A 111,539-nucleotide genomic window follows, 5' to 3' on the forward strand; every position below is an offset into this window, starting at 1 on the left:
ATCTCTGGATGACGGTCAATGCCGGCCAAGCCAGCGAAACCGAGGGGGCCGGTGCCCTCCAGCCCGCCGAATAGGTCGCGCAATGTCTCTCTGGAACCGACACAAGATCTTTGAGAAGAACTCGATCATCCTGATCGCCGGCATTCTCGCCGTCATTGCCATCGGCGGGCTCGTCGAGATCGCGCCGCTGTTCTACCTGAAGAGCACGATCGAGGTAGTTGACGGCGTGCGCCCCTATACGCCGCTCGAGCTCGCCGGTCGCAACATCTATGTCCGCGAGGGCTGCTATCTCTGTCACTCGCAGATGATCCGGCCGCTGCGCGACGAGGTCGAGCGTTACGGCCACTATTCGCTCGCTGCGGAAAGCATGTACGACCATCCGTTCCAGTGGGGCTCCAAGCGAACCGGGCCGGACCTCGCACGCGTCGGCGGCAAGTATTCTGACGATTGGCACGTCACGCATCTGATCAATCCGCGGTCGATCGTCCCGCAATCGGTGATGCCCGGATATCCTTCGCTCGCAAGGACGGAACTCGATCTGTCCGACATCGCGGCCCATCTGCGGACGAGCCGCGCGATCGGCGTACCCTATACCGAAGAGCAGATCGCCAATGCGGCCGCCGATCTGAAGGCGCAGACCGATCCCGACGGCCCGGGCTCCGACGCGTTCCAGAAGCGTTATCCGAAGGCCCTGGTCCGCAACTTCGACGGCAAGGCCGGCAATCCGACCGAACTCGACGCGCTGATCGCCTATCTGCAGATGCTCGGCACGCTCGTCGACTTCAAGCTCTACAACGAAAAAGCCAACCTGCGCTGAGGGGCGAGCATGAAAGCGATCATTCAAATCGAGAGCCTGGCGTCGAACCTGATCAGCACGCTTTGGACGCCCGTCTTCGTTGGAATCTTCATCGCCATCGTCGCCTACGCGCTTTGGCCCCGCAACAAGGCCCAATTCGACGCCGCAGCCCGCATGCCGCTGCGTGAGGACTGACCGATCATGAGCGAGCACGACGAGATTGACCGCGTTTCCGGCCGCAGCACCACCGGTCATGAATGGGATGGCATCAAGGAGCTCAATACGCCGCTGCCGCGGTGGTGGGTCCTGACATTCTATGCGACGATCATCTGGGCGATCGGCTACTGGATCGTCTACCCGGCCTGGCCGCTGGTCTCGGGCTACACCACGGGGCTGTTCCAGTATTCGACGCGCGCGAGTGTCGCGACCGACCTTGCCGATCTGGAGAAACTGCGCGGCGAGAAGATGGCGGTTCTCGGCAGCGCGTCGCTCGCCGACATCGAGAAGGATCCGGCCCTGCTGGCGCTGGCTCGTGCACGCGGCAAGACCGTGTTTGCCGACAACTGCGCGCCTTGCCATGGCAGCGGGGGTGCCGGTGCAAAGGGATATCCCAACCTGAACGACGACGACTGGCTGTGGGGCGGCACGCTCGATCAGATCATGCAGACGATCCAGTTCGGCGCACGCTCGGGGAACCCCAAGGCGCATGAGGGGCAGATGCTCGCGTTTGGCCGCGACGGGGTTCTCAAGAAGGACGAAATCGTCACGGTGGCCAACTACGTGCGTTCGCTGTCCGGCCTTTCCACGGCGCCCAAGTTCGACGCGGCGGCGGGCAAGAAGATCTTCGCCGAGAACTGCACGAGCTGCCACGGTGAAGACGGCAAAGGCAACCAGGAGGTCGGCGCGCCGAACTTGACCGACAAGATCTGGCTCTACGGCTCCGACGAGGACACGCTGGTCGAAACCATCACCAACGGCCGTGCCGGCGTCATGCCAGCCTGGGTGGGTCGTCTGGACCCGGTCACCGTCAAAGCGATGGCGGTCTACGTGCACTCCCTGGGTGGCGGCAAGTAGCCGCCTCCCGCGCCGATCCGGGGGCCGTTGATCGAGGTCAATTGGCACCCGGCGCAGGAATGTAGGCTGCAATCGAAGCCTCGTTCGAGCAGACCGATGAACAAGCCCGTGTCGCCTGATGAACTCATAACCGACGAAGACGGGCCGCTCTACGCGCCCCGCAAGAAAGTGTACCCGCAGAGCGTGTCGGGCCGGTTCCGCTCGATCAAATGGCGGCTGATGGCCGTCTGTCTCGGCATTTACTACCTGCTGCCTTTCGTACGCTGGAATCGAGGCCTCGGCGCGCCTGACCAGGCGGTGTTGATCGATTTTCCAAACCGCCGTTTCTATTTCTTCTTCATCGAGCTGTGGCCGCAGGAGGTTTACTACTTCACCGGCCTGTTGGTGCTGGCTGCGCTGACCCTGTTCTTGATGAATGCCCTGGGCGGTCGAATCTGGTGCGGTTATCTGTGTCCGCAGACGGTCTGGACCGATCTGTTCTATGCGGTCGAGCGCCTGGTCGAAGGCGACCGTCGCGCGCAGATGAAGGCCGATTCCGGACCGATGACCGCGCGTCGCGCCGGTCGCCGGGTGCTGAAGCACGCGATCTGGCTGATGATCGCCTGGTGGACCGGCGGCGCCTGGGTGCTCTATTTCGACGATGCGCCGACGCTGGTGCGCAATCTGGCGACGTTTCAGGCTCCGGCGATTGCCTATGTCTGGATCGCGATCCTGACTGCATCGACCTATTTGCTGGCGGGCTACATGCGCGAGCAGGTCTGCGTCTATATGTGCCCGTGGCCGCGCATTCAGGCCGCCCTGACCGACGAATGGGCGCTCAACGTCACCTACAAGTATGATCGCGGCGAGCCGCGCTGCTCGGTGAAGAAGGCGTTCGACATCCGTGCGCTCGGCGACAAGGCAGGCGATTGCATCGATTGCAACCAGTGCGTTGCCGTATGTCCGACCGGCATCGATATCCGTGATGGCGCACAGCTGGGCTGCATCCAGTGCGGCCTGTGCATCGATGCCTGCGACGCCGTCATGACCAAGGTGAGCCGCAAGACCGGCCTGATCGGATACGACAACGACATCAATGTGCAGCGCCGTATCGGCGGCATGCAGGAGGTGTTCAAGCCGGTGCGGGCGCGAACCGTCGTTTACGCCGGCCTGATCACCGTGGTCTGCGCCGTCATGCTCTACGCCTTGATGTCGCGGACGCTGCTCGACGTCAACGTGCTGCACGACCGCAATCCGATCGCCGTGCGGCTCAGCGATGGGGCGACCCGCAACGGTTACACCTTGCGGTTCCTCAACAAGCGCGGTTTCGATCGCGTGATCGCGATCGATGTCGACGGCCCGGCCGAGGCCAAGCTTCACGTCATCGGCGCAGATTCCGTCACGCCAGACCGGCCGATGATCATCCTCGGCCGCGACGCCACCACCGAACTCCGTGTGCTGGTGACGGCGCCGTTCGATGAAAAGGCCGAAAAGTCCGTGCCGGTCACCTTCCGCGTCACAGATATCGGTCTTGGAGAAGTGGCGTCCGCAACCGACCATTTCGTTCTCCCATAACGGCGGAATTCAATCATGGCAGCCACAAGCTCAACCGCGCGACCCATCACCGGACGCTTCGTCCTGATCACGACGGTCGCGTTCTTCGCAGTCGTCATCAGCGTCAACATGGTCATGATGCGGTTCGCCATCACGACGCTGCCGGGCACCGAGGTCGACAGCGCCTACAGCGCCAGCCTCGCCTATCAGCGCGAGATCTTGGCAGCGCGGCAGCAGAACGAGCGCGGCTGGCAAGTCCAGGCGCATATCGAGCGGCGGCCCGACGGCGCTGCCGCAGTCGCAATCGAAGCGCGCGACCATGCCGGCGCGCCACTGGCTGGACTGAACTTTCTCGCCCGTCTCCAACGCCCTACCGATCGGCGTGCTGACCGGGCGATCGAGGTCACCGAAGCGGGCTCGGGAAGTTTTCATGGCCGCGCAGAAGGCATCAGCGCGGGGCAGTGGGACCTCGTGATCGAGGGCGATGCCGAAGGCCGGCGCATGTTCCTGTCGAAGAACCGCGTCGTCCTGAATTGAGGGTGGCCCCATGCAGGCGGAGATCGATTTTTCACATTACCTGAAGAGCGCGGGCGGCGGGCTCATTCATCTCGATCTCGCGGTCGAAGGCATCAACTGCGCGGGCTGCATGGCCAAGATCGAGCGCAACCTGTCGACCATTCCGGACGTCACTTCCGCCCGCGTCAACCTGACCGACAGTCGTCTGGCGCTGGAATGGAAAGCGGGCGCGCTCGATCCGGCACTGTTCGTGAACAGGCTCGCCGAACTCGGCTACAAGGCCTATCCGTTCCAACGCGATGATGCCGAAACATTGGAAGCGCAGCGCGCGCAGGGCTTGTTGCGCCGGTTGGGTGTCGCCGCCTTCGCGGCAATGAACGTGATGATGCTGTCGATCCCGGTGTGGTCCGGCAACGTTTCGGACATGTTGCCGGAGCAGCGCGACTTCTTCCACTGGCTGTCGGCGCTGATCGTGCTGCCGGCGGTGGCCTATTCGGCTCAGCCCTTTTTCACCTCGGCACTGTCAGCGCTGCGGGCGCGCGGCGTCAACATGGACGTGCCGATCAGCATCGGCATCGTATTGGCGTTGGCGACCTCGGTGATCGAGACCATCAATCATGCCGAGCATGCCTACTTCGATGCGGCGATCATGCTGGTCGCGTTCCTGCTCGCCGGTCGCTATCTCGATCAGAACATGCGGCGGCGCACTCGCGCGTTTGCCGGTAACCTCGCGGCCTTGAAGGCGGAGACGGCGACGAAGTTCATCAGCCCAACCGAAATCAGCACGGTTCCGGCGGCCGCGATCCGGCCGGGCGACATCGTGCTGTTGCGGCCCGGCGAGCGCTGCGCGGTCGACGGTAATGTGATCGAAGGGCGATCGGAGGTCGATCAGAGCCTGATTACGGGCGAAACCTTGCCGTCAATGGTCGCGCCCGGCAGCGCGGTGTTCGCTGGTACGCTGATCCGCTCCGGCACGTTGCGCGTCCGGGCGTCCGCGGCCTCCGGCGGCACGCTGCTCGATGAAATATCCCGGCTGCTCGATCGCGCGCTGCAGGCGCGTTCGCGCTATCTGCGGCTCGCGGAGCGGGCATCGAGGCTGTATGCCCCCGTCGTGCACGCGACCGCATTGCTCACGATGCTGGGTTGGCTGGCCTACGGCGCGAGCTTTCATGACTCGATCGTGACGGCGATCGCAGTCCTGATCATCACCTGTCCTTGCGCGCTGGGCCTTGCCATTCCGACGGTGCAGACCGTTGCGTCAGGCGCGCTGTTTGGTTCCGGGGTGCTGCTCAATGCCGGCGATGCGATCGAGCGCATCGCCGAGATCGACCGGGTGATCTTCGACAAGACCGGAACCCTGACCCTGCCGGAGCTCGATGTTGCCAATCTCGCTGAGATTCCCGAGGACGTCGTGCGGCTCGCTGGACGTCTGGCGCTGTCGAGCCGCCACCCCGTTGCCGCCGCAGTCGCGCGCCACGCCGGAGCGGCGGCGCCGCTGCCGGACATCCAGGAAGAGCCGGGCCAGGGTGTTCACGGCCTTCATGACGGACGTCCGATCCGGCTGGGTCGTCCGTCATTCTGTGGCGCCGGCGAACTCGCCAACGAGATTCTGTGCAACGACCCGGAAGCCTCAGTCGTCGCGTTCAGCTATGGCGAGAGCAGATACGCCTTCGCGGTTCGACAACGGCTGCGGCCAGACGCGGCCGAGGTCGTGGCTGGGTTGGTCCGCATGGGCATCGCCGTTGAGATCGTGTCAGGGGACCGCGAGCCTGCGGTCCAGCTCGCGGCCAAGATGCTCGGCGTGCACGAATGGCGTGCCGGGGTCTCCCCGGTCGACAAGATCAGTCGGATCGAGCAGTTGGTGGGTCAGGGCTGTAGGGTGCTGATGGTCGGCGACGGTCTGAACGATGCGCCGGCATTGGCTGCGGCACACGCCTCGATGTCGCCGGTTACGGCCACGCATATGAGCCAGGCGGTGGCTGATGCGGTGTTTCTCGGCGATCGTCTCGCGCCGGTGCTGGCGGCGGTCAAGGTGTCTCGCAGGGCGCTCCGGTTGATGCGACAGAACCTCTCGCTTGCCGTCGTCTACAACGTTCTGGCGGTACCGATCGCGATCGCCGGGCTGGTCACACCTCTGATCGCCGCGGCGGCGATGTCGGGCTCGTCGGTCATCGTGATGCTCAATGCGCTGAGGGCGCGTGCGAGGGAGGTGGTCTGATGGAAGTTCTGATTATCCTGGTGCCGCTTGCTCTTGCGTTGGGCTTTGTCGGCCTGCTCGGCTTCCTCTGGTCGCTGAAGAGCGGACAGTATGACGACCTTGACGGCGCGGCCTGGCGAGCCATCGCTGACGACGAGCCGGCGAGCGATCACGGCCGATCCAGATAGTGAAAATACACCAGTGAGGCTGCAGCTGCGATGGTCAGCGCCGTGCAGGCGAGCGCCAGCAGCAGCGTCCAGTTGGTCCGTCGACCGGATTGTGCGGCTCGTTGCCGCAAGAGCAGAACGGAAGCCAACCTGCCGATGGAGGCGAGCCGGGCCACGGTCAGCAACAGCACATCGGCAGCACGTCGGCCTGCCAATAGCGCCAGTGCGTCGGCGACGTCGACACGGCCTGCATTGTGCTTAGATTGAACAATCCGTCCACGCGCCGGATGCAGGGGAAGCCCAACGGATGTCGCTTGTCGTCGATCACGGCGAGCTCGATCACGCAGTCGAACGGGGCGGACGCAATGTCCTGCCATCCCAAAACACTGAACCAGCGTTGGACCGAGCTGAAGAGGTGCTGCATGTCCCGGGCTTCCTCTGAACAACAACCCGAACTTTGGCATGACTGATCATCCGGGGCGTTGATCTGGCGCAATCCGGATGGCGGCGCTTGACGCGGCTCAATTCCTCTCCCGGTGCGGCAAGCTATAGAAGCAGCGAAAGCTGGGAGCAGGCATGCAGCGTGTACGACGACGTGCCGACAGGCTAGGGATCATCGACGCAAGCAGGCCGAAGTTGCCCGCGCGGCGTGGCACTATCGCAAACCTGTCCGACGTCCTCCAGTCTGGCCGCGCGCGCCTCAAGGCCCATCCGCTGGCGCGGCTGGGTCCGGGGCTGATCACCGGCGTCGCTGACGACGATCCCAGCGGTATCGCCACCTACTCCCAGGCGGGAGCGCAATTCGGCACGGGCATGCTGTGGACGATGCCGCTGGCGTTTCCGCTCATGGCGGCGATTCAATCCATGTGCGGGCGGATCGGCAGGGTCACGGGCCGGGGCCTGGCCGCAAACATCAAGGCCGAGTTCCCGCCGGTCGTTCTCAAGGGCGTCGTTCTCCTTCTATTGATCGCAAACACCATCAATATCGGGGCCGACGTCGCGGCCATGGGCGAGGTCGGCGAGCTCGTGAGCGGGCTCAATGCGCATGCGATGGCCGTGGCCTTTGTCGTCACGACACTCCTGCTTCAGGTCTTCGTTCCGTATCATCGCTACGTCTTCTTCCTGAAATGGCTAACCCTTTCGCTCCTTGCCTATGCGGGCGTTCTGCTCACCGTTCACGTGCCCTGGGGACAGGTGCTCCGAGATACCGTATGGCCGAGGTTGCCATTCACGGCGGACAGCGCGGCTGTCGTCGTCGGCGTCTTCGGGACGACCATCAGTCCGTACCTGTTCTTCTGGCAGGCTTCCGAGGAAGTGGAAGATATGCTGGCGCAAGGCAAGGCGGGGCTCGTGTCCGATTCTTCTGCTGCATCGAAAGAGTTACGGCGCATCCAGTGGGACACCTGGAGCGGCATGTTCTATTCCGACATCACCGCTTACTTCATCATTCTGGCGACCGCCGTGACGCTGCATGTGGCGGGAATCACGAACATCGAGACCGCGGCGCAGGCGGCGAGCGCGTTGCGGCCGCTGGCCGGAGATTTCGCCTTCATCCTGTTCGCAATGGGCATCGTCGGCGTCGGCCTGATCGGCGTGCCGGTCCTTGCAGGATCTTCGGCATACGCGCTCGCGGAAGCGATGGGGTGGAATGAAGGCCTCGAGAAGGAGGTGCGGGACGCGCGGGCCTTCTACGGCGTGATCGCGTTCAGCGTCATCGCCGGATTGCTCATTCAGTATTCGCCGGTCAGCCCGATGAAAGCGTTGTTCTGGAGCGCCGTGATTAACGGTGTTGTCGCCGTGCCGCTGATGGCCGTCATCATCCTGTTGGCATCGAAGCGTTCGGTGATGGGACCGTATGTCTCAGGTTGGGTAACGGTGCTGCTCGGCTGGATCGCAACCGTCGTGATGGGGGTGGCGGCCGTCCTGATGTTCGTGCTCCGTTGATCGAACCGATGGCCGCTATCGCATCGTCGATCTATCCGGCGGTGGGGCCGCTCGGTGATCGCCGGTCGCCTCCGCTGCCGCTCGTGGCGGCACCGCATCAGATATCGCCGAGTCTACACCAGGCGAGGTCGATCAAGGTGCTTACCCGCGCAGATTGGGATTGCAGCTTTTCCCGGCTCTCTTCGTCCTCGATCTTCTCGATCATGATCGACGTTCGCGCGTGGCTTATCTGAAGGGCAAAAATTGCTTCCTGAAGCGCTTCCCGCGCCTTCTGTCGCCGGGCACTCCAGAGCTCGGATGCGTCGACAGGCTTTGCGCAGTGCGTCAGTGGTCGTTCGGGCAGCTGCCGCTTGCGTCGATCAAGTCTCACGATGTCCGGCATTTGGGTTTCTCCCCTGGCACGCATTCGGTGCTGACCTCGTTGCAGGGGGATATTGAGCGAGCTGTCTTAATCGGCCAATCAATCAGATTATCGGAATCCGGCAAGATCATGGAATCTTGTGCTTAACCATTTAAAAACGGCATATGCATATAAATTCAAGGTATATGCCTATAAAAGGATTCTTGATGACGCACGACATCTCGCCGACGCCTGAGGAACTCGCCGCTGTCGGCAGTTGTTGCGCCGCATTCAATGTCCGGAAGGCGAGCCGTGTGATCACCCGGCTCTATGCCGAGGCCTTCGCGCCGGTCGGGCTGGAGCCGACGCAATTCATGCTGCTCGTAGCCTGTGCGCGGCAGGCGACCGTGACCATGGGGGCTCTTGCGGGGAGGATGTCGATGGATCCGAGCGCGCTCGCTCGCAACGTCACGATCCTCGAGCGCCGCGGTCTGGTCAGGATCGTGCCGGGAGCAGACCGCCGCGTGCGCGACATCTCGATCTCAGCCAAGGGCCGGAAAACCTTGTCCCGCGCGCTGCCGCGCTGGAGGGATGTGCAGGCGAAACTGGCCGGACAGGTCGGCGAGGACAGCTTCCGGTCGGCGGTCGAACTGATGAAGGGAATTGTACGCTCGAGCGAGGCGTTGCTCGACCACCCGATTTCGTAGGAGCCCACGATGCCTGTCCGTTGGATCGATCCTTCGCCGGTGCTGCGTGTCGAACGCTTCAACAGCTTCGATGAGTTTCGTCCCAATGATGTCATCGGCGGAATGAGAAGCACGCCGCTGGATTCGTCGCCTATCTCGGCTTCGCGGAGTATCCTTGCGCTTCCTGACTGCCTTCTCGTGCTGCAGCGATCGTTCGCCCGGCGGATGGAGGGAGATCTCGGAGCAAATCGCGGGGTTGGGCTCGTCATTCCTCTCGCCTTCCATGCAACGATGAACGGCAACGCGGTTGGCGATTCCACGATCGGGGTCATCCGTGGTCGGGTGCCCGTCGACGTCGTCGAACGGCATGCGAACACCTATCTCATGCTGCGATTCGGTTCCGACATGAGCAATCGCGGATGGGCCGAGTTCGATGGGGGAATCGAGCTGTTCAGGCTGGCGCCGGCGAAGATGCTGGCGCTGCGATCGGCGATCCTGGACATGTTTTGCCTGGCTTCCGGCTGCAGGGATCTCAGGGAATTCGAGTTGTTGAGCGGGCAACTGCAGGAAACGCTCATCGCCGGGCTCGACAACGCCTTGGTCCAGGATAGCGTCAAGCGGGTGCTTCCCGGTTCGTTCGACCGGCATCGGAAGCTCGTCGAGCGCCTGGATGAACTGGTGGCGGCTGTCGGGGAAGCCGACCTCTACAGCACCGGTCTCGCACAGACGCTCGGCGTTTCCGTTCGGACGCTCCAGACTGCCGTGCAGCACATTTGCGGCGTCAGCCTGCATCAGCACCTTCGGTCGAAGCGGATGTGGTCGGTCCGCAAGCTCCTCGTCAAAGGAAGTCCGCTCCTGACCGTGACCGCGGCCGCGCGTGCCAACGGCTTCTGGCATCTGAGCGACTTCGCCAGATGTTATAGCCGCGCATATGGCGAGATGCCCTCGGAAACCCTCACACGGGCGCGCGGGGCCTGAGGCGGCAGGCGGGCGGGCCTGACGCCGTCAGGCCGCTCGTCCAAGGTACTCCCGATGGCATCTGCGGAGCCGCTATGGCGGCTTGGGCGACATCCCCTGATTTGCTAGACTGGCGGTAAGGCAACCGGGCAGATCGTTCAGATGGACGTGCCAGGACCAGAGCGCCGGCTCGCTGCGGTCCTCGCCGCCGACATGGTCGGCTTTAGCCGCTTCATGGAGGCTGACGAGACGGGCACCCTTGCGCGCCTGAAGACCCATCGAATCGAGCTGATCGATCCGGCCATCGCCAAGAATCGCGGCCGCATCATCAAGACCACCGGCGACGGCATGCTGGTCGAATTTCACAGCGTCGTCGATGCGGTGCTGTGCGCGGTCGAGGTGCAGCGCCGGATGGCCAAACGCAATACCGACGTCGCGCCGGCGCGGTGGATGCAGTTTCGCATCGGCATCAATCTCGGCGATGTGATCGTCGACGGCGCATCACGCGGCCCGACCACACCCATCACGCGTTCCTCGCCGCAACCCTGGCGCAGATGGGCAACTCGGTGGCGGCGACAGCCCATGCGGCCGAGGTGATGAAGCGCGAGCCCGACCGGGCGCGCTACGAGGCCGGCCTGCGTAAGGCAGGATTACCGGCTTGATCAAACGGCTTTCGGGATGAGCTAAAGCATGATCCGGAAAAGTGCGAAGCGGTTTTCCGAAAAGATCATGCTCAAACAAAGGTCAAAAGCGCGATGATGATTCAACCAAATCTTATCGCGCTTTAGCGCAGCGAGGCGGTGCGCAGCACGAAGGACTGGGTGGTCAGGGGGGTGGTCGCGGAGCCCGAGAAGTGATCGCAGGTCATACCCATCATCGGATCTTCCGAGAAAGTCATGGCGACGGTGGCCTGCGGCTTCACGAAGTGAGCCCGCATCGTGCTCATGTCGGTGTCGCCAAGCACCGTGGTCAGCATGGCATTGCTCGCGCTCGGCGCCAGCATCACCACGCGCATCCAGACATCGTTACCCTTGGCGGCCGAGATCCGCGCCGACGTTGTGATGACGCCCTGGCCGGGCGCGCCCTTCGCGACGACGGTGTTGATTTCGGTGCTAGGCGCCGCAGCATTGCGTGCCGGACGCACGTTGCGTGGGATCGGTGCGGTCGCTGCGACGATGTTGGCGCGATCGACCGGCGACGACGTGGCGGGCGCATAGGCGAGCGCCTTGTTGAAGTTCTCGGTCGCGCTGGCCGTGGTCTGCGGATCGGCGCCGCCGACCGCCTCACGGGCCTTCAGCGCGGCGATCTGTGCGGCCGACGCCTGCTTCGGCGCGGCCGTTTCGTCGCCCCAGAAGCCGCGGGCATTGATGATGTCGGCGGGCGATTGCGGCGCGGTGTTCTCGGCGGTCTGCACCACCTGCATCGCCGGCTTGGCCTTTGGCGTCGGAACGAGCTGCGCGTCGGCGGCGGCGAGCTGGATCGCGGCGGCGAATTGCGGCTTGGCGCGCGGCAGCGGAATCGGATCGGCGGATTTGGTATCCGCAGGCTTGGCGGGAGCCGCGGCCGCAACCACCGTGTTGGCGGCGGGCTTGTCGTTCACGCTGGCCCCGCCTTCGTCCTCATCGTCACCCGACTTGCCGCCCCCGAACAGCTTTGCGAACAGGGTCGGCTTGCTGATGATGGCGGCATCGTCGCCATTGCCACGGCGTTCGATGTCAGCCTTGGCGAGCTCGTAGCCCTTCAGCGGCGTGCCGTCGGTCGGGACATGGACGGTGCGGCCGTCGGGGAACACCTTGACCAGCTGCTCGCGGGTCATTCGCGGCCAGTGGCGGATGCCGCCGGTGTCGAGATGCACGAACGGCGAGCCGGAGGTCGGGTAGAAGCCGACGCCGCCGCGCTGCAGGCGCAGGCCGGCGTAGCGGATCTGCTCCAGCGGCACGCCCGGAATGAAGAAGTCCATCGCGTGCCCCAGCATGTGCTGGCTGTGCCGCGCGACGCCCGAGGAGCGGCGGCGCAGCATGGCGTTGGTGGCAGGGGCGCGATAGGCCGAGATGATCTGGATCGGCTGCTTGCCGCCGACGTCGCCGTAGACTTCCCAGAGGATGTCGAACAGATGACGGTCCATCACCGTCTCATCCTGGGAGCGCCAGTCGCGCAGGAAGTGATTGAGCTGCTTCAGCGCGGCTTCGTCGTAGCGGCCGTCGCGCTTGAAGGTGACGGTGAGGTCTTCGCCGGAATGGGTGTGGTGGAACGAGAGCGTGCGGGTCTGGTTCAGCGCCGTCGCGTCGTGCACCGATCCCGCGCCGGCCAAAAGCAACAGCGCGGTCAGGCCAGCTTGGTACCCGGCCTTAGGCAGCAACAGCGGTTTGAAGCGGCGTGCGAAGACAGCCAGCACTATGAGCCCACCCAGTCGACGAGCGTTCGCTCGGCATCCTCGCAGACCCCCTGCGGAAGACGGTGAACGCTTTCTTAAAGCGGGAGGGTTAACCGAGGTTTACCGACCCGCCCCCAAGTTAGGCTTAACTAACTGGGCGAGTGTGGCAAAAGATAGCCCAGTTCCCCGGCCGACACCGGAAATGGTTAACGTAAACGATCTCGTTTTTTGAACGAGATCGTTGATTTTGCAGCAATATTTATCCGAATCGCGCCGGTGCTCGGATCAGCGGGTGATCACCCGGCGCTGCTGCTGGGCCTGACCGCGGCGGGCCGGCTGCGGCTCCGGCTGTCCGAAGCCGCCGAACAGGCGCTCGAAGAAGTTCGGTCCGGAGGAGCCGAACCCGCTGTTGTCGCCGGCGACGTTGACGCCTGCGGGCAGGCTGCTGCTCGGCGGCCGCGCGTAGCTCGGCTGGGCGTGCGCCACCACCGTTTCAAGATCCTTGCCGCGGCTGTTCTTGAGCAGCGACAGCATGGTGGCGTCGCGGCCGTAGATGTCCCGGCGGATTTGCAGCTTGCCGGCATCGTCCACGAAGGCGGTCTGGTAGGTGATGTTGACCGGGATCGGCGTCGGGAATTTCAGATCGACTTCGCTCGAGCCGTACATGCTGCGGATCCGCTCCGGCGTGTAGTGCTGGTTCGGCTCGGTGATGTTGAGCAGCACGGATGCGTACTGATCCGGGTTCTGCACGCGCATGCAGCCATGGCTGAAGGCGCGCTCGTCCTTCGCGAACAGGTACTTGTCCGGCGTGTCGTGCTGATAGACCAGGAACTTGTTCGGGAAGTTGAAGCGGATGCGGCCGAGCGCATTGGCTTCACCGGGCGGCTGCGAGACATGGATCGAGCCGTCGCGGTTGCGCTCGAGCTTCAGGCCCATGCGCTGCAGCACCGTCGGGTCCTGCTGCAGGGCCGGCAGATATTCGTTGTAGATGATCGACGGCGGCACATTCCAGGTCGGGTTGACCGTGATGTACTTCATCGTCTCGGTCAGCAGCGGCGTGGCATGCTGGCCGGGCTTGCCGGTCACCACGCGCGTGGTCCAGACCTGCGCGCCGTTCTGCATCACCTTCAGCGTATAGTCCGGGATGTTGAGGATCACATAGGCATTGCCGACATTGGCGGCGCCGAGCTGGCGCGGCAGCCAGCGCCAGCGTTCCATGTTGACGAGCACGGTGTCGATCTGACGGTCGCGCTTCGGATTGTTCAGCGCCTTCACCGTGCGCTCGTCGAGCACGCCGGTCGCCTTGAGATCAACGCTGCTCTGGAACTTCTCGACCGCTTTCGCGACCTGCGCGTCATACTTCGTGCTGTCGGCATTCTCGGTGATGCCGAGCTTGCCCCGCAGGTCCGGCACGCGCGGATCGTCCATCTCGACCGCGGCCTGCTTCTTGCGCGCCGGCACATATCTCAACGCCGGACCGTCCGCGATCGTGATGACCGGGCCGTCGCCCTGGCCGCGCAGCTCGGCGAGCTTCTTCTTCAGCTCCTTGTAGAGCTTCTGCGGCGGGTTGTAGCTGTCGAGTGCGGCCGAGGCGTCCTTGGCCGAGGTCACATTGGCGAACACTTCCGCCGGATCGATCGGGTGCTCCGGATAGAGGATGTCAGCCGACACCTGCGACCAATGCATGCGGCCGCTCTGGGCCTGGCGCGCATAGTCCAGCATGCTGGCCGCGAGCTTCAGCTCGGCGTCGGCCAGCGCATCGGGGGTCGACGCTGCGGCGAAATCCGGCACCGGATAATCTGCTGCATCGAGGCCGTCGGCAGCCGCGTCTTTCAGGCGGGCGATGACGCCCTTGCCGGCGTCGGTCAGCTGGCCGGCCTTAGTGAAGACAGGCGCATAGTCGCGGGCCGAATAGAATTTCTCTGCGGCCGCGCGCTCGTTCTTGCGATCGAAGGTGCGCAGAGTCTTGCTGGCGAGCAGTTCGCGCACCTTGCCGGCGACCGGTTGATCCTCGACGGCAACATTGCTCGCGGCCTTCGCCGGTTCAATCGCAGGGGCCGCGGCCGTCGCGGGAGCCGGAGCTGCGGCGGGCGCCGTTGCGGTGGCAGGCGCGGGTGCCGCTGCAGGCGGCGCAACAGCGGTGTCGGTCTTCGGTGCATCGGCCTTCGGCGCGTCAGCGGGCTCCACGGCCTTTGCGGTCGCGCTCGGCTCCGCCGGCTTTGCGTCAACCGGTTTGGCTTCGGTGGCCTGCACATCGGTGGGCTTCGCGTCGGCCGGCTTGGCCGCGTCGGGCAGCGCGGCGGTGGTGTCGGCCTTGAAATCGCTCGCGGTGGGCGGCGGGACGTTGGCCGGTTCGGGGCGCGGGATCGCGGCGTCGATCGCAAGTTCCGAGGCGCTCGAGCGGGGCGTGTCTTGTGCGAAAGCCGTGGTCGCGGACACCGTGAGGAAGGTTGCCGCGACGGCCATCAAGACGCGGTCAAATCCTCGACGGTTGTTCGAACAGTCACGCATTTTCGCACCCCCTGGGTGGAACTGCTCCCAGATTCTGGAACAGTTCAAATCAGTATTGGTTTCATAGCTTGCGCGAAAGCGCCGGCCTCTTGATCGACTCGTATGCCTGCACGCAACAAACGCAGACGATACATTTGCCCCTCTTGTGCAGCCAGCGCCATGCGGGGCAACTCACGACAAACTGACCTCGAAGCGGCTGATTTCGCTCGGGCTGTGCGTTTTTGCCACGCGGCACAGCCTTTGTCTGTCACCGGAGGGACACGGTTCAAAAGGTTCCCTGGTATCGCCTCATCGGCCTCGGGGCTTAGCCGGCGTCGTTGCTGCGCGCGCCGGCCGCGGCTTCGTCGAGCTTGCGGTAGAGGGTCGAGCGGCCGATCTTGAGGCGGCGCGCGACCTCCGACATCTGGCCGCGATAATGCGAAATCGCAAAGCGGATGATCTCGTTCTCGAGATCTTCTAGCGGGCGCACCTCGCCCGCAGCAGTGAGCATCGAGAGGCCGCCGGCAGTGGGGAGGGCAGTCGACGTCGGTATTTCATTACCGGGAATCATGGCGGGCGCGGTGGAGGGCGACACCACCAGCGGCTCGCCCTGAAAGGACTTTCCTTCCGGCGCCGGATGCGCCGAGCTTTGCGGGAAGTCGGCGAGCCCGAGCTGGTCGCCGTCGCTCATGACAACGGCGCGATACACCGTGTTCTCGAGCTGACGGATGTTGCCGGGCCAATCGAGCTGCGCCAGATGCGCCATCGCATCACCGCTGATGCCGGTGATGTTGCGGTTCTCCTCGGCGCAGAACCGCGCCAGGAAATGCCGCAGCAGATGCGGGATGTCCTCGCGCCGCTGCCGCAGCGCCGGAATGGTCAGCGGCAGCACGTGCAGGCGGTAGAACAGGTCCTCGCGGAACTCGCCGGCCTTCACGAGGTCGAGCAGCTTGCGGTTGGTCGCCGAGATGATGCGGACGTCGACCTTGACCGGCTTGCGTCCGCCCACCGCCTCGACGGTACCTTCCTGCAGCGCGCGCAGCAGCTTGACCTGCGTCGCCAGCGGCAATTCGCCGACCTCGTCGAGGAACAGGGTGCCGCCATGAGCCTCGACGAACTTGCCCTGGTGGCGTTCGGTGGCGCCGGTGAAGGCGCCCTTCTCATGGCCGAACAGGATCGATTCGACGAGATTGTCCGGAATCGCGCCGCAGTTCACCGCGACGAACGGCTTGGCCTTGCGCTCGCTGCTGCCGTGGATGGCGCGCGCGAACAGTTCCTTGCCGACGCCGGATTCGCCCTCGATCAGCACGGGAATCGTCGAGGATGCGGCTTTCTGCGCCGTGCGCAGCACCCCGGCCATCGCCTCGCTGCGGGTGATGATGTCGGAGAAGGTCAGCCGGCCCTCGCGGCTGTGGCGGATGCGCTGCAATTCGCCTTTCAGCGCCGACGCGTTGAGGGCGTTGCGCAGGGAGACCTGCAACCGCTCGAAGCCGACCGGCTTGACGACGAAGTCCTGGGCACCGGCGCGCATCGCCGACACCACATTGTCGATGCCGCCATGCGCGGTCTGCACGATGACCGGGACGTTCAAACCAGCTTCACGAATCTTTGCGAGGACTCCGAGGCCGTCGAGGCCCGGCATCACGAGGTCGAGCACGACGGCATCGATCGCCTGCGTCTCGGATGCGGTCAGGGCCGCAATCGCCGCATCGCCACTGTCGACGACGAGGGGCTCATAGCCGCACTTCTGCACCATGTTTTCAACCAAACGACGCTGTACTGCGTCGTCATCGGCGATCAAAATGGTGGCAGCCATGGTTTTCCCCGCACGCTACGATTATTTGTCTCGAATCGGGGCAATGTCGCCGATGCCGATTAACGCACTCTTAAACGTTGCAAACCCGCCCTTATTCCGCCGCCGCCGACATCTTTCCGATTGAACTAAGGTTTCGAACAAGATGACCTCGCGCTCCAAAACTGCCCCGAACAAGTCTGCTCCCAGCAAGGCCGCTCTCCGCAAGGAAGCCGCCATGCGCAAGACCGGCGCCCAACGCAAACCCTCCGCAGGCGGACCGGCGGCAAAAACGGCCGCCGGCAAGACCGGCAAGCTTCCGGAATGGAATCTGGCGGATCTCTACTCCGGTATCGACGCGCCGGAAGTCGGGCGCGACCTGCAGAAAATGGATGCAGATTGCGTCGCGTTTGAGACCGACTACAAGGGTAAGCTTGCTGAAAATACCGCTCGCGAAGGCGGCGGAAAGTGGCTCGCCGAGGCGGTCAGGCGTTACGAGGCGATCGACGACCTGGCCGGTCGTCTCGGCTCCTATGCCGGCCTGGTCCATGCCGGCGACAGCGTCGACCCGGCGATCTCGAAATTCTATGGCGATGTCTCCGAACGGTTGACGGCGGCGTCGGTGCATCTCTTGTTCTTCTCGCTCGAGCTCAATCGCGTCGACGATGACGTGATCGAGCGCGCGATGGCCGAACCGGCGCTCGGCCATTACCGGCCGTGGATCGAGGATCTGCGCAAGGACAAGCCGTACCAGCTCGAGGATCGCGTCGAGCAGCTGTTCCACGAAAAGGCGCAAAGCGGCTATGCCGCCTGGAACCGGCTGTTCGACCAGACCATCTCCGGCCTGCGCTTCAAGGTCTCGGGCAAGGAGCTTGCCATCGAGCCGACGCTGAACCTGTTGCAGGACAAGGCCGGCGACAAGCGCAAGGCGGCGGCACAGGCGCTCGCCAAGACCTTCAAGGACAATGAGCGCACTTTCGCGCTGATCACCAACACGCTCGCCAAGGACAAGGAAATCTCCGACCGCTGGCGCGGCTTCCAGGACGTCGCCGACTCCCGCCATCTCAACAACCGCGTCGAGCGCGAAGTGGTCGATGCGCTGGTCGCCTCGGTGCGCGCGGCCTATCCGAAGCTGTCGCATCGCTACTACGCGTTGAAGGCCGGCTGGTTCAAGAAGAAGAAGCTCCCGCATTGGGACCGCAACGCGCCGCTGCCGTTCGCGGCGACCGGCACCATCGCCTGGCCCGAGGCGCGCAACATGGTGCTGTCGGCCTATAACGGTTTCTCGCCGAGGATGGCCGAGATCGCGGAGCGCTTCTTCGACGATCGCTGGATCGATGCGCCGGTCCGTCCCGGCAAGGCGCCGGGCGCGTTCTCGCATCCGACCACGCCGTCGGCGCATCCTTACGTGCTGATGAATTACCAGGGCAAGCCGCGTGACGTGATGACGCTGGCGCATGAGCTCGGTCATGGCGTGCATCAGGTGCTGGCGGCGAAGAACGGCGCGCTGATGGCGCCGACGCCGTTGACGCTGGCGGAAACCGCGAGCGTGTTCGGCGAGATGCTGACCTTCAAGCGGCTGCTCTCCCAGACCAGGAACGCCAAGCAGCGCCAGGCGCTGCTCGCGGGCAAGGTCGAGGACATGATCAACACCGTGGTGCGGCAGATCGCGTTCTATTCATTCGAGCGCGCGGTTCACACCGAGCGCAAGAACGGTGAGCTCACCGCCGAGCGGATCGGCCAGCTCTGGCTCAGCGTGCAGGGCGAGAGCCTCGGGCCTGCGATCGAGATCAAGCCGGGCTACGAGACGTTCTGGATGTACATCCCGCATTTCATCCACTCGCCGTTCTACGTCTACGCCTACGCGTTCGGCGACTGCCTGGTGAACTCGCTCTATGCGGTCTACGAGCATGCGTCCGAGGGTTTCGCCGAGCGCTATCTCGACATGCTCGCCGCCGGCGGCACCAAGCATTACTCCGAACTGCTGCGGCCGTTCGGCCTCGACGCCAAGGACCCGAAATTCTGGGACGGCGGCCTGTCCGTGATCGCCGGCATGATCGACGAGCTGGAGGCGATGGGCTGAGGCCCATCAGCCTTCCGGCCCGTCCGGATCAGATTCGTTCGGCGCTTTTTGCGCCTCGCGGCATGACCATCCCATGACACCTGCGTTCGGCAGATCGATCCTGCCCGAGCGGCGGCCGCAAGGCCGGCACTTAAGGGGTGAATCGGGGACGATTTGCGCTCCAAATCACCCGATAGGGAGCGCGCCGTTGCCCTGCCAATCCGTTTGCGGTAATGGCTCGCAGAACGCGAATTTCTGACTGGGGACAGCAATGGCAGACCATAGCGAAGTGGCCTATACGACCGCCGACGGCAATGACTACGTGGCACATGAGCAGACCTATGAAGGGTTTCTCATGCTGGTCAAATGGGGCACGATCAGCGTCGCCATCCTCCTCGCTCTGATGGCCTATTTCCTGGTCTGATCCTTACGGTCGGCTAGCGGCATCGCCGTCCCGCGGCGGTGCCGGCATTCCTGTTCAACCCGGCTGTAAAAACCGGGGTATCCAATCTGGCGAAAATAACGCTAGTTTTAAGACGCGTGCGCCGCTCGCGCCGCCGGAGGGCCCATGAAGATCGCCGTTGCCAAGGAAATCGATCCGTCCGAGCCGCGGGTTGCGGTTTCGCCGGACACCATCAAGAAGTTCAAGGCGCTCGGTGCCGAGGTCGCGGTCGAGCCGGGCGCGGGTGTCAAGTCGGGCCTGCCTGATTCGGAGCTCACCGCGGCGGGCGCCACCGTCAGCGCCGATGCGCTCAAGGATGCCGACATCATCATCAAAGTGAAGCGGCCCGAGGCCTCCGAACTCTCCAAATACAAGCGCGGTGCGCTGGTCATCGCGATCATGGACCCCTACGGCAACGAGGCCGCGCTGAAGACGATGGCCGATGCCGGCGTGTCGGCGTTTGCGATGGAATTGATGCCGCGCATCACCCGCGCCCAGGTGATGGACGTGCTGTCGTCGCAGGCCAATCTGGCCGGCTACCGCGCCGTGATCGAGGGCGCCGAAGCGTTCGGCCGCGCCTTCCCGATGATGATGACCGCCGCCGGCACCGTTCCGGCGGCCAAGGTGTTCGTGATGGGCGTCGGCGTCGCCGGCCTGCAGGCGATCGCGACCGCGCGGCGGCTGGGTGCCGTCGTCACCGCGACCGACGTGCGGCCCGCCACCAAGGAGCAGGTGGAATCCCTCGGTGCGAAATTCCTCGCGGTCGAGGACGAGGAGTTCAAGAACGCGCAGACCGCCGGCGGCTACGCCAAGGAGATGTCCAAGGAGTACCAGGCCAAGCAGGCCGCGCTGACCGCCGAGCACATCAAGAAGCAGGACATCGTGATCACGACCGCGCTGATTCCGGGCCGTCCGGCGCCGAAACTCGTCTCCGGCGAGATGGTGAAGTCGATGAAGCCCGGCTCGGTGCTGGTCGATCTCGCCGTCGAGCGCGGCGGCAATGTCGAGGGCGCCAGGCCCGGCGAGGTCGTCGAGACCGACGGCGTCAAGATCGTCGGCTACACCAATGTCGCCGGCCGCGTCGCCGCTTCGGCCTCCAGCCTCTATGCGCGCAACCTGTTCTCGTTCATCGAGACGATGGTCGACAAGGCCAACAAGGCACTCGCGGTCAATTGGGACGACGAACTGGTGAAGGCCACCGCGCTGACCAAGGACGGCGCCGTCATCCATCCCAACTTCCAGCCGAAGTAAGGAGAGAAGCCATGGAGCATCTCGCGCAGGCCGTTGATCCCTTCGTGTTCCGGCTGTCGATTTTCGTCCTCGCCGTGTTCGTCGGCTATTTCGTGGTGTGGTCGGTGACCCCCGCGCTGCACACGCCGCTGATGAGCGTGACCAACGCGATCTCCTCGGTGATCGTGGTCGGTGCGCTGCTCGCGGTCGGCGTCGGCATGGTGTCGAGCGGCTCGGGCTGGGCCCGCGGCTTCGGCTTCGTCGCGCTGATCTTCGCCTGCGTGAACATCTTCGGCGGCTTCCTGGTCACCCAGCGCATGCTGGCGATGTACAAGAAGAAAGCCAAGTAACGGCAACCACCTCGGGGTGAGTTAAGAATTTGGGGGGACCTGAGATGAGCGCCAATCTCTCTGCACTGTTGTACCTCGTGGCGGGGGTGCTGTTCATCCTGTCGCTGCGCGGCCTGTCGAGCCCGGCGTCGTCGCGCCAGGGCAACATGTTCGGCATGATCGGCATGGCGATCGCGGTCGCCACCACGCTGGCGAGCCATCCGCCGGCCGACGGCGTGGCCTGGCTGCTGGTGATTGTCGCGGTCGCGATCGGCGGCGGCATCGGCGCCGTGATCGCACGCCGGGTGCCGATGACCTCGATGCCCGAGCTGGTCGCCGCGTTCCACTCGCTGGTCGGCATGGCCGCGGTGCTGGTCGCCGCCGGCGCGTTCTACGCGCCCGAGGCCTTCGATATCGGTACGCCCGGCAACATCCATCCGCAGAGCCTGGTCGAGATGTCGCTCGGCGTCGCGATCGGCGCGCTGACCTTCACCGGCTCGGTGATCGCGTTCCTGAAGCTGTCGGCGCGGATGAGCGGCGCGCCGATCATCCTGCCGTTCCGCCACGTCATCAACATCGTGCTGGCGCTGGCGCTGGTGTTCTTCATCGTCGGCCTCGTGCTTTCGGGCAGCGCGTTCGACTTCTGGATGATCACGATCCTGGCGCTGGCGCTCGGCGTCTTGATGATCATCCCGATCGGCGGCGCCGACATGCCGGTCGTGATCTCGATGCTGAACTCCTATTCCGGCTGGGCCGCGGCCGGCATCGGCTTCACGCTCGGCAATTCGGCGCTGATCATCACCGGCGCGCTGGTCGGCTCGTCGGGCGCGATCCTGTCCTACATCATGTGCCACGCGATGAACCGCTCGTTCATTTCGGTGATCCTCGGCGGCTTCGGCGGTGAGACCGCGGCGGCCGGCGGCGGCTCGGGCGAGCAGAAGCCCGCCAAGCTCGGCTCGGCTGACGATGCCGCCTTCATCATGAAGAACGCCTCCAAGGTCATCATCGTACCGGGCTACGGCATGGCGGTGGCGCAGGCCCAGCACGCGCTGCGCGAGATGGCCGACCTCCTGAAGAAGGAAGGCGTCGAGGTGAAATACGCCATCCACCCGGTGGCGGGCCGCATGCCCGGCCACATGAACGTGCTGCTCGCCGAAGCCAACGTGCCCTATGACGAGGTGTTCGAGCTCGAGGACATCAACTCGGAGTTCGCCCAGGCCGACATCGCCTTCGTGATCGGCGCCAACGACGTCACCAACCCGGCGGCGGAGGAGGACAAGACCTCGCCGATCTACGGCATGCCGGTGCTGCAGGTCTGGAAGGCCGGCACCGTGATGTTCATCAAGCGCTCGCTGGCGTCAGGCTATGCCGGCATCGACAATCCGCTGTTCTACCGCGACAACACCATGATGCTGCTCGGCGACGCCAAGAAGGTCACCGAGAACATCGTCAAGGCGATGTAGGCGGGCGGCGAGTGGCACTGAACCGGGAGTGGCATCGAGACCATCGCATGCCGCCCCGGGCGACGCGCGAGCAGCGCATCAGGTGGCATGTGGCGCATGCGAATGTTTGCGCGTGCCGGCCCGTTCCGGACAGCGTCAGGCTCGAGGTCGAAAAGCTGCTCGTTTCCAGGCGCAGGCCTGTCTCGCCGACCACCAAGAATCAGGGGCGGGACGAAAAACCGCGAAAACAACCCCATGCAAAGTAGCGATGGGGGCTCGCATCATCCGACACACCAAATCTAGAGCGGCAGGCGGGATTTGCGCGTGGTGCTGACGATCATGAAATGGCTGCTGATCGTCGCCGCGGTCGTCTATCTCGGGGGCCTTGCGGTGCTGTACGTCAAGCAGCGCGAGATGCTGTTTCCGATTCCGCCGGTGGGACGGACGGCGCCCGCGGCCGCCGGCCTTCCCGAGGCCGAAGAGCATGTCCTGACCACGGATGACGGCGAGAAGGTCATCGTCTGGCACGTGGCGGCGAAGCCCGGCCGGCCCGTCGTGCTCTTCTTTCCTGGCAATGGCGATTTCCTTGCCGGGCGGGTCGCGCGCTTCAAGGCGATCACCGCCGACGGCACCGGGCTGGTGGCGCTGTCCTATCGCGGCTATGCCGGCTCGAGCGGATCTCCGAGCGAGCAGGGCCTGCTGCGTGACGCTGCGGCAGCCTACGCGTTCACCACTGCGCGCTACCGTCCCGCTGAGATCGTGGCCTGGGGATTCTCGCTCGGCACCGGCGTTGCGGTCGCGCTTGCCGCCGAGCATCCGGTCGGCCGGCTGATCCTGGAAGCGCCCTACACGTCGACGGCCGACGTCGCCGGCGCGATTTTCTGGTTTGTGCCGGTCAGCCTGCTGATGCGGGATCAATTCCATTCAGACCAGCGAATCACTGGGGTCACGGTGCCGCTCCTGATCATGCATGGCACCGACGACCCGGCGATCCCGATCCGTTTCGGCGAGCGCCTGTTCGGCCTCGCTCACGAGCCCAAGCAGTTCGTGCGGCTGCCCGGCGGCGGGCACGACAATCTCGACGAATTCGGTGCGATGGGGACGGTGAGGCCGTTCATCGACGCCGCAAGAGGCTGACGGCGGCGCTTGTCTATCGCATAATCGCGGCAGTCGAATTGAGAGGTCTGACGATATGAGCGCACACGGACCGATGCCACGGTCGGCCTGGCTGTATCCCGTTCTGGCGGTGCTGTTGTTTGCCGCGGTCTCGGCCACCGGCTACAGTTTCGCGCCGTCGGCGGCCGGCTGGGTGTTCGCGGCCGTGCTGCTGGTGATCCTGTTCGGCACCGTGTTCGCGGCCGTGCATCACGCCGAGATGATCGCCGAGCGGATCGGCGAGCCGTTCGGCACGCTGCTCCTGACGCTGGCCGTGACCATCATCGAGGTGGCGCTGATCTCGACCATCATGCTCGGCGATACGCCGGCCCCGACGCTGGCGCGCGACACCGTGTTTGCGGTGGTGATGATCGTCTGCAACGGCCTGGTCGGGCTCTGCATCTTCATCGGCGGCATCCGCTACCGCGAGCAGGATTTCCAGATCACCGGCGCGAATCTTTACCTCAGCGTGCTGTTCGTGCTCGCGACCATCACGCTGGACATGCCGAATTTCACGCTGACCGCGCCCGGCCCGATCTATTCCACGGCCCAGCTCGCCGTGATCAGCGTCGTGACCCTGCTGCTCTATGCGGTGTTCCTCTACACCCAGACCATCCGCCACCGCGATTACTTCGTCAGCGGCGCCAACGAGGCGGCGGCGCATGGCGAGGTGATGTCGGACCGTGAGACCGCGATCAGCGTCGTCCTGCTGCTGGTGTCGCTGCTGGCGGTGGTGCTGCTGGCCAAGAAATTCTCGCTGGTGGTCGATGTCGTCACCGTCAAGATCGGTGCGCCGCCGGCCTTTGCCGGCCTGGTGGTGGCGGCCCTGATCCTGCTGCCGGAGAGCGTCGCCGCCGTGGCGGCGGCGCGCAAGAACGACCTGCAGAAGAGCATCAACCTCGCGCTCGGCTCCTCGATCGCGACGATCGGGCTCACGGTTCCCGCGGTGGCCCTCGCCGCCTATGTGCTCGACAAGCAGCTGGTGCTCGGGCTCAGCAACCAGCATATGCTGATCCTGCTGCTGACCTTCATGGTCAGCATGCTGACCTTCGGAACCGGCCGCACCAACATCCTGTTCGGGCTCGTTCACATGGTGGTGTTCGCGGTGTTCGTGTTCATGGTTTTCGTGCCGTAGGGCATGATTCGCTCAAGCAAGAAACTCGGAGAAAATGACGATGCTCAGCGCCAAATCGGAGGTGCAGGTGGATACGGCGGAGGTTCGCGTCACCGAATGGCGGCTCGCGCCGGGCAGCGCCACCGGCCACCACACCCATGAGATGGACTACGTCATCGTACCGATCACGGCCGGGGAGATGACCATCGTGGCGCCGAATGGCGAGCGCTCGAAGGCGCAGCTTGGGGCCGGCAAGTCCTACTTCCGCAAGGCCGGGGTTCAGCACGACGTGCTGAACGAGACGGCCAGCGAGATCGTGTTCCTGGAGGTTGAACTCAAGCCCTGACGCCGTGCTTAACCCTGCGCGCGCCGAATGGCAGGTCCGAGCCGGCGCGGCTGTGGAAATTCATAACCCGTTAACGGCTGCACGATGAATTGAGAGGTGGATGCGGCCTACGCAGGGGGCGCCTCCGCTGAAACCAAAGTGACACCAAAGGTGACGTCGGAACGGGGGTTTGCCACCGATCCGTCGCAGTTGATCCCTGAATGTGCCTCAAAGTTCCAGCATGAAATAACGGGGTGGGGAGTGGCAGGTCATGCTGAGTTACCTGAAGAAATTCGTGATGGACATCTTACCCTCGGTGGCAGCGACCATCATCGGGGCGTACATCGTCAATCACTACATCGTGTCCAAGCCGGAGGCGCCCGCCGCCGCAGCCGTGACCACGGCCGTCGATCCGAAAGCCGCCGCCAAGCCCGCCACCGTGGTCAGCAGCCTTCCCGAAGCCGGTGTGAAGGCCAAGGGCATGTCCGAGCGCACGCTGATCGAGCGGTCGGCGTCCGAGAAGGCGACCGTCACCGAGAAATCCGCCGACCAGAAGCCTGACGCGCCGGCTGATACCGCCAGCATTCCCGCCGACGCCCGTCATCATCCGGCTGCGCCGAAGGCGGTCGCAAAGGTGACGCCCGCCGCGCCGCAGCCGGCCGCGCCTGCTACCACGGCTGCACCGGTCGAGGCCGCCGCCACGCCGGAGGAAAACCGCGACGCCAACGATCTGGCGCGCGCTGCCATCGAGCGGCTGCGCAAGGAACGCCCGCAGGAAGCGGCGCGCTCCCAGGACGCCGCGCGCTCCCAGGATGCGCCGCGCACCGATCTTGCCCGTCTGCCTGACGCGCAGCGCCCCACTGCTTCGTCGGCGATCCGGCCGTTGCCGCCGCCGATCATGGTGTCGAACCCGTCCAGCGACAATGCCGATCAATCCTCGCAGCCGCGTCCGCCCTACGCCGCCAGCGCGCAGGATTCGAACCGGCTGACCCCGCCGGCCGACATTCCGGTCCCGGTGATCCAGGCGCCGCTCGACCTGCGGGCCGACGCGACGATGGCTGCGCCGAAGAATGAGCACAGCTCGGTGACCGACGACATGTTCTCCGGCATGAGGTCGATGTTCCACGCCGTCCTGCCGAAGTAAGCGTCCTGCCGAAAGCAGCCTGAGACTAAAGCGAGTTTGATTGAATCGGCTTTGCGCGGTCTTGGTTCACCTCTCCCCGCCGGGGAGAGGTCGGATTGCGCCTGGTGATGCGAAGCATCGTCCAGTGCAATCCGGGTGAGGGCTCTTGCTCTCTCGATCGACCGTCACCCCTCACCCGATTTGCTGCGCAAATCGACCTCTCCCAAGGGAGAGGTGAACTTTCGACGCCGTTACAGCTCAACCGAATCTCATCAGGCCTTATCCGCCCGTGCGCACCAGCCCGCTGCGCGCGTTGCCGTCGCCGGGCCGTAGCGCCAGCGCGCGGTTGTAGGACGCTGCCGCCTTGGCCTTGTCGCCGAGCCGCTCATAGGCTTGGCCGCGGGCGCTCCACGCCGCAACATTGTTGGGATCGGCCTGCACCGCCTCATCGAGGTCGGTGGCGGCCTGCTTGGCCTTGTCGAGCGCAAGGTAACTGGTGGCGCGGCCGACCAGGGGTTCGGCCCTCTGCGGCGACAGCCCGCTGGCCGCCGTGAAATCGTCGATCGCCTGCTGATGCTGTCCGCGGCCCTGGTAGATCAGGCCACGGCCGTACAGCGCCTGGATGTTGTAGGGGTCGGCGGTCAGCGCTTGCTCGAACTCCGCCTGCGCCTCGTCGATCTTGCCGGAACGCGCCAGCACCTGGCCGCGCGTGACGTGATCCCTGGCGCTGCTGATGTCCTGTGGCGTGATGGTGTCGGCAGCCGGCTTGCCGGCGGCGGCAGCAGCCGGTTTCGGCTTGTCGTCCAAGCCCCATGAGCCGAGGTCGAAAGAGCAGCCCCCGAGCGGCAGGCCGAGAACCATTGCGATGATGATGGATTGCGCCGCGCGACTGCGGTCGAATGGTGCGGGAAAGCCAGTGCGGGGTGCCCGAGCATCCGTCATGCAAAATGCTCTTGCCGGTAATCTTGCATGGGTGCCCCGGAACGCGGCTTTGCATCAAAACGACAACGCGGGCCCATGGCCCGCGCTGTTAGACTTCCAGATCGGCAAAACGGTTCAGCGGGGGCCGCGGCCAGCGCCAGCGCCACCGGGACGGCCGCCGCGGTCGCCACCGGGACCAGCGCCGAACACCGGCTTCGGCTTCATTGGCAGCAGGCCTTCGCGCTGCAGCTTCTTGCGCGCCAGCTTGCGAGCGCGGCGCACGGCTTCGGCCTTTTCGCGGGCCTTCTTCTCAGAGGGCTTTTCGTAGTGACCGCGGAGCTTCATCTCGCGGAAAATGCCCTCGCGCTGCATCTTCTTCTTCAGCGCCTTCAGGGCTTGGTCGACATTGTTATCGCGGACGAGAACCTGCACGCGGCATCCTCTTTTGAATTGATCGGTTCGGAATTCTGGCGGGGTAAAGGGGCGGCAAAAGGCCTGCTTCTTAACCCTAGGCGCGCGCATGTATCAGACAAACGCGCAGATGTCCACCGGTCGAGTGACTTTCGGGCCTAGTAAAGCCACGAAATGGGGCGAAAATGCCTTTGTGCGGCCCTGATTTGGGTGGTTTGGCGCCAGGATCGAGGCCGTTCCCGGAGTTTTGGATAACCCGGACATTGGAAATAGGGGAGATGCCACATGGATATGAAGAAATACGCGGCCGAGCTGATCGGTACGTTCTGGCTCACATTCGCTGGCTGCGGCAGCGCTGTCATTGCGGCCGGCTTTCCGCAGGTCGGGATCGGCCTGGTCGGCGTGTCATTGGCCTTCGGGTTGAGCGTGGTGACCATGGCGTACGCGATCGGCCACATCTCCGGTTGCCACCTCAATCCGGCGGTGACGGTCGGGCTCGCCGCAGGCGGGCGTTTCCCCGGCGGCCAGGTGCTGCCCTACATCATCGCGCAGGTCATCGGCGCGATCGTCGCGGCCTGGCTGCTCTATGTGATCGCCAGCGGTGCGCCCGGCTTCGATGTCAGCAAGGGCTTCGCCTCCAACGGCTATGACGCGCATTCACCCGGCCAGTACAGCATGGTGGTCTGCTTCATCATGGAGGTCGTGATGACCATGATGTTCCTGTTCATCATCATGGGATCGACCCACGGCAAGGCGCCTGCCGGCTTCGCGCCGCTCGCCATCGGCCTCGCGCTGGTGATGATCCATCTCGTCAGCATTCCCGTCACCAACACCTCGGTGAACCCGGCGCGCAGCACCGGTCCGGCATTGTTCGTCGGCGGCTGGGCGCTGGGGCAGCTCTGGCTGTTCTGGGTCGCGCCTTTGATCGGCGGTGCGCTCGGCGGCGTGATCTATCGCTGGCTCAGCGACGAGCCGACCGGCGTCGTCGCCGGCGTCAAGACTGCGTGATGTGATTGGCGAATGGGATCGTGAGCCTCACGATCCCATTTTCGTGCAGAGCGTGATGCGATTAGGTTGGTGTAGAGCGGCAGCCGAGTCCACCTCTCCCTTGGGAGAGGTCGGCGCGTAGCGCCGGGTGAGGGATTACGGTCTCTCGTTAGAGCTGCGGCCCCTCACCCGATTTGCTGCGCAAATCGACCTCTCCCCGTCGGGGAGAGGTGAACCGCAGCCGTGGTCAAACCAGTTCAACTTAAATGATGCGAACGTGGGATTCGGGACACCAGCAGGTCTCAATCGGCTATGACTTGCGCGGCGGCGTCACTTCGGTGACGTGGCCCATCTTGCGTCCCGGGCGCGGCGTGCCTTTGCCGTACAGATGCACGGTCGCGCCGGGAACGGTGAGCCACTGCTCGTAGCTCAGAATGTCGTCGCCGATCAGGTTGGTCATGGTGACCTCCCCATGGCGCACCGGCTTGCCGAGCGGCCAGCCCGCGATCGCGCGGATGTGCTGCTCGAATTGTGAAATCGAGGCGCCGTCGAGCGTCCAGTGGCCGGAATTGTGCACGCGCGGCGCGATCTCGTTGACCAGCACCGTCGCTTTGCTGCCATTGCCGGGCACCACGAACAATTCCACCGCAAGCACGCCGACATAGTCGAGTGCGGATGCGATCTTTTCGGCGATCGCGCGCGCCTGCGCGGCAAGCTCCTCGGGGATCGCGGCCGGCACCCGTGAAAATTTCAGAATGTGATCGCGATGCTCGTTCTCGGTGACGTCGAAGCACTCGACCTCGCCGGACGCGGAGCGGGCCGCGATCACCGAGATCTCGCGCTCGAACGGCACGAAGGCTTCGAGAATGGCCGACTTGGTGCCGAGGTCGTCCCAGACCTGTTCGATGTCGTCGCCGGCGCGGATGATGGCCTGGCCCTTGCCATCATAGCCGAAGCGGCGGGTCTTGATCACGGCCGGCAGGCCGATCCGCTCGATCGCGGCGCGCAGCGTGGCGACAGAGGAGACGTCGGCATAATCGGCGGTGCCAATGCCGAGCTTGCTGACGAAATCCTTCTCGATAAGGCGGTCCTGCGTGGTCTCGAGGATCTTGTATGCCGGCAGCACCGGGCGGCGCGCGGCAAGCACCATTGCGGTCGCGGCCGGCACGTTCTCGAATTCATAGGTGACGACGTCGACGTCGTTGGCGAACAGCTCGAGCGCCTCGACGTCGGCATATTCCGCGCAGGTGGCGTGCTGCACCACGTCGAAGGCCGGCGAGTCCGGATCCGGCGAGAACACCTGGCAGCGCAGCCCGAGGCGCGCTGCGGCCATCGCCAGCATGCGGCCCAATTGTCCGCCGCCGAGGATTCCGATGGTGTCGCCCGGCTTCAGCTTCACAGGGTTCGAAGCCGTCACGCCGAGGCCTCCGGGTGTTCCTTGACCGCATCGGTCTGCGCCTTGCGCCATACTGCAAGGCGGGCCGCGAGTGCAGGATCATTGAGCGCGAGCACGCTCGCCGCGAGCAGCGCGGCATTGATCGCACCCGCCTTGCCGATTGCCAGCGTCCCGACCGGGATGCCGGCCGGCATCTGCACGATCGAGTACAGCGAATCGACGCCGGACAGCGCTTTCGACTCCACGGGAACCCCGAACACCGGAAGCTCCGTCAGCGCGGCCGTCATGCCCGGCAGGTGGGCGGCGCCGCCGGCGCCGGCAATGATCACCTTGTGACCGGCCGCCTTGGCGCCCTTGGCAAAGGCAAAGAGCCGATCCGGGGTGCGGTGCGCCGAAACGATGCGCGTTTCGCAGGCAACACCCAGCGCGGCCAGGGTCTCGGCGGCATGGCGCATGGTTTCCCAGTCGGACTGGCTTCCCATGATGATGGCGATCGGAGCGGTCATCTCTTCAATTCTGTGCAGGAATCCAAAAGCATAGGCCGATTATAGGGACGGCCCGGTTCTCATCCAAGGCGTGGCAAGGGAGTCAGAATGGACTATCCTGTCTTGGTGAATCCCGGCAAGCCTTCATAAGCAGGCCTCAACAAGGATGCGCATGAAGAAAAAGACCACGGCGGCCGCCTCAGGGGCCGCAAAGCGACGAAAAAGCGCGCCCGCCGCGCGCAACCCGGGGCCGGGCAGAACTGGAACCAAGGCGACTGGAACCAAGGCGGCTGGAACCGAAGCCTCCACGCGAGGCGCGGTGGCCTCCAGCGATAAATCCACCATCCGCAGGTTGCGGACGCAGCTGGCGCGGGCCCAGGCCCGGATCGAGGAGCTGCAGACCTCGGCCGAGACCGACTTCCTGCTCGACATCTTCAATCGTCGCGGCTTCGAGCGCGAGCTCGCCCGGTCGCTCTCCTTCATCAAGCGCTATCAGGCGTCCGGCGCGCTGATCGTGCTCGACGTCGACCGCCTCAAGCCGATCAACGATGCCTTCGGGCACGCGGCCGGCGACGAGGTGCTGAAGACGATCGTTGCCGCGATATCGGACCAGATACGTGCCTCCGACGTGATCGGCCGCCTCGGCGGCGACGAGTTCGCGGTGCTGCTGTGGAATCTCAGTGAGACTGACGCGCGTGCCAAGGCGGCTGCGCTGGAAGACGCGATCGATCGCCTGAGCTTCGTGTTCCGTGGCAGCCGCGTCTCCGCGGGCGCCTCCGCAGGCGTTGCGATCATCACCGCGCATTCCGATGTCGACCGCGTTCTCGATGAGGCCGACCGTGCGATGTATGTCCGCAAGGCGCAGCGGCGCCATGAGTCCTAAGAGAATCCCAGAGCAGGATGAGTTTTGGTTGAATCGGCCTGGCGCGGTCTCGGTTCACCTCGACCTCTCCCAAGGGAGAGGTGAACTCTCGAGGCCGTCATCCCCAGCGGTTACAGCGCGCTGAGATCTTCAGGCACGTTGCCGTAGGCGCGCAGCAGCTTGGCATCGCCGAATTCGCCGATCGCGGGATCGCCGGTGCGGCTGAACGCGACGGCGCCGATGCTGCCGGGCATCCGCGACATCGTTTCCGCCCGGCGCATGGCGATCGCCGAACTCTGGCATTCCTCGCCGCTGCCGGCGACCGGCGTGCCGTCCTCGTCCTGCATGAAGGGCAGTGCCACGTAATAGGTCACGTCAGCCATTGCCGTACTCCCGGAGATCAGGCGGCGTCGCTTGCCGCGTCGCTCGCCAACTGGGTTCGCGCCGGCACGCAGCCGGCCGTGATCGCGGCCTGCAATTCCTCGAGCTCGGCTTCCAGATATTCGTTGGCCATGATCAGCGCCTTGATGGTGCTGCGCAGGTTGCCGTCGCACATCGCGATCGCCTGGTCGCAGGCCTTCTCGTAGTGGGTGTGCTCGGGCAGGGAAGGCGGTGCGGACATGGCGAAACTCCCTCTGATGGCTGGCTGGAGGCTGCGTCAGTATGTTCTTATTTTGTTCTTTTGGAGTCAAGCGCCGAAAACCGCGCCCGCGTCCGTTGCCGCGAACGTGAAGCCGGCCGGGTGCTGTGGATGACGGGGAAAACCCCCGACCGACCTGAACCGGCGGGCCGCCGAACCCGGCTGGCGCGCCTCAGGCGATGATGTCGGGCGTGATCTGGTCTTCGATGAAGGCGATGCGGTCGCGCAATTGCAGCTTCCGCTTCTTCAAGCGCTGCAGCATCAGGAGATCCGGCGCTGGCGACTGATGCAGCGCGTCGATCGCGGCATCGAGGTCGCGGTGCTCTTGTTGCAGACGCGCAAGCTCGGAGAGGAGTTCGCGCTCATCCTGATCGTTCATGGTTGCGTATTGACTGGTAAGCACGACGAGGTTGTTGCGGCCGAAGCAGCCGCTCGCCGGAATATCCTCCCTGCGGGCGCGCTGCGCAAGCCGGACCGGTTCCATAGTCACGATTGGTTACAGATAAACCGAAATGCGTGCGTGCGGCATTTCGCGTCCCCCATCGACAGCGCCGCCCACTTGTGTACACTCAGGAGTCCGGATCGAACCTGAGGTTTAACGCACCGAGGAGTGTTCGCAATGGCAATACAGGCCCATCTCGTTGAGCTGGAGCGTAAGCACAAAATACTCGAGAACGAACTGCACGAAGCGCTCGTTCACCCCTCCGTAGACGACCTGCACATTTGCGAGCTGAAGCGCCGCAAGCTCATGGTCAAGGACCAGATCGAACGGTTGAGACTCTCCACCGACGACACGGTCCACTAAGTCACCGTCCCCGCAAACTAGCGAATAATCTGGCCTTTCACCGAGGGATGAGCGCGGAAGCGCGTCTCCCTCGGGAGGGTTTGCTGCATTTGCTCAGAGCCCTGCCAGCTCGCCGACGTGGTCGGCGACCGCGAGCGACGACGTCAGCCCGGGCGATTCAATCCCAAACAGGTTGATCAGGCCGGCGACGCCGTGATCGGTCGGCCCCTGGATCAGGAAATCCTGGGTCGCCACCGCCGGCGGCACGATCTTGGGCCGGATTCCCGAATAGCTCGGCATCAGCGCGCCATCCGGCAGGGTCGGCCAGTATTTTCGGATCGCCGGATAGAACCGCTCGGCGCGAGCCGGGTCGACCGCATAATCGATGCGATCGATCCACTCGACGTCGGGGCCGAACCGTGCCTGTCCGGCCATGTCGAGCGTCAGGTGCACGCCGAGCCCGCCGGGCTCCGGCACCGGATAGATCAGGTGCGAGAACGGCGCCCTGGCGCTGCAACTGAAATAATTGCCCTTGGCCAGATAAGCCGTTGGAATCAAATCGATCGGCATGCCCTCGACATTGCGCGCGATCGCCGTCGCGCCGAGGCCGGCGGCATTGACCAGGAGATCGCAGGCGAGCGTCATCGGCGCTGCGCCGCCGGCTTCGACCTCGAACCCGTTGGCCGTCGCCCGCGCGTGCAGCAGCGGGGTATGGAAGGCGAACGCCGCCCCGGCCGCCTCGGCGTCGCCGCGCAGCGCCAGCATGTAAGCATGGCTGTCGATAATCCCGGTCGAGGGCGACAGCAGCGCCGCGTCGCAATTCAGCGCCGGCTCCAGCTCACGCGCCGCCGCGCCGGACAACAGCTGCATGTCGTCGACCCCGTTGGCCGCGGCATGAGCCCGGATCGATTGCAATTTCTCGGTCTCCGCCGCTGTTGTGGCGACGATCAGCTTGCCGCAATTCTTGTGCGGGATGCCGTGCTCGGCGCAGTAGCGGTACAGCGCCCGCTTGCCGCTGACGCACATCCGCGCCATCAGGCTGCCGGCCTTGTAGTAGATGCCGGCGTGGATCACCTCGCTGTTGCGCGACGAGGTCACCGTGCCGATCGCTTCGGCCTCCTCGATCACAATCACTTCGCGGCCGGCCTGTGCCAGCCGGCGCGCCACCGCGAGGCCGATCACCCCCGCACCGACGATCACGCAATCAACCCTGTCCATCTTGTCCTTCAGGTCCGAATATTTCCGCGCAGCCATGCCCTGGCCGTTGCCGCCAACATCGTTCTGCCGATCCGATCGCATTCGGCAAGTGTTTGCGCCATCTCAATTAGTTGGGGAGCCATGCCCTGTTAGTGGAGCATTAATCATGTCAGGGCAATTGCCGTATATTAAGCGGCATTTCCCGGTTGCAGCCCTACGCGTTTACCCGATCCAAACCGCCGGAACCGGACACTCGCCCCGGAAATCCGCGGGTGATCGATGGCTGGCAGGAAGTGGCAGGCGGGCGGGAAGAATTGGATTCCGGCAAGGGCCGTCCTTTGCCTGGTCGCCGCCGTCGTGCCGTTCGGTGCAGCCCGGGCCGCCTCCGCCGCCTTTGCGCCCTCGACCTATCTCGGTGACCTCGATCCCGGCGTGGTCTGGGAGCTCCTGATCGGCAGCGTGGTGGTTGCCTCGTTCCTCGGTGCGATCGGGCTCTGGGTGCTCTCCGCCCTGCGCAAGGCCAAGCGCGCGCAATTGCGGCGCAACGCCTTTGTCTCGTCGGCCCTCAACCATCTGAACCAGGGCGTGGTGATGACCGATGCGCGAGAGCGGATCGTGTTCTGCAACGACCGCTATCTCGATATCTACGGCCTGTCGCGGGCCGACATCCGGCGCCACATGACCGGCACCGAACTGCTGGAGCTGCGCCGCGACCGCGGCGTGCTCGACGTCAGCGCCGAGGATTTCTTTGCGCGGGCCGCGACGCCCGAGGGGATGGTCACCGAGCTGCCCGGCGGCCGATCGGTGCTGGTGCGATATTTTCCGCTGCCGAACGGCGGCTCGGTCGCGACCCATCTCGACTGCACCGACCAGCGCAAGCTGTCGCGCAAGCTCGCCTCGACCACCCAGTTCCTCGAATCCGTGCTCGACAACGTGCCGGTCTGCGTCGCGGCCAAGAACATCGAGGACGGCCGCTACATCTTCGCCAACCGCGCGTTCGAGCGCTTCTCGCGCTTCTCGCGCGATCACATCGTGGGCAAGCGCGCCGACGAGATCTTCCGCCCCGAGACCGCCGTCAGCATCGACACGGCCGACCGCGCGGCGCTGAACGCACCGGAAGGCTATCATCGCAGCGAGTTCTCCGTCGAACGCGGTGCGGAGAAGCGCATCCTGGCGTCGAACCGGGTGATCGCCCGCAACGAAGCCGGCGAGCCGGAGTTCTTGATCGCGCTGTTCGAGGACGTCACCGACCGCCGCTCGCTGTCGCGCGAGCTCGAGAACAACAAGAAATTCCTCGAGCTCGTGGTCGACAACATCCCGGTCTCGCTGATCGTGCAGCGGGTCAGCGACGGCCGCTACCTCTTGGCCAACCGCAGCGCCGAAACGATCCTCAACCGCCGCCGCGAGGATGCCGCGGGCCTCACCGCGTCCGACATCTTCAACGCGCGCGAAGCCAAGCTGATCGTCGCCCGTGACGAGGCCGCGATCAGGAAGCGCAGCATGATCGCCGAGGAGCACCCGATCTCGACCAAGGACGGCCTGCGGCTGTTCCTGACCCGCCGCATGACCGTGCTCGATGATAGCGGCGAGCCGCAATATCTGATCAAGACCCACGAGGACGTCACCGACCGGCGCCAGACCGAGTCGCGGATGGCGCACATGGCCTATCATGACGGCCTGACCGATCTGCCGAACCGCTCAGCCTTCCTGCAGGCGCTGACCCAGATGATCGAGGCCTGCGACGGCACCGACGAGGAGTTCGCCGTGCTCTGCGTCGATCTCGACGGGCTGAAGGAGATCAACGACGTCTACGGCCATGCGATGGGCGACAAGGTGCTGATCGAGGTCGCGCAGCGTTTGCAGGCCGTGGCACGCGGCGGCGTGGTCGCGCGGCTGTCCGGCGACGAATTCGGCCTCATCATCGACGGCCGGCAGCCGGTCGCCGGCATCGCGCTGGCCGAGCAGGCCGGCGAGGCGCTCGGGCAGGATTTCCTGATCGACGGCAAATCGGTGCGCACCGGGCTCACCACCGGCATCGCTGTGTTCCCGCACAATGGATCCGACGCCGCCTCGCTGCTGGCCAATTCGGGCGCGGCGCTGTTCCGCGCCAAGGCGAAGTCGCGCGGCACGATCTCGATCTTCGAGCCCGAGATGGACCAGCAGATCCGCGATCGCCGGGTGCTGCATCAGGAATTGTCGGTCGCGATCAAGAACGGCGAGTTGTCGCTCTACTACCAGCCGCAGGCGGTCGCTGGCGCGAGCGTTGCGGGCAGCCAGATCATCGGTTTCGAGGCGCTGGCGCGCTGGCACCATCCGGTGCGCGGCTTCGTGCCGCCCAGTGACTTCATCCCGCTCGCGGAGGAGAGCGGCCTGATCGTCGAGATGGGCGAATGGATCCTTCGCGAAGCCTGCCGCGAGGCGGCCTCCTGGACGGTTCCGATGCAGGTCGCGGTGAACCTGTCGCCGGCGCAATTCACCCATGGCGACCTCGTCGGCTTGGTCCATTCGATCCTGCTCGAGACCGGGCTGACGCCCGATCGCCTCGAGCTCGAAATCACCGAGGGTGTGCTGATCGAGGATTTCGACCGCGGCCTGTCGCTGCTGCGCCGGCTGAAGGCGCTCGGCGTGCGCATCTCGATGGATGATTTCGGCAGCGGCTATTCCTCGCTGAGCTATCTGCAGGCGTTTCCGTTCGACAAGATCAAGATCGACCGCGCCTTCGTCATCAATCTCGGCCGCAATCCGCAATCGGCCGCGATCGTGCGCGCGGTGATCGATCTCGGCCACGGCCTTGAAATGTCGATCGTCGCCGAAGGCGTCGAGACCGAGGCCCAACTCGCCTTCCTTGCCGAGGAAGGCTGCGACGCGGTGCAGGGCTATCTGATCGGCCGGCCGGCTCCGATCGGTCAATTTGCCGCGCTGGTCGGCGGCGACCGGTTGGCCGAAACCGTGCGCAAAGCCGGGTAAATCCGCCTGACCCGTCAGGCCGGCCCCGCCGGCTGCGCTTGCCATCGGTTGCGCGTCCGGATAAATCTCGGCGCACCACAACTTTTTTGCCGAGAAAGGAGGGCTGCGTCGTGGCGAGATTCACTGATCCCCACCTCAAGCGTGGCCCCGTCAACGCCCTGCAGATGCGTTTGCAGGGCTGACCGGAAACTCGACTAAAATCTCTTCCTGGTCTGCCCTTCGTGGCCGTGCGGCGTCGAACTTGAGAGTTCGTGTCGCATTTGAATTCCTCGCCGCGCTCCGACACGCACATCCGATGGCTGGATGCCCGGATGCCGTGTTCGCCGGCAAGACCAGAGAATTGACCGTGTCCCTCATCAACATACGCAATCTCGGCGTGACGCTGAACGCGCCGCTGTTCTCCGAACTGAATTTCGCCGTCAATGCCGGCGACCGGATCGGCCTCGTGGCCGCCAACGGCCGGGGCAAATCCACGCTGCTGCGCTGTATCGCAGGCGCGATGGAGCCCAATGAAGGCGACATCACCCGCGCGCGCGGCCTGACCGTCGGCCACGTCGAGCAGGATGCGCCACTGAGCCTGCTGGACAGGGCGTTCCATGCCGCCGTCCTCGACGCGCTGCTCGCCGAGCAACGCGGCAGCGAAGGCTGGCGGGTCGACGTCGCCCTGCAATCGCTCGAGGTGCCCGAGGAACTGTGGGCAAGACCGCTCAAGCAATTGAGCGGCGGCTGGCTGCGCTTCGCCATGCTGGCGCGCACGCTGGTGACCGAGCCGGACCTGCTGCTGCTCGACGAACCGACCAACCATCTCGACCTCGCCAAGATTGGCCGGCTCGAGAGTTGGCTGAACACGCTGCCGCGTGAAATGCCGGTGGTGATCGCAAGCCACGATCGCGCTTTTCTCGATGCGACCACCAACCGGACGCTGTTCCTGCGTCCGGAGCGGTCGCAGCTGTTCTCGTTGCCCTACACCGCGGCGCGCGCTGCGCTCGACGAATTCGATGCCTCCGACGAGCGGCGCTATCAGCGCGACATGAAGGCGGTCCGGCAGCTTCGGCAGCAGGCCGCGAAGCTCAACAATCTCGGCATCAATTCCGGCAGCGACCTTCTGTTGTCGAAGACCAAGCAATTGAAGCAGCGCGCCGAGAAATTGGAGGAGACGGCGAAGCCGGCGCATATGGAGCGATCCGCTGGGACGATCCGGCTCGCCAACCGCGACACCCATGCCAAGGTTCTGATCAGGCTGAACAACGCTGAAGTCGCCACTCCCGACGGCAGGCCGCTGTTCAGGACCGGCCAGCAGTTCATCTGCAGGGGCGACCGGATCGCGCTGCTCGGGCCGAACGGCGCCGGCAAGACCCGGTTCGTCGCGGCGCTGCGGCTCGCGATCGGGACCCCCGAGGCGGCCGTCGCGGCGATCCGGGCCACCGAGTCCTTGGTGCTGGGCTATTGCGACCAGGGGCTGGCCGATCTCAGGGATGGCGACACGCCGATGCGCATGCTGACGCGGCGCTTCGAGGTCGGCGATCAGCGGGCCCGCGGCCTGCTCGCCGGCGCAGGCCTCTCGATCGAGATGCAGGGCCGTCCGATCGGGCGGTTGTCGGGCGGGCAGAAGGCGCGTCTCGGCATGCTGGTGCTGCGGCTGACCCAGCCGAACTTCTATCTGCTCGACGAGCCGACCAACCACCTCGATATCGAGGGCCAGGAGGCGCTGGAGGAGGAACTGATGGAGTGGCAGGCCAGCTGCCTCCTGGTGTCGCACGACCGCCAGTTCGTGCGGACGGTGGCCAACCGGTTCTGGGTGATCGAAGGCAAGAAGCTGATCGAGGTCGATGGGCCGGAACAGTTCTTTGCTTCGATTGGGGCTGCGCCGTGACGCATTTTTTGTGCGAACACGTATTTCGTTCGCATTGAAATGCGATAGCCGTTGGCATGGCGGACTATGACGTCGCGATCATCGGCGGTGGCCTGAACGGCACGAGCGTGGCTCGTGATGCGGCCGGCCGCGGCCTGCGCGTGATCCTGCTGGAGCAGGGCGATCTCGGCTCCGGCGCGTCGCAGGCCTCGCCGCGGCTGGTCCACGGCGACCTGGCCGGCCTGGAACGGCGGGAGTTCTTCCGCGTCCGGCGCGCGCTGAGGGAACGTGACGTCTTGCTGCGGATCGCGCCGCATCTGGTGCGGCCGGCGCGCTTCGTGATCCCGGCGCATGCCGAGGAACGGCCGCCCTGGCAATTGCGGTCGTTGCTGCTGCTCTACGAGCGGCTGGCTTCGCGCAGCGGCCTGCCGCGCTCGACAACCCTCGACGTCACCCACCATCCGGTCGGCCATGCGCTGAAACGGCCGTTCGGAACTGCGTTCGAATATTCCGACTGCGTCGCCGACGATTCCCGGCTGGTGGTGCTCACCGCCGTCGACGCGGCGGCGCGCGGCGCCGAGATCCGCACCGGTGCGCGCGTGACCCGGGCCGAGCGCGGCGAGACCTGGCGGCTGGTCGCGATCGATCGCGGCTATCGGCGGGTGATCACGGCGCGATCGCTGGTCAACGCCACCGGCGCATGGACCGCCTCCGTTGCCGACACCGTGCTGCGCGTGCCGGCGCCGCCGCTCGCGACCGTCCAGATCAGCCAGATCGTGGTGCGCCGCCTGTTCGATTGCGACAATGTCTATGCGTTCCAGAACCCCGACGGGCAGCTGATTTTCGCCAGTCCCTATGAGCGCGACTTCACCCTGATCGGTAGCATCACGCATGCCTTCAAGGGCGATCCCGCCATTGTCGCGATGGGCGTGCGGGAAGTGGCCTATCTCTGCGACGCCGCCAATCGTTATTTTCGCGAGCAGATCGCCCCGGTCGATGTGCTGCGGACGATCTCCGCCGCCAATTCCGTTATTGCGCCCGCGCGCCGGCACAGAAGCGATGGCGCTGCGTCGCTCGATTTCGGGCGCGGCAAGGCGCCGCTGCTCACGATGTTCGGCGGCGACGTGACAACCGCGCGGTGGCGTGCCGAGCGGGCGGTGTCGAAGTTCACGCGGTTCCATCCGATGACGCCGCGCTGGACCGCGACCGCGCCATTGCCGGGCGGCGAATTCGCCTGGCAACGGTTCGAGACCGAGGTCGACATCGCGCGCGACCACTGGCGCTTCCTCAGCGAGGCGCAGGCGCGCCGGCTGGTGGCCGCCTATGGGTTGAACGTGAAGGACGTTTTGGGGGACGCCAAAGCGAAGGCCGATCTTGGTCCCGCCTTTGGTGCTGAACTGACCGGTGCCGAGGTGCGTTACCTCATGCAGAAGGAATGGGCCCGCTTTCCCGATGATATACTGTGGCGCCGCTCCAAGCTCGGGTTGACCATGCCGCAAGCCGACCGCGACGCGCTCGCCGCGTTCATGACGAAGCCGGATTGAGGATCGGCTATTGCCTCGCGGCCTCCTGCGACCAGGCGAGGTCGCGCCGGGACGGACGGCGATGTAGCCGGTTCGAGATCAGCCTCGCCGCCTGCCGGCCCTGGCCGGCGCGCAGGCATGCGACGATGAAGGTGTCCTCCCACAATTCGCGTTGCGCGTGGCTGCCGCCGATCCGCACCAGTTCGGGCATCAGCGGCGCCAGGATGCGCACGGCTTTGTCATGGTCGCCGGCCGCGAAGGCCGCAACGCCCCGGCCGAGCCCGATCGCGGCGGGGCCGGGCGCCAGCTTGCCGTCGGCATCGCGCGCCGCCATCTCGGAGAGCCGCGCCTCGAGCGCATCCTTGTTGGTCGTGGCTGCGACCAGCGCGTGATGCACGTCGGCGAAATGCGCGCCGGCCTTCGGGAAATAGCCGTCGCCATAGGCGGCGACATCCTTCCAATGCGGTTCGAGGCCGGTCTTGCCGGCGACCGTGAGCCGCCACAGCAGCGAGGCCGTGTCGGTATAGATATTGAGCGGCGGATAGGGCCGGCCCGCCGGCTTGATGTGCTGCTCGTAGATGGCAAGCGCACTGTCGGCGTCGCCTTCCTCGATAGCGATCAAGGCGAGGTGCCAGGCGAGGTGGCCTTGCAGGAAGCTGGCGCGGTCGTTCGCCGGCAGCCAGGCGGAGAGGAAGCTGCGGCCTTCGGCGCCGTCACCCTGCTCGAACAGCGCATGCGCGAGCGCGTGCGCGGCACCGGCGTTCTCCGGCTTTAGCGCATAGCCGCGCTCGGTGATGGCGCGGCCCGAGACGACATCGCCGGCCTCGGTCTTCGACCAGCCGAGATAGGTGAGGAACCACCAATCGTCGCCATAGTCCTTCGCGTAACGTTCGGTGATCGCGAGCCGCGCCGCGTCATGGTCGGGCCGGCCGGAAAAAGCATAGAGGCCGAACGCGCCGAGCAGCAGCGAGAGTATCTGCGCATCGCGCGGATAGTCGCTGAGATGCTGTTCGGCCGCCGTCGTCGCCATCTTGCCCTGGCCCTCGATCACGGATGCGATGATCTCGATGTGTTGGCGCTCGCGTGGGGTGGCAGCCGCCACGAGCTGCCGGGCGTCGGCAGCCTTGGCGCGGGCCGCGGCACCCTCCATGTTGAGCTGGTGGACGCGGGCACGGCCGAGATGGGCCAACGCAAAGTCGGGATCCTCGGCGATCGCCGCCTCGAACGCTGCGTCGGCGCCGTGCAGTGCCGCCAGCATCCGATCGACGCCGTCGACATAATACGCGGCGGCGCGGTCCGAGGTGGTCGTCAGCGGCAGGCCGTAGCGGTCGCAAATCATCGGTTGTCCTCCCGCGTTTGGCCGTGAAGTTTAGGGCATGTCCTCATAAAGGCAACGAGCCGCTTCGGGGTTTACGCCTGCTTGGCCCTCAACAGCATCGCAAAAGCTGATATCGCTGGATGGTCCGAGCTGGGCCAACAGGAGACGTCCTATGAGAACGCGTTGGCGGGACTCCAAAAGAAAATACTTCAATAAGCGTTCCGCCAAGCTTCCGTTAATGAGTATTGTGCTGCGATCAGATCAAGCTCGCAGCGCGTGGGATCCAATGTATATCCGCCAGATCGTTTTCGCCGTCGTGCTGGTCGGCACTCTGGTTCGGTTCGGGCCTGCCACAGCTGGAGATGGCTTTCCAGCAGCGGAGTGGGAGCGCGTCACCCCTGCAGAATTGGGCTGGTCAGAGACCGAATTGGCCCAAGCGCGATCCTTTTCGGATCAGATTCGCTCGAGCGCGGTTGTGATCGTTCAGCACGGAAAGGTCGTGGCCGAGTGGGGCAATACGACGAAGCCAATGGAGCTCGCTTCCATCCGCAAGAGCGTGCTCAGCGCCCTGATCGGCATCGCCGTGTCGGATCACCTGATCAACCCCAACAGCACCCTTGGCGAACTCGGCATCGACGATAATCCGCCTGGTTTAACGGAAATCGAGAAGGGCGCGACGGTGCGCGAGCTCCTCGAAGCGCGTTCCGGGGTCTACCACCCGGCGCTCTATGAGACGCCGGACATGGCCAGGAGGAGACCGCCGCGCGGCAGCCACCCGCCCGGTACCTTCTGGTTTTACAACAATTGGGACTTCAACGCGCTAGGCACGATCTACGAGCACGCAACCGGCACCGGCCTCTTCGAGGCACTCGACCAGAGGATCGCAAAGCCGATCGGCATGCAAGACTACCGCCCACAGGACGGCAGCTACGTTCGCGGCGAAGCGTCCATCCACCCTGCCTATGAGACCCGCATGAGTGCACGGGACCTGGCGCGCTTTGCCCTACTCTATCTGCGCAAAGGCAATTGGGCCGGTCACCAAGTCGTGCCGCAGACGTGGGTGGAAGATAGCACGCGCAGCTATTCGAGAGCGGATCTCGGGATGGGCTATGGCTATCTCTGGTGGATCGGTTTTATGGGCGGTGACGTTGCGCCCACGGTGATTTTGCCCGCGGGCAGCTATTTGGCCCAAGGCCAGGGTGGCCAATACGCCCTAATCGTGCCCGCGCTCGACCTCGTCGTGGTGCATCGTGTCGACCGCGACGCGCCGTACGTCGAACCTTCTTTCCGGAGTATGGCCAGGCTCTTCTGGCTGATCTTGAAGGCCTCGGGCTATGATCCGGGGCCCGATGCCTCGCTCACCGCGGCAAGCGGCGAAAGACCGACAGGTGAGACCCTGGCCGCAAAATTCAAGGGCAAGACGATCAGCTTTGGTCCGAAGCTCAAGAATGGTCCGTTATCTATGCGATTCGAGCCCGACGGCAGGATGACTTATCCGCACTGGGACGAGTCCTTTGGACCTGCAACCGGGACATGGGCAGTTGCGGAGGATAAGCTCTGTATCTTGATCTCGTCTGCTAGACGTCGTTGCTACATTCCAGTGCTGAACGGTGAGCAGATTGAGTTGTTCGACCAGCTTGGCGTCATGCAAATCGACGGGGTGGCGCTGCCTCAGTGATCTGCATGCAGCAATCGGCGCGCGATGCCGTTCAGGGTCACAAGCAGTAAGGTTCGGACTGTGCAATGCCTTCCGGTTTGTGCCTCAAAGCCGACGCAACGCATTGAGAGCCCGCCCCTGCAGAGGCGCAGACGCCGACAATATTGCGGGAGATGTCCGTGAGGCGGTTGAGCCGGTGGCGATCCGCCGCTAGCTTGCCGCCAGGATTGGACCTTATGGGGAATCGGGGCTGACGGACGTGATAGCAGGCGAAGCGACTGCGGAGGCGGCGAGGCCGTTGCCTGAACCGGCCGTCCCGGACATGCCGCTGCTGCGGATCGAGGGCGTCGCCAAGTCGTTCGGGAATTTCCGCGCGGTCGACCAGCTCTCGCTCGACATCCGCGCCGGCGAGTTCTTCGCGCTGCTCGGGCCGAGCGGCTGCGGCAAGACCACGCTGCTGCGCATGCTCGCCGGCTTCGAGACGCCGGATGAGGGCCGCATCCTGCTCGGCGGCAGCGACATCGCCCAGGTGCTGCCGCACGAGCGCCCCGTCAACATGATGTTCCAAAACTACGCGCTGTTTCCGCATCTCGCGGTGCGCGACAACATCGCATTCGGCTTGAAGCGCGCCGGCATGACGCGCAAGGATATCGCCACCCGCGTTGCGGAGATGGTGGCGCTGGTCAAGCTCGAAGGGCTCGAGAAGCGCAAGCCGGATCAGCTCTCCGGCGGACAGCGGCAGCGCGTTGCGCTGGCGCGCTCGCTGGCGCGCCGGCCGCAGGTGCTGCTGCTCGACGAGCCGCTCGCCGCGCTCGACAAGAAGCTGCGCGAGAGCACGCAAGGCGAGCTGATGGAGCTGCAGCGCCGGCTCGGTATGACCTTCATCATCGTCACCCACGACCAGGAGGAGGCGATGACGATGGCCGGCCGGATCGGCGTGATGGATGCCGGCCGGCTGGTGCAGGTCGCGACCCCGCGCAATCTCTACGAGGCGCCGGCCTCGCGCTGGATCGCCGAATTCGTCGGCGACATCAATCTGTTCAACGGCCAGGTTGCCGGCCGCGACCACGGCCGCCTGACGGTTTCGACCGCGGAAGCGGGCACGCTCGCGGTCAGCGAGTTGTGGCCGCCGGTGACCAAGGAGGTCGTCAGTGTCGCGATCCGCCCCGAGAAGGTGAAGCTGTCGCGTCGTGCGCCGGCCTTGGATGACGGCGGCTCGCATGTGATCAACCGGCTGGAGGGCGTCGTTGCCGACGTCAATTATCTCGGCGGCGTGACCAGCTACCGTGTCAAGCTGGAAACCGGCGCGGTGCTGCGCGCGTCGATGGCCAACACCGCGCGGCTCGATGTCGACGCCTACCTCGCCGGCCAGCGGGTGGTGGCGTGGTTCACCGCCGACGATTGCCTGGTGCTGGAGCAATGAGCGCGCGCCGCATCTTCGCCCGCCCGGCACGGCTCGCCGCGATCGCGCCCTATCTCTGGATGGTGCTGTTCTTCCTGGTGCCGTTCGGTTTCGTGCTGAAGATCAGCCTGTCGCAGACCGCGATCGCGCAGCCGCCCTATACGCCGGTGTTCGACTTCGCCGAGGGCCGGGCGGCATTGGCTGCCGCGTTTGCGCAGCTGTCGTTCGACAATTTCCGCCTGCTGCTGCAGGACAATCTCTACATCCTGTCCTATCTGCGCAGCCTCGTCGTGGCGGTGACCTCGACCTTGATCCTGCTGCTGATCGGCTATCCCATTGCCTACGGCATGGCACGGCTGCCGCAGCGCTGGCGGGGTGTGGCGATGATGCTGGTAATCGTGCCGTTCTGGACCTCGTTTTTGATCCGCATCTATGCCTGGATCAACATCCTGCAGCATGACGGCCTGCTCAACCAGGTGCTGCTCGCGCTGCACATTGTTTCCGCGCGGGTGGTCTGGCTGTCGACCGACAGCGCGATGTATCTCGGCATCGTCTATTCCTATCTGCCCTTCATGATCCTGCCGCTCTATGCGACGCTGTCGAAGATGGATTCCTCGCTGCTCGAGGCGGCGGGCGATCTCGGCGCCTCGCCACGGCAGGCGTTCTGGCTGGTGACGTTCCCGCTGTCGCTGCCCGGCGTCGGTGCCGGCGCGCTGCTCTGCTTCATTCCGATCGTCGGCGAGTTCGTGATCCCCGACCTGCTCGCCGGCTCCAACTCGCTGATGATCGGGCAGACGCTGTGGCTCGAATTCTTCACCAACAAGGATTGGCCGGTGGCGTCGGCCGCAGCGGTCGCGCTGTTGCTGCTGCTGGTGCCGCCGCTCGTGCTCTATGACCGCCTGCAACGTCGCCAACTCGAGGCTGGCAGCTGATGGCGCGGGCTGCGACCAGACTGACACGCTTCAACATGACCTCGCTGGCGCTTGGGATGGCGTTCCTCTATCTGCCGATCGTCATCCTGGTGATCTACTCGTTCAACGCCTCGCGGCTGGTGACGGTGTGGGGCGGCTGGTCGCTGCGCTGGTACCGAGAGTTCTTCAATGACCGCGCCATGCTGGAGGCGGCGTGGATGAGCCTGTCGGTTGCGGCGGTCTCGGCGACGCTGGCGACCCTGCTGGGCACGCTGGCGGCGGTCGGGCTGGCGCGGGGCGAGCGGTTCCGCGGGCGGGCGCTGTTCTCCGGCATGCTGTATTCGCCGCTGGTCATGCCCGAGGTGATCTCCGGCCTGTCGCTGCTGCTGCTGTTCGTGGCGCTCAATGCCGAGCGCGGCTTCTGGACGGTGACGATCGCGCACACCACGCTGACGATGTGCTTCGTCACCGTCGTGGTGCAGTCGCGCCTCTCGGCGCTCGACCGCAGCCTGGAGGAGGCCGCCATGGACCTCGGCTGCGATCCGGTGCGCGCGTTCGTTTTGGTGACGCTGCCGTTGATCGTGCCTGCGATCGTGGCGGGGTGGATGCTCGCCTTCACGCTGTCGCTCGACGACGTCGTGATCGCGAGCTTCACCACCGGCCCCGGCTCGGCGACCTTGCCGATCCGGATCTACTCGGAAGTGCGGCTCGGCGTGAAGCCCGAGATCAACGCGATCTGCACGCTGGTGATCGCGCTGATCGCCGCGATCATCGTACTCGCCTCGTTCGCCTCGAAACTGTCGAGCGCGCGCGGCGAGAGCGCCGCGCCGCTTTGAGGGATTACGACTTGGGCCTCAGGACTTGACCGCTCCTGCCGTCAGCCCGCCGACCATGTAGCGCTTGAAGGCGTAATAGACCGCGGCCGGCGGCAATGCGTAGATGAAGCCGGTGGTCATCAAGAGCTCCCACGGCGAATCGTCGGCGGCGAGGAAGTTGCCGAGCGCGACCGGCAGCGTGATGTCGGTGTCCTTCGAGAGCAGCAGAAACGCGTAGAGATATTCGTTCCAGGCGAGCAGGATCGCATAGGTGCCGACCGCGACCAGCGAGGGCATCATCAGCGGCACATAGACCAGGCGGAACAGCTGCAGCGTGGTGGCGCCGTCCATCGTCGCGGCTTCATCCAGTTCGACCGGCAGCTTGTCGGAGGCCTGCTTCAGCACCCAGATCGCGTAGGGCGCGGCGATCGTCACCATCGCCAGGATCAGCGACCAGTGATTGTTCAAGAGGCCATAGGTGCCCATGGTGCGGTACATCGGCACGGCAAGGAATGCCGCCGGGATGAAGTAGGTGAACAGCGCCATGTTCATCACGGCGCGGCCGCCCGGCACCCGCAGCCGCGAGATCGAGAACGCGGCTGCGGTCGCGACGAACAGCGTCAGCGCGCCGACCGCGAGCGCGATCACGGTCGAATTCCAGAACTGGATCCAGAAGTCGCGCAGGAAGTAATGCTGCTGGTGGAACACGATCGAGAAATTATGCAGCGTCGGATGATCAGGCCACAGCTTGCCGGTGAACGCGTCCTCCTTCGGCGAGATCGCGAACACGAACATGTGGTAGATCGGGATCATGGTCCAGATGAAGACCGGGATGCCGATCAGCAGCAGCTTGGCCTCGGTGCCGACTTCGCGGAGGGTGGGCAGCTTCATCGCGACAACCGTTTCATCATGTAATAGACCAGCGGCAGCACGAACGGCATGGCGCAGACGATCGAGGCCATCGCCAGCGACAGCTGGTCGAGCCTGAGATAGCGGATGCCGAGCGTCGACAGCACATGGGTGAGGTCGGCCGGCCCGCCGCCGGTGAGCAGATAGACGCTGTTGAAGTCGCCGAGCGTCCAGATCATCGAGAGCAGCGTGCAGGTGATGTAGAGCGTCTGCATCGACGGCCAGGTGATGTAGCGGAATTTCTGCCACCAATTGGCGCCGTCGACGTCGGAGGCCTCATACAGGTCGTGCGAGATGGCGAGCCGCCCGGTCAAAAGGATCAACGTCCAGAACGGCAGCGACTTCCAGATGTGGACGCCGATCGCCATCGCCAGCGCGACCGCAGGATCGTTCAGCCAGTTTGGACCGTCGTCGCCGGTGAATTTGAAGATCAGCTGGTTGACCACGCCCCATTCCGGATTGAGCATGAAGCGTACCGAGAGAATGGTCGGGATCGACGGCACCGCCCAGGGCAGGATGAAGATCACCGACAGCCACCTGATCCACGGCCGCTGCTGGGCGAAGAAGCCGGACAGGAACAGCGCGATCAGCATCTTGATGTTGATGCCGATGACCAGGAAGATCAGCGTGTTGACCGCGGCGCGGGCGAAGATCGGGTCATGATACAGCGCGACGTAGCTCGACGGATGCCGTGCCAGCCACAGGCCGTAGCCGACCGGATAAACCACGAAGGCGAGGAAGACGAGAAGATAGGGCGCGAGCAGCGCGATGCCCCAGACCTGCGGCGGCGACAGCCGCGCCGACAGCGGCGGCGAGGGGGCATCGGATGCGGAGAGTGTGATCGCCATTCGGTTACTCTTGGAGCAGGATGCCGCCTACGTCGTCCCGGCGAAGGCCGGGACCCATCACCACCGGCCGTCGTTGTTGCACGAAAGCCGATGACCAACTCGCTCTCAAATGACTGCCGCGGCGTATGGGTCCCGGCTTTCGCCGGGACGACGCGGAGCAAGTATCGGCAGTGCTGGTCATCGTTTGCATCATCCCGCCACTTGCTTGATGCGGGCGATCAGTTCGTCGACGGCCTTGTCCACCGGCACCTTCTCGCTGACGACGCGGTTCATGGCCTTGGCCCAGACGTTCTCGTTGTTCAGGATGGTGAACTTCCAGTTCTTGGTGAAGTCGAACGGCGTGGTGCCGCCGGTGAACTGGTTCCACACCGCCTTGCGGTGCCGGTCGGCCTGCCAGAACGGGCTCGCCTGGCTCGCCTTGGTTACCGGGAACCAGCGGCCGAGCGCGCCCTCGACATAGGGCCGCACATTGTCTTCCTGCATCAGGAAGGCGATGAACTGCTTGCCTTCGGCCTTGTTCTTGGCGTTGGCGAAGATCAGCCCGGTCTTGACGTCGGAACGGTACTTGATGGTCGAGCCGTCCGGCGCCTTGGGGAAGGACGCCGTGATGATGTCCTGCTCATAGGCCTGCTTGCCTGCGGCGCGCTGCGCGTCGGTCAGCGCCGGGTTGGTGGAATCCTCGAACCACTTCGCCGCGATCGAGATCGTGAAATTGTGGGTCATCACGATCGTCTTGTTGTGGAAGGCGACGTTGTTGTCCGGATCCTTCCAGGTCGTCGAGGACGGCGGCGTGCAGCCCTTGATGTAGGTGTCGGTGTAGTCCTTCAGCGCGTGGATCAAGCCGTCGCGCACCTTGGGATCGTCGACCAGGAGCTTGCCGTCGTCGTCGACCAGCTTGACGTGGTAGGCGTCCATGAAGGTGTAGAACGACTGGAACGAGTCGGTGGATTCCACGCCCATCGGCTGGCCGACGCCGTAGATGCGCTGGCCGGTCGCCTTGCGGATCGCCGGCTGCACCTTGTCGCACCAGAACGTCCAGTAATCTTCCCACTTGGTCGGGATGTCGGCGGCCTTGAAGCCGGCTTTCTCCAGCATGTCGCCCCAGATCTGGACGTGCATGCTCTGCTGCTTCAGCGGGAAGCCGTAATAGGACTTCTTCTTGGCGACGTCGTTGTAGAGCAGCGCCGCTTCCAGCGTGTTCGGCGCGAAGGCGTCCTTCATCGGCAGCATGATGTCGGAGAGATCCTCGAGCTTGCCCTCATAGGCCCACTTGCCCTGGGCCTGCACGTCGTAGGTGTCGGAATAGGCGACGTCGGGCACGGTGCCGGAATCCAGCGCGGCGACCGTCTTCGGAATCATGTCCTGGATCGCGTATTGCGACAGTTCGACCTTGATGCCGGTCTTGGCTTCGAATTTCTTGATCGTCTCGAGCAGCGCGTCGTCTTCGGATTTGTAAAATCCCTTGCCCCACCAGACGGTGATCGTATTGCCCTGGGCCAGAGCGGGTGCAGTTGCGGCAAACAGGCCGACCGCAGCGACCGCAATCGATAGCGCACCGATAACCTTGGATCTCACGTTGTTCTCCCTCTTGCGGCCGGTTTTTTTAACCGGTTGGAGAAAACACTAGCGCATGCCCGTGACCCGATAAAGATGCCGGATCGACGACTTCTGTAGGGGTGCACGATGAAGGCTAAGGATCAGTCCCGGTGCATCCATGCGGAAAGTGAATGGATCGATCAGTTCGGCTTCTCAGTTCGGCCAGTCAGTTCGACTTGGCGTTCTCGGCCGCCGTCGCCGCTCCGTTGCCGGGCGCGCCGGCAGCCGCATCGGGCGCGGCGGCGGGCCGCGCGGCTCCGCCGGTGAAGCGCTCGATCACGGAGCGCACCGCATCGCGCGTCTTGCGATCCTTGACCGCGTCGAGCAGCGGGGCGGATGCCGGCGAGCGGCGGATCAGGCTTTCCGGATCGGGGAAGATCAAGGGATCGTCCCATGGGCCCTGGATCACGAAGGGCAGATCGAACGCATTGCCGCCGGCTGCCGCCGAGGTCAGGCTGGCGACGCCCTTGAGATCGTACTCGCGCGACGGCACCGAGGCGGTGCCGGTCAGCGTGATCTTCGCCGCGGGACTCTCGACATGGATGTCGTCGGCGGTGGCAACGCCGTCGGCGAATTTCACCGAGATGTTGAGATTGTCGTAGGGCGTCGAGCCGGAGCGGAAATTGCCGCCGCCGGACAGCGGGCGCTTCTCCAGCCGCCGCAACAGCTGCTCGACATTGAAGCCCGCGATCGCGCCGTCATGCCCGTTCAGCGTGGCGGTGCCGTCCAGCGACGATGCGAGCCCGAACGGGCTGGAGCCCGAGGCCGTCAGCGAGACGTTGAGGTTGCCGCGTCCGGAGAGCTTGCTGATGCCGAACAGCTCGCTGGCGCAGGCCTGCAAATCGACATCAGTGAACTGGAATTGCGCCCTGACGTCGGCGACCGCATCGGAGCGCGCGATCGCGAACGAACCCTTGGCGATGCCGCCATACATCTGCGCCTCGCCGACGCTGAGCGCGAGCGCGCCGCCGCGCAGATTGGCGCCGAACGCGGTGCGGCCGAGCTTCGACGGGCCGACCGTGACCTTGGCCGCCGACAGGCGCATGTCGAGATCGGTCGACGACAGCGAGGACAGGTCGAACAGCTGCCTGTTCCAGTCGCGCTGACCGCTGGCGAGCAGGCGGAAGGTCGAGATGTAGGGCGTGAAATCGAGATTGCCGGCGGCAAGCGTCGCCTGCAGCGTCTGCCGGCCGTTATTGGCGTAGGTCATCACGCCCTCGGCGACATTGCCGTCGAGCTCGACGTTGACGTTGGTGAGCGCGACCGAGCCGCCGACCACGTTGGCGCGGGCCTTCAGCGCGAAGCGGCCGAAGCCGCCACCGCCGCCGGGCGGCGCCTGTCCCATCCAGCGCAGCGCGTTGCGCAGCGACGGTGAGTCCATGGTGGCGGTGCCTTCCATCATCAGGCTGGTGCGGTTGGCGACGGTTCCGTCGAACGCAACCTTGAGCGGCGCGCTGGCCAGCCGGGCCTTGAGGCCGGAACGGTCGCCCGACAGCAGCGCGACGAAATCGCTGGCGCTGATCGAGCCGTCGACGCGCTCGCCGCGCCAGTCGAACTGGCCGGTTGCGGCAAAGGAGCGCGAGATCGACGGCCAGGCCAGCGACAGGTCGATATCGCCGAGCTGTTCGGAGATGCTGTTGGTGCCGTCCTCGTAATTCAGCTCGCCGTCCTGGATCCGGATTTCCGAGAATGACACCTGGTTTTCGGCCCCTGGTGTCATCGCCTTGGCGATGGTCTCGACGAAGGGGGTCCAGTTGCTGTCGCCGGCCGCGTCGCGGACCACACGGATATGCGGGCGGAGCATCATGACGTCGGCGATTTCGAACCGCCGCAGCAACAGCGGCAGCAGCCGCAGATTGGCGGTCAGCACGTCGACCTGCAAAGCGGGACCGGCGGTATCGGCGCCCTTCAGCCCGACATTGTGAAAGGAGACGTAGCTGCCCGGAAACACCGAAACATCGATCGGCCCGTTGACGACGAGCTCGAGCCCGGTCACGGCACGAATCTGCGCCTCGACCGCGCGCTGCAGCGCGTCCCGGTTGAGGAACCACGACGTTCCGACCAGCCCGACCAGCGCCAGGCCGAGAAGCGCCGCGATCGGCATCCCCAGGCGCTTAATTCCTTGGGCCATCGTCAATGACATATCCGGGTCGGGTTGAGGTTTGTCGGGTCGTTGTCGAACACAGCGGGCGCTCGCCGGAGGCCCCTGCCAACCCACGCAACTTGAAGGGTTTTCTTGACGCTTTCAAGGCCATGTTGCCGCCGCAGGCTGCCGCCCGTCGCCGCACGGGGCCGTGATTGACGCATTGCGAAGATTTCGCCTAATAATCCGCTTTGCCAAAGCCGTTCCGCGCCCTCCATCAGGTATTCGCTGCATGAACAAAGTTTATCCCGACGCCAAATCGGCACTCGATGGTCTCCTCAAGGACGGCATCATGATCATGTCGGGAGGCTTTGGCCTTTGCGGCATCGCCGAGACCCTGTCGGACGCGATCCGCGATTCCGGCGTCAAGGGCCTGACGGTCGTGTCAAACAATGCCGGCGTCGACGGCATCGGCCTCAGCCGACTGCTGGAGACGCGCCAGATCAAGAAGATGATCTCGTCCTATGTCGGCGAGAACAAGCTGTTCGCCCAGCAATATCTCGCCGGCGAGCTGGAGCTCGAGTTCAACCCGCAGGGCACGCTGGCAGAGCGCATCCGCGCCGGCGGCGCCGGAATTCCGGCCTTCTACACCAAGACCGGCGTCGGCACGCTGATCGCCGAAGGCAAGGAAGTGAAGGAATTCGACGGCGAGAAGTACATCATGGAGCGCGGCCTGTTCGCCGACGTCGCCATCGTCCATGCCTGGAAGGGCGACACCGCCGGCAACCTGGTCTACCGCAAGACCGCGCGCAACTTTAACCCGATGATGGCGACCGCCGCGAAGGTCACCGTCGCCGAGGTCGAGCATCTGGTGCCGGCCGGCGAGATCGACCCGGACCACATCCACACGCCCGGCATCTTCGTCAAACGCATCATCGAGGTCGGCACGGGCAAGAAGCGGATCGAATTCCGCAACACCCGTCCGCGGCCCGCCGCCTAAATCAGACCTTTTCAGGAGAGCCTCATGGCCTGGACCCGTGAACAGATGGCCGCCCGCGCCGCCAAGGAGCTGCGCGACGGCTATTACGTCAATCTCGGCATCGGCATCCCGACGCTGGTCTCGAACTACATCCCCGACGGCGTCGACGTGAACCTGCAGAGCGAGAACGGCATGCTTGGCATGGGTCCGTTCCCTTACGAGGACGAGGTCGATGCCGACCTCATCAACGCCGGCAAGCAGACCGTGAGCGAGCTGCCCTCGACCAGCTATTTCTCCTCGGCCGAGTCGTTCGGCATGGTGCGCGGCGGCCATATCGACCTGTCGATCCTCGGCGCCATGCAGGTGGCGCAGAACGGCGACCTCGCCAACTGGATGATCCCCGGCAAGATGGTGAAGGGCATGGGTGGCGCCATGGACCTCGTCGCCGGCGTCAAGCGCGTCGTCGTCGTGATGGAGCATTCCGCGAAGGACGGCCCCAAGCTGCTCAAGCAGTGCAATCTGCCGCTGACCGGCGAGCGCGTGGTCGACATGGTCGTGACCGACCTCGCGGTGTTCACCATCGACAAGCACGGCAAGGATGGCATGGCGCTGATCGAGCTCGCCGACGGCGTCACGCTCGACGAGGTCAAGGCCAAGACCGAGGCGGAATTCCGCGTCGCGCTGAAGAACACCTGAGATGAGCGGCGCGGGACGATCCTCGATCCGTCCCGCACGCTCCGACGATGCCGGCTTCATCGCCCGTGTCGTGCTGGCCGCGCAGCGCGGCCCGGTGCCGCGCGGCTGGTTCGACATCGCGCTCGATCGGCCGGAGGGAGAGTGCCTGGCGTTCATGACGCGGCTCGCCGTTGCGCGCGCGAGATCATGGTACCACGTCGCCCATTTCCTGATTGCTGAGGTCGATGGCGTCCCCGCTGCCGCGCTGTGCGCGATGCCTGCGTCCGGGACGGTCGTCGCAGCCCGCGCGGCGATCGAGGAAGTCGCGGCAGAGACCGGCATGGATGCCGATGCCATCGTCGCGCGCGGCGGCTATGCCCGTAACTGCTGGGTGCAGGGCGGCGAGGGTGACTGGCTGATCGAGCATGTCGCCAGGCAAGCGTCGCAACACAGCCGTGGTCTGGTGCAGGAGCTGATCGGCCGCGCGCTCGCCGACGGCAAGGCGGCAGGTTTCGCGCGGGCGTCGATCTCGTTCCTGATCGGCAACGACGCGGCCGAACGCTGCTACACCAAGGCGGGTTTCGCCTTCGCCGAAGAGAAGCGCGACGCCGCCTTCGAAGCGCTGACCGGCGCACCGGGCTTTCGCAGGTTTGCGCGGGCGATTTGAGTGGGGGCGGCTAACGCGCCACACATCCAAGCCGTGGTTGTTGATGGTGTGGTACGCCTGTGCCCAATGGTGCTGTCGTCCCGGCGAAGGCCCTAGGGCATGCACAGATCTCTGAGGGACCATCCAGCGGCTGCGGCGTGGAAGTATTGCAGGCCGTGTTTCATAGTGATGGGGCCCGGCGGTTTGGACGATGGATAGCCGTCCCAGCCGCCGAGCCGGCCGATAATCCAGGCGGCCCAAGCGAGGCTGTCAGGCGGGTGCGGGTTTCTCAGCCGCTTGCTTTGGGCTTCGAGGTTGCGATTGAGGGCGGCAAGTGTAGCGACTTCCCCAGCATTGAAGGCAATTCGGACAGACTGGTTGTCGCGACCATCGCGCGCCTGCACAAGCTGAAGGGAGATGACTGCCGCCTTGGCCGCGATCGCGACCAGCTTGAGAAGCCGCTCGGCGGTCCCGATCTGACTGTCTTCGAGCTTGAGGCCTTGTGTCTTCAAGATGCGGAAGAACTGCTCGATCAGCCACCGCCGCTTGTACCATTCGATAATGCGCCAGGCCTCTTCTGCATTCGTCACCGGATGCGTGGTGAGCAGCCGCCAGTGCAGCGGCTCGATCCCGGCCTGCGGCTCGATCTCGCGCACATCGACCAGGATCAAGGGTAGGCTTTTCGGCAGATGGCGCAGGAACTTGGTTTGCGGTCGGGCCAGTTCGACGGCGCCGAAGCGCAGATCGAGAAGCGCAGCCCGCTCAGGCCGTTGTGCTCGCGCAGGCAATACGATGGTCCGTTGTTCGATGCTGGTCATGGCCTCGCTGGCCGCATACAGGCCACAGCCATCCGCCAGCTTGCGATCATGCATGCTCCGGGCAATGACGTGGAACTGGTGTTCTGCGGCGCAGGCGTAGAGCGCGAAGATGTCGCTCTCGCGGTCGCCCAGCATGGTCACCATCGCAGCCTTCGCCAACAGCGGCTTGGCTGCCAGAGCGGTCGCGATCCAGCGTTGCGATTCTTTGTCCTTCAGATCGCGATTGTCGTGCGAGACGGTGCGGCGGCCCTGGCGGGTCCAGATCTCGCCGTGCAACAGGCCAAGGCAGCAGCCGCTTTCCGCGTCTGCGGCCAGCATCGGGTGCAGCAACACCCCGCGGGTGTTGCCATGACCGATCTCGCCCAAGCCACGCCGGTTTTGTGCCTTGGTGGCAAAATTGATCTCGCTGGTATCCTGGATCGCCAGCACATGGCGGCCTTCGGCCGCCATTACCGTACCATCGCTCCAGCTTTCGATTATCCGCGTCGTCGTCACCTTGGCATTGCCGAGAAAGCGGTTGAAGCGCACCTCCCGGGCACGCATGCCTCCTGCCAGCCGTCGCAGGCAGACATCCTTGCCCGCGACCATGCATTCGACGAGCGCCGCCCCCCTTTATCGAGGCGGAGATCCCCGAACCGACCTAATGACCAGTCAATTTGCGCCAGCATGTCGACACCTCCGCCAAAGCCGAAGTGCCGCAATATGAATCACACGAAATACCGATTCGGGAATCCCCACCCAACTAGATGTGTGCATGCCCTAGGGCGAAGGCCGGGACCCATAACCACAGGGTAGCGTTGTTGAAACACAGGCTGCGGCCCCAGCGACGCGCAACAATCGAGATTTGGGGTAAAGGGTCCCGGCCTTCGCCGGGACGACGATGAAGATAGTTCTTGCTTCAAGCTATCGCACCTGCGGAAGCAATCCAATTGTCATCCGTGTGTCGCGTCAGGCCAAACGCGTGTCGCTATAGTCCAAGTGTCCGGACGCGAGTTGCGCTATCTCAACCCCTTCAGGCGCCCGGTTGCTCGCGCATCGAAATCGCGTGGATTAAGTACACCAGCCGTCAAAAGACAAAATCCAAAACAAGGGGACTGCTGAAGTTGCACGCGGGTGATCCTTCGACACTCCGTGCCACCGCAGCCGTCTCCGCCCTCCGATTGTCTCCATCATCGAGGATCGATCCGTGATCAAGATTCTTCGCCGCTCGTTCGTTGCCGGTATGCTGTCGCTTGGCCTGGCGTTGCTGTCACTTCACGGCGCCGAGGCGCAGGCACAGGGCACCGACACCATTCTCGTGCTCGATGCATCCGGCTCGATGTGGGGCCTGGTCGACGGGCAGAGCAAGATCTCCGCTGCGCGCCAGGCGGTCGATGCGATCCTGTCGAAATGGAATCCGGCCGATCGTCTCGGCGTCATGGTCTACGGCCATCGCTCGAAGGGCGACTGCAAGGACATCGAGCTGATGGTGCCGGTCAGCACGTTCGATCCGGTGAGGATCAAGGCTGCGATCGACGGCGTCAACCCGAAAGGCAAGACCCCGATCTCGGATTCACTGCGTGCGGCCGCAGAGGCGCTGCACTCGACCGAGAACAAGGCCAACGTGATCCTGGTCTCCGACGGGATCGAGACCTGCGCGCCCGATCCGTGCGCGGCGGCTGCCGAGTTGAAGAAGGCCGGCATCGGCTTCACCGCCCATGTGATCGGCCTTGACGTCGCCGATCCCGCGGCGAAGAGCCAGTTGCAATGCATCGCGCGCGCGACCGGCGGGGTCTATCTCGATGCCGGCAACGCCGCGAGCCTGACCGGCGCGCTGACCAAGGCGGTGGCGGCGACGCAAGGCACCAGGGTCGCCAGCGAGGCGCCGCCGAAGCCGGCGGCGGCCGATCCCTATCTCGGCAAGAACCTTCGCGGCGTCGCGCGGCTCGCCGAAGGGCTCGATCCGATCAGCGACGAGGACGTCAATTGGGGCATCTTCAAGCGCGCCGGCGACGAGAAGGGCGAGCACGTCAACACCTTCTACGGTGCGCCGTTCGCCGACAATATCGCGCCCGGCGATTACATCGTCGAGGTGACCTACCGGCAGCTCAAGCGCGAGTTTCCGCTCAAGGTCGAGAAGGGCAAACCGGCTGCGCTCGACGTCATCCTCGATGCCGGCTACGTCACCAGCGAAGGCGCGATGGCCGGCGGTGTGGGCAAGGTCGACGACGTGGTCTGGCAGGTCACCGACAAGGGCGGCAAGGTGGTTGCGCAGGAGTACGACGCGGTGCCGCGCTTCGTGCTCGCCGCCGGCAATTACACGCTGACGCTGACCAAGGGCCAGTCGAAGACCAGCAAGCCGTTCACGGTCGCCGCCGGCGATTCCAGCAACGTGCAGCTGACGATCGATGTCGGCAAGCTGATCGTCACCACCACCTATGCGGAAGGCGGGCCCAAGGTCGAGAAGGACCTCGTGGTCGCGGTCCACCAGCCTGCGAAGCCCGACGGCGACGAGGGCGACAAGGTCGCGCAGGAGTACGATCCCGAATCGAAGTTCGATCTGCCCGGCGGCAGCTACGAGGTGAAGGTGACGGTCGGCGAGGCGAGGGGCACCGCGAGCACGGAAGTGAAGTCCGGCGCGCCGACCCGGGTCACGGTCAATCTCAATGCCGGCGTGGTCGGGATCAAGACCGACAGTGCCCAGCAGATCGACATCTACAGCGCCGAGCGCGACCTCAACGACGAGCGCAAGCACGTCGCGGTGAACTATGAGGCGACCTACAACGTCGCGCTCAACGCCGGCGACTATGTCGCGGTCGCGACCTATGCCGACGGCCAGAAGGTCGAAAAGCCGTTCACCATCGCCGCCGGCAAGCGCCAGACGGTGGAGATCAAGCAGCCGTAAGGCGCGGCGCGTCGGCGTCGTGCATGTGAGGTGAGCACCCTCTTCAGGCTCCCTCCCCCCTTGCGGGTAGGGCTATCGCATATGGGCCAGGACGGTGAGAAGGAAGTCGTTGCTCCATCTTGCCTGGAGCATTTTGTGGCTGGTCCGCGCTGGACCTGGCGTGGCTTGCAGGGCGTTGATGGCGAGCTTGCGGATGACGGCAAGGTTCTCCGGGGCGTGGTCCTTGCGGCTGCGGCAAGCGTCCTCGTCGAACAGAACGTCGAGAACCCAGTGCAGGTTGTTCTCGATGCTCCAGTGGGCGCGGACGACGTCGAGCAGCTTCTTGGCTGGCAGCCGCCGCGAAGCCAGAAAGTATCGGGCCGTCCGCTTGGCAGGCTTGCCGGCAGTTGCGCGCCAGCTGTCGATGCGGCCGACCGCGACGATAGCGGGGAAGCCATGTTGCTTCGCCAATTGCGGTGCCGGCACGATGATGGCTTGCCGGCGCTCGATGCGATCGTGGGCGGCGGTTCTTCGCTGGCTTGCTCGCGCAGGCCGTCGGGCGGTGTCGAGCAACGCCTTGGCGGCCTTGAAGAGCCGGCCGCGATTGCTCTTGATGGCCAGAACGTAGTGGCCCTTCCGGTCGCGGATGGCTTGCGCGACATCGGGCCGGCAATGCAAGGCGTCGGCAGTGACAAGAGCGCCGTCCAGATCGAGCGAGGCGAGGACTTCGAGAACGCCGGCAACCTCGTTGCGATTGGGGGCCTTCCTTTGAGCCAGCGCCATGCGTGTGCCTGCCGCCCAGACATTGACCATATGCAGCGGTGTGGATTGCCGCCCACGCATGAAGGCGCCGCGCAACGCCTTGCCGTCGATGCTGACCACGCCCTTGATGCCGAAGCCCTTGCTGAGCTTGCGCAAAATCGCTTCCAACCCCTTCGGGTCCAGAGCACGGAAGACGTTGCTGAACGTATCGTGGCTGGGGATGCCGGATCTGAGCTCCAGGAACCGCTGCAACAGCTCCTCTCGGCCTTTGCCGAAGAACTCGAACTCGGTGCAGGTCTTGGCGCCGGCCAGTGTCGCCGCCAAGGCGATGACGATGATCTCCACCAGATCGTGCCGCACGTTGCTGGCGCGGGGGTCCTTGAGTGGTCGAAGCAGGCGCTTGAGTTGGCGCATTCTGGTCTCCCTCGGGAAGCGAGAGACACCCAAAGAATCCAGTTCCAACCGCTTGGCAACACCCCTCCATCGCCATATGCGATTCCCCTACCCTTGCGGGGGAGGGTGGGGAGAGGGGTGCGCCCCGGGCGAGATGATCGTCGTGAGCGTCGCTTTCGCAACCATGCGCCGCGGGCGTTGAAGCTTGTTGAATGAAGAGGCCGTGCCGTGTGGCTACCCCTCTCCCCAACCCTCCCCCGCAAGGGGGGAGGGAGCCCTTCCGCCAGTGCGTCCCTTACGCGGAACGTCGCATAGCGTATTCCTCACGCCGTCGCGGCGGCGTGGGCGAAGGTCACCTCGATCAGGGTGCCGGTGCGGCCGCCGGTCCTGATCTGGAATTTGGCGCGGTTGGCTTCGACCAGCGCCTTGGTCAGCGACAGGCTGACGCCGCCGGAGCCGGCCTGGTCGGACGGCGTCGGCGCGCGGAACGGTTCCAGCGCCGCGGCGACCTCGTTGTCGTTGAGGCTCTGGCCGGTGTCGCGCACCCGCAGCATCACCTCGCCGAAATCCGACAGCGCGGTCGAGACGATCACCTGGCCGCCGGCATTGGCGAGATGGATCGAGTTGCCGATCAGGTTCAGCGTGATCTGGCGCAACGCGCGGGCATCGGCGACGACCGGCGGCAGGGTGTGCGCGAGCGAGGTGCGGATGATGATGCGCTCGCGGTTGGCCTGCGGCTGCATCACCGCGACGCAGCTCTCCACCATCTCGTTGAGGTTCTGGCTGGTGAAGGCGAGGTCGAGCTTGCCGGTCTCGATCCGCGACAGATCCAGCAGGTCGTTGACGATGGCGATCACCCGCTCGCCGGAGGCGCGGATGTCCTTCATGTATTCGACATAGCGCTCGTTGCCGAGCGTGCCGAAGCGTTCGCCGATCATCACCTCGGCGAAGCCGATAATGGCGTTGAGCGGCGTGCGCAGCTCGTGGCTGATCCGCGCCAGCATGTCGGTCTTGGCGTTGGCCGCACGTTCGGCGAGCCGCCGCGCCTCGCGCAGTTCGCTCTCGTTCTTCCTGGTCTGTGACAGGTCGCGGAACACGGCAAAGAAGTTCGGGCCGTCGGCGCGGGTACGGCCCATCGTCACCGACAGCGGGATGATGCCGCCCTGGCGGACGCGGCCGAGCGTCTCGCGCCCATGGTCGAGCAGGCTGGCGACGCCGGAAGATTTCACGCTCGCGAGATAGTCGAAGATGCCGTGCCGGCTCTCCGGTGCGAACAGGTCGGCGAGATTGTGCATGACGAGCTCGTCGCCGTCATAGCCGAACAGCGCCTCGGCGCTACGGTTGCAGGAATGGATCTGGCCCTCGGCATCGAACATGATGATACCCTCGGCCGCGGTGTCGAGGATGGCGCCGAGCTCCTCAGCGTCGGCGTGGCCGGCCTGCGGCGGCGCCGGCGCGAGCACAGGCTCCGCGGCCGCTGCCTCCGGCTCCGGATCAGATGACGCGGCCGCGACCGCGGTGTCCTCGTCGAGCGTGCGCGAGAAGATCAGCGCCAGTGCCGAATCGTCGTCCCAGGTGATGGTGTGCAGCCGCGCCTCCGCGGACACCTGCTCGGTGTCGCCGTTCTGGTTGGCGGAGATCGTCACCGGCGTGCCGGTGCCGGAGGTGCTGCTCGCCTGCGAGACGCCGGGCTCGACATAGAGCGCGTCGAGTCCGCCGGCGGCTTCCAGGGCGTGCAGGCTGTCATGGCCCATGCGCGCGAGGAACGCGTGGTTGGCATAGAGCAGGCGGTCGAGCCGGTAGATCAGGATGCCGACCGGCAGCAAATCGAGCAGCGCGCGGTCGCGGCGGGAATAGGCGCTCGGCGCGGGCCCGGCGGCGGCGAGCCAGCCGGCCTTCGGCGTGTCGGCCGGCGTCTCCGGTTGCGCGACCGTCTCCGGCTGCACGTCGGCCTGCTGCAGCGCTTCGAGCGCGGGCGGCGCTTCGGCAACCGGCGCGATCGGGGCGCTCTCGTTCGTCGTCGCGGTGAGGCCGGCCTCGCTCTCGAGCCGCGCCGACAATTGCCGCGCGAGCTCGTTGAAGGCGTTGTTCTCGACCGGCGTCAGCGACGGCGGCCTGGTGTCGCCGGCGGGGCGGAACGGCACCACATTCGGTGGCGGGTCGTGACGCACGTCGTGCGTTTCCTCGTTCGTTTCCACGGCGTGATCCGGATCGGCTTGGTGTGAAGGCTCTGTTGCGACTGGTTCGGTCAATTCCTCGGGTGGTGCACTCGCGGTCGTATCGGGCGGCGGCTCCGCGTGCGGCGGAGGATTTTCGGGCGGCAACGCGGCGGGCCCGGGCGGCGCATCGACGCGTGGCGCCGGCGTGACACCGGCGGACAGCGATCGCGGCGCGATCGAGCCGCTGAAGAACTCATAGCGGCGCAATGCAGCGAGTCGCGCAAGGCCGTCGAGGTCGCGACACACACCAAAGCCGCGATAGCCGGCGAAATTCCGGTTCCTGTCGAACACCGGCAAGCCGGACAATTCGACCGGCAGCCGGCCGCCGCCATCGACCGGCCAGTGCAGCGTGATGCCGCTCCAGGTGTCGTGGCTGGCGAACGCCTTGAGGACGCGGCCCTCCGGATCGAGGCCGAAGGCCTCGGCGATATCGCTCCAGAGCCGGCCGAAGCCTGCCGCGGTGTGCAGGCCGATCAGGCGGGTGAATTCGTCGGAGCCGAGCGAGAAGCGGGCCTCGTGGTCCATCTGCCACATGAAGCGCAGCGGATGTCGCCGCACCGGCAAGGGCTCGTCGAGCCAGGATGGCGGCGGCACCGGCGCCTGCGACGCGGGCTCCGGTTCGGCGGCGGGCGGCGCAGCGGGCGCATCCGCGATCGCATAGGGCGAGGGCGCGGCATCGGCCGGCGGCGCCGATGGTTCCGGAGCCGGCGCGCTTGCCGTCCGTTCGAGATCGGGCGCGGTCTCCGGATGCGTTTCGGCTGGCTCCTCGATGAGCGCTTCCGACAGCGGCTCCTCGACGGCGGGGCTCTCGTCGGGCGTGGTATCGAACGGCGTGGTCTCGGCGGACACTGTCTCGACGTGCGTCGGTTCCGCCGGCGCGTGAGATGCCGCAACGTCCGAGGTCCCGGATGCAGCCGCGCTGATCACCGGCTCGACTGCGGTGGTTTCTTCCGCCGGCGGGTCCAGCGCATCGAACAGCGTGAAGCTCGCGGGCGCCGCATCGATCTCTGCAGGAGTCTCGTGATGCGTTGCCTCGTGATGCGCCACTCGCGGTTCGACCATGGCAGGTGCCGGCGCCACGGCCGCAGCCTCCTGCGGCGTGGCTGCGGCGGCTTCCGTTGCAGCCACCTCCGGCGCAACCGGCTCAGGCATGATCGGCGCCGCGGGTTTGGCCGCGACAGCGGGCGCCGGCTTGATCAACGCGATCAGCGCGCGATCGGCGCCGTGGCCGATCCGCTGCAGCACGACGCGGCCGATCGCGACGCTCGCCGCCGCGCGGCCCTGCGCCAGTGCCTCGCCGCGCGCCGCATCGAGGCCGGCTTCGCTGAGATCGTGCAGGCCGGGCAGCGAACGCGCCGCCTCATTGGCTGCGATCAACAATCCGTCGCCGGTGAAGGCGGCGGCCGGACGCTCCAGTCCCTGCACCAGCCGCTGCAAGCGCTCGGCGAGCGGCATGCCGCGGCCGCCAGCATTGAACGCGGTCATCAGGATGCCGTGGCTGCCGTCGGATAGCTCGATGCGCCTGCAGCCGCAGGTCGCCAGCATGCCGGGCGGCGCGCCGAAGCCGCGCAGCCGCTCCAGCCGCACCGCGCCGCCCGCGCCAAGATTGGAGCCGAGCCGCGCGACCTGGCGGCGATGCGGATCGGCCGGACCGAAAGTGCGCTTCGCCAATTCGGCGCCGTTGGCGGCACCGAATACCTGCGCGCCGACCGGATTGGCCCAGCGGATCCGTGCGCCGTCGGCCGACCACAGCCATGCCGGCAGGGCTGCCGTCGCATGGTCCGCCAGCCTCACATCGCCGAGCGCCTGGATCTGGAATTCAGCGTCACTCATCACGCAAGATTTGACCGCATAGGTTTGGCTTTCTTCCTCGCATTGCCGAAGGCCGGCAGCCGCAGGACGACAGCCTTAACAGAAGGTTAGTATCGCAAGCGGGGAGCGGCAGGTCCATGTCCGCCGCGAGAGTGCCCCCGCCAAAGGCTGGATAACGTTAACTTGGCTGAACGATCCACAGCCGTTTCGCGTTGTCCCGCAGAACCTGCTGTGACAGCGTGAAGCGGAACCAGGGCGGTGCCGCGTCACACCTGCTATCGCAGTGTACCGATATAAGCTGCCGGGCGCCTGCGGGGCCAACCGGCGGGCCGATCACCAAGCGAGGGAGAGCGACCATGAGCGACAACGGGCGTGACCATTTCGAGATCCCCAAATTCGAGATTCCCAAGGACATGCGGTCGATGGCGGAGGCGAGCTTCGATCAGGCGCGCAAGGCGTTCGAGCAGTTCGTGACCAACGCGCGGGATACCGCCGGCAAGATCGAGGAGCGCAACGCCACGATGCGCGCCGGCGCCAAGGACGTCTCCGCCAAGGCGCTGTCCTATGCCGAAAAGAACGTGCAGTCGTCGCTCAACTACGCCCAGTCGCTGCTCAAGGCCAAGGACCTCACCGAGGTGATGCGGCTGCACAGCGAATATGTGCAGGGCCAGATGCGCGCGCTCGCCGAGCAGGCCAGCGAAATGGGCCAGGCGGTCAGCCGTGCCGCGATGGATGCGGTGAAGCCCAAGAGCTGAGCTGAAGAGAGCTGACCGGGCCGCCGATCCGGGGCGGCCGCGGCAGGCCCAACCCGGGTCGGGCGCGGTAACCCTATATTCCGCCTTATAAAAAATGTGGCGCCGCACGCGATCTTACGTTGCGTTGCACAAAATTGACATGATATGGGTGTTTATTAGGCGCGCCCGACGAAGGGCACTCCCGTGAATCAAGGCAGCGTGATCCATTTCAACGCTCCCGGCCTGCTGGCTCCGGGACGTCCGCAATGGTCACATCTAGTTCCATCTAGTCACCCGTTGCGAAGGATTACACGTATGACCAACCCGTCCGATCCGTTTTCCGCCTCGATCATCCCGTTCGAGGTTCCCGAGCAGGTTCGCGCGTTCGCCGAGAAGGGCGTGCTGCAGGCTCGCGACAGCTACGCCAAGTTCAAGGACGCTGCCGAGACCCACAACTCGACCGTCGAGGCCGTCTTCACCTCGATCAACAAGGGAGCCACTGCGTATTCGGCCAAGCTGATCGAGTTCTTCAAGGCCAACACCACCTCCTCGCTCGACTTCGCCCAGGAGCTGTTCACCGTGAAGTCGCCGACCGAAGCCGTCGAGCTGTGGACCTCGCACGCCCGCAAGCAGTTCGAGACCTACACCGCGCAGGCCAAGGAACTGGCCGAACTCGGCCAGAAGGTCGCCAGCGAGACCGCCGAGCCGATCAAGGCCAGCGCCGCGAAGTTCACCCAGCAGCCGGCCGCCTGATCTTTGGCCCGCAGGACTTGAGCGAAGGCCCGGGCCGAAGCGGTCCGGGCCTTTTTGCTGGACGAGGGCCGTCGAACGGCCCGAGATAAGAGCGGAAATCAGCGTGTTACGGCCTTGCCAAAGCGCGGCGTTGCACCTAGTTTCCGCCGAAATCGCCGCCCCCCTTTTTGCGGGGCCGCGCGCCAGGATGCAGTTGTAGCTCAGTTGGTTAGAGCGCCTGTCTGTGGAACAGGAGGTCGGTGGTTCGAGCCCACCCAACTGTACCAATCGGATCAATCGCCAGGACCCGATCGTCTCTCTGTTGCCCGTCTCGATCAGCGACGCCGCTTCCCTTTCGCTGCACGTTTGGCGGTCTTGGCTCGCCGCTTGGCAGCGCCCGGCTTCGCCGCTGCGGCCGGTGGCTCGCTTCCCGCGTGCAACCTCAGTTCAGCGAGGAGCCGGTCGGCGGCAGTCTTCTCGTTCTGCCCCGCAGACCCGACGTATCTGGCGAGCACGAATTCAGTGTTGTCGAGGACGGAACCCCACATCGTGGGGTTGCTGACGCGGGCGTAGTGTTTCCGGAAGTCCTCGATCAGGCGGTCGACGTCCGGCGCAAGACTGCCGGCTGCGACCGACTCGAACAGGTCGAGTTCGGTCTGTCCGACGACCGACCAGAAGTCCGGCGCGACGGATGACATCGATTGGCGCACCTCCGTGATGTCATTGGTCTTGAGCGGCCTCGCGAGCACCAATTGCGCTGCGATCCGGTTCATCGCCGGGTAAAAGAACGGACGCGTCTTGGTGTCGCGGGCAATCGTCTCCGCGGCGCTGTAGTGCTGCCACATCCGATTGATCGCCTGCATTTCGGCGGAGTGATCGCCGGCCAGGGCTTCGAGCATCGCCAGTCGCTTGAACCCGGAGCCGTAAAGGCTTTCCCGCTCGTAGGTCCGCGCCAAGGTCAGCAGCGTGTCGAGCAGCGCCATCGCATCCTTGATGGCCGCGCGCGCCTCGCTAAAGGCCGTCGCCGACGGGGCGGCATTGTTCTTGATGTTGTTCAAGGCCTGGCGGCTCTTCGCATTGGCCAGTTGCTCGATCGCGATCAGGGACGCCGCTCCATCCTGTGCCGCCCTCGCGCGCTCGTACCATTCGATCGCCTCCGCAAAGCGGCGCGATTTCATCCACGCGTTTCCGAACGCCTCGGCGACGTCCCCGCGGTCTCGATACTGGCCGAAGGTTGCTTCCAGATAGCGCAGGCGTCCGGCCTGAATGTCAGGAGACTTGCGCTGGTACTCGCTTTCCACCCCGATCTGCTCGAGCGCGAAGATCAGCGATGGGGCAGAGGCAATGCTGGAAAATTCCTGCCCCGGAGCAGTCGGGCGTTGTGCATCGCCGGTTGCAGGCCGGAATCGCCAGTCGGGGTCACCGTAGCACTGATAGGCCGCCCAAGTGTTGCCGCCGCGGGCATAGGCACCTTCCCTGGCAGATGCGACCGCGTCGATGAAGCGCTTGCCTCCGAGCAGCGCGTGATAGAACTCCTTGGCAAATACGCTTGCAGCCTCATCGTCCACCGCCCAGCCGGCGGCGATCACGCATCGGACGCCACTCTTGATAAGGGCCTGGGCGACACCCGACGCAAATTGCGCGCGATTGTAGTTGGTAGGCCCGAGCAGATCGTTCGGCGCGCTGGTCCCGAGATGGCAGCAATTCACGAACACAAGCTCGGGTTGGACCCGTAACGCCTGGATTTCATTGGCTCCCAGGAACGAACCGCCCGAGAGCACCACGCCCCTTGTCTCGAAGCCCTTGTCGGTCTCCGTCGGCGGTTCGCCATGGCCCGCGACATGGATGATCCGCCAGGATTTCTTGCAGGCCGCATTGAGCACGGCGGTAGCGTCGGGTTCGGGATCACTTGGGTTGGGACCGCTGATCACGGATGTCACCCGTGCTGCGGCGGACGTCCGGCTATCGGGAGATGTCGTGGCCGCGGTCAGGAACGTCGCGACCTCGAGGGCTTCGCGCCTGGCGCCCAGCAGGATCGGATAGTTCGCTCGATCGCAGGCAGGGTCGCCGATCACAAGAATGTCGTCATCGGCCGTGGCGCTGTTCACCGCGATGTCGGGCGTCGTCATCCGCAGCTTGCGCAACAGCTTGGTCCGGATCGACCATGGCTTCTGCCGGTTCGAAGCCGTCGGCGACTCCAGGGCCTCCCAGGGTATCGGGGCCGTTCCTTGGTCAAGCTCCAGCACCGTCGCCGTGCTGCCGCCCAGGAACGACTCGAGATCGCGGGGCAGGAGCAGGGTGAACAAGGTTCGGCCGATCTGCGTGTCGGTGTTGGTGTTGTTGGAGGCGGTGGTCACCAGGTTCTTGATGAGCCGCACTTGCATCGGCTGGGGGCGCACGTCGTTGCGCGCCCGTTTCGAGTTGATGGTGTAAGCGATCTCCTGGCTGTCGCCTTCGGTCTTCAGGACGAGCGCACTGATGAAGTCGTAGTCGGCACCGCGATATCCGGCCTCCGGCGGCCGGCGCAGTGCGCCGGCTTCGCCTGCAATGGTCGGGGCGACGGTGTAGGCGCCGGGTGCCGAGATCGCGAGGGTCTGCAGCGCATTCCAGGCGTCGCTCGCGCGGTCGAGATAGAGTTCGATGATCTTGAGCCGGTCGACACGCGGCCACTGCGCGTTTGCAGGGCCCTTTTCCGCGATCTGCTCATTGGCCTCACGGACGCCCTGGGCGATCAGCTGGGCGGCCTGCCCGGGCGTGATGCCGCTGCCGCCGCTGCCCAGCAGCGTGGTCGCCAGCGTAAATCCGGTGGCGATCGGACTGCGTTCAGTGAGACGCTGCGACCATCCGATCACGGCCTGCCGGACCGTGTCGACGAGATCCGAGCCGCGCAATTCGCCTTCGGGGCCGAGACCTGCGACGATCACTGCTGCCGGCAGCGGCATCAGCTTGACGGGATCGCGGCTGAGATTCAGGAAGATCTGAAATGTTCCCGGACCGGTGGCGTACAGACCGCGCTGCAACGATGCGCTCATCGCACCATTGAGGACACGATCGATCGCCGCTTCCGCGCCGGTGAGGCTCGACGACCGGTAGTGGCCGATCAGCAAGGGTTCGGCGATAAAGGTGAGATCGCCGTTGACGACGTCGATACGCAGGGATGTCGAAGCTGGTGCGGCTTGCGGCGCGCGCGCTGCCGCCGAGGACAGCACGTCGAGCTCGCTTTGCGGCGGCGATTGCCGCATCCGCAGTCGGGCAGGACGGGCTCGCGCGACCGGTCCGACGGTGTCAGCGGTCTTTTGCCGGGCGGTGCCGGTCGCGGAGACCCGGGCGAGCCGCGTCGTGCTGCCGGTGTTCAGAAGCTCGCGATAGGCTTCGAATGCAACCTTGTACCGCGGCAGCGAACCGTGATCGGAATCCGCAAGCCAGGTCGCTACTCCCGGAAGCTCCGCGCTTTCCAGCGTGACCCGGCCATCGCCGTCGCCGACGTCGAGATAGGCGAGCCCTCGGTCGCCGTCGCTCGAGCTCTCGTAGCCGGCCGGCGTGCTCGGCGCCTTGCCGACCACCAGCAGCAGCCGGTCGGCCCAGGCGACGAGGTCCTCGTCGCGCTGCTTGTCGAGCCTGCGACGGAGCTCGGCGGCATCATCAAGCACGGCTTGCGGCGGAATACCCCATTGGAATTGAGCCAGCTGAAGTGCCAGATTATGCCACGTGCTGCGCGCGCGGATGGCATCGAGATCGGATTTTGCGAGATCTCTCCAGGCGCTCTCCTTGTCGAGCCCGTCCAACAGGCCGGCCTGGAGCTGAATGAATCCCGGGAAATCGGCGATCAACTGACGCGTCTCGTTGCTGGAGAACGGCGCGCCGACATTGATGAGGAGATTGCCGAAGCTGTCGTCGCCCGACAGCACCTGCATTGGCGTCCAGGATCCGCCGTTCGGCGTTCCGAGCATGAGAATCCGCGCTCCGTCGGATTGTATCATCCGATTCCAGGTCGTGGGATCGACGAGCTGCATGGCGCGCGCAAGCAGTCCGCCCATCGAATGGGCGATGATCCGCACTGGCTGCCGCGATGTCTTGCGCGCGTCGAGCGCAGCCGCGATCGCCTCCGCGAGCCGTTTTGCTTCGGCCACAATCGGCAGGCGCCAGTCGAATGCGAATGGCTTGACGTCATGATCGCTGAACATCGCGGTCGCGAGATCGTCGTAATAGATCCCGATCGGGTCATCGGGTTCAACACCGTCCTTCTTGCCGGGTTCGTAGGTGAGCCGCTTGAGACCGTTGACGAGGCGCCACCCCAACCAGATCCGCTCGTCGTCGATCTTGAGATTGCTGCCGAGAATTCCGGGCAGGACGAACAGCGCCGGCAGTTCGGCCGCTTTGCTGGCGGGACGTACGGGCAGTCGCGCACGAGCTCCGCTCGATGATTGTCCGGCCCAGGAGAGCGGGCCGATCACGCTGAACCCGTCGGGCGACGTGCTGCCCGTCCTGGTCAGGGCGTCGACCACCGCCGATGCCGTCTGGGTGTTGCTGAAATAGTTGAAGTGCGAGACCTTGCCGCCCTGATCAAGAACGAATGTCGAGTCCCTCTCCCGGGGTGAGCCGCCATACATCGATCGCGTCTGCACCACCAGATCGTTGTCGGTCCAGAAGAAGGCGTCCGACAGCAACGCCTTGACCCAGGACACCACCGAGTCGCCCTGGAGATCGCCGGCGACCACGCGCAGATCGCCGCTGATCGGGCTCGTTGCCGAGTGGAGCCAGCGGATCAGCGGAGAGTCCGGAATCTGTGCCGCAAGACCGGGCACCTCGTCGGGGTTCGCGCGGCGACGGGCGACCTCACCGAGAAAGTCGACGAGTTGCGGCGCAATCGGAATCTGGGCGAGCTCGAGCGCCCATTTCAGCACCGACACATAGGCATCAAGCCGCTTGGAGGCGAGCAACGTGCCGCGCGCCGGGCATGCGACGCGGACCACGCGCTCGATTGAAATCTTCTTGTCCGAGACGATCTCGGCGAGCCTCTTGAGCTCAGCTGCGCTCGAACCATCCTCCTTGAACAGGTCCAGATCGGACAGCCGCGGATTGGCGCAGACGCGTGCCAGCACCTCGGCGACCAGTCCGCCGCGCGAATGCGTCAGGAGGTGAAGTCGTGCTTTCCTGGGCGCCGCTTCGGCGAGCGTGATGGCATTGGCGATCGGGCTGGCCCCGAGCGTCGGATGGTCGAGGGCATAGACCCTGTTGTCATAGGACTTGAACAGCGCAGCCACCAGCTCCGGGTGCTCGGTCCAGAGCTTGCCGAACGTGCCGGTCGTCTGGCTGAAGGTTCCGTGGATCAGAACCAGCGACGCCCCGTCGTCAGCGGCGATCGCGGACGTGTCGCGCCCCTTGAGCGGCTCGAGCTTGTCAGGCTGCAGCCGATAGACGCCGGGGTCGACCTGTGAATCAAACGACTTGACGACCTTCGAGGCGACGAAGGCGGCCGCCTTGTCCTCGACGATCCCGCTGACGATATGGAGCGCTCCCACCTGCACGTCGCCGAAGATGCCGCGCGACAGCGGTGCCGTGTCCTCAAGGCGCCACTGCAGCCGGCCGGGCACGCGCACCTCTCCCGGACCGAGCGCGCTTCCCTCGCGTGCGAGCGGATCATGCTGCGATTGCAGCAGATCCCGCGCGGATTCGGGATGAAGCCACAGCGAAGGCCCACCTGCGATATCGATGACGACGATATCCTCTCCGGGAAGGGCAGCTTTGGTCTTGATGGTCGCGTCACCGGCGCCGCGTTGCGCCGTCACAATCACGGAGTCTTTCAGATGCTCCGTTGCGGTCGGGGCTGGAGCGCGAGCGCCGCGGGTCGTTCCGTCCGGGCGGACGCCGGTCATCACGAATGCGATTGGTTCGGACAATGTGACGCTCCTGCAATGGCCGGGCCACCATGCAAGAACCAGGCGCGAGCGGAACAAGCCACCGCGGCCGGGCAGGTTGCCACTGAATTATGGTATCTGCGAGCAATGAAGACACGATACTCGCTTTAATAGAATTGACAAGCGTGGCGCCGGCTCGTGTCGGCGACCGACTTGGGAGGAAGCGATACCAGTCAGCCACAACGGCGCCGTGAATTGGCAATTTCTGTCAGCAACTTGCAATGGTCGCGAAAATCCAACCGGCCGCAGCGTGTCACCACGCCTGCTTGCGCTTCTGCGTTTCTTCACTCACACTCTCGGAAACGCCACCTTTTGTATACGCTTGGTGCTGCCTTGGGGGGATGCATGGGGATCGCCGGTTCAAGGAGTTTTTCGTTTGCGTTGATGCTCGTGGTCGCCGTTGCGGCGCTGCTGCTGCCGGGCCGGGGCGAGGCCTACACCCCCGACCAGCAGGAGGCCTGTACGCCGGATGCGTTCCGGCTTTGTGGTCCCGAGATTCCCGACGTCGACCGCATCACGGCCTGCATGATCAGGAATAGGGCGCAGCTCTCGCCCGCCTGCCGCGTCTTCTTCCGCGGTGGTCCCGAGCCGCGTGAGGCGAGCGAGCGCGAGGAGCGGCGGCCTGCCAAGCGCAAGGTCTCCAGATCGCACAAGGCGAAGAAGTCCACCTACTGATCTGGTTCCCGTCGCGCGCACGCAAGCGTCCCCGAAGCGCGACGCGACTTCGCGCGATCGCGCAGCTGCGTTTTTCAAGACCGTCATGCGCGACAGACTGACGCCTTGTGACGCTGTCACGCAGCATCATCTCTGGGACTGGTGTTGCTTGCAGGATCCGTTCCGGAACGGATGGAGTGAGGCGCGTGAGCGAATTTGACAGACAGGAGATCGATCGGCACTTCGCCTGGTTCGAGGCCAAGCTTCCGGAGAAGCCGGCACGCTTCGTCGCGTGGCTGCGCAAACCGTCGTCACGCCATGTGCGGATTCCGCTCGCGATCCTCTTGATCATCGGCGGCATCTTCAGCTTCCTGCCGGTGCTCGGACTCTGGATGCTGCCGCTCGGACTCCTTTTGTTCGCGCAGGACGTTCCGTTGCTGCAGAGGCCCACCGCGCAACTGCTTGGCTGGATCGAACGCAAATGGATCGCGCGCGAGCGCGCCAAAACTGCCGAAAAATGCCAGCCCTGAGTCAAATCAAGCGCTTAGCTTCCATTTTCGGTTGTGTCATAATTACAGTGTGACTCAAAAAGCAGAATGCACCGGTAATCTTGGCCGCTTTGCGGATTGCAAGAAGTTTTTTCTTTCGCGAATCAGCGTGCTGATTCATTTTCGCCTCCTGGGGTCAATCTGGAGGCCAACGTATGAACGTGATTGTTTTCGCTTCGCGTAAGGGGGGCTCGGGAAAAAGTACCCTGGCTGCTCACCTCGCCGCGCAAGTGCACAAGGCGACGAAGCCCTGTCTGCTGATCGACGCCGATCCGCAGGGTTCGCTCACTCTCTGGCACAAGCTGCGCGGCACCAACGAACCCGCGATCAAGACGGCGGTGAATTCGGTCAGCGGGATCATCGCGCAGGCCAAGCGCGACGGCATCGAGTGGGTGTTCATCGACACGCCGCCGAACCTGTCGGCCGTGGTCGACGACTCGATCAAGAACGCCACCATGGTGATCATTCCGGCGCGTCCCGGCGTGTTCGACGTCAATGCGGTGCAGGAAACCATCCAGACCTGCCGCTCGATGCGCAAGCCCTATGCCGTCGTGATCAACGGCGCGCCCGCGCAGCGTGACGGTGCCGAAAGCCGCATCGTCGCGATCGCGCGCGAGGCGCTGGCGAAGTTCCGCGCACCGGTGTGGAGCGGCCAGATCACCAACCGCGCCGATCTGCTGATGGCGCTCGGCCAGGGTGAAGGCGCTCGCGAATATTACGCGGAAGGCCGCGCCGCTGCCGAAATCAACCGGCTGTGGGCCGCGATCGAACGTTCGATCAAGGCGATCCGCGGTACGGCGTCGGCGTCGGGCGCAATGCACAAGCAGGCGGCGTAACAACGCCGCTCTGGTTCGAACTGGAAAGAACGCGCGGTACCCGCGCGTTTTTTGCGTGATTGTCATTGCGAGCCATTGTCATTGCGAACCAACGGGTCGCGCGAACGCGCGCCCGATGACAGGCTCCGCGAAGCAATCCTTTTGTCCACGCGTACCGACCGATGGATTGCTTCGTCGCTTCGGCGCAAAATTGCTTTGCAATTTTGTCGCGCGCTCCTCGCAATGACGCGATGGATGGCGTTACGCCACCATCAACAGATAGAACACGATCACCGGCGCCAGGGTCAGGATCACCGACCAGATGCCGACAGCCCACAGAATATCCTCAGTCGTGAAGCCCGGCGCTGTGCCCGGCCTCCCGGCAATAAAACCAGTCCTGGAAGTCACGACGCCCCCGCATTGGTCTCGGCAATGCAGGGGTGATACGCGAGCGGCTTTAATATCCTGGCCGGAATTTCGCTGGCATTTGCGCGCGCCGACTACTTCGGATTAACCACGGCTCGGCCAGAGGCCGGACGGCTCAGTGCATGCCGCCGTCGCGGTCGCGGATCGCGCCGAGATGTTCGTTGATCCGGAACACGATCAGGATGAACTCGGCGATAATGCGCGAGAACACGATGCCGACGAACATGCTGGCGATCGACGCAAGCAGCTGAATGAAGCCGACGAACGGGCTGATTGCCATTGCCGTGAGGCTCCACAGGACGCCGGAGATTCCGAACAGCACGATGACTGCGATCACCAGCCAGTAGAACGTCTTGATGATCGTGGGCGTGATGAAGCGGTCCCACTGAAACAGATCCTGGAAATCGAACATCATGGTTCTCCCGGCCAGCCGACATATGATTCGCGTCTCGTTCATCCTACTGCGTCACCCCCGGCGTGATCACTTCATCCCAGGCGCCTGCGCGGAGGCGGCAATAGGGGACGAAGCGTTCGCCGGGCCAATGGTCCAGGACCGCGCCAAGGCGCTTCCGCACCACGGGGATCGCTACCGCAGGAGCCCAATCGGTCTCGCCAGAGGCCAGCCCCGGACCGGGCGCCGGCAGTCCAGGGTCGAGCTATGCGAGTGGGCCAGTTGTGATTGCTGCAAATAACGGCCACAATCGGGCTTCCCTCCGGCATATCCTCATCTCATGACCACGCTGACCTTCGAAGACTTCAAGCCCGGCCGTTTCGGCACGTTCGGCCCTCGCCATGTGTCGCGCGAGGAAATCCTCGCCTTCGCCGCCGAATTCGACCCGCAGCCGATGCATCTCGACGAGGAGGCGGCGAAGAAATCCATGCTCCGCGGCCTGTCGGGCTCCGGCTGGCATCTCGGCTCGCTGATGATGCGGATGCTGTTCGACGGCTTCATCGGCCGCACCGCCTCGCTCGGCTCGCCCGGGGTCAACGAGATGCGCTGGGTGGCGCCGCTGCGTCCGGGTGACGATTTGACGCTGGACGTCGGCGTCGTCGAGGCGCGGGTTTCGAAGAGCCGCCCGGAAACCGGCATCGTCACCTTCAAGGGCACGATGCGCAACGCGCGTGGCGAGATTCTGTGCGAGATGGAGTCGCCGATCATCGTCAGCCGCCGGCAAGGCGCGGGTAACTAAGATGCGTTTCTTCGAAGACATCGAGATCGGCGACCAGCGCGCGATCGGTTCATTCACCTTCACCGCCGAGGACATCAAGCGCTTTGCCGCGCAGTTCGATCCGCAGCGCTTCCACCTCGACGAGGAGGCGGGGCGCAACTCGCTGTTCGGTGGGCTCGCGGCATCGGGCTGGCACGTCGCCAGCGTCTGCATGAAGCTGCTGGTCGCCGACGGCAAGCAACTCGCCGCGCAAGCCGCTGCGCGCGGTGAGAAGGTCGCGGTCTGGGGACCCTCGCCGGGCTTCCGCGAGCTGCGCTGGATCCGCCCGGTGCTGGCGGGCGATACCATCAGCTACTCCAACCAGGTCGAGACCAAGCGCACGTCCGGGAAGCGGCCCGAATGGGGCATCCTTCAGGCCCGCAACACCGGCGTCAATCAGCGCAATGAGGTGGTGTTCTCGTTCCTCGCGACCGCCTTCGTGCCGCGCCGCAATCCCGGTTCCTGATGTTGCCCCCACGCCTCTGATGTTGCCCGGACGCCATGGTGGCAGACTAAGTCTGCTGCCTACGCAGTTGTGCGTTGCGCGGAACTCATTTTTTGCTAACGCATTTTGAACCTTTGTCCCTGCTCTATGGTTTGAGGGCACGGACATCCGGGCAGGCACCACTGGGGATACCATGGCAGATCGCAGCGCGCTGAAACTCGTCGGAATTATCTTCGCGACGGTAACGGTTGTCGTGATGCTGGCGACCGGAATGGTCGTGAAGGGGTTTGCCGACGGCAACTATTCCTTCGAGACCACCGCGAGTATCGATCGCTGATCGACCCTCTGTAACCGCGGGCTCTCGGCGAGCGCCCCGGGATGTGCGTTTGCGTGTTTCAATGTGATCCGTCGGCAGGCTGCGTCACATTCTACCGGTTAACCTGTTCAACGATTCCAGATCAGCACCATCACGACGGTCGCGGCGGCCAGGATGCCGATAAACCGGAGCATGATCGTGCCGATGCCCTGCTGCGGCTGGCGCAGCGGAATAGGATCGGCGTTATCAGGCCGGACGCTCTGCATGAATTCTCTCCAAAATGGATGCCCGCCAGCGCGCGGTCCGGACCCGATTTCCGGATCGGACGCCCGCTCGGCATCGAACTTTCAAATCGGCTTCCGCAAGAATTGACGTCGCGGAGCTTACACCGCGCAGAATAACGAATCGTTCAACGCCGCAGCGGGCATGCAAAACGAAGCCGCCGCCCCCCTTGTCGGGAGACGGCGGCTGCTGGCCCTAGAACGGATCGCGATCAGCTGTTGCGCAGGCCGTCGGCGGCGCGCTTCCACTGCGAGACGTTGTCGGCGATCATGCGTGTCGACTTCATCGCGGCCTGGCTGAGTTGGGCATAGCCGGAGATCTCGCGCTGGACGCGCTGGCCCTCGGCATGCAGCAGGTCGCGCAGGCTCTCGAGCTCGCCGATCAGCTTCTCGATCTCGGCGAGCGAGGTGCCGGCGACGCGCTGGATCAGCGAGTTGACGTTGCTGACCGTGGCGTCGGTGTTGGTGTCGGTCGGCGCGGTCTCCGGGCTCGCCACGGGGCGGCGCAGATAGGCGATGTCGTTGCGCACGAAGTCGCGGATGCCGGCTTCGACTTCCGAGACCGCAGCGAGGTTGGTGTCGACCTCGGACGTCGCCTCTGTGGCTTCCTCGGTACGGTTGGTGGCGTTCATCGGCTTTCCCCTGGGTTCGCAATAGCGAAGCGCGGCTGTCCCCCGCACGACGAATTGATGAAGTTACGGACCTATCAGTGCCGCCGAATTTGACCGCATCTGGGCCAAGTTGGGGCAATGGTTGATCATTAGCGCGACAGGGATAACAGATCGTTCACCATGAGCGCTTGTAGCCGGCGCCGATGCTCTTGTTGATCGTGCCCTGGGGGGTCTCGCCGACTGAGCCGGAGACGGTGACGCCGTCGAACAGCTTCTGCTCGGCGCCGATCTTGCGCAGCCATTTGTCGTCGGAGGTCGAGGACAGCGTCTGGCCCGCGGTGATGCTGGTGCCGGTGTCGGTAACGGACAGCCGTGCTGACTGGCCGGTGTCGTAGCTGTGCGAGGGGGCGCCGGTGATGCCGGGCACCGGGACCACGCCCTGCTGGATCAAATTATAGCCGCCCTGCAGCGTCAGCGAATACTGCTCCGACAGCGGCACCGACTTGCTCAGGGAGGTGCCGATCTTGCTCTGGTCGGCGCCGGGGTCGACCCGCGCCTCGACCGAGGTCTTGTCCCAGATCGATGCCACGCCGGGCGCGGACATCGTGGCCCAGGCCGAGCCGCCGGATTGCGGCAGGCTGCCGCCATTGGCCAGCCGTTCCGACAATTGCTCCGACGCCGTCGTCGTGGCCGGTTTGGCGACCGTCATGTCGGCGCCGATGCGGGTGTCGAGGAACGGCGAGATCGACTGCTTGACCGACACGGCCGAGGAGCCGTTGGCGTTGTTGTTGGTGGTCCAGGACGGATCGTTGCCGGCGACGCTGCCGCGCTTGGCCGCGCCCTTCGGCGCCAGCGTGGGCAGGCTGGTGGAATCGGTGTCGAGCTGGCTCCAGTCGAGCTTGCTCTGGTCGATGTCCTTCAGGATGTCGGCGTCATTGGCGTCGGCCGCCGGCGGCGCCTCGCCGGCCGCGGCCTCGGCGTCGTCCGCCGGGGTGTCCTTCGCTGCGCTGTCCTTGGCCGTATTTTGGACGGCGGGAGCGATCTGCCACGGTGAACTCTGGGCGCCGGCCGAAAACGTGAGCGCCACGCTGAAGCCGGCCGCCAGCACTGGCAGCCTCGCCCAGCCAAATCGCAATGTGGAAGTCATTCCCAGCCCGCAAATTCCAGAGCGGCAGTGTGCGTTTGCCGTGGCGCAAAATTGTGGCAACGGAACCGCGAAAGCAAATGATCAACGCGTGATCTGTCTACCGCCGGGGCGGGCGCCTCAACGCGAAGACGGGCTTCGCGCTTGAGATGCCCCGGACATGACGAAGCCGTGAAATCGGGGGGCCGTCAGACCGCGATGCGCGGCAGATGGATCGGGTAGCCGACGGTCTGCTCGACCAGATCGAAACTGTCGACCAGCACGCGGAAGCTCGTCAGCTTGCCGGCCCTGAACTGCGCGAAATGCGCGATCCTGAGCGAGATCGGCTTGTTGGAGTCCAGTGCCGTCAGCGAATAGCGCAGCATCGAGGCCGCGGAATCCGCACCCAGCATGATGGACTCGCGGTCGAAGCGGTGAACCCGCAGGTTCTCGCCGATCTGCCGGATCACCTCGAGCACTGCGGCCTTGCCGCGGCGCGAGCCGAAGAAGGAAAACAGGTCGATCGGTCCGTAGATGGCCCATTCGACTTCGTCATCGAGCATCAGCTCGACGTCTGTAAGCTGGCGTTCGTTGATCGCGCGATGCAATGCGCGCGAAAAACGCCAGAGGCTATGCTCTGTCATTTTGGTCTGGTCCTGAAACTGGATTTTCAAAGCAAGCGAATGGCAGGCGGTCAGCGCCGACGCCCTGCCAGGTTGCTGCACATCGCTATTGTCGCCTCAGATAGTGCGGAATAGCCAAAACGCAAATGACTTTTTTGCAATGCACAATTGCGCCGGATCCGACCGGAGTGTGACGCTCGAAAGCGTTCCGGTCACACAATTCAGCGGTCGCGTTGCCGCGCCGGCTGCCGTTCGATCACGATCTCGGCGTCGCGGATCGCCACCACTGCGAACAGCAGCGCACCGCCGATGCCGCCGATCGCGGCGCCGAGCGGCATGAAGGTGAAGAACACCAGCGTTCCGCTGTCGAGGCCCGAGGTTCTGGCCATTCCGATCCAGGTGAGCCCGGCTCCGATGCCGAGAGCGGCGCCGCCGAGGGCGCCCAGTGCAAGGCCAAGCACAGCGAGCAATGCGACTTTCATGGTAATTTCAGCCCCGACCGCAACAAGCCCAGTGATAGGTCCGCGGCGGGCCTTCGAGGTTCAACACCGTTGTTGCGAATTTGCGGGGCGTGACGCGTTTGCGGGAAGCTAAAGCCTGATGAGATTAGGTCGAGCTGGAACGGCATCGAAAGTTCACCTCTCCCTTGGGAGAGGCCGATTTGCGCAGCAAATCGGGTGAGGGGTTGCGGTCTATCGAGAGAGCAAGAGCCCTCACCCGGATTGCTTCGCAATCCGACCTCTCCCCACCGGGGAGAGGTGAAGCAAGACGGCGCCAAGTCGATTCAACCAAAACTCATCTCGCTTTAGTCCGCGTTCTGCCCGGTCAGCGCTGCCGCGATGTCACGCTCCAGCACCTGCTGGACGAGGTCGAAGGTGTCGATGATCTCGCGGATCTCGGTGATCAGGCCGTCGCGCAGCGTGTAGAACACCGCGACGTCGAACTGCACCATGCGGCGATTGTTGCGCTTGCGGAAGAACACGCGGAGCTGTGCTGCGACCTTGTCGCCTTCGGTCACCACGATCGGCGCCTCGTAGCGCATGTCGGAGTAACGCTCGTGGATCGTGGTCCACATCTGACGCAGCGCGGGTTTGCCGCGGTGCTGGCCCATATGCGGGAGAATGTCGATCGGGGCGTTGGCGAGAAACGCGACGTCGTCGCTGCAGCGCTCGAGCGCGCCCTCGATGCCGCCCGCGTAATAGACGTCGAGGAAGTTCAAGACGCGTTGCCGGTTCAAATCCTCGCCCATGATCGACTCCGCCGGTTCCATCCGACTTGCCCCGGTTCCACACTCTGAACCCGTGCGTTCCACTATCAAACACATGTTTGACGTGCGAAAGCGGATTAGGTTCGGCAACCACCACGTATTGTGGCACAAAGTGCACATGATCCGGCAGCCGGCCGGTGAGATCGCGCCGGCTCGCTGTCGCGGCGCGCTCATCCGCCGGTGCGGCCGTTAACTCGCTGGCGCGGCCTTAATTCGCCGGCGCGGCCTTGCCGGTCACGAGGTCGATGATAAACCGCGTCTTCCTTTCCGAACCCTCCGGCACAAAGGCCTCGCCGGCCTGGAGGTCGTAGTAGAGCTCCTTCGACTTCGGAAAGCCCGCGCCGCAGGCGGTGCGGATGATCTCGTCGTCGGCGTAGTCGATGTCGACCGCAACCGTGTTGCGGCGCGGGCCGGCGGCGAGGTTGGATAGACCGAAATACTTCGGCCCCTCGTTGCACTTCACGACGTTGGCGCCGTAGGCGCTGACCGCATCCTCGGCCCGGAGCAGGAAGTCGGGTGTGATCTCGATCCGCTTGCCGGGCTTGCTGGAAAACTCCATCCGCGCCACCGCGCTCTCGACGATGCCCTGGCCCATGTGGCCAACCGTGCAGACCAACTCATCCTGCTGCTCATCCTTGGATAGCACGATGCAGTCATGGCCCTGCGCGCCCGCCAGGAAGCGCACGAAGCGGGTGGCCTTGCCGTTCTGCTCGAACAGCGCGACGCCGCCGAAATCGGTCGCGTGCGGCTCGCATTCGCTTTCATAATTGACGACAAGCAATGTGCTGTCCGGAGCGAGGAAGCGTCCGGCGTAGCGCTCCTTGGTCAGCTTGACGTCGCAGGCCCGGCCGCCGGGATAGGATTTCGCCCGCGTGCAGGTCGACCCCTTGATATTGGCGCCGGTGCAGAAAGTCGCAAGCAGCGCACGGTCGCCATCCTCCGCGTGGGCAGGGCTGGAGATGAAATGGCTGGCGACGACCAGGATCGCCGCGGCAAGCGCCCGCGCGAGGAAGGCAATATGTAATGTCTGCACGATCTTCAAAACACGGTCCGCAATGCGGCGGCATTTAGAGCATGATCGCGGCCTGTGCGCAGCGAATTTCTGGCGCGAAGCGGCGGGAACCGGCAGGGTGGCTTGGCCGTTGATGCCGGACAATTCCATTGGAGCCGCATCATGAAATCCATTCTTGTCGCAACCATTATTGCCGTCACTGCGCTTGCCGCAACTTCGCCCGCCGACGCCAAGGGCTGCATCAAGGGCGCGGTCGTCGGCGGTGTCGCCGGCCATTATGCCGGTCATCATGGCGTGCTCGGCGCGGCCGCCGGATGCCTCTACGGCCGCCATCACGCAAAGGAGCAGGAACGTCAGCGCCAGCAGCAGCAGGCTCAGCCTTCGCAGCAGGAGAAGCTGTAGGGCCCGGCCTGTTGTGAAGCCGCGTTTCCGGAACGCCGCCCGCAGGGGCGGCGTTGTCTCGTTGCGTAACGGAGACGATGATGACGAAACCAAAGACAAAGACCATCCAGCCCGTTCCCGACGACAACAAGAGCCACAAGGGCCCCGGCAGCGCTCCCAGCGTTCCCCTCGACACCACCAAGGGCCATCGCGACGACGAGAAGCACAACATCCGCGAGCAGGCCGCGCACGGCAATCTGACCCAGAACACCAGCAACCGGCGGTCGGGGTAGGGCGTAGCTCCACATCCTCGGCGTCGTCCTGGCGAAAGCCAGGACCCATAACCACCGCTATTTGTTGCGAGCCGGACCGCGGCCCCAGCCTCGTCCGGCAATGCACATCTGGGGTAATGGGTCCTGGCCTTCGCCAGGACGACGGTGGAAATCCGATTCACCTGTCAAACAGCGTGCTCAGCGTCATCACCCGCGCATGCGGCTGATCCAGTATTCCAGAGGCCGCGGTGCTTGAATCGAGAGGCCGCGGCGTACTGGATCGCCCGGCCCGTCTTCGCCAAGGCTTCGACGAGGCCATGAGTCACTGGCGCGCCGAAGCTTTAGCGAAGGCGGCGAGCCGGGCGATGACGGCTGGGAATGGTGACGCAGCTTCGCATTCTCGCGGCGCGTTTCGCCCGAGCTTTGCATTTCGTTTGCCCTCCGTCTGAACAGAGGGCGCAGGGAAGACCGGGTGCCGATCGCACCCATGGGCCCCGTGCAATGGGTAGAAAGCACGGGGGTAGGACCACAGGTGTAACCGGAAACAACCCGGCCTTCCCTGCGCGATGGTAGTGCGGCTTACTTCGTGCTCTCCCCGGCGAGACTGGGCTTTGTTGTCACCGTCTCCGCAACGCGCACCGCGCAATTCGAGAGACACCTACCATGAGGGCGTCAGGACCACACGACTTCACCGTCCGCTTCACGCGCATTCGTCGACTGCGCATTCCGCGTCCACCGCATCTCACACCGCGTTCGTGACGATCGCGACCCGCCCCTCGTGTCGGGTGAGACGCGCACATTGAACATCTGAGTTGGGTCCCGCGTCAAGTTAAATTCCGAAAATCGGAATAAATCTGCCGGGGCCCGCTGCCGGCGTGACGCGCATCACGTCGCAGACGGGCACGCGCGGCTAGATTGGCGGCATCGGATCACCCGACTGCCGAGGAAACGCCGCCATGAACGCCATCGCCGCACCGAAGTCATCCGCGCGGAACCGGCTCGAAGGCTTTGCGCTCACCGCCATCCTGCAGGGGATGCCGACCTTCGCCGCCGCCGTGCTGGCGCTGAAGATGATCGGTGCCCCGGAAATCGTCGGCGATCGCTACGGCGCCGCGATCTACGTCGTGCTCGCCTCGCTGGTCTACGCCGCGATCACGCCGCTGCTCGCCGCAAGATTCCCGAAACGTTTCGCCGGCGCCTACGCGCCGATGTTCTCCGACGCCGGCCTGTCGTTTTCCGAGAAGATCGCGCAGTGGCGGAGCCAGCCCACGGTCTCGCTGCAACTCATGACCACGATGATCATGATGTCGCTGCTGGCGGTCGCGGTGGTCAGCGTTCGGTGAAGAATACCTTAGAGCTACGAGCGTTACCGATGGATATCGGCCAAAGATTAGTCTAACTCGGTCGAGACCAAAAATTCCTCCGCCTTTGCGCGCGTAGGGAAGCGTCCGACTTCTTCATAGTCGGGATCATGTTCTGCCGTGTCGGGCGAGCGCATTACGACGAATTCACTGCCTTCCTGCTCGATAAGATCAGTAAGGTCTTCGCTCCTGATCGGCGTCATGTCGCGTGCGCCACAGTGTGGGCATTCATTGTCACACATGCAGGACCATTCATCTGTCCAGCGGCGGCGGCAACTTTCACATCTATAGAAATTGAGAAACCAAGCCATGTCGACCTCTCAAGATTTCAATCGGTAATTGCCTCGAGCCAGGAACTCGATAAACCCACGATCGCGCAAGAATTGAAGCTGCTGGCGAATCTTCGGCCGGACGTTCTGGTTGCCCGGATACAGATCGCCAAGATGCCGTTCAAAGGCATAGACTTCTTCAAGGGTAAAGTCGCGCTTGCCCAGCGCTTCGACGCATTTCATCACGTCGAGCAGCCAACCCCGCGCCTCCAGCGATTGATCGCGGAGAAAGAGTGTCTTCTGCCATTCCGCAAGAACCAGCTCCTTGTCGCGAATGACGCCGTTTTGAACGATGTGGATTTTTCCCCATTCCGGGACCTTGCCAAGGAGGATATTGGACCCGATCCAGCCGGCGCGCCGGGCCGTGGCGGCCAACGGCTTCCGTTCCTCGATGATGTCATGGACGAAGAAGTGCTTGGGAACGATCAGCAGATTGACGACTGCAAGCGGCTTCAGATCGTAGTTCATCAGGAGAAGGTTGGGATTGTTGCTCGCCGCGAGCCGCTCACACTTCGTCTTGTAGGCGCCGTCAGCAACCTTAGGGCCGAACTTCCCCTTCTGGCTCTTGAGCTCGAACTCCTCGCTGCACGATCCGCACAGGAAATCCGCCACCGGACTGTTGTTCGGGAACTGCGACATCTTTGCAGTGCCGCAGTGCGGACAATAGGCCCAAGCCTTGACCCAGGCCTCCGTCCAGGCACGAGCGCTTTGGGAGCCGCTGGTGTAAGAGGTTTGCGATTCTTCGAAGCCGAGTTTCATGAAGCCAGCGTAGCGAAACCGAACCAAATTTCCAGCGCTACACGTCTACGCCAGTTTGATCTCAGCAACCCGCTCCGGCACCGCGCCAAAATCGCTGAACCGCACCCAGCGGGGCCGCACGCGGACATAGCCGATGTTCGGCCATGCCTCGCGCTCCGGGCCGTCGGGCCACGCCGCGAAATACACCTGTTTGCAGGCGGTGAGTTCCGCGCCGGTTGGAAAGTCGGCGACGCCCTCAAGCTGCGCGGTCTGCTCGGCGTCCCAGCCGATCACAAGTGCTACGCGGGGATCGGCGCGGACGTTCTGGTATTTGCGCGAGGTGGTCAGCGTATCGAAGATGATCTCGAGATCGTCGCCGACCGCGATGCCGACGACGGCGGCCTGCGGTGCGCCATCGTGCACTGTGCTGACCACAGCGAGCCGGTGCATCCGCAGGAAGGCGAGAAGCTCGGCGCGCGTCATACTCTACCGCTTCTTCCACCCACCACGCTTCCCCGGCGCACCACCGCTGCTCCGCGGCGACGGGCCGAACTCCGGCCCCGACTGCCTTGAATCCGTCGGCTGGATGATGCGGCTCGTGGTGCCGAACGGTTTTGCCGGCAGTGCGCCGCCCGGGCGGAACGGCAGCGATTCCGGGCCGTGCATTTCGTCGAGGTCGGGCTTGTGGACGCGGGAGCCGGACTTGCCGCCGCGGCTGGCCTTCAGCGAGGTCTGCGCGGTCTTGTTCTTCAGCGCGGCGACCGGCAAATTGGCGGCGTCGCCGTATTTCCTGGTGCCGGCATAGGCGCCGGCCTGCTTCTGAACGTTGCGCTGCTTGGCGGTGGGGTCGTCGACCACGGCCATCTCGGTGGCGCGCAGCCGCTTGACCTCGTCGCGCAACCGCGCGGCTTCCTCGAAGTTCAAATCGGCGGCGGCCCCGCGCATCCTGGTTTCGAGATCGCTCAGCACGGCCTCGAAATTGTGCCCGATGCTGATGACGTCGTCGGCCATGCCGCCATCGCCGATCTCGACCAGCACGTGGTCGCGCTCGTAGACCGAGTTGAGGATGTCGCCGATCGACTTCTTGACGCTCTCCGGCGTGATGCCGTGGGCCTCGTTGTACTCGACCTGCTTCTCGCGGCGCCGATTGGTCTCCGCGATCGCGCGCTCCATCGAGCCGGTCATGCCGTCGGCATAGAGGATCACCTTGCCGTCGACGTTGCGCGCGGCGCGGCCGATGGTCTGGATCAGAGAGGTCTCGCTGCGCAGGAAACCTTCCTTGTCGGCGTCGAGGATCGCGACCAGCGCGCATTCGGGAATGTCGAGGCCCTCGCGCAACAGGTTGATGCCGACCAGCGCGTCGAACGCGCCGAGGCGGAGATCCCTGATGATCTCGATGCGCTCGATGGTGTCGATATCGCTGTGCATGTAGCGGACGCGGATGCCCTGCTCGTGCAGATATTCGGTCAGGTCCTCCGCCATGCGTTTTGTCAGAACCGTGATCAGCGAGCGATAGCCGGCAGCGGCCGTCGCGCGCACCTCGCCGACGAGATCGTCGACCTGGGTGCGGGCGGGGCGAATATGCACGGGCGGATCAATCAGGCCGGTCGGGCGGATCACCTGCTCGACGAACACGCCGCCGGCCTCGTTGATCTCCCAGCCGCTCGGCGTCGCCGACACCGCGACCGTCTGCGGCCGCATCATGTCCCATTCCTCGAAGCGCAGCGGGCGGTTGTCCATGCAGGAGGGCAGGCGGAAGCCGTATTCGGCCAAGGTCGCCTTGCGGCGGAAGTCGCCGCGGAACATGCCGCCGATCTGCGGCACGGTGACGTGGCTTTCGTCGGCGAACACCAGCGCGTTGTCGGGCACGTATTCGAACAGCGTCGGCGGCGGTTCGCCGGGGCGGCGGCCGGTGAGGTAGCGCGAATAGTTCTCGATGCCTGCGCAGCTGCCGGTCGCTTCCATCATCTCGAGGTCGAAGGTGGTGCGCTGCTCGAGCCGCTGCGCCTCCAAGAGCCGGCCTTGGTCGTTGAGCTGGTCGAGCCGCATCTTCAATTCCGATTTGATCGACTTGATCGCCTGCACCAAAGTCGGGCGCGGCGTCACATAGTGCGAATTGGCGTACATCTTGATGAATTCGAGCTCGTCCTGCTTGTGGCCGGTGAGCGGGTCGAACTCCTCGATGGTCTCGATGGTGTCGCCGAACAGGTTCACGCGCCAGGCGCGGTCCTCGTAGTGCGCCGGGAATATGTCGATGACGTCGCCGCGGACGCGGAAGGTGCCGCGGGTGAAGTCGGCCTGGGTGCGCTTGTATTGCAGCGCGACCAGGTCGGCGATCAATTGCCGCTGGTCGATGCGCTCGCCTTTCTTCAGCGCGAAGGTCATTGCGGTGTAGGTCTCGACCGAGCCGATACCGTAGATGCAGGACACGGAAGCCACGATGATGACGTCGTCGCGCTCCAACAGCGCGCGCGTCGCCGAGTGGCGCATGCGGTCGATCTGCTCGTTGATCGAGGAGTCCTTCTCGATATAGGTGTCGGTGCGCGGGACGTAGGCTTCCGGCTGGTAGTAGTCGTAATACGAGACGAAATACTCGACCGCGTTGTCGGGGAAGAAGCTCTTGAACTCGCCGTAGAGCTGCGCGGCCAGCGTCTTGTTCGGCGCCAGGATCAGCGCCGGGCGCTGCGTCGCCTCGATCACCTTGGCCATGGTGTAGGTCTTGCCCGAGCCGGTGACGCCGAGCAGCACCTGGGTGCGGTCGTTACGCTGGATGCCCTCGACCAGTTCGGCGATCGCGGTCGGCTGGTCGCCCTTCGGCTCGTAGGACGACTTGATCTCGAACCGCACGCCGCCTTCGGATTTCTCCGGGCGCGGCGGCCGGTGCGGGGTCCATACCCGCATCGAGCCGTCGTCCTTGCGGAACTCCGGGCGGCCGTCGCGGATCAGGTTTTCCAGCGCGTCGGCGGTGGCCTTGACGCCGAGCGCCTCCATCTTGCTGCGCGGCGGACGGGCCAACGCCTCGTCGTCATCCTCGGCGGTCGGCAGGCCGAGCTGCCGCGCCAGTTCCGGATCGAGCGTCGGGATGGTGGCCGAGGTGCCGTAATTGGCCTGCGGGGCCTCCTCGAGCCCTTCGGGCCTGGTTCGTGCGCCCGGCGGTTGCGGATTCTGTCGCAACGGCATCGGATAAGGATCGGCGGAACTCTGAGGGAAGTTCTTCGGCGTCGACGCCCGCGCGCGATGCGCCGCGGCCTCGCCGCCGGCGCGGCGGTCCCAGGAATTGTCCGGCGGCGGCTGCAAGCCGGTGCCCGAGCCCATGCCGGCATCGCCGCGATTGATCGCGGGATTGAGCAATTCCGCGAGCGCCGGTCCGATCGGCTGGACCTCGGGCCGGTGTGCCTTGGATTTGGGGGATTTGCCGGGCTTTTTCGGAGTGTTCGGTGTCTTCGCCATGGCCGGAATATGGGATGAGTCCGGCAGCGAGGAAAGGGCAAATGGCGTCCTGATCCGAGTGCGGGCGATGCTGCTGACAGCAGGGTGTCAGCAGAGCCGGGCGGCATTGGCAGAGGGCGGCTGCATCGAGGACGCGTGGGCCCGACTGCGCGCGCTGACGGGAACCGAAGCTTGTGGAAAATCCAAAGGTAGCCGCCGGTTTTGCTCACAACCAGCTCGCGAATCGCCCTCGCGCATGACGTGATCCGCCTGTTTGATTTCTTTCATTACGCCATTTCGGGGGCCGCGATGTTTTTGAGGGCTGCAAGCCGCGTCGTCGCGGCTGTCGTCGCGTTATCGATGTTGATCGGCTGCGCGGAAATCGATCGCAGGGGAGGAACGGTCGCGGAAATCGAGGACTACGTCCTGTTCGCCGCGCATACCAAGAGTCACCGTCTGTTCCGTTCATATCTGCTGATCGGCGTTCTGCTGGCGGCGGCCAGGCAGGGCGGTCACAACGAGGCCGATGTCGCTGCGATCGAAGGCAATTTGAAGTCCGCGCTTGCCGTGGCGTTTGAAGCCTATGAGTGCCTCTATCAGGACCCCGCCGGCGCGCCGCCAAACTGGTTGAAGATCGCGACCCAGGTCGACACCGCCAGTGCGATCGGCACCTTCGAGGCGGTCAACTTCGCAAACCCCACCATTTGCCAGTTCTTTGATGAGAAGATGGCGCGACTTGACTACGCGCTGTACCGCCTCGCGCTGAGCTCGCTCTTCAACGAGAAAACGAGCGTGCAGCTCGCGTCGATCCGCGACAAGCTGATCGGTGAGGTCCCGGTGCTGTCCGCGTCGGCGAAGGCCGCAATCTTCGGAGTGAGGGCAATCAATCAGACGACCACGATCGTCGACGACCTGCTGAATCTCAGCTTCTCAAGCCTGGGGCCGGTGCTGACGCTGCTGCCGCTCTATCGCGACTCCCTTGAAATGAACATGTGGATCATCGCCGACACGCTCACCCGAACATGCGCGGACCCCAATCCGCTGCCGCGCGACACCATGCTGCTCAAGGATGGAACGCCCGCACCGAGCTTTGCGCTCGATTGCCAGACCAAGGCGTACGCCTTCTACATCCTGAACTACGGCAACGGCGATTTGCGTGCCTGGCGCAACTTCGCATTTCAGATGAACTATGTGGGCATGGGGATCGAAGCCTATGCGCCGCACTTCGTGCTGGTTTCGCGGTTGATCTGGCGGTCCTGCAGCAATCTTCTCAAGCAGGCGGATTGCACCGACGTGCTGACCAAGGCGATTGCGCAGGCTTCCGGAGAATCGATCCTCGTGAAGGTGCACGAGGGAAATCGCGTCTACAGCGCATCGGTGGGCACCCGCTCGCGGTATGCGCGGCGGCCTGCGGCGCCGACCGAGACGTCAGGATCTCCGAAGGCGATCGCTGCTCCACAGCGCGAGCCGGAATCGACCGGTTCGGTTGGGCAGCCGAATGCCGCGGGGGGTGTTGCGCCGGCGCGCTAGTCTAGCGAGCGAAGCCCGCTTCAGGCGCGCGGCAGGTCGACGATGTCGAGATGGATCCCGCCGCAGCCGTCGCAGCGCAGGGTCCAGTATTCGGCGGCACGGCCGGGAATCACGCGCAGCAGCGAGAGCCGGGCGGCGCATTCCGGGCAGCTGGTCCTGACCTGCGCCGGCCAGACCGGATCCGGCTCGCATTGCGGGACCACGGCGAGCACCACGTTGCCGGTCACGCCGACGCTCCGGTTGCCGGCATCGTTATGCCATAGCGCTGTGGGAACCGGTCGATAGTTTTCTTCGCGTCGGCGATCGCCGCATCCGGATCGGACCACGCAAAGCCGATGTCGAGCGTCGGAAACGGCATGCCATCGATGACGACCGGCCTTTGATCGACCCGTTGAATCCTGGCGTGCCATTGCCCTTTCCCCACTTCGAACGACTTGATCTCAAAACCGCTGTAAATCATTCGCGACCTCGGGATGCCCTTCTCAAGGGAAGCACGGGCGCGCGGCGCCTTATGTGAACCAGATCACAAATCGCGCGGTTTATTTCCGCATTGCAAACCAGCTCCGGCTTTTTGTTTTGCCGCTGTTTCCTAGGGCGAACCGCGCGAAAACGGCTAGCCGCGGGCTGCGATGTGATCGGCGAGGGCCGCGGCGTCGTCGCCGACGCCGGACAGGAACGAGGATTTCATCTTCGACAGCCATTGCAGGCCGAGGAAATACAGGCCCGGCACCTCGGAGACGCCGTGATGGTGTCGCGGTACGCCATTGGCGTCGAGCACCGGTATGTCGATCCAGTTCAGATCGAGGCCATAGCCGGTGGCCCAGATCACGCCGGTGATCCGCTCGGCGCGCAGGTCGATCGTATCCAGCGGCGCAGTGAGGCACGGCGGATCGGGCAGGCGGAGGCGCGCCAGGGGATCGGCGGGCTGATCGAGGCCGCGTGCGGCGATGAAGTCGTCGACGATCCCGAGGAACGTCGCGTAGTAGGCGTCGCCATTGGCGATGTTGCTGGTGAGATCGGGTGCGATCGCGAGCACGCCGTTGCGCGCTGCGGTCACGCGGCCGAGCAGCGTCACGCCATCGGCGGCGAAGCGGCGGAAATCGATGGTGCGGCCGCCATGGGCGCCCGAGATCACCGGCAGCAGGCGCGACGGGCCGCGCTGCTCGACCCGCGTTTCGTCAACGCCCATCTCGGCCAGCCACCAGAACAGATCGCGGCCGCGATAGCGGCGCGGCAGACGGTTGTGACGTCCGACCGACAGGAAGACGCGGCGGCCGGCGCGCATCAGCTCTTCGGTGATCTGCGCGCCCGAGGCGCCGGCGCCAACCACCAGCACCGCGCCGTCAGGCAATTGCGCTGGATTCTTGTAGCTGCTGGCATGGACCTGAAACAGGCCGGGATGATCGTCCAGCAGCGCCGGCCGCAGCGGCCGCTGATACGGGCCGGTGGCCACGACGACGCTGCGGGCGGCGATGCTGCCGCCGGCAAGATCGGCAACGAAGCCGCCGGCATCGCGGCGCAGCTTTGTCACCTCGACGCCGCAGCGGATCGGCGGCGTGACGAATGTAGCGTAGTCTTCGATGAAGGCGATGATGGCAGCGGTGTCGGAGAAGCCGTCGGCATCGGCGTGCGGAAACGCGAAGTCCGGCAGCCGCACCGACCAGTTCGGAAACTGGAACATCAGTCCGTCCCAGCGTTCACTGCGCCAGCGCTCGGCGATCCGCCCCCGCTCCAGCACCAGATGGCCGATGCCGCGCTGCTTGAGCCGATGGCTCATCGTGAGTCCGGCCTGGCCGCCGCCGATCACCAGCGTGTCAACGGTCTCGTCAGCCATTGCGCGCTCCCTTGCGGTGCGCGGCCGGTTCCGCCGCGGCGCGGATGATCCAGCGCCGGAACGCGGCGAAGTCGCGCTGCTCGGCGTGGAAGCCGCGATAGACCAGATACCAGCGCATCCCCTTCGGCACGCTGAGCGCAAACGGCGCCACCAGCCGACCGGCGGCGAGATCGTCGTCGATGTAGGGCCGGATGCCCATCGCGATTCCGAGCCCGTCGCTGGCTGCCTGCAACGCCTGGCCGTAGAACTGGAACTCCGGGCCGCGCGCGGTGACACGCGTCACGCCGGCGGCCTTCAGCCAGGACGGCCAGTCGTCCGGCGAATGCGCGACGCGGATCAGGCTCGGTCCCCTGAGGTCGCCGGGCCGCTTCAGGGCGTTGGCGAGCCGCGCCGCGCACACCGGCATCAGGTCGGCGGCGAACAATGGTTCGGCGACGAGGCCCGGCCATTGGCCGTCGCCGAGCTGGATGCCGCAGCTCCAGTCGTCGGCGAACGGCACCGCCATGCCGCCGGTCGTGATCCGCACCTCGATGTCGGGCTCCGCTTTGCGAAACTCGGCGAGGTGCGGGATCATCCATTTCATCGCAAAGGTCGGCCCGACGCCGACGGTCAGCACGCGCGCACTCGCCGACGCCGTGACCTGCGCGGTGAGGCTCGCCAGCGCGTCGAAGATCGGGGTCAGGCCGCCCTGATAGGCGCGGCCGGCCGGCGTGGTGATGAGGCGGTTCGCCTTGCGCTCGAACAGCGTGACACCGAGTCGCTCTTCCAGCAGATGCACCATGCGGCTGATTGCGGCGGCCGAGACGTTGAGCTCATGGCCTGCCGCCGCGAAGCTGCCGGTCCGCGCTGCGGCCTCGAACGCCTTGATGCCGTTGAGAAAGAGCAGCCGCCGCATGAACCCTCAGGAAAGCTGATGCAAGGGCAAGATAACTCAGTTTGCGGGACGAGGCCAAGCGGCGCAGACATAGCGGACGATGAATCCCTGCTGACCCGGCGAGGACCAAATGACTGAGACCACGGACGCCCTGGTGCTCGATCTCGTCGAATGGGTCGCGCGCGAGCCGCGGCCTTATACCGAAGTGCTCGAGGTCTGGCGCACCTCATGCCCGCGGCTGACGATCTGGGAGGACGCCGTCGACCGCGGTTACGTCGCGCGCCGTCCCTCGATCGAGGGCATGCGGGTGATGGTGACGGCGAGTGGCGAGACGTTTCTGCGCGCGCACGGGCGGATGCATTGAGATCTCGATGGCACCGCGTTCCTCACCTCTTCCACAAGGGGAGAGGTGGACCTCCGATGCAGCGATAGTTGACGATCTTGTCAGCGCGCCGGCGCGACGAGCCTCGGCCGGATGATCTCGACCATGCGGTCGGCCGAGGTGCCCGGCGGGAAGAAGCCGAGATAATTGCCGTCGCGGTCCATCAGATAGATGTAGGCGGTGTGATCGACGGTGTAGTCGCCGGCGTCCTGCGGCACCCTTGCGTAATAGACCTTGTAGGCATCGGCGACCTTGCGGATCGCATCGGCGCTGCCGGTCAGCCCGATCAGGCGCGGATGAAACATCGGCACATAGTCTGCGAGATGGCTTGCGGTGTCGCGCTCGGGATCGACCGTGATGAAGATCGGCTGCACCTGGTCGCCGTCGGGGCCGAGCCTGTCGAGCGCCAGCCCGATCGCCTGCAGATCGGTCGGGCAGACGTCCGGGCAAAAGGTGAAGCCGAAATAGACCAGCATCAGCCTGCCGCGGAAGTCCCTGTCGGTGCGCGCATGGCCGGCCTGATCGGTCAGTGCGAACGGGCCGCCGACCGGCTCCCTGTTCCACATCAGGATGTCCATGATCTCGGCGGCCGAGCGTGCCGATTGCGCTGGCGCGTCGCCGGCCAGCGCCGGCGCCAGCGTCAGCCATAGGCCGGCGCCCACCCAAGCGAAACCGCGCAGGATGGGTCGGATCATATGCCGAACGAAAGGCGGCTGCCGGTGGTCGTGACCAGCACCTTGTCGCCCATCTGTGCGGTCGCCTCCTGCACGAAGTTGAGCCCGGAGCAGTGCATCGGGACCACTACGTCGGGGTCGAGCTTCTTGATCTCGGCGACGACCTCGGTGAGGTAATCCTTCGGCGCCGGCCCGAGATGGAAGCCGCCGACGATCGCGTGCACCTTCTGGATGCCCGAGACCTCCTGCGCCTGCTTGACCGAATTGACGATGCCGACATGGCCGCAGGACGAGATCACGACGAGGCCGAAGTCGCGCACGTTGAAGCAGGTCGCATGCTCATGGATGTGCTCGTCGGGCACGATCTTGCCGTCCAGCTCGGCCGGCAGATAGTGGCTGGCGTTGCAGCCGAGCCCGTCCTTGATGCCGAACTCGACCCAGGTGTTGGGCAGCACGCGCTCGACGCTGCGACGGTTGATCTTGCCGGTCGTGAAGGCGTGGCCCGCGATCACGGTCGGGGTCTCGCACAGCACGGTAGTGACGCGTTGCGCGGCGAGCTGGCGGCGGTCCAGCGTGCCGAAATCGGTGAACTGGCCCTTGGTCGGGGTGGCGCTGACGCGGTGGCAGAAATTGTCCTCGCCGCCCGCGTAGAGCTTGACGTCGGCCGGAAGCTTGTCGCGGAATTTATCGAGGAAGCCGTTGAGGCCGCCGAAATGGTCGTAATGCCCGTGGCTCACGATCAGCGCGTCGAGCTTCGACGGATCGACGCCGACCAGCGCCATGTTGTTGAGCAGGACTTCCGGCGTATAGCCGTAGTCGAGCATCAGCGTGCGCTGCGCGCCCTTGGTCTCCGACTCCAGCCACAGCGACAGGCCCCATTCGTTGTGCAGCGACTTCTGGTAGTCGGCTCCACGCGGCGGCGGCGCGATCGTGACGCCGCCCGACTGTTTCGGTTTGAAGAACAGGTCGTAGCTGGAATCGACCAGCACGCGGATCGAGAGCTTGTCGACGGTCGGCACCTCGATCGGCGCGGCACTCGCGATCTCGACGCATGAAAATGCATTCGCCGCTGCCGCGCCGGCCAGCGCCGCGGATGCCTTCAGAAAGTCGCGTCGTGCCAGATCCCTGATCATCGCAATTCCTCCCGCTGCAAATATCGTCATTGAAACAAACAAACTGTCGGCGGAGCCTAGGCCCAATCGCGCATCCGCTCAATCGGCTCATCACAATTGCGCGCGAATGGCAGTCTGCACCATTGACTTGGCATCCGGATTATTCAAATTCATGCAAACGCATGTTTCGCTTCCGACAACAGGATCACCCCCATGATCGATCTCCACTACTGGTCCACGCCGAATGGTCACAAGATCACGATCTTCCTCGAAGAGACCGGATTGGAGTACAAAATTTTCCCGGTGAACATCGGCAAGGGCGATCAGTTCAAGCCGGATTTCCTGCAGGTCGCGCCGAACAACCGCATTCCGGCCATCGTCGATCACGCGCCGAAGGGCGGCGGCAAGCCGATCTCCTTGTTCGAATCCGGCGCGATCCTGCTTTACCTCGCCGAGAAGACCGGACAATTCCTGCCCCAGGATCTCTACGGCCGCTACGACGCGATCCAGTGGACGTTCTGGCAGATGGGCGGGCTCGGGCCGATGGCCGGGCAGAACCATCACTTCCGCAACTACGCGGTCGAGAAGCTGCCTTACGCGATCGACCGCTATGTCAACGAGACCAACCGGCTTTACGGCGTGCTCAACAAGCGGCTCGCCGATCGCGAATTCATTGCCGGCGCCTACTCGATCGCCGACATGGCGAGCTATCCCTGGGTCGTGCCCTACAAGAACCAGGGCCAGGAGATCGACGACTTCCCGCATCTGAAGCGCTGGCTGGAGACGATCGGCAAGCGCCCGGCGACCGAGCGCGCCTATGCCAAGGCCAAGGAGGTCAACCCGAATTTCGGCCAGCCCGCGATCCGCACCGAGGAAGAGCGGAAATTGCTGTTCGGGCAGACCGCGGCGGTGGTGCGGTAGGGCCCGACTCTCTCTACGTCATTGCGAGGAGCGAAGCGACGAAGCAACCCATTTTTCCGCGCATGCGGTTCTATAGATTGCTTTGCTTTGCTCGCAATGACGAGGGCGGGACGCCGACTACGCCCCGACATACTTCGCCGGTCGCCGTTCCTTCCACGCCGCCAACCCCTCGGCGAGATCGCGGCTCGGCACCAGCGCGGCGAACTGCTCGCTCTCGACCAGCAAGCCCTCGGCAATCGGCATGTTCAGCCCGCGCGTCACCGCAGTGATGGTGCCGGCAACGCTGCCCGGCGAGTGCCTGGTGATGCGGCCGGCGAGCTCGCGCGCCGCATTCAGCAATTGGTCGTGCGGCACGATCTGGTTGATCAGCCCGATCTCGCGCGCGTGCTCGGGCGGGAACGGATCGCCTGGCAGCAGCAGCTCCAGTCCGCGCTTGCGTCCGGCCAGCCGCGGCAGCCGCTGCGTGCCGCCGAAGGTCGGGGGCATGCCGAGCTTGATCTCGGGTTTTGCAAACAGCGCACGGTCGCTGGCGATGGCGAGATGCACGGCTTCGGTGATCTCGCAGCCACCGCCGAAGGCGAGCCCGTTGACCGCGGCAATCACAGGCTTCTTGAACGCCTCGAGCCGTGCGGTCATCGCCTGACCGCGGCGGACGAAGTCGCGCACCGCGACGGCCGCGCCCTGTTGGACGCTGCCAGAGAATTCCTTGATGTCGGCGCCGGCCGAGAACGCGCGCTCGCCGGCGCCGGTCACGATCACGGCGCGCACCGCGGCCTCGCCCTCGATGCGGTCGAGCGCCGCCATCAGCTGGTCGATCAGCGCGTAGTTCAGCGCGTTGAGCTGCGCCGGGCGGTTCAGCGTGATCAGGGCGATCCCATCTTGGGTCTCGAGCAGGATAGGTTCGGACATGATGCGGTCTCCGGCATTCGTGTGTGTCGGAGTTGAATGTAGGGTGAGCCGCGATTTGTGTATATTCACTGGTTAGTATACATACGACGGATGCCCCGCCCCTCCGAGCCGACCCGCGCGCGCATCGTCCAGGCGGCGAGCGCGCTGTTCTACAATGAAGGCATCCGCCGCGTCAGCGTCGACGAGGTCGCCGCCAAGGCCGGCCTCACCAAGCGCACGCTGTATTATCACTTCAAGAGCAAGGACGACCTGGTCGCCGCCTATCTCGCCGCGCGCGACCAACCCAACCTCGCGCTGTTCCGGAAATGGTTCGCGGAGGCCGACGGTGGCTTGCCGGCGAAGGTCGAGGCGATCTTCAAGAACCTCGCGCGCTCGGCGCGGCACCCGAAATGGAAGGGCTGCGGCTTCCTGCGCACCTCGGCCGAGCTTGCCAACATGCCCGGCCATCCCGCGATCAGGATCGGCGCCGCGCACAAGAAGAAGTTCGAGGACTGGCTGCGCGCGACCTTCTTGGAGCAGCGGATTGCCGATCCGCAAAAGCTGGCGCGGCAGATCCTGCTGCTGCTGGACGGATCATTCGCGGTGGTGCTGCTGCATCGCGACGCCAGCTACATGGAGACGGCCGGCGAGGCCGCGCGCACGCTGATCGAGACGGCGCTGGCGATGAAGGGGCCAAAACGGAGGCAGGCTACGAGTTGCATTCGGGCAACATCGTCCGGAAAGATGAGGCGTTAACCTTCATTCGCCATTGCGCGACCACGCCCCGAGCGGATGATCGCATCGTCACATGCTGCAATCTGGCTCCCGAGGGAGCCCGTGGAGGCTGGGATGGTGAACTCGCGGCGGGTGCGGGCGGCGGCGTTGGGCGGGACGGTCGTTCTGTCGAGCTGCATTGTCTCGTGGTTTGCGGCGTTCGGTTCGGCTGGTATCGAGAAAATCGATGCGTCGGTCGCCGATGCGGCAGCCGTCGTTGCATCGATTGATGGGGCCCGCGCACCTGCTGTCGCCGCCGATGCCGTCTCGGCGAGTTCGCCGGCGACTGCCATGTCGAACGCTGCCGTCGACGACCCTCGTGCACGGACCAAGAATGAACAGGAAGCAGTGACGACCGCCCATGCTGTGCCGACTGCGCACGAACCGGAACCGGTCGTCGAGGCCGCGTTGACCGATCCGGCACTGCCGCTGGATATTCAATCGCTGCAGGCGCCGGCAGCGAACACGCCGGATCCGGAGCCTCGCGCGGCCAGGCCGGCGGTGGACTCCGTCGAAATCCTCGACGAGTGCTGGGACGTCGACGCCTGCATCGATCGCTATCTGTGGGCGCTCTATCAAAGGACGCCCAAGGAAGACACCATCAAGGTGCCGGAGCAGAGGCAGGTGACGGTCAAGAGAAAGAAGAAGATGGTGACGGTCACCAGAACCTTCACCAGGCTCGTCGATGAGGATTTCGCCTGGAAGGACGCCAAGGCGGCAGAAAAAGCCGGCATGCCGATGATGGACTACGTCATGGGAGGCGTCGATCGGAGCTTCAAGCTGAAGCTCTTTCATGCGCTTCTCGCGGCGGAACAGGCCGGCCTGTCGCCCGGCATCACCAGCGCCTTCCGAGATGACTACCGCCAGTCGATTGCAAGCGGGCTGAAGGCGGCCAGCAACAAGTCGTATCACGGCGGCAGCTTCCGTGGCGGTTACGGTCATGGGCTCGCAGCCGACATCGTCAGCATCGACGGCGCGACCCGCGACGACCGTTGGAGATCGTCGGAAAGGCTCTGGAAATGGGTCGACGCGCACGGCAAGGAGTTTGGCGTCGCGCGCCCCTATCTCGGTTTTGACCCGCCCCATCTGGCGCCGATCGATGGCAAGGAATATGCCGCGCACCGCGGTGGCGGCGAAACCCGACAGGCGGCGCTGGACACGAAGACGCGCAGCCGCCATGCGGCGCGCGATAGTCACGTCGCGGCGAAACGCGCAAAGACCGCGAAGTCATCGAAGGTGCGAACGATCTGAGCGGGATCGCGATGGCGCTTAAAGCGCGCCGCGCTCCTGCAGCAGCGCCAGCACCGCGTTGAGGTCCGGCAACACAGCCGCGCATTTTGCCCGCGTCTCCTCGGTCGGCGGCGCCATGTCCGGGACCATCAGCGTGATCGCGCCGGCGGCATGCGCGGCGGCGACGCCGTGGTTGGAGTCCTCGACCGCGATGCAGGCCGCAGGTCGCACGCCGAGCTGCGCGGCGGCCTTGAGATAGAGCGCCGGGTCGGGCTTGCCATGCGTCACGTCGTCGAGCGTCAGCAGCGTTTCGAAACGATCGCGGATGCCGGCGAGGCTGAGGTTGCGCTCGGCCGAGCGGCGCGAGGACGAGGTCACGATCGCCATCGGGCGTTCCGCGGCGGCGATGGCGTCGAGCAGGTCGAGCGTGCCTGATTTGAGCGGCAGGCCCGCGCGCATCATCCGGTCGCGATGTTCGAGGAATGCAAGGTTGACGGCATCGAGCGGAAACGCCGCGCCGTAATGATCGCGCAGCATCGCTTCGCAGACCGGGCCGGGAAGCCCGACCATGGAATGGCACAGCGCGACGACATCGTCGGTGTAACCGCATGCATTGAGCGCCGCGACCAGGCTCTCGAAGTAGACCTTCTCGGTGTCGAGCAGCGTGCCGTCCATGTCGAGCAGGATAGCGTCGACGGTCCAGGGCGTGTTCACTTGTATGTTCACTTGCCGCGCGCCGCCGCTTGCTGGTCCGCCAGTTTCCGCAGGCATGCGGGGCACAGGCAGTCCGCGCCGTCGGTTGGCATCGGCAGGCGAAAGCTCTCGTCGAAGCACCAGCACGATCCCGTGAGCGAGCAGGAGAACTCGCTGCCGCATGCCGCGCAGGCGAGCCGACGTGGTGAAGCTCGTTCGGAACGATCGCTTGACGAGAGGTCCATTTCTAACCGCGATTTAATGCACGAATTAATCTCGGGTTCATCCCGGACCGCGCTATGATGCCGGCAACCGATATAGCCGGGATCGGCCGTTAAGGGAATTCCGATGGCCCGTGATTCGCAAGCGGCGCTGATTGCGCTCAACCGGTTTGGATTCGGCGCCCGCGGCGGCGCAGCCGGCGACTTCATCAACGCGGCCTCCGATCCGCGCGGTTTCGTGCTGACGGAACTTGCGCGTCCGAACGGTGCGCTGCTCGAAGTGCCGGGCCTGCTCTCGACGCCAGAGCTCGGCAAGCAGGTGTTCGACTATCAGTTCGAGATCCAGCAGGAGCGCAACGCCGCCAAAGCCGCGCAGCAAGGTGCGAGCGAGATGCCACCGCAGGGCTCGGACGCGAAGCCGCAGCCGCGGCGCAATCTGTCGCTGTCGTCGGCGGCGAAGGAGATCGCGGCGAAGGATCCGGCGATGCAGTCGGCCGACAATGCCAATGCGGCGATGACGCTGCCGGCCGCGATGCAGCCTCCGACGATGCAGACGATGGCTAATCCACCGAAGCCGCCGACCGAGCCGCCCAACATCATCCAGAAGACGTTCCGCGCCGAGGCCTTGGCGCGGCTGCAGCGCGGCGTGATCGCCGATTGCGGTTTCGCCGAGCGGCTCGTGGTGTTCTGGTCCAACCACTTCTGCATCTCGGCCAACAAGGGCGCGCTGGCGCGGATGTGGGCCGGCTCGTTCGAGCGCGAGGCGATCCGCCCGCACGTGCTCGGCCGCTTCGCCGATATGCTGAAGGCGGTCGAGCAGCATCCGGCGATGCTGTTCTTCCTCGACAACCAGCAATCGCTCGGCCCGGAGTCGCGCGCCGGCATCAATCGCCACCGCGGCCTGAACGAGAATCTCGCCCGCGAGATCATGGAGCTGCATACGCTCGGCGTCGGCGGCGGCTACACCCAGGACGACGTGACGTCGCTGGCGCGCGTCATCACCGGCTGGACATTCGCCGGACGGCAGGGCCAGCTCGGCGCGCCCGGCAGCTTCGTGTTCAACGCCAACGCCCACCAGCCCGGTCCGCAGCAGGTGCTGGGCAAGACCTATGCGCAGGCCGGCATCGCGCAGGGCGAGGCAGTGCTGTCGGACATCGCGCGGCATCCCTCGACCGCAAAGTTCATCGCGACCAAGTTCGCGCGTCACTTCGTTGCCGACGATCCGCCGCCGGCACTGGTGGCGAGGCTGCAAGACACTTTCAGCAAGACCGACGGCGATCTCAGGGCGCTCGCCACCGCGCTCGTTGGATCCAACGAGGCGTGGCAGGCGCCATTGACAAAAATGCGTTCGCCTTACGAATTCCTGGTCGCGTCGGGCCGGCTGTTGGCGCGCAATCCCGAGGACCCGGGCCGCTATCTCAACGGCCTCAATGTGCTCGGCCAGCCGCTGTGGTCGCCGGCCGGGCCGAACGGTTTTCCGGACACCGCTGCCGCCTGGGCGGCGCCTGAAGGCCTCAAGCTCAGGCTCGACATCTCGGCGCAGCTCGCCTCACAGCTCGCCGACAAGTTCGATCCGCGCGACCTGCTCGAGCTGATTGCGGCAGATGCCGCATCGCCGGAGACGCGGCGCACGATCGAGCGCGCGGAATCGCGGCAGCAGGCGCTGGCGCTGCTGCTGATGTCGCCGGAATTCCAGAGGAGATGACGATGGATTGCTCCGAGAGCCTGATGATGCAGGCGACGTCGCGGCGCGCGCTGCTGCTCGGCGGCGCCTCGTTTGCCGCCTGGGCCTATCTGCCGAAATTCGCGCGTGCCGCCGATGGCCGCGATCCACGCTTCGTCACCATCATCCTGCGCGGCGCGCTCGACGGTCTTGCGACCGTCGCGCCGATCGGCGATCCCGATTATGCCGGCCTGCATGGTGCGATCGCGCTGAGGGCGGATGGGCCGAACGCGGCCGTGATGCTCGACCCCTTCTTCGGGCTGCATCCGGCGATGCCGGAATTCGCGCGGATGTATCGTGCCAAGCAGGCCGCGGTGGTGCATGCGGTTGCGACCTCCTATCGCGATCGCTCGCATTTCGACGGCCAGGACGTGTTGGAGAGCGGCTTTCCCGGTCCCGGCCGCGTGCAGTCCGGCTGGCTCAACCGCGCGCTCGAAGCCTTGCCGAAGGGCGAGCGGGTGACGAGCGCGCTCGCGGTCGGCCCGACCACGCCTCTGGTGTTGCGCGGCGCCGCGCCGACCGTCGGCTGGGCGCCGACCGCGCTGCCGCAGGCCGCCGACGACACCGCGATGCGGCTGCTCGATCTCTATCAGCATCGCGATCCGACGCTGGCGAGCGCGCTGACGCAAGGCTTGCAACTCGAGAAGCAGGCGCAGGGCGACGAGATGAAGCCGAAGCCCGGCGGCGGCGGCGTGGCGGCGATGCGTCTGGTGGCGCGCGGCGCCGCCAAGCTGATGGCGGCGGATGACGGTCCGCGGATCGGTGCGCTCGCCTTCGACGGCTGGGATACCCATGCCAACGAGGGCGGGCCGGTCGGCCGGCTCGCGCAACTGCTCGGCGGTCTCGACGGCGCGCTGGCGGAATTCCAGAGCGGCCTCGGCGCGCGCTGGCGCGACACCGTGATCGTGGTCGCCACCGAGTTCGGCCGCACCGCGCGCATCAACGGCACCGAAGGTACCGACCACGGCACCGGTACCATCGCGCTGCTCGCCGGCGGTGCGGTGAATGGCGGCCGCATGATTACCGACTGGCCGGGCCTGAAGCCCGCCAACCTCTACCAGGCCCGCGACCTCGCTGCGACCACCGACCTGCGCGCCGTGATCAAGGGCGTGCTGCATGACCAGTTCGGAATTGGCGAGCGCGTGCTGGCGGATGCGGTGTTTCCGGACAGCGCGCCCGCGAAGCCGATGAAGGGGTTGGTGGTGTAGTACTCGCTACAACGACGGCGTCGTCCCGGCGAAGGCCGGGACCCATCACCACCGAACTCGATTGTTGAAAAACGTTCGAGCCACAGCACGCTATCACCCCGCGGATTTGTGATTGTGGGTCCCGACCTTCGCCGGGACGACGCAAGCAAGGTGCCGTTCTACCGCCGATCGCGCAGGGCAGTGTCACAGACGCAATGTCATGAAAGCAGTGCGGCAAAAAAAGCGGTCCCGGTCAGACGCGGCGACTGACGGGGACCGCTTGGGGCGAAGATCTGAGACGGGGGGCCTGATCTTACGCAGGGCGAAGCCTAGCCCGGCTTTGTAACGTGCCGGTGACATCTCTATCCGACCACAGGCGGCGAATGCCCGCTCAGACAATCTTGCGATAGATGACGAAGCCGGGCCGGTCCGCGACCTTGTCATAAAGCTGCATTGCGGTGTGATTGGTCTCATGCGTCTGCCAGTAGACGCGTGGCGATCCGACAAGCTTGGCCTGCGCATAGACGCCGTTGATCAACGCGCGGCCGACGCCCTTGCCGCGCGCCGCCTGGCTGGTGAAGAGATCCTGCAAATAACAGGTCGGCGCGATCGCGGTGGTCGAGCGGTGAAACAGATAGTGCGTCAGGCCGAGCAGTTCGCCGCCGGCGTCGGCGACCAGCGCATGCATCGGCTCATATGCATCGAAGAAGCGCTGCCACGTCATCGCGGTGATCTCGGGCGCGAGCGCGGTCGGTCCCGACCGCTCATAGAAGGCGTTGTAGCCGTCCCACAGAGGAAGCCATTGGGCGTAATCGTCGCGGGTGACAAAGCGGATGGTGACGTCGTCGGACATGAGCGATCCTGCGTTGCGCGATGCCTGCGCATCGCATGCAACCTTCTATCGGTGCGGTGATGCTGGATCAATTGCGAACGAGGCCGTGCCTCACTCGGCGGCGCGCAGCAGCCTTGCGAGATGGCGTTCGCGCCCGGCGCGCTGCGCCCGGTATTCGTCGGCGCGGGCCGGATCGTCGGTGTGGCGCACGAGGTCGGTAACCGGCGTATAGCTCAGCATGCGACCGCCGTCGGGCAGCGCCGTGCAGCTGAAGCGCAGCACCTGGCCGTCGGCGAGATTGAGGTTGATCGGCGTGGAATCGCCTGCGCGCATCATCTCGATGCGCTTGGCGACGAACGCGCTCAGCTCGTCTTCGGGCAATTGATAGGCGCCGGTGTCGCGGCCATGATACATCAGCGCGACGAAGGGCGGCTTGCTGTCGGCCTGGGCGTCGGACAGCGCGAAATAATCCCGGAAGGCGCGGTTGATGAACTCGGCGCGGGTATCGGCGTCGAGCAGCACGATGCCGATGTCGACCTGGTCGAGCGCGGCAGCGAGCCGCGCCGCGGTGGCGTGGTGCTGCTGCTCCGCGGCAAAGGCATCGATCCATTTCTGCCGCAGCATTCCTGTGATCAGGGCGGTGCCGGCCGCGGTCGCCGCCAGCATCAGCATCCGCGCGAGGTCGGCTATGTCGTAGCCGGGCAGGGCGCGATGATCGAGGAAGAACAGCGCCGAGGCGGCCACCGCGATCGCGGCGGAGATCAGCCCGGAAGTGATGCCGCTGATCGAGCTCGCGAGCGCCACGATGCAGACGAACAGCGGCGCAGGGTTGGGAACGGCGATCATGAGGCGATCGATCAGGAAGGCGGCGAGCCCCGTGATCGCCGCCAGGGCCGGACCTGAAATTGCACGCCAATCAAGCCGCATGCGCGTTCTCGCTATCCATCGGACAAACGATAAAGCCGCAGTTTGACGACAGGGCCGCAACGGCGCCGGGATTTCCGTGCCGACCGTTAAGCGACCCTTGCGCGGGCCGAGCGAGCTTTCGTTGCTTTCAAATCAAATGATATGCAGGTCGGATGGAACCCGGTTCCGGGCCCGCGGGTTACCGCGTGCTTTGCTCGAAGAGGATATCGATGCCCGCCATTTCTCCGTCGCTGCTGCCGATCCTGATGCTGTTCGCCTCGAACGTCTTCATGACCTTCGCCTGGTACGGGCATCTCAAGTTCAAGGATCACTCGCTCCCCATCGTCATTCTGGTGAGCTGGGGCATCGCCTTCTTCGAATACTGGCTGGCGGTGCCGGCCAATCGCTGGGGCAGCGAGGTCTATAGCGCGGCACAGCTCAAGACCATGCAGGAGGTGATCACGCTGGTCGTGTTCGCAGCCTTCTCGGTCTTGTACCTGAAGGAGCCGCTGGGCTGGAATCACGCGCTCGGATTTGCCTTCATCGCCGCCGGCGCGTTCTTCATCTTCCACAGATGGAGCTAGCGCATTTGCGCTAGTCTAGCGGTGCTGGGCCGGTTTGGCGGCAGGCGTCGTCACCTGCGGGGGGTGCGCGCGGTCTTCGCCCTGCGTGCCGGTCACGATCAGGAGCGATGCCGCCAGCAGGATCGCCGCCGACAGCGTCACGGTCACAAGTCCCACGGGGGTCTTCATCATGTCGTGCCGCTGTCTCTCCCGCGCCTCGCCGCGGATCAGGTGCCAATCGGAAACTGCTTGATTATGCCGGGATCGGTGTTGCCAGGATGATGTTGCCCGACAGCACCGTCACGGCGACGACCAGGCACAGCGTCAATGCGCCAAGCGCGAGCGACGCGGCGATCGCGTTGGTCAGCCGGGATGATGCCACCGGGGCAGGGCGGCCATGGAAGCCTGCCGTGCCGGACCACCGTTTCATGGTCTAAATCCCTCAGGTCGCGAGCGAATCACTCACGACATCCGAGCGAATCTGCCGCCCGTGACCGGCAACATTGCGGCGGCGGAGCCCACTGAAAGCGGCGAAAATGCGGCCCATGCGGAGGTTTTGCCCGCAATTTGGGCAATTTCCCCGCTATTCTCGGAATTCAGACGCCGGCGACGAGGCGAGCCTGGAGCTCCGCCTCGGGACCCGGCTGCCAATCCATCGAGACAAATCCGGGGGTCTGCTCGACCCGTTTCAACCAGGCCCGGATCGACGGAAAGGTCGCCAGGTCGAAGTCGCAGCGGTCGGCGACGTGGGTGTAGCCGTAGAGCGCGATGTCGGCGACGGTGAACTGCTCGGCGGCGAAGAACGTGTGGTTCTTGAGATGATTTTCCATCACCTGCAACGCCGCATAGCCGCGCTCCATCCAGTCTTCCAGCGCGTGGGTCTGCAGGTCGCGCCCGCCCTTGACCAGCGACAGCCAGAAATAGGCGGCGCCGATATTCGGCTCCAGCGCGTGCTGCTCGAAGAACATCCACTGCAGCGCCTCGGCGCGCTCGATCCGCGACTCCGGCGCCAGCGGCGTGCCGATCGCGACGTACCAGAGGATGGCATTGGACTCGGCGAGGTGGCGGCCTTCGGCGACCTCGAGCAACGGCACCTGGCCGCTCGGATTCTTGGCCAGGAATTCCGGGGTCCGGCTCTCGCCGCGCAGGATGTCGATCTCGATCGCCTCGTACGGCGTGTTCAGCACGGCAAGCGCAAGCCGAACCTTGTAGCTGTTGCCGGAGCGCTGCATCGAATAGAGCTTGTACATTGCGTCGGGGTTCACTCAGGTCAGGGAGACGGTACGCTTCAAAGTTGCGCGGCCTGTCACACCGCAACGCCGCTAAACAATGATGCTGACAGGGGTGCGTCGCAAGCCCTGCAATGTGGAAAAAGTCGAAACGTCTACCGCACTGCACGCGTGCAGAACGATTCCATCAACACAGCAGAACAATTCGGATCACGCCTGCGCGACGCTGTGCATGGTGCCGGTCGATGCCATCGATGGCGGTGGCCGATGTGCTGCAATTCAGAAACGTCAACGTGGCAGCCGCATCGCGGGATGTGCTGCCGGCTGCGCCGGACGGCCTGCCGTCGGCAGCTTCAGGCAGGCGCCGCACGGCACATTGTCCTCGGAGCAATCCGCGGCGGCGGACGCAGCCGCGGGCCTTGCCGGCAAGGCCGGAGCGGCCATGACAGGTCTTGCCGGATATGAGTCATTTGGGGCTGGAACTTGCGGAATATTGCGCATGTCGCGCGCCATGCGCGAAAGTTTTCGTGCTTTATCGCCAAGCTTCTTGCGATGCAGCGGCGACAGGCCTAGGGTGCCGCAATCCCATTCAAATCAAGTCGTGGCCCAACGGCTCACGACGTTTGCCAGGAGATGATAATGGCCTTCCTGTCCGCTGCGCTCGACCGTGTGAAGCCGTCCGCGACGATCGCGGTCACGGACAAAGCACGCGCGCTGAAAGCCGCGGGCCGCAACGTCATCGGCCTCGGGGCCGGCGAGCCTGACTTCGACACGCCCGCCAACATCAAGCTGGCGGCGATCCACGCGATCGAGGCCGGCAAGACCAAGTACACCGACGTCGGCGGCATACCGGAGCTCAAGGAAGCCATCATCAACAAGTTCTCGCGCGAGAATGGCCTGAGCTATAAGCCGAACCAGATCATCGTCGGCACCGGCGGCAAGCAGGTGCTCTACAACGCGCTGATGGCGACCATCAATCCCGGCGACGAGGTGATCATCCCGGCGCCGTATTGGGTCAGCTATCCCGAGATGGTCGCGCTCGCCGGCGGCGAGTCGGTCCCGGTGGTGTGCCCCGCGTCGACCGGCTTCAAGCTGCGTCCGGAAGATCTCGAAAAGGCGATCACGCCGAAGACCAAGTGGGTGATCCTGTGCTCGCCGTCGAACCCGACCGGCTCGGCCTATACCAGGAGCGAGCTCAAGGCGATCACCGACGTGCTGGTCAAGCATCCGCATGTCTGGGTGATGACCGACGACATGTATGAGCACCTCGTCTATGACGACTTCGTCTTCACCACCGCAGCGCAGGTCGAGCCGAGCCTCTACGATCGCACGCTGACCGTGAACGGCGTGTCGAAGGCCTATTGCATGACCGGGTGGCGCATCGGCTATGCCGGCGGTCCGGCGCAGCTGATCAAGGCGATGGCGACGATCCAGTCGCAATCGACCTCGAACCCGTCGTCGATCGCGCAGTGGGCCTCGGTCGAGGCGCTCAACGGTCCGCAGGACTTCATCGCCGCGAACAACAAGGTGTTCAAGGAGCGCCGCGACCTCGTGGTCTCGATGCTCAACCAGGCGAGCGGCATCGAGTGCCCGCGGCCGGAAGGCGCGTTCTACGTCTATCCGTCCTGCGCCGGCACGATCGGCAAGACGGCCCCCTCGGGCAAGGTGATCGACAATGACGAGGCGTTCGTCACCGAGCTGCTCGAGAGCGAAGGCGTCGCCGTCGTGCAGGGCTCGGCGTTCGGCCTTGGCCCTGCATTCCGCATTTCCTACGCCACCAGGACCTCGGATCTCGAGGATGCCTGCAAGCGCATCCAGCGCTTCTGCGGCAATCTGCGATAGTTAATTCCGAACCAAGAGACTAAAAAACGCTCCCGCACCTGGTGCGGGGGCGTTTTCGTTTATCCTGCGACATCGCGCGCCGGTAAAATCGCAGAGTCAATTCACAACCTGCTCACCTCACGCGCGTGTGCGCGAACATCGATGCCACACGCGGGAAGTTTTTGCGACCCCTTTGCGATCTGCCTTGTTTTGGACACGACCCTTGCTTTCTGTCCGCCGCGCAAATTGCAATTTCAGTTCACCTTGCGGAGACAGATCCATGCGACTTTCGACTCTCACCCTTGCAGCGCTTGCGTTGCTGGCGCCGTTCGCCACTGCCAACGCGGCGCCCCAGCAGGTTCAGGCCGGGGTTCTGCAATGCCAGGGCGGCGAGAACGTCGGCTTCGTCGTCGGCTCCGTTGCCCGCCTCGAATGCGTGTTCCAGAGCGGCGGCCGTCGGCCCGAGCCGTATCTTGCGACCGTGAAGCGGATCGGCGTCGACCTCGGCTTCACCGGGCAGACCCAGCTCGCCTGGGCCGTCAGTGCACCGACCACGGTGGTGCCGCGCGGTGCGCTCGCCGGCAGCTACGGCGGCGTCGGCGTCAACGCCTCGGTCGGCCTCGGCGCCGGCGGTAACTTCCTGTTCGGTGGCCCGAACAACGCCTATGCGCTGCAGCCGATCAGCCTGCAGGGCCAGACCGGCCTCAACGTCGCGGCCGGTATCGCCGGGATCGATCTCGAGCCGGTCCGCACCAGCGGTCCGCGCCGGCATCATCGCCACCACCGTCATCACCACCACCACTAAGCCGGTCGGTGTCTGATCAAGGGGCCCGCGAAAGCGGGCCTCTTTTTTGTCTGTTGCTTGCTGTCCATTGCGGCGGCCCCGAAGGAACATCGCAACACCGCCACATCCGGCAACAATCGGTGGCCGGGCACCGCAAATTCTGGCTGACCATTCGGTGTTATGGCATAGGATGCAACCGCGCCGCGGACACGGCGCCGTTCAGTTCTCTGCTCGCGTCATGCCTCTCAGCCGGAGATTCCCCAACATGCGTCGCTTCACTCTCCTCGCCGCTGCCGCCATCACCACGCTGGCCGCAATCGGCGGCGCCAACGCCCAACAGCCGAGCCAGCGCGTACAGGTCGGCGTCCTGGAATGCCGCGGCGGCGCGAGCGTCGGCTTCATCGTCGGTTCCGTGACCCATCTCGGCTGCGTGCTGCGCGCCAATGGCCTGCCCGAGGACCGCTACATCGCGACCATCCAGAAGGTCGGGATCGATCTCGGCATTACCCAGGAATCGGCGCTGGCCTGGGGCGTCTACGCACCGGTGGAGCGGCTCGGGCCTGGGGCACTCTCGGGCAACTATGCCGGCGCGCAGGGCAGCGCGACGCTCGGCGTCGGCGTCGGCGGCAATGTGCTGGTCGGTGGCTCCGACAACACGATCGCTCTGCAGCCGCTCAGCGTGCAGGGCCAGGTCGGCGTCAACATCGCCGCCGGCCTCGAGAGCCTGGAGCTGCGACCGGGTCGCTAAAGCGCGCGCGTAGCCTGGCGGCAGAGATTGCCGAGGCGTTGCGGCGGCGCCGGATCGACGTCGGCTTCGCGCGCCCGGCGCTACCAGCCGAAGCCGGGCTCGCGCAGCGCCTGATCCTCGATGAGCCCCATGTCGCGGCGTTGCCGCGCGCACATCCGCTTGCCGAGAAGGATGCCATTGCGCGCGCCGAATTGTCCGACGATGCTTTCGTGCTGCATCCGGCGCGGCCGGAGCCTTCGGTCACGGGCCTGATCGTGAATGCGTTGGCGCGGCGCCGCGCCAAGGAGCCGGCGCATCGGGCACATCCGTTCGGAGAGCGGCGTTGCCCAGCCCCGTTATCGTGAACGTTCGCGCCGCCGCACCGCAGCGACGTTTTCCCGCTTGCCAAACGCCAAGCGCAGGCAGAGCATGAACGGTCGCCGACCCAATCTTGGGCCGAGCTCCAACACGAGGAGGCGGCAATGGGACAAGACGTCAGAAGTCCCCGAGGTCCACGGTGCATCGCGCTGGTGGGCCCTTTCCAAAGCGGTAAAACCACACTTCTGGAAGCGATCCTGGCGCGAACGGGCGCCATCAAGACTGCCGGCAGCGTCGATGCCGGAACCTCTGTCGGCGATGCCAGCCCCGAGGCGCGTCAACACAAGATGGGCGTCGGCCTGACCGCCGCTACCACCACCTTCATGGGGGACAGCTACACCTTTATCGATTGCCCCGGCTCGATCGAATTCGCGCACGACATGCGTGCCGCGTTGCCCGCGGTCGATGCTGCGGTCGTGGTCTGCGAGGCTGACGAGAAGAAGCTGCCGCAGCTGCAGATCATCCTGCGCGAGCTCGAGGAGCTCGGCATTCCCCGTTTCCTGTTCCTGAACAAGATCGACCGCGCCAACAAGCGCGTCCGCGAAACGCTCGCGACGCTGCAGCCGGCCTCGCGCGTGCCGCTGGTGCTGCGCCAGATCCCGATCTGGAACGGCGATCTGATCGAGGGCTTCGTCGATCTCGCGCTGGAGCGCGCCTTCGTCTATCGCGAGCACAAGCCGTCGGAGGTGATGGCGCTCGAGGGCGGCAATCTCGATCGCGAGAAGGAAGCGCGCTTCTCGATGCTGGAGAAGCTCGCCGATCACGACGACGCGCTGATGGAGCAATTGCTGGAGGACATCCAGCCGCCGCGCGATGCCGTGTTCGACGATCTCGCCCGCGAATTGCGCGAGGGGTTGATCTGTCCGGTGCTGCTCGGCGCTGCGAGCCGCGAGAACGGCGTGCTCCGTTTGATGAAGGCGCTGCGCCACGAGTCGCCGGGCGTCACCGAGACCGCCAAACGGCTCGGCATCAAGGATCAGAAGGATGCGCTGGCCTTTGTGTTCAAGACCGTGCATTTGCAGCATGGCGGCAAGCTGTCGCTGACGCGCGTGCTGACCGGCCGCCTCGATGACGGCGCGACGCTGCAATCCTCAAGCGGCGACAGCGGGCGCGTTTCCGGCATCCTCGCGGTCTCGGGCGCGCATGACAGCAAGCGGCCGCAGGCCGAGGCCGGCGATACCGTCGCGCTCGGCAAGCTCGACGCGATCAAGACCGGCGATACGGTCTCGAGCGGCAAGACGGCCCCGGCCTCGCTGGTCAAGGTCGAGCCGGCGGCTCCGGTGCTGTCGATCTCGATCGCCGCGACCGACCGCAAGGATGACGTCAAGCTCGGCCAGGCGCTGCTGCGGCTGAACGAGGAGGATCCGTCGCTGACCATGATCCAGAACCCGCGCACCCACGACACCGTGCTGTGGGGGCAGGGCGAGATGCATCTGCGCGTCGCCCAGGAGCGGCTGAAGGACCGCTACGGCGTCAACGTCAAATCGCATCCGCCGGCGATCGGCTACCAGGAGACCATCCGTAAAGCCATCACGCAGCGCGGCCGGCACAAGAAGCAGTCCGGTGGCCATGGCCAGTTCGGTGACGTCGTGCTCGACATCAAGCCGAAGCCGCGCGGATCGGGCTTCGAATTCCACGAGAAGGTGGTCGGCGGCGCGGTGCCGCGCAACTATATCGGCGCGGTGGAGGAGGGCGTCGTCGACGCGCTGGCGCGGGGACCGCTCGGCTTCCCGGTGATCGACGTCGACGTCACGCTGACCGACGGCTCCTATCACAGCGTCGATTCCTCCGACCTCGCGTTCCGCACCGCGGCGCGGATCGGGGTCAGTGAGGGGTTGCCGCAGTGCCAGCCGGTGCTGCTGGAGCCGATCCATATGGTCGAGATCGTGTGTCCGACCGAGGCGACCGCCAAGATCAATGCGATCCTGTCGGCGCGCCGCGGCCAGATCCTCGGCTTCGACACCCGCGAGGGCTGGAGCGGCTGGGACTGCGTTCGCGCCACGATGCCGGAATCCGAGATCGGCGACCTCATCGTGGAGCTGCGCTCGGCCACCGCCGGCGCCGGCACCTTCACCCGCCAGTTCGACCGCATGGCCGAAGTGACGGGCCGCGCCGCCGACCAGATCATCGCCGCGCATCGCGACGCGGCGTGACGCTGGCGCTGCGATCACGCACTGCGGGCGTGATCGTTGGCAGGATGGCCGCGGCCAGCTAGCTTGCGTCCCCATGGGGGCGCAAGGTCATCATGCTGGAATCCCGCCGTAACCTGGCGCTGGCCTGCGCGCTCAGCGCGCTGGCCGGTTATGTCGATGCCATCGGCTATCTGCAGCTCGGCGGACTGTTCGTCTCTTTCATGAGCGGCAATTCGACGCGACTTGGCGTCACGCTGGCCGAGGGGCATTGGCAGCACGCGCTGGAGGCGCTGGCGCTGATCGTGCTGTTCGTTGTGGGTGCCGCGGCCGGCAGCCTGATCGTGCTCAGCCGCTTCGCGCATCGCCAGCCACTGATCCTGCTGGTCGAGGCGCTGCTGCTCGCGGCAGCGGCACTGGCCTATGCCAATGGTCTGCCGAACACCGCCGTCGCCGCCATCGTGCTGGCGATGGGGCTCGAGAACGCGGTGTTCCAGCTTGCAGGCGGGGCCGGGCTTGGCCTGACCTATGTCACCGGGGCGCTGGTCAAGGCCGGGCAATTGATTGCCGCCGCGCTGACCGGCGGCGCAGGCTGGGCCTGGCTACCGAATCTGATGCTATGGGCGGCGTTGGTCGCGGGCGCGCTGGCCGGCGCCATCGCCTACCACTGGATCAATCTCGCCGCGATCTGGTTCGCCGCCGGCACCGCCTTCATCCTCAGCGCGCTGGTTTTCGGGAACACGAAGCGGACGGATTGACAGCGCACGTGCCTTGGCCGATGTCACGGTCATGACATCCTCAAGCATGCCATCCCAAGGCAAAACCCGCGCCGCGTGCCTGATCGGCTGGCCGGCGGCGCATTCCCGCTCGCCGCTGATCCATCATTACTGGCTGCGCACCCTCGGCATCGAGGGCGGCTACGTGATCGAGGCGGTGCCGCCGGAGGATTTCAAGGATTTCCTGTTCCGCCTGTCGCTGCGCGGCTTCGTCGGCGCCAACGTCACCCGTCCGCACAAGGAGCACGCGCTGGCGCTGTCGGCGCCGGATGAGCGCGCCCGCGCCGTCGGCGCTGCCAACACGCTGTGGTTCGCCGATGGCGAGTTGCGCTCGACCAACACCGACGTCGAGGGCTTCATCAACAATCTCGACGCCTGCGCGCCCGGCTGGGACAAGACCGATGACGCGCTGGTGCTCGGCGCCGGCGGCGCAGCGCGCGCGGTGGTGTTCGGCCTGATCGAGCGCGGGATTGCGCGCGTGCACCTGGTCAATCGAACGATCGACCGCGCCCGCGCGCTTGCCGCCCTGTACGGCGCAGGTGTGCATCCTGCGACCTGGGACACGGTCGGCGAGTTGTTGCCGCGCGCGGGGCTGCTGGTGAACACGACGTCGCTCGGCCAGCACGGCCAGCCTCCGTTGGAGATCGATATCGGCCTGTTGCCGGAGGGCGCGGTTGTTTCCGACATTGTCTACGTGCCGCTGGTGACGCCGTTGCTTGCGGCGGCAACGGCGCGGGGGCTGAGGACCGCCGACGGGCTCGGCATGCTGCTGCATCAGGCGGTGCGCGGTTTCGAGCTTTGGTTCGGGCAGCGCCCGCAGGTAACGGCGGAGCTGCGTGCGATCGTCGAGGCCGATCTCACAAAGACTTGAGCCTTGGAATAGCGTCTCCGGAGCGGGGTCTCGTGTTAGTCCCCCCGCGTTCCCTCCCGGAGATCAACCATGCTTGCCCGCCGCTCCCATCTCGTTCGTCCGTTCATTGCGCTTGCGATGGTGACGGCATCCACGCTCTACGCGCTTGCGCAGCAGCCGCCGACCCCGACCCGGGTGCGCGGAACCGTCGAGAGCGTCGATGGCGATACGCTGGCGGTGAAGTCGCGCAGCGGCGAAGAGGTCAAGCTGCACATGGCAGGGAATATGCTGGTGCTTGGCCTCACCAAGATCGGCCTGTCCGACATCAAGGTCGGTTCCTTCATCGGCACGACCACGGTGCCCGGCCCCGATGGCACGCCGAAGGCGGTCGAGGTGCATGTGTTCCCCGAAAACATGCGCGGCACCGGTGAAGGTTCGCGGCCTTACGATCTGAAGCCG

111 protein-coding genes, 1 tRNA gene and 1 pseudogene (2 of these 113 cut by a window edge) are annotated in these 111,539 nt (G+C 65.0%); 63 read left to right on the forward strand and 50 right to left on the reverse strand.

The genetic code is table 11. The features are described from left to right. The 8 genes from ccoN to ccoS all read left to right on the forward strand — a co-directional run. On the forward strand, positions 1-74 hold the 3' portion of the coding sequence (ccoN, locus tag ACTUWL_RS21205; protein ID WP_168471112.1) for a cytochrome-c oxidase, cbb3-type subunit I. It extends 1,549 nt beyond the left edge of the window; 74 of the gene's 1,623 nt are visible here — the last part of the coding sequence; its start codon lies beyond the left edge, outside the window; its stop codon occupies positions 72-74. 8 nt (positions 75-82) lie between these two features. Further along, entirely contained in the window at positions 83-817 is a 735-nt protein-coding gene (gene ccoO, locus ACTUWL_RS21210; RefSeq protein ID WP_021078569.1) for a cytochrome-c oxidase, cbb3-type subunit II, read from the forward strand. A 9-nt stretch (positions 818-826) separates the two neighbouring features. Beyond that, positions 827-991 carry a cbb3-type cytochrome c oxidase subunit 3 gene (locus ACTUWL_RS21215; protein ID WP_021078568.1) on the forward strand — a complete coding sequence of 55 codons (165 nt, stop codon included), beginning with the start codon at positions 827-829 and terminating at the stop codon, positions 989-991. A gap of 6 nt (positions 992-997) precedes the next feature. Next, positions 998-1,870 (forward strand): cytochrome-c oxidase, cbb3-type subunit III, encoded by an 873-nt coding sequence (ccoP, locus tag ACTUWL_RS21220; RefSeq protein WP_021078567.1) that lies wholly within the window; start codon positions 998-1,000, stop codon positions 1,868-1,870. A gap of 96 nt (positions 1,871-1,966) precedes the next feature. Next, positions 1,967-3,424, forward strand: a complete 1,458-nt coding sequence (ccoG, locus tag ACTUWL_RS21225; RefSeq protein ID WP_021078566.1) for a cytochrome c oxidase accessory protein CcoG — start codon at positions 1,967-1,969, stop codon at positions 3,422-3,424. Positions 3,425-3,439: 15 nt separating this feature from the next. Beyond that, the gene (locus ACTUWL_RS21230; protein WP_021078565.1) at positions 3,440-3,940 is read left to right on the forward strand and encodes a FixH family protein; all 501 of its coding nucleotides are present in this window, start codon (positions 3,440-3,442) and stop codon (positions 3,938-3,940) included. Positions 3,941-3,950: 10 nt separating this feature from the next. Then, positions 3,951-6,137, forward strand: a complete 2,187-nt coding sequence (locus ACTUWL_RS21235; RefSeq protein ID WP_021078564.1) for a heavy metal translocating P-type ATPase — start codon at positions 3,951-3,953, stop codon at positions 6,135-6,137. Next, positions 6,137-6,304, forward strand: coding sequence for a cbb3-type cytochrome oxidase assembly protein CcoS (gene ccoS, locus ACTUWL_RS21240; RefSeq protein WP_021078563.1), 168 nt, complete (start codon positions 6,137-6,139; stop codon positions 6,302-6,304). Before ACTUWL_RS21235 ends, ccoS begins: the two co-directional genes overlap by 1 nt. Here ccoS and ACTUWL_RS21245 read toward each other — a convergent pair. Further along, the gene (locus ACTUWL_RS21245) at positions 6,286-6,474 is read right to left on the reverse strand and encodes a hypothetical protein (RefSeq protein ID WP_035651084.1); all 189 of its coding nucleotides are present in this window, start codon (positions 6,472-6,474) and stop codon (positions 6,286-6,288) included. The two genes, ccoS and ACTUWL_RS21245, sit on opposite strands and share 19 nt — an antisense overlap. Continuing rightward, entirely contained in the window at positions 6,462-6,707 is a 246-nt protein-coding gene (locus ACTUWL_RS21250) for a hypothetical protein (protein WP_021078562.1), read from the reverse strand. The genes ACTUWL_RS21245 and ACTUWL_RS21250 overlap by 13 nt, the downstream gene beginning before the upstream one ends. A gap of 152 nt (positions 6,708-6,859) precedes the next feature. Here ACTUWL_RS21250 and ACTUWL_RS21255 point away from each other — a divergent pair, with 152 nt between their 5' ends. Continuing rightward, a complete protein-coding gene (locus ACTUWL_RS21255) occupies positions 6,860-8,227 on the forward strand; it encodes an NRAMP family divalent metal transporter (protein ID WP_021078561.1) in 1,368 nt (455 codons plus the stop codon). 97 nt (positions 8,228-8,324) lie between these two features. Here the strand turns inward: ACTUWL_RS21255 and ACTUWL_RS21260 are convergent, their stop codons facing one another. Next, positions 8,325-8,609, reverse strand: coding sequence for a hypothetical protein (locus ACTUWL_RS21260; protein ID WP_021078560.1), 285 nt, complete (start codon positions 8,607-8,609; stop codon positions 8,325-8,327). 185 nt (positions 8,610-8,794) lie between these two features. On the opposite strand from ACTUWL_RS21260, the gene ACTUWL_RS21265 reads away from it, so the two are divergent. The 3 genes and pseudogenes from ACTUWL_RS21265 to ACTUWL_RS21275 form a co-directional block, all read left to right on the forward strand. Then, on the forward strand, positions 8,795-9,274 hold the full coding sequence (locus ACTUWL_RS21265) for a MarR family winged helix-turn-helix transcriptional regulator (protein ID WP_021078559.1): 480 nt from the start codon (positions 8,795-8,797) through the stop codon (positions 9,272-9,274). 9 nt (positions 9,275-9,283) lie between these two features. Further along, positions 9,284-10,231 (forward strand): AraC family transcriptional regulator, encoded by a 948-nt coding sequence (locus ACTUWL_RS21270; protein WP_021078558.1) that lies wholly within the window; start codon positions 9,284-9,286, stop codon positions 10,229-10,231. Between the two features lie 141 nt (positions 10,232-10,372). Further along, positions 10,373-10,705 (forward strand): annotated as a pseudogene (locus ACTUWL_RS21275) (adenylate/guanylate cyclase domain-containing protein); the annotation flags it as partial. Between the two features lie 289 nt (positions 10,706-10,994). On the opposite strand, the gene ACTUWL_RS21280 reads toward ACTUWL_RS21275, so the two are convergent. From ACTUWL_RS21280 to ACTUWL_RS21290, 3 genes are all read right to left on the reverse strand, one after another. Further along, a complete protein-coding gene (locus ACTUWL_RS21280; RefSeq protein WP_021078556.1) occupies positions 10,995-12,605 on the reverse strand; it encodes a DUF882 domain-containing protein in 1,611 nt (536 codons plus the stop codon). Between the two features lie 264 nt (positions 12,606-12,869). Further along, complete coding sequence (locus ACTUWL_RS21285; RefSeq protein ID WP_021078555.1) at positions 12,870-15,095, reverse strand: L,D-transpeptidase family protein; 2,226 nt, start codon at positions 15,093-15,095, stop codon at positions 12,870-12,872. Positions 15,096-15,399: 304 nt separating this feature from the next. Next, positions 15,400-16,890, reverse strand: a complete 1,491-nt coding sequence (locus ACTUWL_RS21290; RefSeq protein WP_021078554.1) for a sigma-54-dependent transcriptional regulator — start codon at positions 16,888-16,890, stop codon at positions 15,400-15,402. Positions 16,891-17,032: 142 nt separating this feature from the next. On the opposite strand from ACTUWL_RS21290, the gene ACTUWL_RS21295 reads away from it, so the two are divergent. The 9 genes from ACTUWL_RS21295 (at position 17,033) to ACTUWL_RS21335 (ending at position 26,109) form a co-directional block, all read left to right on the forward strand. Next, positions 17,033-18,949, forward strand: a complete 1,917-nt coding sequence (locus ACTUWL_RS21295; RefSeq protein ID WP_021078553.1) for a M3 family oligoendopeptidase — start codon at positions 17,033-17,035, stop codon at positions 18,947-18,949. A gap of 250 nt (positions 18,950-19,199) precedes the next feature. Further along, a complete protein-coding gene (locus tag ACTUWL_RS21300) occupies positions 19,200-19,352 on the forward strand; it encodes an aa3-type cytochrome c oxidase subunit IV (protein ID WP_021078552.1) in 153 nt (50 codons plus the stop codon). Positions 19,353-19,496: 144 nt separating this feature from the next. Then, positions 19,497-20,621, forward strand: coding sequence for a Re/Si-specific NAD(P)(+) transhydrogenase subunit alpha (locus ACTUWL_RS21305; protein WP_021078551.1), 1,125 nt, complete (start codon positions 19,497-19,499; stop codon positions 20,619-20,621). An 11-nt stretch (positions 20,622-20,632) separates the two neighbouring features. Next, complete coding sequence (locus ACTUWL_RS21310) at positions 20,633-20,950, forward strand: proton-translocating transhydrogenase family protein (RefSeq protein WP_016841609.1); 318 nt, start codon at positions 20,633-20,635, stop codon at positions 20,948-20,950. 44 nt (positions 20,951-20,994) lie between these two features. Then, positions 20,995-22,392 carry an NAD(P)(+) transhydrogenase (Re/Si-specific) subunit beta gene (locus tag ACTUWL_RS21315; protein WP_021078550.1) on the forward strand — a complete coding sequence of 466 codons (1,398 nt, stop codon included), beginning with the start codon at positions 20,995-20,997 and terminating at the stop codon, positions 22,390-22,392. A gap of 309 nt (positions 22,393-22,701) precedes the next feature. After that, entirely contained in the window at positions 22,702-23,508 is an 807-nt protein-coding gene (locus tag ACTUWL_RS21320) for an alpha/beta hydrolase (protein ID WP_035651138.1), read from the forward strand. Positions 23,509-23,563: 55 nt separating this feature from the next. Further along, a complete protein-coding gene (locus tag ACTUWL_RS21325) occupies positions 23,564-24,661 on the forward strand; it encodes a calcium:proton antiporter (protein ID WP_021078548.1) in 1,098 nt (365 codons plus the stop codon). 40 nt (positions 24,662-24,701) lie between these two features. Beyond that, positions 24,702-24,986 carry a cupin domain-containing protein gene (locus ACTUWL_RS21330; protein ID WP_021078547.1) on the forward strand — a complete coding sequence of 95 codons (285 nt, stop codon included), beginning with the start codon at positions 24,702-24,704 and terminating at the stop codon, positions 24,984-24,986. Positions 24,987-25,236: 250 nt separating this feature from the next. Beyond that, a complete protein-coding gene (locus ACTUWL_RS21335; protein ID WP_021078546.1) occupies positions 25,237-26,109 on the forward strand; it encodes a hypothetical protein in 873 nt (290 codons plus the stop codon). Between the two features lie 258 nt (positions 26,110-26,367). On the opposite strand, the gene ACTUWL_RS21340 is transcribed toward ACTUWL_RS21335, so the two are convergent. Beyond that, a complete protein-coding gene (locus tag ACTUWL_RS21340; RefSeq protein WP_021078545.1) occupies positions 26,368-27,030 on the reverse strand; it encodes a tetratricopeptide repeat protein in 663 nt (220 codons plus the stop codon). 114 nt (positions 27,031-27,144) lie between these two features. Further along, on the reverse strand, positions 27,145-27,441 hold the full coding sequence (rpsU, locus tag ACTUWL_RS21345; protein ID WP_021078544.1) for a 30S ribosomal protein S21: 297 nt from the start codon (positions 27,439-27,441) through the stop codon (positions 27,145-27,147). A gap of 264 nt (positions 27,442-27,705) precedes the next feature. Between rpsU and aqpZ the strand changes: the two genes are divergently transcribed. After that, positions 27,706-28,428, forward strand: a complete 723-nt coding sequence (gene aqpZ, locus ACTUWL_RS21350) for an aquaporin Z (RefSeq protein ID WP_021078543.1) — start codon at positions 27,706-27,708, stop codon at positions 28,426-28,428. Positions 28,429-28,717: 289 nt separating this feature from the next. Here the strand turns inward: aqpZ and ACTUWL_RS21355 are convergent, their stop codons facing one another. Together ACTUWL_RS21355 and purE are read right to left on the reverse strand one after the other, a co-directional pair. Continuing rightward, complete coding sequence (locus ACTUWL_RS21355) at positions 28,718-29,824, reverse strand: 5-(carboxyamino)imidazole ribonucleotide synthase (RefSeq protein ID WP_021078542.1); 1,107 nt, start codon at positions 29,822-29,824, stop codon at positions 28,718-28,720. After that, positions 29,821-30,309 (reverse strand): 5-(carboxyamino)imidazole ribonucleotide mutase, encoded by a 489-nt coding sequence (purE, locus tag ACTUWL_RS21360; protein ID WP_021078541.1) that lies wholly within the window; start codon positions 30,307-30,309, stop codon positions 29,821-29,823. The genes ACTUWL_RS21355 and purE overlap by 4 nt, the downstream gene beginning before the upstream one ends. 298 nt (positions 30,310-30,607) lie before the next feature. On the opposite strand from purE, the gene ACTUWL_RS21365 reads away from it, so the two are divergent. Next, positions 30,608-31,171: a GGDEF domain-containing protein gene (locus tag ACTUWL_RS21365; protein WP_291735677.1), complete on the forward strand. Its 564-nt coding sequence runs from the start codon at positions 30,608-30,610 to the stop codon at positions 31,169-31,171. A 110-nt stretch (positions 31,172-31,281) separates the two neighbouring features. Here ACTUWL_RS21365 and ACTUWL_RS21370 read toward each other — a convergent pair whose 3' ends face one another. The 3 genes from ACTUWL_RS21370 to ACTUWL_RS21380 all read right to left on the reverse strand — a co-directional run bounded on the left by ACTUWL_RS21370 (position 31,282) and on the right by ACTUWL_RS21380 (position 32,169). After that, entirely contained in the window at positions 31,282-31,533 is a 252-nt protein-coding gene (locus ACTUWL_RS21370; RefSeq protein WP_021078539.1) for a hypothetical protein, read from the reverse strand. Positions 31,534-31,550: 17 nt separating this feature from the next. Then, positions 31,551-31,772, reverse strand: coding sequence for a hypothetical protein (locus ACTUWL_RS21375; protein WP_021078538.1), 222 nt, complete (start codon positions 31,770-31,772; stop codon positions 31,551-31,553). Positions 31,773-31,962: 190 nt separating this feature from the next. After that, positions 31,963-32,169 (reverse strand): YdcH family protein, encoded by a 207-nt coding sequence (locus tag ACTUWL_RS21380; protein WP_035651135.1) that lies wholly within the window; start codon positions 32,167-32,169, stop codon positions 31,963-31,965. A 240-nt stretch (positions 32,170-32,409) separates the two neighbouring features. On the opposite strand from ACTUWL_RS21380, the gene ACTUWL_RS21385 reads away from it, so the two are divergent. After that, a complete protein-coding gene (locus tag ACTUWL_RS21385) occupies positions 32,410-32,595 on the forward strand; it encodes a YdcH family protein (RefSeq protein ID WP_021078536.1) in 186 nt (61 codons plus the stop codon). 93 nt (positions 32,596-32,688) lie between these two features. Here ACTUWL_RS21385 and ACTUWL_RS21390 read toward each other — a convergent pair whose 3' ends face one another. Beyond that, complete coding sequence (locus tag ACTUWL_RS21390; RefSeq protein WP_035651132.1) at positions 32,689-33,792, reverse strand: NAD(P)/FAD-dependent oxidoreductase; 1,104 nt, start codon at positions 33,790-33,792, stop codon at positions 32,689-32,691. A gap of 258 nt (positions 33,793-34,050) precedes the next feature. Here ACTUWL_RS21390 and ACTUWL_RS21395 point away from each other — a divergent pair, with 258 nt between their 5' ends. The 3 genes from ACTUWL_RS21395 (at position 34,051) to ACTUWL_RS21405 (ending at position 40,134) form a co-directional block, all read left to right on the forward strand. Continuing rightward, positions 34,051-36,738 (forward strand): sensor domain-containing protein, encoded by a 2,688-nt coding sequence (locus tag ACTUWL_RS21395; RefSeq protein WP_021078534.1) that lies wholly within the window; start codon positions 34,051-34,053, stop codon positions 36,736-36,738. A 346-nt stretch (positions 36,739-37,084) separates the two neighbouring features. Continuing rightward, on the forward strand, positions 37,085-38,611 hold the full coding sequence (locus ACTUWL_RS21400; RefSeq protein ID WP_035651129.1) for an ABC-F family ATP-binding cassette domain-containing protein: 1,527 nt from the start codon (positions 37,085-37,087) through the stop codon (positions 38,609-38,611). A 56-nt stretch (positions 38,612-38,667) separates the two neighbouring features. Beyond that, entirely contained in the window at positions 38,668-40,134 is a 1,467-nt protein-coding gene (locus ACTUWL_RS21405; RefSeq protein WP_021078532.1) for a glycerol-3-phosphate dehydrogenase, read from the forward strand. Between the two features lie 7 nt (positions 40,135-40,141). On the opposite strand, the gene ACTUWL_RS21410 is transcribed toward ACTUWL_RS21405, so the two are convergent. Continuing rightward, positions 40,142-41,371 carry a tetratricopeptide repeat protein gene (locus tag ACTUWL_RS21410; RefSeq protein ID WP_106940389.1) on the reverse strand — a complete coding sequence of 410 codons (1,230 nt, stop codon included), beginning with the start codon at positions 41,369-41,371 and terminating at the stop codon, positions 40,142-40,144. A gap of 232 nt (positions 41,372-41,603) precedes the next feature. Here ACTUWL_RS21410 and ACTUWL_RS21415 point away from each other — a divergent pair, with 232 nt between their 5' ends. The 4 genes from ACTUWL_RS21415 to ACTUWL_RS21430 all read left to right on the forward strand — a co-directional run bounded on the left by ACTUWL_RS21415 (position 41,604) and on the right by ACTUWL_RS21430 (position 46,237). Next, positions 41,604-43,109: a serine hydrolase domain-containing protein gene (locus ACTUWL_RS21415; protein ID WP_021078530.1), complete on the forward strand. Its 1,506-nt coding sequence runs from the start codon at positions 41,604-41,606 to the stop codon at positions 43,107-43,109. Positions 43,110-43,338: 229 nt separating this feature from the next. Then, positions 43,339-44,511: an ABC transporter ATP-binding protein gene (locus ACTUWL_RS21420; protein ID WP_035651072.1), complete on the forward strand. Its 1,173-nt coding sequence runs from the start codon at positions 43,339-43,341 to the stop codon at positions 44,509-44,511. After that, positions 44,508-45,422 carry an ABC transporter permease gene (locus ACTUWL_RS21425; RefSeq protein WP_021078528.1) on the forward strand — a complete coding sequence of 305 codons (915 nt, stop codon included), beginning with the start codon at positions 44,508-44,510 and terminating at the stop codon, positions 45,420-45,422. The genes ACTUWL_RS21420 and ACTUWL_RS21425 overlap by 4 nt, the downstream gene beginning before the upstream one ends. Further along, positions 45,422-46,237 (forward strand): ABC transporter permease, encoded by an 816-nt coding sequence (locus ACTUWL_RS21430; protein WP_021078527.1) that lies wholly within the window; start codon positions 45,422-45,424, stop codon positions 46,235-46,237. Before ACTUWL_RS21425 ends, ACTUWL_RS21430 begins: the two co-directional genes overlap by 1 nt. An 18-nt stretch (positions 46,238-46,255) precedes the next feature. Here the strand turns inward: ACTUWL_RS21430 and ACTUWL_RS21435 are convergent, their stop codons facing one another. The 4 genes from ACTUWL_RS21435 to ACTUWL_RS21450 all read right to left on the reverse strand — a co-directional run bounded on the left by ACTUWL_RS21435 (position 46,256) and on the right by ACTUWL_RS21450 (position 51,700). After that, positions 46,256-47,107, reverse strand: a complete 852-nt coding sequence (locus tag ACTUWL_RS21435; protein ID WP_021078526.1) for a carbohydrate ABC transporter permease — start codon at positions 47,105-47,107, stop codon at positions 46,256-46,258. Further along, entirely contained in the window at positions 47,104-47,973 is an 870-nt protein-coding gene (locus ACTUWL_RS21440; protein WP_021078525.1) for a carbohydrate ABC transporter permease, read from the reverse strand. Before ACTUWL_RS21440 ends, ACTUWL_RS21435 begins: the two co-directional genes overlap by 4 nt. Positions 47,974-48,162: 189 nt before the next feature. Further along, entirely contained in the window at positions 48,163-49,548 is a 1,386-nt protein-coding gene (locus ACTUWL_RS21445) for an ABC transporter substrate-binding protein (RefSeq protein ID WP_021078524.1), read from the reverse strand. A 187-nt stretch (positions 49,549-49,735) separates the two neighbouring features. After that, positions 49,736-51,700, reverse strand: coding sequence for an AsmA family protein (locus ACTUWL_RS21450; protein WP_021078523.1), 1,965 nt, complete (start codon positions 51,698-51,700; stop codon positions 49,736-49,738). 244 nt (positions 51,701-51,944) lie between these two features. On the opposite strand from ACTUWL_RS21450, the gene ACTUWL_RS21455 reads away from it, so the two are divergent. Genes ACTUWL_RS21455 through ACTUWL_RS21465 form a run of 3 tightly spaced genes read left to right on the forward strand, consistent with a single transcriptional unit; the run spans position 51,945 to position 53,973 of the window. Continuing rightward, complete coding sequence (locus tag ACTUWL_RS21455; RefSeq protein ID WP_021078522.1) at positions 51,945-52,652, forward strand: CoA transferase subunit A; 708 nt, start codon at positions 51,945-51,947, stop codon at positions 52,650-52,652. Positions 52,653-52,676: 24 nt separating this feature from the next. Next, entirely contained in the window at positions 52,677-53,327 is a 651-nt protein-coding gene (locus ACTUWL_RS21460) for a 3-oxoacid CoA-transferase subunit B (RefSeq protein WP_021078521.1), read from the forward strand. A 1-nt stretch (position 53,328) separates the two neighbouring features. Further along, positions 53,329-53,973 (forward strand): acyl-CoA dehydrogenase, encoded by a 645-nt coding sequence (locus ACTUWL_RS21465; protein ID WP_021078520.1) that lies wholly within the window; start codon positions 53,329-53,331, stop codon positions 53,971-53,973. Positions 53,974-54,065: 92 nt separating this feature from the next. Here the strand turns inward: ACTUWL_RS21465 and ACTUWL_RS21470 are convergent, their stop codons facing one another. Beyond that, positions 54,066-55,358 carry an IS4 family transposase gene (locus ACTUWL_RS21470; RefSeq protein WP_110201936.1) on the reverse strand — a complete coding sequence of 431 codons (1,293 nt, stop codon included), beginning with the start codon at positions 55,356-55,358 and terminating at the stop codon, positions 54,066-54,068. Positions 55,359-55,956: 598 nt separating this feature from the next. Between ACTUWL_RS21470 and ACTUWL_RS21475 the strand changes: the two genes are divergently transcribed. Continuing rightward, the gene (locus tag ACTUWL_RS21475) at positions 55,957-57,654 is read left to right on the forward strand and encodes a vWA domain-containing protein (RefSeq protein ID WP_021082495.1); all 1,698 of its coding nucleotides are present in this window, start codon (positions 55,957-55,959) and stop codon (positions 57,652-57,654) included. A 72-nt stretch (positions 57,655-57,726) separates the two neighbouring features. On the opposite strand, the gene ACTUWL_RS21480 is transcribed toward ACTUWL_RS21475, so the two are convergent. Both ACTUWL_RS21480 and ACTUWL_RS21485 read right to left on the reverse strand, forming a co-directional pair. Beyond that, a complete protein-coding gene (locus ACTUWL_RS21480; RefSeq protein WP_106940577.1) occupies positions 57,727-58,809 on the reverse strand; it encodes an ISAs1 family transposase in 1,083 nt (360 codons plus the stop codon). Between the two features lie 302 nt (positions 58,810-59,111). Then, a complete protein-coding gene (locus ACTUWL_RS21485; protein ID WP_021081809.1) occupies positions 59,112-62,840 on the reverse strand; it encodes a PAS domain-containing protein in 3,729 nt (1,242 codons plus the stop codon). Between the two features lie 335 nt (positions 62,841-63,175). Between ACTUWL_RS21485 and ACTUWL_RS21490 the strand changes: the two genes are divergently transcribed. The 3 genes from ACTUWL_RS21490 to ACTUWL_RS21500 all read left to right on the forward strand — a co-directional run bounded on the left by ACTUWL_RS21490 (position 63,176) and on the right by ACTUWL_RS21500 (position 64,572). Then, positions 63,176-63,574: a phasin family protein gene (locus tag ACTUWL_RS21490; protein ID WP_021081810.1), complete on the forward strand. Its 399-nt coding sequence runs from the start codon at positions 63,176-63,178 to the stop codon at positions 63,572-63,574. Between the two features lie 294 nt (positions 63,575-63,868). Continuing rightward, positions 63,869-64,306 carry a phasin gene (locus tag ACTUWL_RS21495; RefSeq protein WP_021081811.1) on the forward strand — a complete coding sequence of 146 codons (438 nt, stop codon included), beginning with the start codon at positions 63,869-63,871 and terminating at the stop codon, positions 64,304-64,306. Between the two features lie 189 nt (positions 64,307-64,495). Then, a tRNA-His gene (locus ACTUWL_RS21500) sits at positions 64,496-64,572 on the forward strand. A 48-nt stretch (positions 64,573-64,620) separates the two neighbouring features. On the opposite strand, the gene ACTUWL_RS21505 is transcribed toward ACTUWL_RS21500, so the two are convergent. Next, the gene (locus ACTUWL_RS21505; protein WP_021081812.1) at positions 64,621-70,185 is read right to left on the reverse strand and encodes a DUF7379 domain-containing protein; all 5,565 of its coding nucleotides are present in this window, start codon (positions 70,183-70,185) and stop codon (positions 64,621-64,623) included. Positions 70,186-70,548: 363 nt separating this feature from the next. On the opposite strand from ACTUWL_RS21505, the gene ACTUWL_RS21510 reads away from it, so the two are divergent. After that, complete coding sequence (locus tag ACTUWL_RS21510; RefSeq protein WP_021081813.1) at positions 70,549-70,878, forward strand: hypothetical protein; 330 nt, start codon at positions 70,549-70,551, stop codon at positions 70,876-70,878. Positions 70,879-71,063: 185 nt separating this feature from the next. Further along, a complete protein-coding gene (locus ACTUWL_RS21515; RefSeq protein ID WP_021081814.1) occupies positions 71,064-71,387 on the forward strand; it encodes a hypothetical protein in 324 nt (107 codons plus the stop codon). A 1-nt stretch (position 71,388) separates the two neighbouring features. Here the strand turns inward: ACTUWL_RS21515 and ACTUWL_RS21520 are convergent, their stop codons facing one another. Next, a complete protein-coding gene (locus ACTUWL_RS21520) occupies positions 71,389-71,526 on the reverse strand; it encodes a hypothetical protein (protein WP_158267748.1) in 138 nt (45 codons plus the stop codon). Between the two features lie 34 nt (positions 71,527-71,560). Between ACTUWL_RS21520 and ACTUWL_RS21525 the strand changes: the two genes are divergently transcribed. Beyond that, positions 71,561-72,241, forward strand: a complete 681-nt coding sequence (locus tag ACTUWL_RS21525; protein ID WP_021081815.1) for a ParA family protein — start codon at positions 71,561-71,563, stop codon at positions 72,239-72,241. 240 nt (positions 72,242-72,481) lie between these two features. Here ACTUWL_RS21525 and ACTUWL_RS21530 read toward each other — a convergent pair whose 3' ends face one another. Beyond that, positions 72,482-72,628, reverse strand: coding sequence for a hypothetical protein (locus tag ACTUWL_RS21530; RefSeq protein WP_168471119.1), 147 nt, complete (start codon positions 72,626-72,628; stop codon positions 72,482-72,484). Between the two features lie 133 nt (positions 72,629-72,761). Further along, positions 72,762-73,058 carry a DUF4282 domain-containing protein gene (locus ACTUWL_RS21535; RefSeq protein WP_021081816.1) on the reverse strand — a complete coding sequence of 99 codons (297 nt, stop codon included), beginning with the start codon at positions 73,056-73,058 and terminating at the stop codon, positions 72,762-72,764. A gap of 319 nt (positions 73,059-73,377) precedes the next feature. Between ACTUWL_RS21535 and ACTUWL_RS21540 the strand changes: the two genes are divergently transcribed. The 3 genes from ACTUWL_RS21540 to ACTUWL_RS21550 all read left to right on the forward strand — a co-directional run bounded on the left by ACTUWL_RS21540 (position 73,378) and on the right by ACTUWL_RS21550 (position 74,636). Beyond that, the gene (locus ACTUWL_RS21540; protein WP_021081817.1) at positions 73,378-73,836 is read left to right on the forward strand and encodes a MaoC family dehydratase; all 459 of its coding nucleotides are present in this window, start codon (positions 73,378-73,380) and stop codon (positions 73,834-73,836) included. 1 nt (position 73,837) lies between these two features. Beyond that, positions 73,838-74,320: a MaoC family dehydratase gene (locus ACTUWL_RS21545; protein ID WP_021081818.1), complete on the forward strand. Its 483-nt coding sequence runs from the start codon at positions 73,838-73,840 to the stop codon at positions 74,318-74,320. Positions 74,321-74,492: 172 nt separating this feature from the next. Continuing rightward, on the forward strand, positions 74,493-74,636 hold the full coding sequence (locus ACTUWL_RS21550) for a hypothetical protein (protein ID WP_016841369.1): 144 nt from the start codon (positions 74,493-74,495) through the stop codon (positions 74,634-74,636). A 107-nt stretch (positions 74,637-74,743) separates the two neighbouring features. On the opposite strand, the gene ACTUWL_RS21555 is transcribed toward ACTUWL_RS21550, so the two are convergent. From ACTUWL_RS21555 to ACTUWL_RS21585, 7 genes are all read right to left on the reverse strand, one after another. Beyond that, positions 74,744-74,881: a hypothetical protein gene (locus ACTUWL_RS21555; RefSeq protein WP_021081819.1), complete on the reverse strand. Its 138-nt coding sequence runs from the start codon at positions 74,879-74,881 to the stop codon at positions 74,744-74,746. A 227-nt stretch (positions 74,882-75,108) separates the two neighbouring features. Beyond that, the gene (locus tag ACTUWL_RS21560; protein WP_021081820.1) at positions 75,109-75,528 is read right to left on the reverse strand and encodes a hypothetical protein; all 420 of its coding nucleotides are present in this window, start codon (positions 75,526-75,528) and stop codon (positions 75,109-75,111) included. Positions 75,529-75,682: 154 nt separating this feature from the next. Continuing rightward, positions 75,683-76,654: a hypothetical protein gene (locus ACTUWL_RS21565; protein WP_035653281.1), complete on the reverse strand. Its 972-nt coding sequence runs from the start codon at positions 76,652-76,654 to the stop codon at positions 75,683-75,685. Positions 76,655-76,839: 185 nt separating this feature from the next. Continuing rightward, the gene (locus tag ACTUWL_RS21570) at positions 76,840-77,274 is read right to left on the reverse strand and encodes a nuclear transport factor 2 family protein (RefSeq protein ID WP_021081822.1); all 435 of its coding nucleotides are present in this window, start codon (positions 77,272-77,274) and stop codon (positions 76,840-76,842) included. Between the two features lie 200 nt (positions 77,275-77,474). Then, a complete protein-coding gene (locus ACTUWL_RS21575; RefSeq protein WP_021081823.1) occupies positions 77,475-77,735 on the reverse strand; it encodes a hypothetical protein in 261 nt (86 codons plus the stop codon). Positions 77,736-78,058: 323 nt separating this feature from the next. Continuing rightward, the gene (locus tag ACTUWL_RS21580) at positions 78,059-78,502 is read right to left on the reverse strand and encodes a nuclear transport factor 2 family protein (protein ID WP_021082505.1); all 444 of its coding nucleotides are present in this window, start codon (positions 78,500-78,502) and stop codon (positions 78,059-78,061) included. A 226-nt stretch (positions 78,503-78,728) separates the two neighbouring features. Further along, complete coding sequence (locus ACTUWL_RS21585) at positions 78,729-79,553, reverse strand: hypothetical protein (protein ID WP_158267749.1); 825 nt, start codon at positions 79,551-79,553, stop codon at positions 78,729-78,731. Between the two features lie 141 nt (positions 79,554-79,694). Between ACTUWL_RS21585 and ACTUWL_RS21590 the strand changes: the two genes are divergently transcribed. From ACTUWL_RS21590 to ACTUWL_RS21600, 3 genes are all read left to right on the forward strand, one after another. Next, positions 79,695-79,934, forward strand: coding sequence for a hypothetical protein (locus ACTUWL_RS21590; RefSeq protein WP_021082503.1), 240 nt, complete (start codon positions 79,695-79,697; stop codon positions 79,932-79,934). 80 nt (positions 79,935-80,014) lie between these two features. Further along, the gene (locus tag ACTUWL_RS21595; RefSeq protein WP_021082502.1) at positions 80,015-80,206 is read left to right on the forward strand and encodes a hypothetical protein; all 192 of its coding nucleotides are present in this window, start codon (positions 80,015-80,017) and stop codon (positions 80,204-80,206) included. Positions 80,207-81,141: 935 nt separating this feature from the next. After that, positions 81,142-81,528, forward strand: a complete 387-nt coding sequence (locus tag ACTUWL_RS21600; RefSeq protein WP_021080715.1) for a hypothetical protein — start codon at positions 81,142-81,144, stop codon at positions 81,526-81,528. 47 nt (positions 81,529-81,575) lie between these two features. Here ACTUWL_RS21600 and ACTUWL_RS21605 read toward each other — a convergent pair whose 3' ends face one another. The 4 genes from ACTUWL_RS21605 to uvrB are packed head-to-tail and all read right to left on the reverse strand — an operon-like array spanning position 81,576 to position 86,063. Beyond that, the gene (locus ACTUWL_RS21605; RefSeq protein WP_021080714.1) at positions 81,576-81,857 is read right to left on the reverse strand and encodes a hypothetical protein; all 282 of its coding nucleotides are present in this window, start codon (positions 81,855-81,857) and stop codon (positions 81,576-81,578) included. Between the two features lie 9 nt (positions 81,858-81,866). Further along, entirely contained in the window at positions 81,867-82,634 is a 768-nt protein-coding gene (locus ACTUWL_RS21610) for a DpnI domain-containing protein (RefSeq protein WP_021080713.1), read from the reverse strand. Positions 82,635-82,679: 45 nt separating this feature from the next. Further along, entirely contained in the window at positions 82,680-83,096 is a 417-nt protein-coding gene (locus ACTUWL_RS21615; RefSeq protein ID WP_021080712.1) for a pyridoxamine 5'-phosphate oxidase family protein, read from the reverse strand. 3 nt (positions 83,097-83,099) lie between these two features. Continuing rightward, positions 83,100-86,063 (reverse strand): excinuclease ABC subunit UvrB, encoded by a 2,964-nt coding sequence (gene uvrB, locus ACTUWL_RS21620; protein WP_021080711.1) that lies wholly within the window; start codon positions 86,061-86,063, stop codon positions 83,100-83,102. A gap of 288 nt (positions 86,064-86,351) precedes the next feature. Here uvrB and ACTUWL_RS21625 point away from each other — a divergent pair, with 288 nt between their 5' ends. Further along, positions 86,352-87,572: a hypothetical protein gene (locus ACTUWL_RS21625; protein WP_021080710.1), complete on the forward strand. Its 1,221-nt coding sequence runs from the start codon at positions 86,352-86,354 to the stop codon at positions 87,570-87,572. Positions 87,573-87,592: 20 nt separating this feature from the next. On the opposite strand, the gene ACTUWL_RS21630 is transcribed toward ACTUWL_RS21625, so the two are convergent. The 4 genes from ACTUWL_RS21630 to ACTUWL_RS21645 form a co-directional block, all read right to left on the reverse strand. Then, a complete protein-coding gene (locus ACTUWL_RS21630) occupies positions 87,593-87,799 on the reverse strand; it encodes a hypothetical protein (protein WP_021080709.1) in 207 nt (68 codons plus the stop codon). Then, on the reverse strand, positions 87,796-88,032 hold the full coding sequence (locus ACTUWL_RS21635) for a hypothetical protein (protein ID WP_021080708.1): 237 nt from the start codon (positions 88,030-88,032) through the stop codon (positions 87,796-87,798). The genes ACTUWL_RS21630 and ACTUWL_RS21635 overlap by 4 nt, the downstream gene beginning before the upstream one ends. 153 nt (positions 88,033-88,185) lie before the next feature. Next, complete coding sequence (locus ACTUWL_RS21640) at positions 88,186-89,406, reverse strand: NAD(P)-binding domain-containing protein (protein ID WP_021080707.1); 1,221 nt, start codon at positions 89,404-89,406, stop codon at positions 88,186-88,188. Then, entirely contained in the window at positions 89,399-90,301 is a 903-nt protein-coding gene (locus ACTUWL_RS21645) for a LysR substrate-binding domain-containing protein (protein WP_021080706.1), read from the reverse strand. Before ACTUWL_RS21645 ends, ACTUWL_RS21640 begins: the two co-directional genes overlap by 8 nt. Positions 90,302-90,410: 109 nt before the next feature. Between ACTUWL_RS21645 and ACTUWL_RS21650 the strand changes: the two genes are divergently transcribed. Then, positions 90,411-90,644: a hypothetical protein gene (locus ACTUWL_RS21650; protein ID WP_021080705.1), complete on the forward strand. Its 234-nt coding sequence runs from the start codon at positions 90,411-90,413 to the stop codon at positions 90,642-90,644. Between the two features lie 80 nt (positions 90,645-90,724). Here the strand turns inward: ACTUWL_RS21650 and ACTUWL_RS21655 are convergent, their stop codons facing one another. Next, positions 90,725-91,357, reverse strand: a complete 633-nt coding sequence (locus ACTUWL_RS21655) for an SCO family protein (RefSeq protein WP_021080704.1) — start codon at positions 91,355-91,357, stop codon at positions 90,725-90,727. Further along, on the reverse strand, positions 91,354-92,469 hold the full coding sequence (locus ACTUWL_RS21660) for an MBL fold metallo-hydrolase (protein WP_021080703.1): 1,116 nt from the start codon (positions 92,467-92,469) through the stop codon (positions 91,354-91,356). Before ACTUWL_RS21660 ends, ACTUWL_RS21655 begins: the two co-directional genes overlap by 4 nt. A gap of 192 nt (positions 92,470-92,661) precedes the next feature. On the opposite strand from ACTUWL_RS21660, the gene ACTUWL_RS21665 reads away from it, so the two are divergent. After that, entirely contained in the window at positions 92,662-93,369 is a 708-nt protein-coding gene (locus ACTUWL_RS21665; RefSeq protein ID WP_021080702.1) for a glutathione S-transferase N-terminal domain-containing protein, read from the forward strand. A 117-nt stretch (positions 93,370-93,486) separates the two neighbouring features. On the opposite strand, the gene ACTUWL_RS21670 is transcribed toward ACTUWL_RS21665, so the two are convergent. Continuing rightward, a complete protein-coding gene (locus tag ACTUWL_RS21670) occupies positions 93,487-94,278 on the reverse strand; it encodes a crotonase/enoyl-CoA hydratase family protein (protein WP_021080701.1) in 792 nt (263 codons plus the stop codon). A 90-nt stretch (positions 94,279-94,368) separates the two neighbouring features. Between ACTUWL_RS21670 and ACTUWL_RS21675 the strand changes: the two genes are divergently transcribed. Both ACTUWL_RS21675 and ACTUWL_RS21680 read left to right on the forward strand, forming a co-directional pair. Further along, positions 94,369-95,013 (forward strand): TetR/AcrR family transcriptional regulator, encoded by a 645-nt coding sequence (locus tag ACTUWL_RS21675; RefSeq protein ID WP_021080700.1) that lies wholly within the window; start codon positions 94,369-94,371, stop codon positions 95,011-95,013. Positions 95,014-95,106: 93 nt separating this feature from the next. After that, complete coding sequence (locus ACTUWL_RS21680; protein ID WP_021080699.1) at positions 95,107-96,282, forward strand: molybdopterin molybdotransferase; 1,176 nt, start codon at positions 95,107-95,109, stop codon at positions 96,280-96,282. Between the two features lie 18 nt (positions 96,283-96,300). Here the strand turns inward: ACTUWL_RS21680 and ACTUWL_RS21685 are convergent, their stop codons facing one another. Continuing rightward, positions 96,301-96,975 carry an HAD family hydrolase gene (locus ACTUWL_RS21685; RefSeq protein WP_035652469.1) on the reverse strand — a complete coding sequence of 225 codons (675 nt, stop codon included), beginning with the start codon at positions 96,973-96,975 and terminating at the stop codon, positions 96,301-96,303. A gap of 327 nt (positions 96,976-97,302) precedes the next feature. Here ACTUWL_RS21685 and ACTUWL_RS21690 point away from each other — a divergent pair, with 327 nt between their 5' ends. Beyond that, a complete protein-coding gene (locus ACTUWL_RS21690) occupies positions 97,303-98,880 on the forward strand; it encodes a DUF1800 domain-containing protein (RefSeq protein WP_021080697.1) in 1,578 nt (525 codons plus the stop codon). After that, positions 98,877-100,106, forward strand: a complete 1,230-nt coding sequence (locus ACTUWL_RS21695; protein ID WP_035652466.1) for a DUF1501 domain-containing protein — start codon at positions 98,877-98,879, stop codon at positions 100,104-100,106. The genes ACTUWL_RS21690 and ACTUWL_RS21695 overlap by 4 nt, the downstream gene beginning before the upstream one ends. A gap of 370 nt (positions 100,107-100,476) precedes the next feature. On the opposite strand, the gene ACTUWL_RS21700 is transcribed toward ACTUWL_RS21695, so the two are convergent. Then, positions 100,477-100,938, reverse strand: a complete 462-nt coding sequence (locus ACTUWL_RS21700) for a GNAT family N-acetyltransferase (RefSeq protein WP_021080695.1) — start codon at positions 100,936-100,938, stop codon at positions 100,477-100,479. Between the two features lie 90 nt (positions 100,939-101,028). Then, on the reverse strand, positions 101,029-101,844 hold the full coding sequence (locus tag ACTUWL_RS21705; protein ID WP_021080694.1) for a PAS-domain containing protein: 816 nt from the start codon (positions 101,842-101,844) through the stop codon (positions 101,029-101,031). Between the two features lie 209 nt (positions 101,845-102,053). Between ACTUWL_RS21705 and ACTUWL_RS21710 the strand changes: the two genes are divergently transcribed. Beyond that, positions 102,054-102,407, forward strand: coding sequence for a DMT family protein (locus tag ACTUWL_RS21710; RefSeq protein ID WP_021080693.1), 354 nt, complete (start codon positions 102,054-102,056; stop codon positions 102,405-102,407). 15 nt (positions 102,408-102,422) lie between these two features. Here ACTUWL_RS21710 and ACTUWL_RS21715 read toward each other — a convergent pair whose 3' ends face one another. From ACTUWL_RS21715 to ACTUWL_RS21725, 3 genes are all read right to left on the reverse strand, one after another. Then, positions 102,423-102,578, reverse strand: a complete 156-nt coding sequence (locus ACTUWL_RS21715) for a hypothetical protein (protein ID WP_021080692.1) — start codon at positions 102,576-102,578, stop codon at positions 102,423-102,425. A gap of 61 nt (positions 102,579-102,639) precedes the next feature. Next, a complete protein-coding gene (locus ACTUWL_RS21720) occupies positions 102,640-102,816 on the reverse strand; it encodes a hypothetical protein (protein ID WP_021080691.1) in 177 nt (58 codons plus the stop codon). A gap of 166 nt (positions 102,817-102,982) precedes the next feature. Then, positions 102,983-103,636: a glutathione S-transferase family protein gene (locus ACTUWL_RS21725; protein WP_021080690.1), complete on the reverse strand. Its 654-nt coding sequence runs from the start codon at positions 103,634-103,636 to the stop codon at positions 102,983-102,985. Between the two features lie 618 nt (positions 103,637-104,254). Between ACTUWL_RS21725 and ACTUWL_RS21730 the strand changes: the two genes are divergently transcribed. The 8 genes from ACTUWL_RS21730 to ACTUWL_RS21765 form a co-directional block, all read left to right on the forward strand. Next, complete coding sequence (locus ACTUWL_RS21730) at positions 104,255-105,457, forward strand: pyridoxal phosphate-dependent aminotransferase (RefSeq protein WP_021080689.1); 1,203 nt, start codon at positions 104,255-104,257, stop codon at positions 105,455-105,457. Between the two features lie 259 nt (positions 105,458-105,716). Further along, positions 105,717-106,241, forward strand: coding sequence for a DUF992 domain-containing protein (locus ACTUWL_RS21735; protein WP_021080688.1), 525 nt, complete (start codon positions 105,717-105,719; stop codon positions 106,239-106,241). Positions 106,242-106,485: 244 nt separating this feature from the next. Continuing rightward, positions 106,486-106,968: a DUF992 domain-containing protein gene (locus ACTUWL_RS21740; RefSeq protein WP_021080687.1), complete on the forward strand. Its 483-nt coding sequence runs from the start codon at positions 106,486-106,488 to the stop codon at positions 106,966-106,968. A gap of 38 nt (positions 106,969-107,006) precedes the next feature. Continuing rightward, positions 107,007-107,312, forward strand: coding sequence for a LysR substrate-binding domain-containing protein (locus ACTUWL_RS21745; RefSeq protein ID WP_035652463.1), 306 nt, complete (start codon positions 107,007-107,009; stop codon positions 107,310-107,312). 117 nt (positions 107,313-107,429) lie between these two features. After that, positions 107,430-109,478 (forward strand): elongation factor G, encoded by a 2,049-nt coding sequence (locus ACTUWL_RS21750; protein ID WP_021080685.1) that lies wholly within the window; start codon positions 107,430-107,432, stop codon positions 109,476-109,478. A 92-nt stretch (positions 109,479-109,570) separates the two neighbouring features. Continuing rightward, complete coding sequence (locus tag ACTUWL_RS21755) at positions 109,571-110,212, forward strand: YoaK family protein (RefSeq protein ID WP_021080684.1); 642 nt, start codon at positions 109,571-109,573, stop codon at positions 110,210-110,212. A gap of 46 nt (positions 110,213-110,258) precedes the next feature. Continuing rightward, on the forward strand, positions 110,259-111,101 hold the full coding sequence (locus tag ACTUWL_RS21760; protein WP_021080683.1) for a shikimate dehydrogenase: 843 nt from the start codon (positions 110,259-110,261) through the stop codon (positions 111,099-111,101). A 117-nt stretch (positions 111,102-111,218) separates the two neighbouring features. Further along, on the forward strand, positions 111,219-111,539 hold the 5' portion of the coding sequence (locus ACTUWL_RS21765; protein WP_373011594.1) for a hypothetical protein. 258 nt of this gene lie beyond the right edge of the window; only the first 321 of its 579 coding nucleotides appear in the window; the start codon lies at positions 111,219-111,221; its stop codon lies off the right edge, out of view.

Source organism: Bradyrhizobium sp. WCU1 (assembly GCF_053474805.1).

Coding starts and splice junctions, on each gene's coding strand:
- ACTUWL_RS21640 (WP_021080707.1), bottom strand. CDS start 89,406: ATGGCTGACGAGACCGTTGACACGCTGGTGATCGGCGGCGGCCAGGCC.
- ACTUWL_RS21610 (WP_021080713.1), bottom strand. CDS start 82,634: ATGAAACTCGGCTTCGAAGAATCGCAAACCTCTTACACCAGCGGCTCC.
- ACTUWL_RS21380 (WP_035651135.1), bottom strand. CDS start 32,169: ATGAACGATCAGGATGAGCGCGAACTCCTCTCCGAGCTTGCGCGTCTG.
- ACTUWL_RS21550 (WP_016841369.1), top strand. CDS start 74,493: ATGGCAGATCGCAGCGCGCTGAAACTCGTCGGAATTATCTTCGCGACG.
- ACTUWL_RS21335 (WP_021078546.1), top strand. CDS start 25,237: ATGCTGAGTTACCTGAAGAAATTCGTGATGGACATCTTACCCTCGGTG.
- ACTUWL_RS21230 (WP_021078565.1), top strand. CDS start 3,440: ATGGCAGCCACAAGCTCAACCGCGCGACCCATCACCGGACGCTTCGTC.
- ACTUWL_RS21670 (WP_021080701.1), bottom strand. CDS start 94,278: ATGTCCGAACCTATCCTGCTCGAGACCCAAGATGGGATCGCCCTGATC.
- ACTUWL_RS21490 (WP_021081810.1), top strand. CDS start 63,176: ATGAGCGACAACGGGCGTGACCATTTCGAGATCCCCAAATTCGAGATT.
- ACTUWL_RS21545 (WP_021081818.1), top strand. CDS start 73,838: ATGCGTTTCTTCGAAGACATCGAGATCGGCGACCAGCGCGCGATCGGT.
- ACTUWL_RS21305 (WP_021078551.1), top strand. CDS start 19,497: ATGAAGATCGCCGTTGCCAAGGAAATCGATCCGTCCGAGCCGCGGGTT.
- ACTUWL_RS21330 (WP_021078547.1), top strand. CDS start 24,702: ATGCTCAGCGCCAAATCGGAGGTGCAGGTGGATACGGCGGAGGTTCGC.
- ACTUWL_RS21615 (WP_021080712.1), bottom strand. CDS start 83,096: ATGACGCGCGCCGAGCTTCTCGCCTTCCTGCGGATGCACCGGCTCGCT.
- ACTUWL_RS21600 (WP_021080715.1), top strand. CDS start 81,142: ATGAACGCCATCGCCGCACCGAAGTCATCCGCGCGGAACCGGCTCGAA.
- aqpZ (WP_021078543.1), top strand. CDS start 27,706: ATGGATATGAAGAAATACGCGGCCGAGCTGATCGGTACGTTCTGGCTC.
- ACTUWL_RS21300 (WP_021078552.1), top strand. CDS start 19,200: ATGGCAGACCATAGCGAAGTGGCCTATACGACCGCCGACGGCAATGAC.
- ACTUWL_RS21250 (WP_021078562.1), bottom strand. CDS start 6,707: ATGCAGCACCTCTTCAGCTCGGTCCAACGCTGGTTCAGTGTTTTGGGA.
- ACTUWL_RS21460 (WP_021078521.1), top strand. CDS start 52,677: ATGGCCTGGACCCGTGAACAGATGGCCGCCCGCGCCGCCAAGGAGCTG.
- ACTUWL_RS21235 (WP_021078564.1), top strand. CDS start 3,951: ATGCAGGCGGAGATCGATTTTTCACATTACCTGAAGAGCGCGGGCGGC.
- ACTUWL_RS21315 (WP_021078550.1), top strand. CDS start 20,995: ATGAGCGCCAATCTCTCTGCACTGTTGTACCTCGTGGCGGGGGTGCTG.
- ACTUWL_RS21690 (WP_021080697.1), top strand. CDS start 97,303: ATGGCCCGTGATTCGCAAGCGGCGCTGATTGCGCTCAACCGGTTTGGA.
- ACTUWL_RS21730 (WP_021080689.1), top strand. CDS start 104,255: ATGGCCTTCCTGTCCGCTGCGCTCGACCGTGTGAAGCCGTCCGCGACG.
- ACTUWL_RS21395 (WP_021078534.1), top strand. CDS start 34,051: ATGGCTGGCAGGAAGTGGCAGGCGGGCGGGAAGAATTGGATTCCGGCA.
- ccoS (WP_021078563.1), top strand. CDS start 6,137: ATGGAAGTTCTGATTATCCTGGTGCCGCTTGCTCTTGCGTTGGGCTTT.
- ACTUWL_RS21645 (WP_021080706.1), bottom strand. CDS start 90,301: ATGCGGCGGCTGCTCTTTCTCAACGGCATCAAGGCGTTCGAGGCCGCA.
- ACTUWL_RS21555 (WP_021081819.1), bottom strand. CDS start 74,881: ATGCAGAGCGTCCGGCCTGATAACGCCGATCCTATTCCGCTGCGCCAG.
- ACTUWL_RS21635 (WP_021080708.1), bottom strand. CDS start 88,032: ATGATTTACAGCGGTTTTGAGATCAAGTCGTTCGAAGTGGGGAAAGGG.
- ACTUWL_RS21470 (WP_110201936.1), bottom strand. CDS start 55,358: ATGGTCGCGGGCAAGGATGTCTGCCTGCGACGGCTGGCAGGAGGCATG.
- ACTUWL_RS21455 (WP_021078522.1), top strand. CDS start 51,945: ATGAACAAAGTTTATCCCGACGCCAAATCGGCACTCGATGGTCTCCTC.
- ACTUWL_RS21560 (WP_021081820.1), bottom strand. CDS start 75,528: ATGAACGCCACCAACCGTACCGAGGAAGCCACAGAGGCGACGTCCGAG.
- ACTUWL_RS21590 (WP_021082503.1), top strand. CDS start 79,695: ATGAAATCCATTCTTGTCGCAACCATTATTGCCGTCACTGCGCTTGCC.
- ACTUWL_RS21535 (WP_021081816.1), bottom strand. CDS start 73,058: ATGTTCGATTTCCAGGATCTGTTTCAGTGGGACCGCTTCATCACGCCC.
- ACTUWL_RS21495 (WP_021081811.1), top strand. CDS start 63,869: ATGACCAACCCGTCCGATCCGTTTTCCGCCTCGATCATCCCGTTCGAG.
- ACTUWL_RS21665 (WP_021080702.1), top strand. CDS start 92,662: ATGATCGATCTCCACTACTGGTCCACGCCGAATGGTCACAAGATCACG.
- ACTUWL_RS21450 (WP_021078523.1), bottom strand. CDS start 51,700: ATGGCCCAAGGAATTAAGCGCCTGGGGATGCCGATCGCGGCGCTTCTC.
- ACTUWL_RS21570 (WP_021081822.1), bottom strand. CDS start 77,274: ATGACAGAGCATAGCCTCTGGCGTTTTTCGCGCGCATTGCATCGCGCG.
- ACTUWL_RS21660 (WP_021080703.1), bottom strand. CDS start 92,469: ATGATCAGGGATCTGGCACGACGCGACTTTCTGAAGGCATCCGCGGCG.
- ACTUWL_RS21485 (WP_021081809.1), bottom strand. CDS start 62,840: ATGAGTGACGCTGAATTCCAGATCCAGGCGCTCGGCGATGTGAGGCTG.
- ACTUWL_RS21625 (WP_021080710.1), top strand. CDS start 86,352: ATGTTTTTGAGGGCTGCAAGCCGCGTCGTCGCGGCTGTCGTCGCGTTA.
- ACTUWL_RS21675 (WP_021080700.1), top strand. CDS start 94,369: ATGCCCCGCCCCTCCGAGCCGACCCGCGCGCGCATCGTCCAGGCGGCG.
- ACTUWL_RS21385 (WP_021078536.1), top strand. CDS start 32,410: ATGGCAATACAGGCCCATCTCGTTGAGCTGGAGCGTAAGCACAAAATA.
- ACTUWL_RS21435 (WP_021078526.1), bottom strand. CDS start 47,107: ATGAAGCTGCCCACCCTCCGCGAAGTCGGCACCGAGGCCAAGCTGCTG.
- ACTUWL_RS21405 (WP_021078532.1), top strand. CDS start 38,668: ATGGCGGACTATGACGTCGCGATCATCGGCGGTGGCCTGAACGGCACG.
- ACTUWL_RS21340 (WP_021078545.1), bottom strand. CDS start 27,030: ATGACGGATGCTCGGGCACCCCGCACTGGCTTTCCCGCACCATTCGAC.
- ACTUWL_RS21425 (WP_021078528.1), top strand. CDS start 44,508: ATGAGCGCGCGCCGCATCTTCGCCCGCCCGGCACGGCTCGCCGCGATC.
- ACTUWL_RS21735 (WP_021080688.1), top strand. CDS start 105,717: ATGCGACTTTCGACTCTCACCCTTGCAGCGCTTGCGTTGCTGGCGCCG.
- ACTUWL_RS21285 (WP_021078555.1), bottom strand. CDS start 15,095: ATGCGTGACTGTTCGAACAACCGTCGAGGATTTGACCGCGTCTTGATG.
- ACTUWL_RS21510 (WP_021081813.1), top strand. CDS start 70,549: ATGGGGATCGCCGGTTCAAGGAGTTTTTCGTTTGCGTTGATGCTCGTG.
- ACTUWL_RS21415 (WP_021078530.1), top strand. CDS start 41,604: ATGAGAACGCGTTGGCGGGACTCCAAAAGAAAATACTTCAATAAGCGT.
- ACTUWL_RS21290 (WP_021078554.1), bottom strand. CDS start 16,890: ATGGCTGCCACCATTTTGATCGCCGATGACGACGCAGTACAGCGTCGT.
- ACTUWL_RS21270 (WP_021078558.1), top strand. CDS start 9,284: ATGCCTGTCCGTTGGATCGATCCTTCGCCGGTGCTGCGTGTCGAACGC.
- ACTUWL_RS21680 (WP_021080699.1), top strand. CDS start 95,107: ATGGTGAACTCGCGGCGGGTGCGGGCGGCGGCGTTGGGCGGGACGGTC.
- ACTUWL_RS21700 (WP_021080695.1), bottom strand. CDS start 100,938: ATGTCCGACGACGTCACCATCCGCTTTGTCACCCGCGACGATTACGCC.
- ACTUWL_RS21480 (WP_106940577.1), bottom strand. CDS start 58,809: ATGCGCCAACTCAAGCGCCTGCTTCGACCACTCAAGGACCCCCGCGCC.
- ACTUWL_RS21580 (WP_021082505.1), bottom strand. CDS start 78,502: ATGGGCGAGGATTTGAACCGGCAACGCGTCTTGAACTTCCTCGACGTC.
- ccoO (WP_021078569.1), top strand. CDS start 83: ATGTCTCTCTGGAACCGACACAAGATCTTTGAGAAGAACTCGATCATC.
- ACTUWL_RS21310 (WP_016841609.1), top strand. CDS start 20,633: ATGGAGCATCTCGCGCAGGCCGTTGATCCCTTCGTGTTCCGGCTGTCG.
- ACTUWL_RS21605 (WP_021080714.1), bottom strand. CDS start 81,857: ATGGCTTGGTTTCTCAATTTCTATAGATGTGAAAGTTGCCGCCGCCGC.
- ACTUWL_RS21715 (WP_021080692.1), bottom strand. CDS start 102,578: ATGATGAAGACCCCCGTGGGACTTGTGACCGTGACGCTGTCGGCGGCG.
- ACTUWL_RS21430 (WP_021078527.1), top strand. CDS start 45,422: ATGGCGCGGGCTGCGACCAGACTGACACGCTTCAACATGACCTCGCTG.
- uvrB (WP_021080711.1), bottom strand. CDS start 86,063: ATGGCGAAGACACCGAACACTCCGAAAAAGCCCGGCAAATCCCCCAAA.
- ACTUWL_RS21410 (WP_106940389.1), bottom strand. CDS start 41,371: ATGCTGGCGGCACTGCACGGCGCCGACGCAGCGTTCGAGGCGGCGATC.
- ACTUWL_RS21295 (WP_021078553.1), top strand. CDS start 17,033: ATGACCTCGCGCTCCAAAACTGCCCCGAACAAGTCTGCTCCCAGCAAG.
- ACTUWL_RS21595 (WP_021082502.1), top strand. CDS start 80,015: ATGACGAAACCAAAGACAAAGACCATCCAGCCCGTTCCCGACGACAAC.
- ccoG (WP_021078566.1), top strand. CDS start 1,967: ATGAACAAGCCCGTGTCGCCTGATGAACTCATAACCGACGAAGACGGG.
- ACTUWL_RS21750 (WP_021080685.1), top strand. CDS start 107,430: ATGGGACAAGACGTCAGAAGTCCCCGAGGTCCACGGTGCATCGCGCTG.
- ACTUWL_RS21720 (WP_021080691.1), bottom strand. CDS start 102,816: ATGAAACGGTGGTCCGGCACGGCAGGCTTCCATGGCCGCCCTGCCCCG.
- ACTUWL_RS21695 (WP_035652466.1), top strand. CDS start 98,877: ATGACGATGGATTGCTCCGAGAGCCTGATGATGCAGGCGACGTCGCGG.
- ACTUWL_RS21760 (WP_021080683.1), top strand. CDS start 110,259: ATGCCATCCCAAGGCAAAACCCGCGCCGCGTGCCTGATCGGCTGGCCG.
- ACTUWL_RS21755 (WP_021080684.1), top strand. CDS start 109,571: ATGCTGGAATCCCGCCGTAACCTGGCGCTGGCCTGCGCGCTCAGCGCG.
- ACTUWL_RS21265 (WP_021078559.1), top strand. CDS start 8,795: ATGACGCACGACATCTCGCCGACGCCTGAGGAACTCGCCGCTGTCGGC.
- ACTUWL_RS21390 (WP_035651132.1), bottom strand. CDS start 33,792: ATGGACAGGGTTGATTGCGTGATCGTCGGTGCGGGGGTGATCGGCCTC.
- ACTUWL_RS21725 (WP_021080690.1), bottom strand. CDS start 103,636: ATGTACAAGCTCTATTCGATGCAGCGCTCCGGCAACAGCTACAAGGTT.
- ACTUWL_RS21740 (WP_021080687.1), top strand. CDS start 106,486: ATGCGTCGCTTCACTCTCCTCGCCGCTGCCGCCATCACCACGCTGGCC.
- ACTUWL_RS21705 (WP_021080694.1), bottom strand. CDS start 101,844: ATGCGGCTTGATTGGCGTGCAATTTCAGGTCCGGCCCTGGCGGCGATC.
- ACTUWL_RS21525 (WP_021081815.1), top strand. CDS start 71,561: ATGAACGTGATTGTTTTCGCTTCGCGTAAGGGGGGCTCGGGAAAAAGT.
- ACTUWL_RS21575 (WP_021081823.1), bottom strand. CDS start 77,735: ATGAAAGTCGCATTGCTCGCTGTGCTTGGCCTTGCACTGGGCGCCCTC.
- ACTUWL_RS21540 (WP_021081817.1), top strand. CDS start 73,378: ATGACCACGCTGACCTTCGAAGACTTCAAGCCCGGCCGTTTCGGCACG.
- purE (WP_021078541.1), bottom strand. CDS start 30,309: ATGACCGCTCCGATCGCCATCATCATGGGAAGCCAGTCCGACTGGGAA.
- ACTUWL_RS21440 (WP_021078525.1), bottom strand. CDS start 47,973: ATGGCGATCACACTCTCCGCATCCGATGCCCCCTCGCCGCCGCTGTCG.
- ccoP (WP_021078567.1), top strand. CDS start 998: ATGAGCGAGCACGACGAGATTGACCGCGTTTCCGGCCGCAGCACCACC.
- ACTUWL_RS21325 (WP_021078548.1), top strand. CDS start 23,564: ATGAGCGCACACGGACCGATGCCACGGTCGGCCTGGCTGTATCCCGTT.
- ACTUWL_RS21650 (WP_021080705.1), top strand. CDS start 90,411: ATGACTGAGACCACGGACGCCCTGGTGCTCGATCTCGTCGAATGGGTC.
- ACTUWL_RS21655 (WP_021080704.1), bottom strand. CDS start 91,357: ATGATCCGACCCATCCTGCGCGGTTTCGCTTGGGTGGGCGCCGGCCTA.
- ACTUWL_RS21255 (WP_021078561.1), top strand. CDS start 6,860: ATGCAGCGTGTACGACGACGTGCCGACAGGCTAGGGATCATCGACGCA.
- ACTUWL_RS21260 (WP_021078560.1), bottom strand. CDS start 8,609: ATGCCGGACATCGTGAGACTTGATCGACGCAAGCGGCAGCTGCCCGAA.
- ACTUWL_RS21520 (WP_158267748.1), bottom strand. CDS start 71,526: ATGAATCAGCACGCTGATTCGCGAAAGAAAAAACTTCTTGCAATCCGC.
- ACTUWL_RS21370 (WP_021078539.1), bottom strand. CDS start 31,533: ATGGCTGACGTGACCTATTACGTGGCACTGCCCTTCATGCAGGACGAG.
- ACTUWL_RS21215 (WP_021078568.1), top strand. CDS start 827: ATGAAAGCGATCATTCAAATCGAGAGCCTGGCGTCGAACCTGATCAGC.
- ACTUWL_RS21375 (WP_021078538.1), bottom strand. CDS start 31,772: ATGTCCGCACCGCCTTCCCTGCCCGAGCACACCCACTACGAGAAGGCC.
- ACTUWL_RS21565 (WP_035653281.1), bottom strand. CDS start 76,654: ATGACTTCCACATTGCGATTTGGCTGGGCGAGGCTGCCAGTGCTGGCG.
- ACTUWL_RS21465 (WP_021078520.1), top strand. CDS start 53,329: ATGAGCGGCGCGGGACGATCCTCGATCCGTCCCGCACGCTCCGACGAT.
- ACTUWL_RS21710 (WP_021080693.1), top strand. CDS start 102,054: ATGCCCGCCATTTCTCCGTCGCTGCTGCCGATCCTGATGCTGTTCGCC.